Source organism: Ensifer sp. YR511, assembly GCF_900103045.1.
Lineage (GTDB): Bacteria > Pseudomonadota > Alphaproteobacteria > Rhizobiales > Rhizobiaceae > Ensifer > Ensifer adhaerens.
In genome coordinates this window covers 1-112,555 of sequence record NZ_FNGR01000002.1, presented here as the reverse complement: position 1 = coordinate 112,555, position 112,555 = coordinate 1, and the positions used below count along the sequence as shown (strand labels likewise).

At 62.2% G+C, this 112,555-nt stretch carries 104 protein-coding genes, 6 tRNA genes and 1 riboswitch (1 of these 111 cut by a window edge); of the genes, 68 read left to right on the top strand and 42 right to left on the bottom strand.

What is annotated here, in order from left to right:
- On the bottom strand, nt 1-390 hold the 5' portion of the coding sequence (gene speB, locus BLU15_RS05035; RefSeq protein WP_090294542.1) for an agmatinase. 573 nt of this gene lie to the left of the window's left edge; only the first 390 of its 963 coding nucleotides appear in the window; its start codon is at nt 388-390; its stop codon lies beyond the left edge, outside the window.
- Between the two features lie 127 nt (nt 391-517).
- Nucleotides 518-1,309, bottom strand: coding sequence for a phenylalanine 4-monooxygenase (locus tag BLU15_RS05030; RefSeq protein ID WP_090294540.1), 792 nt, complete (start codon nt 1,307-1,309; stop codon nt 518-520).
- Nucleotides 1,310-1,422: 113 nt separating this feature from the next.
- Here BLU15_RS05030 and BLU15_RS05025 point away from each other — a divergent pair, with 113 nt between their 5' ends.
- Nucleotides 1,423-1,896, top strand: a complete 474-nt coding sequence (locus tag BLU15_RS05025; protein WP_060522181.1) for an Lrp/AsnC family transcriptional regulator — start codon at nt 1,423-1,425, stop codon at nt 1,894-1,896.
- Here BLU15_RS05025 and BLU15_RS05020 read toward each other — a convergent pair.
- The 4 genes from BLU15_RS05020 to BLU15_RS05005 form a co-directional block, all read right to left on the bottom strand.
- Nucleotides 1,893-2,270 carry an antibiotic biosynthesis monooxygenase family protein gene (locus tag BLU15_RS05020; protein WP_244546709.1) on the bottom strand — a complete coding sequence of 126 codons (378 nt, stop codon included), beginning with the start codon at nt 2,268-2,270 and terminating at the stop codon, nt 1,893-1,895. The genes BLU15_RS05025 and BLU15_RS05020 overlap by 4 nt on opposite strands.
- Before the next feature lie 102 nt (nt 2,271-2,372).
- A complete protein-coding gene (rpsI, locus tag BLU15_RS05015) occupies nt 2,373-2,840 on the bottom strand; it encodes a 30S ribosomal protein S9 (RefSeq protein WP_034803667.1) in 468 nt (155 codons plus the stop codon).
- 2 nt (nt 2,841-2,842) lie between these two features.
- Entirely contained in the window at nt 2,843-3,307 is a 465-nt protein-coding gene (gene rplM / locus BLU15_RS05010) for a 50S ribosomal protein L13 (protein WP_057252379.1), read from the bottom strand.
- A gap of 225 nt (nt 3,308-3,532) precedes the next feature.
- A complete protein-coding gene (locus tag BLU15_RS05005) occupies nt 3,533-3,964 on the bottom strand; it encodes a PaaI family thioesterase (RefSeq protein ID WP_034803663.1) in 432 nt (143 codons plus the stop codon).
- A gap of 167 nt (nt 3,965-4,131) precedes the next feature.
- On the opposite strand from BLU15_RS05005, the gene BLU15_RS05000 reads away from it, so the two are divergent.
- Entirely contained in the window at nt 4,132-4,953 is an 822-nt protein-coding gene (locus BLU15_RS05000) for an enoyl-CoA hydratase (protein WP_090294797.1), read from the top strand.
- A 3-nt stretch (nt 4,954-4,956) separates the two neighbouring features.
- On the opposite strand, the gene BLU15_RS04995 is transcribed toward BLU15_RS05000, so the two are convergent.
- Entirely contained in the window at nt 4,957-5,793 is an 837-nt protein-coding gene (locus tag BLU15_RS04995) for a DMT family transporter (RefSeq protein WP_034804240.1), read from the bottom strand.
- 186 nt (nt 5,794-5,979) lie between these two features.
- Between BLU15_RS04995 and BLU15_RS04990 the strand changes: the two genes are divergently transcribed.
- The 3 genes from BLU15_RS04990 (at nt 5,980) to BLU15_RS04980 (ending at nt 8,291) form a co-directional block, all read left to right on the top strand.
- A complete protein-coding gene (locus BLU15_RS04990; RefSeq protein ID WP_090294539.1) occupies nt 5,980-6,408 on the top strand; it encodes a CoA-binding protein in 429 nt (142 codons plus the stop codon).
- A 204-nt stretch (nt 6,409-6,612) separates the two neighbouring features.
- The gene (locus tag BLU15_RS04985; RefSeq protein WP_060580876.1) at nt 6,613-7,896 is read left to right on the top strand and encodes an O-acetylhomoserine aminocarboxypropyltransferase; all 1,284 of its coding nucleotides are present in this window, start codon (nt 6,613-6,615) and stop codon (nt 7,894-7,896) included.
- Nucleotides 7,897-7,946: 50 nt separating this feature from the next.
- A complete protein-coding gene (locus tag BLU15_RS04980) occupies nt 7,947-8,291 on the top strand; it encodes a cupin domain-containing protein (protein WP_090294538.1) in 345 nt (114 codons plus the stop codon).
- A gap of 35 nt (nt 8,292-8,326) precedes the next feature.
- On the opposite strand, the gene BLU15_RS04975 is transcribed toward BLU15_RS04980, so the two are convergent.
- Complete coding sequence (locus tag BLU15_RS04975; RefSeq protein ID WP_090294536.1) at nt 8,327-9,565, bottom strand: cytochrome P450; 1,239 nt, start codon at nt 9,563-9,565, stop codon at nt 8,327-8,329.
- Between the two features lie 205 nt (nt 9,566-9,770).
- On the opposite strand from BLU15_RS04975, the gene BLU15_RS04970 reads away from it, so the two are divergent.
- The 9 genes from BLU15_RS04970 (at nt 9,771) to BLU15_RS04930 (ending at nt 22,381) form a co-directional block, all read left to right on the top strand.
- On the top strand, nt 9,771-10,418 hold the full coding sequence (locus BLU15_RS04970) for a VOC family protein (RefSeq protein WP_090294535.1): 648 nt from the start codon (nt 9,771-9,773) through the stop codon (nt 10,416-10,418).
- Between the two features lie 159 nt (nt 10,419-10,577).
- Nucleotides 10,578-11,435, top strand: a complete 858-nt coding sequence (locus BLU15_RS04965; RefSeq protein ID WP_090294533.1) for an endonuclease/exonuclease/phosphatase family protein — start codon at nt 10,578-10,580, stop codon at nt 11,433-11,435.
- A 19-nt stretch (nt 11,436-11,454) separates the two neighbouring features.
- A complete protein-coding gene (locus tag BLU15_RS04960; protein WP_090294531.1) occupies nt 11,455-13,014 on the top strand; it encodes a phospholipase D family protein in 1,560 nt (519 codons plus the stop codon).
- A gap of 287 nt (nt 13,015-13,301) precedes the next feature.
- The gene (locus tag BLU15_RS04955) at nt 13,302-13,934 is read left to right on the top strand and encodes an ATP-dependent Clp protease proteolytic subunit (protein WP_034803630.1); all 633 of its coding nucleotides are present in this window, start codon (nt 13,302-13,304) and stop codon (nt 13,932-13,934) included.
- Between the two features lie 284 nt (nt 13,935-14,218).
- Nucleotides 14,219-15,496 carry an ATP-dependent Clp protease ATP-binding subunit ClpX gene (clpX, locus tag BLU15_RS04950; RefSeq protein WP_034803621.1) on the top strand — a complete coding sequence of 426 codons (1,278 nt, stop codon included), beginning with the start codon at nt 14,219-14,221 and terminating at the stop codon, nt 15,494-15,496.
- Between the two features lie 384 nt (nt 15,497-15,880).
- Nucleotides 15,881-18,301, top strand: a complete 2,421-nt coding sequence (lon, locus tag BLU15_RS04945; RefSeq protein WP_060522188.1) for an endopeptidase La — start codon at nt 15,881-15,883, stop codon at nt 18,299-18,301.
- A gap of 220 nt (nt 18,302-18,521) precedes the next feature.
- Nucleotides 18,522-18,797 (top strand): DNA-binding protein HupB, encoded by a 276-nt coding sequence (hupB, locus tag BLU15_RS04940; protein ID WP_034803616.1) that lies wholly within the window; start codon nt 18,522-18,524, stop codon nt 18,795-18,797.
- Between the two features lie 124 nt (nt 18,798-18,921).
- Nucleotides 18,922-19,104: riboswitch (FMN riboswitch) on the top strand.
- Between the two features lie 87 nt (nt 19,105-19,191).
- Nucleotides 19,192-20,106 (top strand): DMT family transporter, encoded by a 915-nt coding sequence (locus BLU15_RS04935; RefSeq protein ID WP_060606660.1) that lies wholly within the window; start codon nt 19,192-19,194, stop codon nt 20,104-20,106.
- A 67-nt stretch (nt 20,107-20,173) separates the two neighbouring features.
- Entirely contained in the window at nt 20,174-22,381 is a 2,208-nt protein-coding gene (locus BLU15_RS04930; RefSeq protein WP_176960268.1) for an esterase-like activity of phytase family protein, read from the top strand.
- A gap of 95 nt (nt 22,382-22,476) precedes the next feature.
- Here the strand turns inward: BLU15_RS04930 and BLU15_RS04925 are convergent, their stop codons facing one another.
- Together BLU15_RS04925 and BLU15_RS04920 are read right to left on the bottom strand one after the other, a co-directional pair.
- Nucleotides 22,477-22,953, bottom strand: coding sequence for a MarR family winged helix-turn-helix transcriptional regulator (locus tag BLU15_RS04925; protein ID WP_034803611.1), 477 nt, complete (start codon nt 22,951-22,953; stop codon nt 22,477-22,479).
- 228 nt (nt 22,954-23,181) lie between these two features.
- Nucleotides 23,182-25,020 carry a HAMP domain-containing methyl-accepting chemotaxis protein gene (locus tag BLU15_RS04920; RefSeq protein ID WP_090294529.1) on the bottom strand — a complete coding sequence of 613 codons (1,839 nt, stop codon included), beginning with the start codon at nt 25,018-25,020 and terminating at the stop codon, nt 23,182-23,184.
- Nucleotides 25,021-25,399: 379 nt separating this feature from the next.
- On the opposite strand from BLU15_RS04920, the gene BLU15_RS04915 reads away from it, so the two are divergent.
- From BLU15_RS04915 to BLU15_RS04905, 3 genes are all read left to right on the top strand, one after another.
- Entirely contained in the window at nt 25,400-26,680 is a 1,281-nt protein-coding gene (locus BLU15_RS04915; protein ID WP_090294527.1) for a metallophosphoesterase family protein, read from the top strand.
- Complete coding sequence (locus BLU15_RS04910; RefSeq protein WP_090294526.1) at nt 26,680-30,135, top strand: ATP-binding protein; 3,456 nt, start codon at nt 26,680-26,682, stop codon at nt 30,133-30,135. Before BLU15_RS04915 ends, BLU15_RS04910 begins: the two co-directional genes overlap by 1 nt.
- A gap of 87 nt (nt 30,136-30,222) precedes the next feature.
- A complete protein-coding gene (locus BLU15_RS04905; RefSeq protein WP_034803594.1) occupies nt 30,223-30,621 on the top strand; it encodes a (R)-mandelonitrile lyase in 399 nt (132 codons plus the stop codon).
- Between the two features lie 211 nt (nt 30,622-30,832).
- Here BLU15_RS04905 and BLU15_RS04900 read toward each other — a convergent pair.
- A tRNA-Val gene (locus BLU15_RS04900) sits at nt 30,833-30,908 on the bottom strand.
- 458 nt (nt 30,909-31,366) lie between these two features.
- Between BLU15_RS04900 and BLU15_RS04895 the strand changes: the two genes are divergently transcribed.
- The 24 genes from BLU15_RS04895 (at nt 31,367) to BLU15_RS04780 (ending at nt 54,682) form a co-directional block, all read left to right on the top strand.
- A tRNA-Asp gene (locus BLU15_RS04895) sits at nt 31,367-31,443 on the top strand.
- Nucleotides 31,444-31,519: 76 nt separating this feature from the next.
- Nucleotides 31,520-31,596, top strand: a tRNA-Asp gene (locus BLU15_RS04890).
- Between the two features lie 299 nt (nt 31,597-31,895).
- Nucleotides 31,896-32,261, top strand: coding sequence for an NADH-quinone oxidoreductase subunit A (locus BLU15_RS04885; protein WP_034803593.1), 366 nt, complete (start codon nt 31,896-31,898; stop codon nt 32,259-32,261).
- Nucleotides 32,252-32,830: a NuoB/complex I 20 kDa subunit family protein gene (locus BLU15_RS04880; RefSeq protein WP_034803591.1), complete on the top strand. Its 579-nt coding sequence runs from the start codon at nt 32,252-32,254 to the stop codon at nt 32,828-32,830. The genes BLU15_RS04885 and BLU15_RS04880 overlap by 10 nt, the downstream gene beginning before the upstream one ends.
- Before the next feature lie 18 nt (nt 32,831-32,848).
- Nucleotides 32,849-33,454 carry an NADH-quinone oxidoreductase subunit C gene (locus BLU15_RS04875; RefSeq protein WP_034803588.1) on the top strand — a complete coding sequence of 202 codons (606 nt, stop codon included), beginning with the start codon at nt 32,849-32,851 and terminating at the stop codon, nt 33,452-33,454.
- Between the two features lie 57 nt (nt 33,455-33,511).
- Nucleotides 33,512-34,702: an NADH-quinone oxidoreductase subunit D gene (locus BLU15_RS04870; RefSeq protein WP_060522193.1), complete on the top strand. Its 1,191-nt coding sequence runs from the start codon at nt 33,512-33,514 to the stop codon at nt 34,700-34,702.
- A complete protein-coding gene (locus tag BLU15_RS04865) occupies nt 34,702-34,959 on the top strand; it encodes a hypothetical protein (RefSeq protein WP_034803583.1) in 258 nt (85 codons plus the stop codon). The genes BLU15_RS04870 and BLU15_RS04865 overlap by 1 nt, the downstream gene beginning before the upstream one ends.
- A gap of 16 nt (nt 34,960-34,975) precedes the next feature.
- On the top strand, nt 34,976-36,106 hold the full coding sequence (locus BLU15_RS04860) for an NADH-quinone oxidoreductase subunit E (protein WP_090294524.1): 1,131 nt from the start codon (nt 34,976-34,978) through the stop codon (nt 36,104-36,106).
- An 11-nt stretch (nt 36,107-36,117) separates the two neighbouring features.
- On the top strand, nt 36,118-37,422 hold the full coding sequence (nuoF, locus tag BLU15_RS04855; RefSeq protein WP_057252325.1) for an NADH-quinone oxidoreductase subunit NuoF: 1,305 nt from the start codon (nt 36,118-36,120) through the stop codon (nt 37,420-37,422).
- Nucleotides 37,423-37,429: 7 nt separating this feature from the next.
- Nucleotides 37,430-38,080, top strand: a complete 651-nt coding sequence (locus BLU15_RS04850) for an NADH:ubiquinone oxidoreductase (RefSeq protein WP_034803576.1) — start codon at nt 37,430-37,432, stop codon at nt 38,078-38,080.
- Nucleotides 38,081-38,189: 109 nt separating this feature from the next.
- Nucleotides 38,190-40,271 carry an NADH-quinone oxidoreductase subunit NuoG gene (gene nuoG / locus BLU15_RS04845; RefSeq protein WP_090294523.1) on the top strand — a complete coding sequence of 694 codons (2,082 nt, stop codon included), beginning with the start codon at nt 38,190-38,192 and terminating at the stop codon, nt 40,269-40,271.
- Nucleotides 40,272-40,291: 20 nt separating this feature from the next.
- The gene (nuoH, locus tag BLU15_RS04840) at nt 40,292-41,335 is read left to right on the top strand and encodes an NADH-quinone oxidoreductase subunit NuoH (protein ID WP_034803570.1); all 1,044 of its coding nucleotides are present in this window, start codon (nt 40,292-40,294) and stop codon (nt 41,333-41,335) included.
- A gap of 64 nt (nt 41,336-41,399) precedes the next feature.
- Nucleotides 41,400-41,891: an NADH-quinone oxidoreductase subunit NuoI gene (gene nuoI, locus BLU15_RS04835; protein ID WP_025426590.1), complete on the top strand. Its 492-nt coding sequence runs from the start codon at nt 41,400-41,402 to the stop codon at nt 41,889-41,891.
- 138 nt (nt 41,892-42,029) lie between these two features.
- On the top strand, nt 42,030-42,644 hold the full coding sequence (locus BLU15_RS04830; protein ID WP_034804235.1) for an NADH-quinone oxidoreductase subunit J: 615 nt from the start codon (nt 42,030-42,032) through the stop codon (nt 42,642-42,644).
- A gap of 28 nt (nt 42,645-42,672) precedes the next feature.
- Nucleotides 42,673-42,981, top strand: coding sequence for an NADH-quinone oxidoreductase subunit NuoK (gene nuoK, locus BLU15_RS04825; protein WP_034803568.1), 309 nt, complete (start codon nt 42,673-42,675; stop codon nt 42,979-42,981).
- Nucleotides 42,982-42,988: 7 nt separating this feature from the next.
- Nucleotides 42,989-44,983 (top strand): NADH-quinone oxidoreductase subunit L, encoded by a 1,995-nt coding sequence (gene nuoL, locus BLU15_RS04820; protein ID WP_034803566.1) that lies wholly within the window; start codon nt 42,989-42,991, stop codon nt 44,981-44,983.
- Nucleotides 44,983-46,494: an NADH-quinone oxidoreductase subunit M gene (locus BLU15_RS04815; protein ID WP_034803564.1), complete on the top strand. Its 1,512-nt coding sequence runs from the start codon at nt 44,983-44,985 to the stop codon at nt 46,492-46,494. Before nuoL ends, BLU15_RS04815 begins: the two co-directional genes overlap by 1 nt.
- Before the next feature lie 19 nt (nt 46,495-46,513).
- Nucleotides 46,514-47,956 (top strand): NADH-quinone oxidoreductase subunit NuoN, encoded by a 1,443-nt coding sequence (gene nuoN / locus BLU15_RS04810; RefSeq protein ID WP_034803562.1) that lies wholly within the window; start codon nt 46,514-46,516, stop codon nt 47,954-47,956.
- Nucleotides 47,956-48,720 carry a biotin--[acetyl-CoA-carboxylase] ligase gene (locus tag BLU15_RS04805; RefSeq protein ID WP_176960272.1) on the top strand — a complete coding sequence of 255 codons (765 nt, stop codon included), beginning with the start codon at nt 47,956-47,958 and terminating at the stop codon, nt 48,718-48,720. The genes nuoN and BLU15_RS04805 overlap by 1 nt, the downstream gene beginning before the upstream one ends.
- 25 nt (nt 48,721-48,745) lie before the next feature.
- The gene (locus BLU15_RS04800; protein ID WP_060580866.1) at nt 48,746-50,413 is read left to right on the top strand and encodes a ribonuclease J; all 1,668 of its coding nucleotides are present in this window, start codon (nt 48,746-48,748) and stop codon (nt 50,411-50,413) included.
- A gap of 57 nt (nt 50,414-50,470) precedes the next feature.
- The gene (mce, locus tag BLU15_RS04795; RefSeq protein ID WP_090294521.1) at nt 50,471-50,875 is read left to right on the top strand and encodes a methylmalonyl-CoA epimerase; all 405 of its coding nucleotides are present in this window, start codon (nt 50,471-50,473) and stop codon (nt 50,873-50,875) included.
- A gap of 130 nt (nt 50,876-51,005) precedes the next feature.
- Nucleotides 51,006-51,275, top strand: coding sequence for a DUF1467 family protein (locus BLU15_RS04790; protein ID WP_034803557.1), 270 nt, complete (start codon nt 51,006-51,008; stop codon nt 51,273-51,275).
- Between the two features lie 748 nt (nt 51,276-52,023).
- Nucleotides 52,024-53,352, top strand: a complete 1,329-nt coding sequence (gene proS / locus BLU15_RS04785; protein WP_034803555.1) for a proline--tRNA ligase — start codon at nt 52,024-52,026, stop codon at nt 53,350-53,352.
- A 19-nt stretch (nt 53,353-53,371) separates the two neighbouring features.
- Complete coding sequence (locus BLU15_RS04780) at nt 53,372-54,682, top strand: lipoprotein-releasing ABC transporter permease subunit (protein WP_090294519.1); 1,311 nt, start codon at nt 53,372-53,374, stop codon at nt 54,680-54,682.
- A gap of 167 nt (nt 54,683-54,849) precedes the next feature.
- Here BLU15_RS04780 and BLU15_RS04775 read toward each other — a convergent pair whose 3' ends face one another.
- Together BLU15_RS04775 and BLU15_RS04770 are read right to left on the bottom strand one after the other, a co-directional pair.
- A complete protein-coding gene (locus tag BLU15_RS04775) occupies nt 54,850-55,317 on the bottom strand; it encodes a DUF5680 domain-containing protein (RefSeq protein ID WP_090294517.1) in 468 nt (155 codons plus the stop codon).
- An 83-nt stretch (nt 55,318-55,400) separates the two neighbouring features.
- Nucleotides 55,401-55,970, bottom strand: a complete 570-nt coding sequence (locus BLU15_RS04770) for a hypothetical protein (RefSeq protein ID WP_060522202.1) — start codon at nt 55,968-55,970, stop codon at nt 55,401-55,403.
- 417 nt (nt 55,971-56,387) lie between these two features.
- Between BLU15_RS04770 and dnaE the strand changes: the two genes are divergently transcribed.
- Nucleotides 56,388-59,885, top strand: coding sequence for a DNA polymerase III subunit alpha (dnaE, locus tag BLU15_RS04765; protein WP_090294516.1), 3,498 nt, complete (start codon nt 56,388-56,390; stop codon nt 59,883-59,885).
- Between the two features lie 109 nt (nt 59,886-59,994).
- Here dnaE and BLU15_RS04760 read toward each other — a convergent pair whose 3' ends face one another.
- From BLU15_RS04760 to BLU15_RS04745, 4 genes are all read right to left on the bottom strand, one after another.
- On the bottom strand, nt 59,995-61,224 hold the full coding sequence (locus BLU15_RS04760; protein WP_090294514.1) for a L,D-transpeptidase family protein: 1,230 nt from the start codon (nt 61,222-61,224) through the stop codon (nt 59,995-59,997).
- 139 nt (nt 61,225-61,363) lie between these two features.
- Complete coding sequence (locus tag BLU15_RS04755; RefSeq protein ID WP_090294513.1) at nt 61,364-62,656, bottom strand: DNA polymerase IV; 1,293 nt, start codon at nt 62,654-62,656, stop codon at nt 61,364-61,366.
- A 167-nt stretch (nt 62,657-62,823) separates the two neighbouring features.
- Nucleotides 62,824-63,465: a hypothetical protein gene (locus BLU15_RS04750; RefSeq protein WP_090294512.1), complete on the bottom strand. Its 642-nt coding sequence runs from the start codon at nt 63,463-63,465 to the stop codon at nt 62,824-62,826.
- A 2-nt stretch (nt 63,466-63,467) separates the two neighbouring features.
- Nucleotides 63,468-63,737 carry a DUF3572 domain-containing protein gene (locus tag BLU15_RS04745; RefSeq protein WP_060522206.1) on the bottom strand — a complete coding sequence of 90 codons (270 nt, stop codon included), beginning with the start codon at nt 63,735-63,737 and terminating at the stop codon, nt 63,468-63,470.
- Nucleotides 63,738-63,893: 156 nt separating this feature from the next.
- On the opposite strand from BLU15_RS04745, the gene BLU15_RS04740 reads away from it, so the two are divergent.
- Entirely contained in the window at nt 63,894-64,265 is a 372-nt protein-coding gene (locus BLU15_RS04740; protein ID WP_003537642.1) for a response regulator, read from the top strand.
- Nucleotides 64,266-64,282: 17 nt separating this feature from the next.
- Nucleotides 64,283-65,650 carry a PleD family two-component system response regulator gene (locus BLU15_RS04735; protein WP_090294510.1) on the top strand — a complete coding sequence of 456 codons (1,368 nt, stop codon included), beginning with the start codon at nt 64,283-64,285 and terminating at the stop codon, nt 65,648-65,650.
- A gap of 579 nt (nt 65,651-66,229) precedes the next feature.
- On the opposite strand, the gene rpmG is transcribed toward BLU15_RS04735, so the two are convergent.
- From rpmG to BLU15_RS04685, 10 genes are all read right to left on the bottom strand, one after another.
- Complete coding sequence (gene rpmG, locus BLU15_RS04730) at nt 66,230-66,397, bottom strand: 50S ribosomal protein L33 (protein ID WP_034795357.1); 168 nt, start codon at nt 66,395-66,397, stop codon at nt 66,230-66,232.
- A 93-nt stretch (nt 66,398-66,490) separates the two neighbouring features.
- Nucleotides 66,491-67,675: an MFS transporter gene (locus tag BLU15_RS04725; RefSeq protein ID WP_034795359.1), complete on the bottom strand. Its 1,185-nt coding sequence runs from the start codon at nt 67,673-67,675 to the stop codon at nt 66,491-66,493.
- Between the two features lie 13 nt (nt 67,676-67,688).
- Nucleotides 67,689-68,393 (bottom strand): NUDIX hydrolase, encoded by a 705-nt coding sequence (locus BLU15_RS04720; protein ID WP_060583546.1) that lies wholly within the window; start codon nt 68,391-68,393, stop codon nt 67,689-67,691.
- A complete protein-coding gene (locus tag BLU15_RS04715) occupies nt 68,390-68,845 on the bottom strand; it encodes a DUF983 domain-containing protein (protein ID WP_034795645.1) in 456 nt (151 codons plus the stop codon). The genes BLU15_RS04720 and BLU15_RS04715 overlap by 4 nt, the downstream gene beginning before the upstream one ends.
- Nucleotides 68,846-68,871: 26 nt before the next feature.
- Complete coding sequence (gene rnr / locus BLU15_RS04710) at nt 68,872-71,244, bottom strand: ribonuclease R (protein WP_090294509.1); 2,373 nt, start codon at nt 71,242-71,244, stop codon at nt 68,872-68,874.
- 2 nt (nt 71,245-71,246) lie between these two features.
- Nucleotides 71,247-73,913 carry a type I DNA topoisomerase gene (gene topA, locus BLU15_RS04705; protein ID WP_060522211.1) on the bottom strand — a complete coding sequence of 889 codons (2,667 nt, stop codon included), beginning with the start codon at nt 73,911-73,913 and terminating at the stop codon, nt 71,247-71,249.
- Between the two features lie 229 nt (nt 73,914-74,142).
- Nucleotides 74,143-75,291, bottom strand: a complete 1,149-nt coding sequence (gene dprA / locus BLU15_RS04700) for a DNA-processing protein DprA (RefSeq protein ID WP_090294507.1) — start codon at nt 75,289-75,291, stop codon at nt 74,143-74,145.
- Complete coding sequence (gene plsY / locus BLU15_RS04695; RefSeq protein WP_077961540.1) at nt 75,291-75,902, bottom strand: glycerol-3-phosphate 1-O-acyltransferase PlsY; 612 nt, start codon at nt 75,900-75,902, stop codon at nt 75,291-75,293. The genes dprA and plsY overlap by 1 nt, the downstream gene beginning before the upstream one ends.
- Before the next feature lie 30 nt (nt 75,903-75,932).
- The gene (locus BLU15_RS04690; protein ID WP_090294505.1) at nt 75,933-77,225 is read right to left on the bottom strand and encodes a dihydroorotase; all 1,293 of its coding nucleotides are present in this window, start codon (nt 77,223-77,225) and stop codon (nt 75,933-75,935) included.
- The gene (locus BLU15_RS04685) at nt 77,222-78,163 is read right to left on the bottom strand and encodes an aspartate carbamoyltransferase catalytic subunit (protein WP_090294503.1); all 942 of its coding nucleotides are present in this window, start codon (nt 78,161-78,163) and stop codon (nt 77,222-77,224) included. The genes BLU15_RS04690 and BLU15_RS04685 overlap by 4 nt, the downstream gene beginning before the upstream one ends.
- 157 nt (nt 78,164-78,320) lie before the next feature.
- Between BLU15_RS04685 and BLU15_RS04680 the strand changes: the two genes are divergently transcribed.
- Nucleotides 78,321-79,973, top strand: coding sequence for an acyl-CoA dehydrogenase family protein (locus BLU15_RS04680; protein WP_060583555.1), 1,653 nt, complete (start codon nt 78,321-78,323; stop codon nt 79,971-79,973).
- 48 nt (nt 79,974-80,021) lie between these two features.
- Here BLU15_RS04680 and BLU15_RS04675 read toward each other — a convergent pair whose 3' ends face one another.
- Nucleotides 80,022-80,957 carry an AEC family transporter gene (locus BLU15_RS04675; RefSeq protein ID WP_060583557.1) on the bottom strand — a complete coding sequence of 312 codons (936 nt, stop codon included), beginning with the start codon at nt 80,955-80,957 and terminating at the stop codon, nt 80,022-80,024.
- Nucleotides 80,958-81,198: 241 nt separating this feature from the next.
- Between BLU15_RS04675 and BLU15_RS39445 the strand changes: the two genes are divergently transcribed.
- Nucleotides 81,199-81,339 (top strand): hypothetical protein, encoded by a 141-nt coding sequence (locus tag BLU15_RS39445; RefSeq protein ID WP_089045732.1) that lies wholly within the window; start codon nt 81,199-81,201, stop codon nt 81,337-81,339.
- Entirely contained in the window at nt 81,336-81,677 is a 342-nt protein-coding gene (locus BLU15_RS04665) for a DUF6105 family protein (protein ID WP_060522216.1), read from the top strand. Before BLU15_RS39445 ends, BLU15_RS04665 begins: the two co-directional genes overlap by 4 nt.
- Here the strand turns inward: BLU15_RS04665 and ruvX are convergent.
- The gene (ruvX, locus tag BLU15_RS04660; RefSeq protein ID WP_090294502.1) at nt 81,623-82,108 is read right to left on the bottom strand and encodes a Holliday junction resolvase RuvX; all 486 of its coding nucleotides are present in this window, start codon (nt 82,106-82,108) and stop codon (nt 81,623-81,625) included. The genes BLU15_RS04665 and ruvX overlap by 55 nt on opposite strands.
- 81 nt (nt 82,109-82,189) lie before the next feature.
- On the opposite strand from ruvX, the gene BLU15_RS04655 reads away from it, so the two are divergent.
- The 5 genes from BLU15_RS04655 (at nt 82,190) to BLU15_RS04635 (ending at nt 86,970) form a co-directional block, all read left to right on the top strand.
- On the top strand, nt 82,190-82,894 hold the full coding sequence (locus BLU15_RS04655; RefSeq protein WP_090294500.1) for a metal-dependent hydrolase: 705 nt from the start codon (nt 82,190-82,192) through the stop codon (nt 82,892-82,894).
- 109 nt (nt 82,895-83,003) lie between these two features.
- The gene (gene gatC, locus BLU15_RS04650; protein ID WP_034795408.1) at nt 83,004-83,291 is read left to right on the top strand and encodes an Asp-tRNA(Asn)/Glu-tRNA(Gln) amidotransferase subunit GatC; all 288 of its coding nucleotides are present in this window, start codon (nt 83,004-83,006) and stop codon (nt 83,289-83,291) included.
- Between the two features lie 50 nt (nt 83,292-83,341).
- Nucleotides 83,342-84,823 carry an Asp-tRNA(Asn)/Glu-tRNA(Gln) amidotransferase subunit GatA gene (gene gatA, locus BLU15_RS04645; protein WP_034795412.1) on the top strand — a complete coding sequence of 494 codons (1,482 nt, stop codon included), beginning with the start codon at nt 83,342-83,344 and terminating at the stop codon, nt 84,821-84,823.
- Between the two features lie 71 nt (nt 84,824-84,894).
- On the top strand, nt 84,895-85,386 hold the full coding sequence (locus BLU15_RS04640; RefSeq protein ID WP_060522219.1) for a GNAT family N-acetyltransferase: 492 nt from the start codon (nt 84,895-84,897) through the stop codon (nt 85,384-85,386).
- A gap of 132 nt (nt 85,387-85,518) precedes the next feature.
- On the top strand, nt 85,519-86,970 hold the full coding sequence (locus BLU15_RS04635) for a GGDEF domain-containing protein (RefSeq protein ID WP_090294499.1): 1,452 nt from the start codon (nt 85,519-85,521) through the stop codon (nt 86,968-86,970).
- A 77-nt stretch (nt 86,971-87,047) separates the two neighbouring features.
- Here the strand turns inward: BLU15_RS04635 and BLU15_RS04630 are convergent, their stop codons facing one another.
- A complete protein-coding gene (locus BLU15_RS04630) occupies nt 87,048-87,302 on the bottom strand; it encodes a YjhX family toxin (RefSeq protein WP_034795416.1) in 255 nt (84 codons plus the stop codon).
- 207 nt (nt 87,303-87,509) lie between these two features.
- Entirely contained in the window at nt 87,510-87,788 is a 279-nt protein-coding gene (locus tag BLU15_RS04625; protein ID WP_090294497.1) for a DUF1294 domain-containing protein, read from the bottom strand.
- Between the two features lie 160 nt (nt 87,789-87,948).
- On the opposite strand from BLU15_RS04625, the gene gatB reads away from it, so the two are divergent.
- The 5 genes from gatB (at nt 87,949) to BLU15_RS04600 (ending at nt 91,624) form a co-directional block, all read left to right on the top strand.
- Nucleotides 87,949-89,451 (top strand): Asp-tRNA(Asn)/Glu-tRNA(Gln) amidotransferase subunit GatB, encoded by a 1,503-nt coding sequence (gene gatB, locus BLU15_RS04620; RefSeq protein WP_034795650.1) that lies wholly within the window; start codon nt 87,949-87,951, stop codon nt 89,449-89,451.
- A 2-nt stretch (nt 89,452-89,453) separates the two neighbouring features.
- On the top strand, nt 89,454-89,948 hold the full coding sequence (locus BLU15_RS04615; protein ID WP_090294496.1) for a GNAT family N-acetyltransferase: 495 nt from the start codon (nt 89,454-89,456) through the stop codon (nt 89,946-89,948).
- 102 nt (nt 89,949-90,050) lie between these two features.
- The gene (locus BLU15_RS04610; protein WP_244546708.1) at nt 90,051-90,542 is read left to right on the top strand and encodes a GNAT family N-acetyltransferase; all 492 of its coding nucleotides are present in this window, start codon (nt 90,051-90,053) and stop codon (nt 90,540-90,542) included.
- A 108-nt stretch (nt 90,543-90,650) separates the two neighbouring features.
- Entirely contained in the window at nt 90,651-91,046 is a 396-nt protein-coding gene (locus BLU15_RS04605; RefSeq protein ID WP_043614139.1) for an NADH:ubiquinone oxidoreductase subunit NDUFA12, read from the top strand.
- A 125-nt stretch (nt 91,047-91,171) separates the two neighbouring features.
- Nucleotides 91,172-91,624, top strand: a complete 453-nt coding sequence (locus BLU15_RS04600; RefSeq protein ID WP_034795441.1) for a DUF2155 domain-containing protein — start codon at nt 91,172-91,174, stop codon at nt 91,622-91,624.
- 37 nt (nt 91,625-91,661) lie between these two features.
- Here the strand turns inward: BLU15_RS04600 and aat are convergent, their stop codons facing one another.
- The 5 genes from aat to BLU15_RS04575 all read right to left on the bottom strand — a co-directional run bounded on the left by aat (nt 91,662) and on the right by BLU15_RS04575 (nt 95,468).
- On the bottom strand, nt 91,662-92,276 hold the full coding sequence (gene aat, locus BLU15_RS04595; RefSeq protein WP_034795444.1) for a leucyl/phenylalanyl-tRNA--protein transferase: 615 nt from the start codon (nt 92,274-92,276) through the stop codon (nt 91,662-91,664).
- A 10-nt stretch (nt 92,277-92,286) separates the two neighbouring features.
- Nucleotides 92,287-93,630 carry an acetyl-CoA carboxylase biotin carboxylase subunit gene (gene accC / locus BLU15_RS04590; protein ID WP_034795446.1) on the bottom strand — a complete coding sequence of 448 codons (1,344 nt, stop codon included), beginning with the start codon at nt 93,628-93,630 and terminating at the stop codon, nt 92,287-92,289.
- 12 nt (nt 93,631-93,642) lie between these two features.
- On the bottom strand, nt 93,643-94,122 hold the full coding sequence (accB, locus tag BLU15_RS04585) for an acetyl-CoA carboxylase biotin carboxyl carrier protein (protein WP_090294493.1): 480 nt from the start codon (nt 94,120-94,122) through the stop codon (nt 93,643-93,645).
- 25 nt (nt 94,123-94,147) lie between these two features.
- A complete protein-coding gene (gene aroQ, locus BLU15_RS04580; protein ID WP_034795448.1) occupies nt 94,148-94,594 on the bottom strand; it encodes a type II 3-dehydroquinate dehydratase in 447 nt (148 codons plus the stop codon).
- A 106-nt stretch (nt 94,595-94,700) separates the two neighbouring features.
- A complete protein-coding gene (locus BLU15_RS04575) occupies nt 94,701-95,468 on the bottom strand; it encodes a DsbA family protein (RefSeq protein ID WP_034795449.1) in 768 nt (255 codons plus the stop codon).
- Between the two features lie 233 nt (nt 95,469-95,701).
- Between BLU15_RS04575 and BLU15_RS04570 the strand changes: the two genes are divergently transcribed.
- Complete coding sequence (locus tag BLU15_RS04570; RefSeq protein ID WP_090294794.1) at nt 95,702-96,859, top strand: pyridoxal phosphate-dependent aminotransferase; 1,158 nt, start codon at nt 95,702-95,704, stop codon at nt 96,857-96,859.
- A gap of 117 nt (nt 96,860-96,976) precedes the next feature.
- On the opposite strand, the gene BLU15_RS04565 is transcribed toward BLU15_RS04570, so the two are convergent.
- A complete protein-coding gene (locus BLU15_RS04565) occupies nt 96,977-99,781 on the bottom strand; it encodes an Rne/Rng family ribonuclease (RefSeq protein WP_090294491.1) in 2,805 nt (934 codons plus the stop codon).
- 771 nt (nt 99,782-100,552) lie between these two features.
- On the opposite strand from BLU15_RS04565, the gene BLU15_RS04555 reads away from it, so the two are divergent.
- The 3 genes from BLU15_RS04555 to prfB all read left to right on the top strand — a co-directional run bounded on the left by BLU15_RS04555 (nt 100,553) and on the right by prfB (nt 105,794).
- Nucleotides 100,553-101,773 (top strand): N-acetylmuramoyl-L-alanine amidase, encoded by a 1,221-nt coding sequence (locus BLU15_RS04555; RefSeq protein WP_051659335.1) that lies wholly within the window; start codon nt 100,553-100,555, stop codon nt 101,771-101,773.
- 338 nt (nt 101,774-102,111) lie between these two features.
- Nucleotides 102,112-104,565, top strand: a complete 2,454-nt coding sequence (locus BLU15_RS04550; RefSeq protein ID WP_034795452.1) for a penicillin-binding protein 1A — start codon at nt 102,112-102,114, stop codon at nt 104,563-104,565.
- A gap of 97 nt (nt 104,566-104,662) precedes the next feature.
- A protein-coding gene (prfB, locus tag BLU15_RS04545) for a peptide chain release factor 2 (RefSeq protein ID WP_110818441.1) occupies nt 104,663-105,794 on the top strand; the annotation gives its coding sequence in 2 pieces (ribosomal slippage) (nt 104,663-104,731 and nt 104,733-105,794; 1,131 coding nt in all).
- Nucleotides 105,795-105,862: 68 nt separating this feature from the next.
- Here the strand turns inward: prfB and BLU15_RS04540 are convergent.
- Nucleotides 105,863-106,351, bottom strand: a complete 489-nt coding sequence (locus BLU15_RS04540; protein ID WP_060583568.1) for a hypothetical protein — start codon at nt 106,349-106,351, stop codon at nt 105,863-105,865.
- Between the two features lie 102 nt (nt 106,352-106,453).
- Nucleotides 106,454-107,227, bottom strand: a complete 774-nt coding sequence (locus BLU15_RS04535; protein WP_034795458.1) for an NAD kinase — start codon at nt 107,225-107,227, stop codon at nt 106,454-106,456.
- A 157-nt stretch (nt 107,228-107,384) separates the two neighbouring features.
- On the opposite strand from BLU15_RS04535, the gene BLU15_RS04530 reads away from it, so the two are divergent.
- Nucleotides 107,385-107,460 (top strand) — tRNA-Thr (locus BLU15_RS04530).
- 106 nt (nt 107,461-107,566) lie between these two features.
- Here the strand turns inward: BLU15_RS04530 and BLU15_RS04525 are convergent.
- Nucleotides 107,567-107,890, bottom strand: a complete 324-nt coding sequence (locus BLU15_RS04525) for a hypothetical protein (protein ID WP_210187432.1) — start codon at nt 107,888-107,890, stop codon at nt 107,567-107,569.
- A 27-nt stretch (nt 107,891-107,917) separates the two neighbouring features.
- On the opposite strand from BLU15_RS04525, the gene BLU15_RS04520 reads away from it, so the two are divergent.
- Nucleotides 107,918-108,391, top strand: coding sequence for a hypothetical protein (locus BLU15_RS04520; RefSeq protein WP_210187431.1), 474 nt, complete (start codon nt 107,918-107,920; stop codon nt 108,389-108,391).
- 197 nt (nt 108,392-108,588) lie between these two features.
- On the opposite strand, the gene BLU15_RS04515 is transcribed toward BLU15_RS04520, so the two are convergent.
- Complete coding sequence (locus tag BLU15_RS04515; RefSeq protein ID WP_034795460.1) at nt 108,589-109,530, bottom strand: LysR family transcriptional regulator; 942 nt, start codon at nt 109,528-109,530, stop codon at nt 108,589-108,591.
- Nucleotides 109,531-109,667: 137 nt separating this feature from the next.
- Here BLU15_RS04515 and BLU15_RS04510 point away from each other — a divergent pair, with 137 nt between their 5' ends.
- Both BLU15_RS04510 and BLU15_RS04505 read left to right on the top strand, forming a co-directional pair.
- Nucleotides 109,668-110,288: an FMN-dependent NADH-azoreductase gene (locus BLU15_RS04510; RefSeq protein ID WP_034795463.1), complete on the top strand. Its 621-nt coding sequence runs from the start codon at nt 109,668-109,670 to the stop codon at nt 110,286-110,288.
- 160 nt (nt 110,289-110,448) lie between these two features.
- The gene (locus BLU15_RS04505) at nt 110,449-110,709 is read left to right on the top strand and encodes a hypothetical protein (RefSeq protein ID WP_226020708.1); all 261 of its coding nucleotides are present in this window, start codon (nt 110,449-110,451) and stop codon (nt 110,707-110,709) included.
- Nucleotides 110,710-110,908: 199 nt separating this feature from the next.
- On the opposite strand, the gene BLU15_RS04500 is transcribed toward BLU15_RS04505, so the two are convergent.
- A complete protein-coding gene (locus BLU15_RS04500; protein ID WP_090294791.1) occupies nt 110,909-111,784 on the bottom strand; it encodes a TrmH family RNA methyltransferase in 876 nt (291 codons plus the stop codon).
- A gap of 217 nt (nt 111,785-112,001) precedes the next feature.
- Between BLU15_RS04500 and BLU15_RS04495 the strand changes: the two genes are divergently transcribed.
- The 3 genes from BLU15_RS04495 to BLU15_RS38875 all read left to right on the top strand — a co-directional run.
- A tRNA-Tyr gene (locus tag BLU15_RS04495) sits at nt 112,002-112,086 on the top strand.
- Between the two features lie 23 nt (nt 112,087-112,109).
- Nucleotides 112,110-112,183 (top strand) — tRNA-Gly (locus BLU15_RS04490).
- A 277-nt stretch (nt 112,184-112,460) separates the two neighbouring features.
- The coding region (locus BLU15_RS38875; RefSeq protein ID WP_018010120.1) for a GTP-binding protein at nt 112,461-112,555 on the top strand (95 nt) is incomplete at its 3' end.

The following is a 112,555-nucleotide window of genomic DNA, read 5'->3' as shown; positions in this document are numbered from 1 at the left end:
GAGCGTCTGCAGATAGGCGCCACTCCTGATGATCTTAGTCGCTTCGCGTTCGATCGTTGCCGGCGTCTTCGAATGATTGCCATAGTCGAGGAGGCAGTCGCCATAGTCGACCGTCGCCATCTCCGCGAAGAGATCGCGGTCGAACGGGTACTGCGGATCGTTGTCGAAGATTGCCGAGGCGCGGCGGATCGCCTCCGGCCCGAAGCGCGCGCCGGGGCGGTTCGAAGTGGCGGCGTCGAAGGGAATGCCCCAGACGACGGCATCGACACCCTTCAACTGCTTCGAATATTTGCGGCGCATGAAGGAGAGAATGCCGGCATGGGTCGGATCGGACGCCGCCGATGTGAGTGAGCGCGCCGTCAGCGCATGATCGATCGTCCTGTTCGCCATATCCCGCCTCTGCCTCGGAGCCGGAAAGCGCGCATCCTCTGCGCGCATCCCGCTCAAACCTGTGGTGGCGGAAGGTTGGACAATCGTTGCCGGCAAGGCAAGGCCCTGCCGGCCGTTTCTTGGGCGATTACGAGGCCTTGGCTTCGTAGGTCGGGGCGAAATCGCCAAGCGCCTTGGCTTCGGTGATGCGCGCGGCGATATCCTCTTCGATGATCGTTTCCAGCTGGGCGAAACTGTCGATCACGTAATAGATCGGCTGGACGATATCGATGCGATAGGGCGTGCGCAGCACGGTCATCAAGTCGAACGGGCGGAACTCGACGCCTGGGGTCCCCATCGCGTTGCGTGTCTCGTTGGGCGAAGACACGATGCCGGCGCCATAGCAGCGGCGGCCCTTCGACGTGTTGATCAGCCCGAACTCGACGGTGAACCAGAAGATCCGGAACATGTGCCAGGAATAGCCCTTGCCTAGCGAAACCGCCTTTTCGCCGAAGCGACGGACGAAGTTGGCGTAGCTCTGGTTGGTCAGTAGCGGGCAGTGACCGAAGACCTCGTGGAAGATGTCGGGTTCTTCGATGTAATCGATATGCTCGCGGCGGCGAATGAAGGTCGCCAGCGGAAACTTGCCTTGGGACAGCAGTTCGTAGAAGTGGGACGGCGGAATGAGGGCGGGAACACCTTCGACACCGAAGCCGGTGGTTTCGGCAAGGCGGCGGTTCACGTCCTTCAACTGCGGCACGTGGTCAGGGCCGAGATCGAGCGTCTTGGCTCCCTCGAGGTATTCGTCGCACGCCTTGTCGGCCAGAAGCTTCATCTGCCGCTGGTACAGCTCGCCCCAGATCGCATCTTCTTCCGGGGTATAGTGATAGGTGCCGTCCGGTTCCGGCAGTTTGGCCGTGTAGCTGCTTTCCTTCGTCATGACGTCTCCTCATTCGTCAGATGAACTCTCCTGTTGCAATTGTATCGCGGATGGAGCGAGTATTTGTTCCACAGTTGCCAGGTGGACGCCTGATCGCGGGAGGAAAATTCGAAATGCCTGCTGATGTGAAAGAAAGTCTTCAGCCCGTGCGAAAGCTGCTGCGGCTCATTCAGGCCGATAGCGGCCAGTCGCTCTCCGATCTCGCGGAGAAAGCCGGCATGTCGCAAAGCTCGGCCTGGCGGCGGCTGCAGGAACTGGAGACGGATGGCGTCATTCGCAAGCGCGTGGCGCTGCTCGATCCGGCAAAGCTCGACCTGAAACTCTGCATCATCGCCCATGTGACGCTCGAAGATCATCACGACGAGGCGATTGCCGCCTTTTCCGCCGTCGTGCGCGACCGGCCGGAGATCATGGAGTGCTACGCTCTATCTGGCACATTCGACTACATGCTGAAGATCCGCGCCAATGACGTCGAAAGCTACGATACCTTCATGACGCGCTATCTGATGCGCAATCCCCATGTGCGCACCGTGGTGTCGAGCTTCGTCCTGCGCGAACTCAAGTCGACGACGGAGTTGCCGATTTAGCCCGCTTGCCGGCGGCGACCGTGCGCAGCCGCAGAACTAGGGGCGTTCGAAACCGTATTGGCGCCGATCTTGCCCACACGAACCTGATAATCCTCGTACCAGCGCTCGCGGCCGAGGCGCTGGGCCGTCAGGTGGCGGACATTGTTTTTCCAGGCCGCGATGCTCTCCTCATCCGCCCAGTAGGAATTGGTTAGGCCGAAGCCGTCGGCGCCGCGCACGCTTTCGAGACCGAGAAAACCCGGCTGCTCGCGCGCAAGTCGCTCCATTTCGTCTCCCATGTTGTCGTAGCCGTGGTCGCCTGCCGTGCGCCGCGAGGCGAACGTGACGATGTAATAGGGCGGCTCTGGGGTCTTGGCGACGGGGGAGCTTGTCATGCTGTGCCTCGAGGGGTCGACGTTGCGGGAAACGGTGCGGCGGATGATAACAAAAAAAGGCGGAGCAAAGCCCCGCCTTTCCAAGTGTCGCAGTTGAAGCGATTAACGCTTCGAGAACTGGAACGAACGACGTGCCTTCGCACGGCCGTACTTCTTACGCTCGACCACGCGGCTGTCGCGGGTGAGGAAGCCACCGCGCTTCAGGACCGAGCGCAGGCCCGGTTCGAAGTAGGTGAGTGCCTTGGAGATGCCGTGACGAACGGCACCGGCCTGGCCGGAAAGACCACCGCCAGCAACGGTCGCGTCGATGTCGAACTGGCCGTCACGGGCAGCAGCGACGATCGGCTGCTGCAGGATCATCTGCAGAACCGGACGGGCGAAGTAAGCCGCGTAGGGCTTGCCGTTGATGGTGATCTTGCCGGTGCCCGGCTTGACCCATACGCGGGCGACAGCGTCCTTACGCTTGCCGGTCGCGTAGGAGCGACCCTGGGCGTCGACCTTCTTGACGTGAACCGGAGCAGCCGGTTCCGCGGTCGTGGCGATTTCCTTGAGAGCGGAAAGGTCAGCCATTATCAGGCGCTCCTTGTGTTCTTGCTGTTCAGCTTGGCGACGTCGAGGACGGCCGGCTGCTGTGCTTCATGCGGGTGGTTGGCGCCTGCGTATACGCGCAGGTTCTTCATCTGGCGACGGCCAAGCGGACCGCGCGGAACCATGCGCTCGACGGCCTTCTCGATGACGCGCTCCGGAAAGCGGCCTTCGATGATCTGGCGCGCGGTGCGCTCCTTGATGCCGCCGGGGTAGCCGGTGTGCCAGTAGTACTTCTTGTCGGTGTACTTCTTGCCCGTCAGAACTGCCTTCTCGGCGTTGATGACGATGACGTTGTCGCCGTCGTCAACATGCGGGGTGAAGGTAGCTTTGTGCTTGCCGCGCAGGCGGTTTGCGATGAGGGAAGCGAGGCGACCAACAACGAGGCCTTCGGCGTCGATGATGATCCACTTCTTCTCCACCTCTGCAGGCTTCTGAACGAAGGTTGCCATATCAAAAATCTTTCTTTGGACCCGAGCGGCGAACCGCTGGGCGTTTCTTGTTGCTTGGTTTTGTCCAGTTTCCCGGGCAAAAGAGAAAGCGGCCCTCAGAGGACCGCGATCTGCGGCAGCTTATACGCAAGTGCGAAACAAGCGTCAAGAACGCGAAATCTGCGACATGGAAATAAAGATAAGCAAAAACAATATGTTATATGTATGGTATTTTGATACCACAAATTATCGCGGCGGAATCGAATAGGTCGCTGTGGCATGTGCAACGAGGTCGTCGTCGCCAACCTTGACGATCGACGCGTCGAGAACGGCGAGCCGCTTGCCGAGTTTGAGGATGCGGCAGGTGCATTCGAGCGGTTCCGGCTCGGGCTTGCGCAGGAAGTTGATGTTGAGATTGGTGGTGACGGCAAGCGCAACCGGTCCGATATGGGCGATCAATGCGACATAGGCCGAGACGTCCGCGAGCGCGAAAAGCGTAGGGCCGGAAACCGTGCCGCCTGGCCGGATATGCCGTTCGTTCGGATCGAGCCGCATGGTGGCAAAGCCGGGTCCAACAGCCGTGACATGGAAGACCTTGCCGTCGGTATGGACCTGCGGGAAATCCGTGTCGAGAAATCGGTTGAGGTCGTCGACGGTCATGATCGGCTCGATGGTCATGCATTCTATCCTTCAACATGTCTGTCCGTCACCTGAAACCGGCTGGTGGCCGGACGCAAGGCGGAAAATGGTCGTAGGCGGAATGCGTCACCGGGGTGTGCCTGTCGGCTTGCACGGCACGCGTGGCCGGCGTACCACCAACCAAATTCAAGTTTCAGGAGAAGAAGATAGCCGACGTTGTGTCGTTCAAGAAGGAAGAGCCGAACGGCCTGCTGCTGCGTGAACAGTCTGGATCCGTCTTGCGGTTGACGCTCAACAACCCGCCGGCCAACGTGCTGTCGATCGCCATGATGGAGGCGCTGCACGCCGAGTTCGATGCGGTCGCCACCTCCAAGGACATCAGGGTCGTCGTGCTCGCCGCCACGGGCAAGCTGTTTTCCGCCGGTCACGATCTGAAAGAAATGACTGCGCACCGCGAAGACGACGACCGGGGCAGGGCCTTCTTCGAACGGACGATCCGCCTCTGCGGCGATCTCATGCTGAAAATCACCCGGCTGCCGCAGGCCGTCATCGCCGAGATCGATGGTTTGGCAACGGCAGCTGGCTGCCAGCTCGTCGCAAGCTGTGACCTCGCGATCTGCACCGACAGCTCCACCTTCTGCACGCCCGGTGTCAATATCGGCCTCTTCTGCTCGACGCCGATGGTCGCGCTCACGCGTGCGGCACATCGCAAGCAGGCGATGGAAATGCTGCTCACCGGCGAGACCATCGACGCTTCGACCGCCAAGGATTTCGGTCTCGTCAACCGCATCGTACCGCAGCAGTACCTGCGCCAGGTGGTCGACAAATACGCAGCAGTCATTGCCTCGAAGTCGCCACAGGCGCTGAAGATCGGCAAGGAGGCCTTCTATCGCCAGGCGGAGATGGACCTGCCAGAGGCCTACGATTATGCCGTCGGCGTCATGGTCGAGAACATGCTCGCGCGTGATGCCGAGGACGGTATCGGCGCATTCCTCGGCAAGCGCATGCCGGAATGGAAGGAAGACTGACGCTCAGGCAAGCTTCAGGAGCAGGGCGCCGAGCGCGATGACGCAGGCCGCTGCGATGCGCCAGACGCTGACCGGTTCCTTGAGGAACACGACCGAGATCACCACGGCAAAGAGGATCGAGGTCTCGCGGAGTGCCGCGACGGTTGCAACCGGCGCCTTGGTCATCGCCCAGAGCGCCAGGCCATAGGCGCCGATCGAGCCGGCGCCGCCGATGAGGCCCCGCCACCAGTTCTTGTAGACGTGGCGGGCGACCGGCTTGATGCCGCGCCGGGCAAAGGCCCAGGTGAAAAGCAGAACCGGCGGCAGCAGCGCCATCCACAGCGTGTAGGAGATCGCATTGCCCGAGACGCGCGCGCCGATGCCGTCGACAAAGGTGTAACTTGCGATGACGCAGGCATTGAGCAGCGCAAGCACGATCGCGTTCTTGCCGCCCTTGCGCGACTCGAAGGCGAGCGTCAGTACCCCGGCAGAGATCGTTAGGATACCGATCATCGTTCCGAAGGTGAGCTTTTCGCCGATCAACGCCCCACTGGTCATCGCGACGATCAACGGCGCCGCTCCGCGCATCAGCGGATAGACAAGGCCGATGTCGCCGGCGCGATAGGATGCGGCGACGAGCTGGAAATAGGCGAACTGGAACAGTGCCGAAACCAGGATGTATGGCCACGCTTCCGGTTTGGGCAACGGCATGAACGGCAGGAAGGGGATGGCGACGGCTGCGGCCCCGAGCGCGATCATCGCAGCGTCGAGCGACTTTTCCGTTCCCGCCTTGACCAACGCATTCCAGGTCGCGTGCAACAACGCCCCGAACAGGACGAGCGCAATGACATCAAGCGGCAAGATTGAAACCTCGGAAACGGTGTAGCGGGCGTTGAGACGCTTGTCGCGCCGCACGGGCGCAAAAGCAACCGGAAAGTCTTGCGGAAGCGGCAAACTTTGGCGGGGGACGAGCGGGCCGCACGGTTGACTTGGCCGGCCTCGCCATCATTATACGACCGTTTAACACGAACGGATCCGAAGCTGCAGATGAACCACGACGCTTACCCGGACTATTATCTCGCAGACATCCTGCGCGAGACCAAGACGATCGCCCTTGTCGGCGCTTCGCCCAATCCTGAGCGTCCGAGCCATCGGGTCATGGCGTTTCTGCTGCGCAAGGGCTATCGGGTGGTCCCGATCAATCCCGGGCATGTCGGCAAGAGCATCCAGGGCCAGGCCGTGGTCGGCCGGCTCGCCGATATCAAGGAGCCGATCGATATGGTCGACGTCTTCCGCGCTGCCGACGCCCTGCCGGCGCTCGTCGACGAGATTCTCGCGTTGGAGACGCTGCCGAAGGCGATCTGGGGCCAGCTCTCCGTGCGCCATGACGGCGCTGCGGCGAAAGCGGAAGCCGCCGGCATCAAGGTGGTCATGGACCGCTGTCCGGCGATCGAGTACCCACGCCTGATCGGCTGATCTCGGGCGGCACATCGCCGGCGGACCATACAACCGTCAGTTCTTGAAAAATCCTCTTTGACCGCATGCGAAGGCTCTGGAATAGTGCCGCGGCTTGCGCGTGCAACTGCGCAGGTTCGATAGCGGTTCACGCGTAGATTCAAGGTGATAGAGCGTCTCCGGCGCGCCGGTTGGCGGCCGCGCTCTGGTCACGGGAGGGACGAAATGACGAAAGACAATCCTGGTTTCAACACGCTCGCAATCCATGCGGGGGCGCAACCTGACCCAACCACGGGTGCACGGGCAACGCCGATCTACCAGACGACGAGCTTCGTCTTCAACGACACCGACCATGCGGCGGCACTCTTCGGTCTCCAGCAGTTCGGCAACATCTATACCCGCATCATGAACCCGACGCAGGCAGTGCTCGAAGAGCGTATTGCCGCGCTCGAAGGCGGCACGGCGGCGCTCGCCGTCGCCTCCGGCCACGCCGCACAGCTCCTCGTCTTCCACACGATCATGAGCCCGGGCGACAATTTCATTGCCGCCAACCGTCTTTATGGTGGCTCGGTCAACCAGTTCGGCCACGCCTTCAAGTCCTTCGACTGGCAGGTCCGCTGGGCCGACCCTGCCGATCCGGCTTCCTTTGAGGCGAAGATCGATCGGCGCACCAAGGCGATCTTCATCGAGAGCCTCGCCAATCCCGGCGGCACCTTCGTTGATATTGCCGCCATCGCCGAGGTTGCGCGCAAGCACGACTTGCCGCTGATCGTCGACAACACCATGGCCACACCTTACCTGTTGCGGCCGCTGGAGCATGGCGCCGATATCGTCGTGCATTCGCTGACGAAGTTCATCGGCGGCCACGGCAACTCCATGGGCGGCGTCATCGTCGATGGCGGTACCTTCGACTGGTCGAAGTCCGGCAAGTATCCGATGCTGTCCGAACCGCGTCCGGAGTATGCCGGCGTCGTGCTGCATCAGACCTTCGGTAACATCGCCTTCGCCATCGCCGCGCGCGTCCTCGGCCTGCGCGACTTCGGTCCGGCGATCTCGCCGTTCAATGCCTTCATGCTGGTGACCGGCTCTGAAACGCTGCCGCTGCGCATGCAGCGCCATTGCGACAACGCACTTGCGGTCGCCAAGTGGCTGAAGACGCACGACAAGATTTCCTGGGTCAACTATGCCGGGCTGGAGGACGACCCGAACCACGCCCTGCAGCAGCGCTATTCGCCGAAGGGCGCCGGTGCCGTCTTCACCTTCGGGCTCAAGGGTGGCTACGAGGCGGGCAAGCGTTTCGTCGAGGGGCTGGAAATGTTCTCGCACCTCGCCAATATCGGCGACACGCGCTCGCTCGTCATTCACCCAGCCTCGACCACGCACCGCCAGCTGACGCCCGAGCAGCAGGTGGCGGCCGGTGCCGGCCCTGACGTCGTGCGCCTGTCGGTCGGCATTGAGGATGTCTCGGACATCATCGCCGATCTCGAACAGTCGTTGGCAAAGCTTTGAAACACTAGCCGCGAAGGGCGCGTCAGCGCGCTCTTCGCAAAGGTGCCAAGATGACGAATATGCAGAAGTTTGACTTGTCCACCGTCGAGGCGGAAATCGGTACGCCGGCGGCCGACCGGCTCATCTCAGGCGCGCCGCAGTTCAAGACCTGGAACCTTGAGGAGGCCGAAGGCGGTCTCTATGCCGGGGTCTGGGAATCGACGCCCGGCAAGTGGCGGATCGTCTACGAGGAGTGGGAATACTTCCACATCCTCTCAGGCTATTCGATCGTCACGCAGGATGGCGGCGAAGCGGCGTATCTGCGCGCCGGCGACAGCATGATCCTGCGGCCCGGCTTTGAGGGCACCTGGGAGGTCGTGGAGACGACCCGCAAGGACTATGTCATCCGTCTGTGATCGCCGGGGCACCGGAGATCAGTCTTCGGTGCTCGTCACCAGACGAGGTCGAGGCGTTCCAGGCCGTGAAAATGGAACGCGTCCTTAACCTCGGGCTCGTTCTTCAGCCGCATGTTCGGCAGGCGCTGAAACAGGATAGGCAGCGCCAGATTGAGCTCCAGCCGGGCAAGCGGCGCGCCGATACAGAAATGCAGGCCCGCTCCGAAAGAGACATTGGCGCCTTCGTCGCGCGTCGGCCGGAACGCGTTCGGTCCGGTGAACTTCTTCGGGTCCACATTCGCCGCTCCGAGCAGCAGGCCGATCTTGTCGCCCTTTCGCAGAGTGACGCCTTCATCGAGTTCGATATCCGAGAGCGCATAACGCTGGAAAATATGCAGCGGTGCCGCAAAGCGCAGACACTCCTCCACCGTCAGCGCGGTTGCCGTCTCCGTAGCAAACAGGTCTTTCGCCGAAAGCCCGGATTGCAGGATTGTCTTCACCGCGTTGCCGATCTGGTGCACGGTCGCCTCGTGACCTGCATTGAGGAGGAGGGCGGTGGTCGAGACCAGCTCCGCCTCCGACAGCCGCTCGCCATCCTTTTCCGAGGTAATCATGTGCGTCAGCAGGTCGTCTGCGGGGGTGCGGCTCTTCTCGGCGATGATGCCGCGCAGATAGTAGGCAAAATCTGCGGAGGCTTGGTTAGCGTCGAGTTCGGTCTCGTAGCTCGGGTTGAAGACATACATCCGGACCATGCGATGCGACCAGTCGAGCAGATCGGGCGCCGCTTCGACGGGAATGCCGAGCATGCGGGCGATGATGGTCACGGGAAGCGTTTCGGCAAAGCTTTTCAGCAGTTCGACCTCGCCGTCATCGGCAAAGCCGTCGATGAGGGCATGCGACAGTTGCTCGATGTCCGGCCGCAGCTGTTCGATCTGCCGCGAGACGAAGGCCCGGTTGACGAGCGTGCGCAGCCGCGTGTGCGCCGGTGGTTCGAGTTCCAGCAGCGAATGCTCTTCGAGCGCGTCGAAATTCTTCAGATGCGGCTTCGGCAGCGGCAGGCCGAGTTCGTCGCGTGTCGCCACATGCAGTATCTGCCGGCCGAAGCGTCGGTCGCGCAAAAGCGCGTTCACCAGGTCGTAGCCGGCGAAATACCATTGCTGACGTTCCTCCCAGAAGAAGGCCGGGCACTGCGCATGGATCTCGGCATAGGCTGCGAGCGGATCACGGTAGAAGGCTGGATCGCGCGCGTTGATGGAAACGCGCCTCAGCGTGCGGTCGATGGAAATGGCAGGCATGGCAGCGGCTCTTCGCGGACTTCAATGGTCCCTATGTCTAAGGGAACCGCGGTTCGGCCGGCAAGGGCGGATATCGGCAGCCGCGGCCATCGGGGCGTTGACAGCACGTGCCATGGCGGCCAATCTCTGCTGGCTGCGTAGGGCGCATCGGCAGAGGGCTGAAAGGGCAACGCCCGCCTACGGAACACAGACCGTAGTTGCGCCCATGCCAAACCTTGAAAACCTGAAGAAGCAGGCGAAGCAATACCTCAGATGGCATCGCGACCAATACTATCCGGTCGCAGCCGAGATCAGGGCTGCCTTGCCGCGCTTCCGCGATCTTGACGACGAGACCATTCTCAAGTCGGAGTTCAAGCTCGCCGACGCGCAGGAACTGATCGCGCGTCAATCGGGGTTCGACAGTTGGCAGGCGCTCAAATCAGGAGCCCTGACAATGACCATGCAATCCAAACCCGCCACACCGCAGCCGGTGCTGCAATCGACAGCCGCGCAGTTGTTCGTTGCCGATATCAGCGCCGCGTGCGACTTCTTCACCGAGAAGCTCGGCTTTGCGGTCGATTTCGTCTACGGCGATCCGCCCTTCTACGGGCAGGTGATCCGGGACAATGCTCGGCTCGCTCTGCGTCTCGTCTGCGAACCCGTCTTCGTCGGCGACATCCGGGAGCGCGAGCACCTGCTTTCCGCCTCCATCGCCCTCGATACCGCCAATGACATCAAGCAATTGTTCCTGAGCTACCAGTCGGCCGGGGTCTTTTTTCACCAAACGTTGCGCACGGAACCCTGGGGCGCACGGACGTTTATCGTGCTCGATCCCGACGGAAATCTGATCCTGTTTGCAGGGCCGGCCGATTGAACGAAAGCGCGGGAAGGGGCGCCGGTAGCGCGCGTTTGTTGCCGGCGTCCGTATCTCCAGGCGTGCTATCCGCGGGGAACAAACTTCCGCTTTCCTCCCTTTTTCTGTGGCACCAGGCGACCTATTTGCGCATGATGCGGCCAGCAAGCAGGGAGCGGCATGGGAAAAAACCAGTCCAGTCTATCGGCGGGGATCGTCGCTGCGATCCGCAAGAGACGCCCCACCGTCGTTCATCGCGAAGCCGCGGTCAGCCGTGGCGATATCGTCATCGCCTCCTACAACATCCACAAATGCGTCGGCACCGACGGGCGCTTCGACCCCGGTCGTACCGCCAATGTCATCGGTGAGTTGGGCGCAGATATCGTCGCGCTTCAGGAGGCCGACCAGCGGTTCGGTGAGCGTGCCGGTCTGCTCGATCTCGAGCATTTGCGCCGCGAGGCACACCTTGTTTCGGTGCCGATTTCCGGCTTTTCGACCAAGGGGCATGGCTGGCACGGCAATGTCCTGCTGCTGCGTGAGGGCGCCGTTTCCGACGTGCGGCAGCTCAAGCTGCCCGGCGTGGAACCGCGCGGTGCGCTGGTCGTCGATCTCGATCTGAAAGTGGGGCCGCTGCGCATCATCGCCGCCCATCTAGGACTTCTGCGGCATTCGCGTGCCCAGCAGGCCGAGGCGATCCTCGAGGCAGCGTCCGACGCGAACGGGCGGCCGACGCTGCTCATCGGCGACCTTAATGAATGGCGGATGGGGCGGCGTTCATCGCTGTCCTTCCTCAGCCCGGTATTCGATCCGTCCCACGCGACGGTCGCCAGTTTTCCCTCACGCTTTCCCCTGTTGCCGCTCGACCGTGTGCTCGGAAACCCGCATAGCCTGGTGACGTCGGTCGCCGTGCACGATTCGCCGTTGGCGCGGATCGCCTCGGATCATCTGCCGGTAAAGGCCTCGATCGACCTGAAGGCGGCGCAGCCGGAACAAAGAGACGGCCGACGGCTCGAAGCCGGGCGTACGGGGGCGGCCTAAAGGCACGGGCGAGTTTTCGATGGGATCCTCTATCCTGTTCACCGTTGCCGCCATCCTCGGACTGGTTGTGGCGACGGTTCTCTATGTCTACGGCCGGTTCGGCCGCCGCCCGCACGGGCCGCCGTCAAGCGCACTCCCGCTGGCCGATGCCGGCACGGAGCTCGACCGATATGTGGCGCCGCTCGTTGCGGGGCAGGCGGGTGCCAATGGGGTGGCGCTTGTTTCCGATAATATCGAGGCCCTGGTGGTCAGAGCGCACGCAGCACGGCGCGCCGGACGCAGCCTCGACCTGCAGTACTACTACTGGAAGGGCGACCTGACCGGTCTTCTTCTCGCCCGCGAGATCCTGGCCGCCGCGGACCGTGGCGTGCGCGTCCGGCTGCTGCTCGACGACATCAATGCGGGCATCCATGACCGAATGTGCATCGCGCTCGACGCCCATCCCCATATCGACGTACGGCTCTTCAATCCGAGCCGGGCGCGCACCGACCGCTTTCGCCGCGGCTTCGAAATGGCGATCCGCGCCTTCAGCGCCACGCGCCGCATGCACAACAAGCTCTGGGTAGCCGACGGCCGCGTTGCGATAGCCGGCGGCCGCAACATCGGAGACGCCTATTTCGATGCCGCCGAGCTCTCCAATTTCCGTGACCTCGATGTCTGGATGGTCGGACCCGTGCTGGAGCAGGCGTCTGCCATGTTCGACCGCTACTGGAACAGCACATCCGTGCTCCCGATCGCGGCGCTGCGCACGCCGCGCAAGCAGTATCTGCCGGCACTGCGCGATTCCGTCGAAGGATTGGCGCGCACGCCGGCAGGCCGGTTCTATCTCGAGCGCGTCGACAAGGCGGTTGAAGAGGCGGAGATCTACCAAGGCACACGGCGGCTTCACTGGAGTTCCGAGATCCGTGTGGCATCCGATCCGCCGGAAAAGGCGCTGATGCAGCGGCGCCAGAACTGGCTGTTGCGCGAACTCTTTCCGCTGATCGAGGCAGCCACGCGGGACTTGCGGATAATCTCGCCCTATTTCATTCCCGGCGTTGCCGGCACGCGGGAACTCGCCGCCATTGTTTCGCGCGGCGCTCGCGTGGCGGTCCTGACCAATTCGCTTGCAGCGACCGACGTTGCCGCCGTTCACGGCGGTTATGTCAAATATCGCCGGAAGCTCATCCGGGCCGGCGTCGCGCTCTTCGAGTTGAAGGAGCAGGGCGATGTCGCCGAGGGACACCGCATGACATTGTTCGGACGCCGCAACGCGAGCCTGCACAGCAAGGCGTTCGTGGTCGATGGCCTGAACGGTTTTGTCGGCTCGATGAACTTCGATCCGCGCTCCGCTTCACTCAACACGGAAATGGGCGTCGTCTTTCAGGATGCGGCACTCGCCGGCGAACTGGCTTCCATGTTCGAGGAGGAAACTTCGCCGTCGATCAGCTACCGGGTCGACATCGAAGGATCGCGTCTTGTCTGGCGTGATCGCGCCAATGGCTCCGAGCGGCTGGTGCGCCACGAGCCGGACGCCAGCCTGGCAAGGCGCATGATCGCCGGGGTAATCCGTGTGCTGCCGATCGAGTCGCAGCTGTGAACAGCGCCCAGGTTCGCGGATTTCCCCTTCGTTTACCGATATCACCGAAGCCTGTGTGCAGAGTTTGCGTCCATGGCCTCAACCGAGGATATCGATGGAAAAATGTTCTATCGCCAACCATGTGTGGAGGACGGCCGAACTTCGAAGCAAAGCGGACCTTCGATTAAGCTTATCGAAGCTTCGCGACTTGAAGTGAAGGGTGTTGACACTCTATGTAGGAGCAGAAGGTAAATCCCGTGATTCCCGGTTCGCAAAGGTTTTGCGAACCCGATTGATGAAGGTTCGATATGAGAAATCCCGTTGATACCGCCCTGGCACTGGTGCCGATGGTTGTTGAACAGACCAACCGCGGTGAACGTTCCTACGATATCTTTTCGCGCCTTCTGAAGGAGCGCATCATCTTCGTGACCGGCCCGGTCGAAGACCAGATGGCAACGCTCGTCTGCGCCCAGCTTCTTTTCCTTGAAGCGGAAAACCCGAAGAAGGAAATCGCGCTCTACATCAATTCGCCGGGCGGCGTCGTCACGTCGGGCATGGCGATCTACGACACGATGCAGTTCATCAAGCCGGCCGTTTCGACGCTCTGCGTCGGTCAGGCCGCCTCGATGGGTTCGCTGCTCCTGGCCGCCGGCCACAAGGACATGCGTTTCGCGACGCCGAACGCGCGCATCATGGTTCACCAGCCCTCGGGCGGTTTCCAGGGCCAGGCCTCGGATATCGAGCGCCACGCCAAGGACATCCTGAAGATGAAGCGCCGCCTCAACGAGGTCTACGTCAAGCACTGCGGACGGACCTATGAAGAGGTTGAGCAGACGCTCGATCGCGATCATTTCATGAATGCGGACGAAGCTCTGAGCTGGGGCCTTGTCGACAAGGTTCTGACCTCGCGCGAAGAGATCGAGGGCGGCGAGCAGGCCTGATAACGCGCATTTGTGTCGGGATAGATGTAATTGTGACACAATTGTAATGGCTCAAGGGCTTTATCGACAGGGTAAAGCCGGTAATATGAACCATTAATGCTATGTTGGAATCTGTCAGCGTAGTGTTCGTTCGGAGTTGGGAGAGTCGTTGCGACTGCGTCGGGCGTTTACGCCTGGGGCGGTGAGTACTCCCGGAAGCCCTGTTTGAGGTTGAGGCTCAGGGCAAATTGAGTGGTCCGCGATACTTATCTTGAAAGTGTCCGGCGTGCTGGAAGGAAGTGGAAATGAGCAAGGTCAGCGGAAGCAACGGCGGTGACTCGAAGAATACACTTTATTGTTCGTTCTGCGGCAAGAGCCAGCACGAAGTCCGAAAACTGATTGCCGGACCGACCGTGTTCATCTGCGATGAATGCGTCGAACTGTGCATGGATATCATCCGCGAAGAGAACAAGACCTCGATGGTCAAGTCCCGCGACGGTGTTCCGACCCCTCAGGAAATCATCAAGGTTCTGGACGAATACGTCATCGGCCAGCAGCAGGCGAAGCGCATCCTGTCGGTCGCCGTTCACAACCATTACAAGCGCCTGGCGCACGCCGCCAAGGGAAGCGACGTCGAGCTTGCGAAGTCGAACATCATGCTGGTCGGCCCGACCGGCTGCGGCAAGACCTATCTCGCCCAGACGCTCGCCCGCATCATCGACGTGCCGTTCACCATGGCCGACGCAACGACGCTGACCGAAGCCGGTTATGTCGGTGAAGACGTCGAGAACATTATCCTGAAGCTGCTTCAGGCTGCCGACTACAACGTCGAGCGCGCCCAGCGCGGCATCGTCTACATCGACGAAGTCGACAAGATTTCGCGCAAGTCCGACAACCCGTCGATAACCCGCGACGTATCGGGCGAGGGCGTGCAGCAGGCGCTTCTGAAGATCATGGAAGGCACGGTTGCCTCGGTACCGCCGCAGGGCGGCCGCAAGCATCCGCAGCAGGAATTCCTGCAGGTGGATACGACCAACATCCTGTTCATCTGCGGCGGTGCCTTCGCCGGCCTCGACAAGATCATCTCCGCCCGTGGCGAGAAGACCTCGATCGGTTTCGGCGCAACGGTCCGCTCGCCGGAGGATCGCCGTGTAGGCGAAGTTCTGCGCGAACTGGAGCCGGAAGATCTCGTCAAGTTCGGCCTGATCCCGGAATTCATCGGTCGTCTGCCGGTTCTGGCGACGCTCGAAGATCTCGATGAAGATGCGCTGATCCAGATCCTGTCCGAACCGAAGAACGCTCTGATCAAGCAGTACCAGCGCCTGTTCGAGATGGAAGACGTCGAACTGACCTTCCACGAGGACGCGCTTCGCGAGATCGCGCGTCGGGCGATCGTGCGCAAGACCGGTGCCCGTGGCCTTCGCTCCATCATGGAGAAGATCCTGCTCGACACCATGTTCGAGCTGCCGACGCTCGAAGGCGTGCGCGAAGTGGTCATCTCGGACGAGGTGGTCAAGGGCGCTGCTCGGCCGCTCTACATCTACTCGGAACGGTCGGACGAAAAGACCAACGTTTCGGCCTGAGCGTCCTGAATTATCCTTTGAGAAGCCCGCCTCGTGCGGGCTTTTTCATGTCTGCTTCATGTGTTCACACTTAGCTGTTGAGACACCTGCGCCGGGGCGCAGATTTCACAATTCGATTGTTGCTAAAGTGCCGCAAACAACGCAATGATGTGACGATTCAATGAAGGACCTTAATGGTTGCGGTCCATGAGCTTGTAGTCCGTCGCAAGGTCCGCAACAGCATTGATGCGTAGTCAGAAGGACCCGGCCACTGTTTGTGGATGTCTGCGTCGAGCCTTGAAATGGACGCGGTCGCACTCCACTTTCATGTGGAAAATATGACAGCCGGGAGTGCCTTTAGGGCTCCCGGATACGGGCCCGAAATCGGGACGGAAAGGAAATGACATGACGAACAAAACGTCACCGGCGACTGAAAGCGCGACCTACCCGGTCCTGCCGCTCCGCGACATCGTAGTCTTCCCGCATATGATCGTGCCGCTTTTCGTCGGCCGCGAAAAATCGATCCGTGCGCTTGAGGAAGTCATGGGCACCGACAAGCAGATCATGCTTGCCACCCAGATCAACGCCACCGACGACGATCCGGAACCGTCCGCGATCTACGAAGTCGGCACAATCGCCAACGTTCTGCAACTGCTGAAGCTGCCCGACGGCACCGTCAAGGTACTGGTCGAGGGCCGCGCGCGCGCCAAAATCGACGGCTACACGCCGCGCGAGGAATTCTATGAGGCTGCGGCGCATAGCCTGAGCGAGCCGGAGGAAGATCCGGTCGAGATCGAGGCGCTCAGCCGCTCGGTCGTCTCCGAATTCGAAAGCTACGTAAAGCTCAACAAGAAAATCTCTCCCGAGGTCGTCGGCGTTGCCAGCCAGATCGAGGACTATTCGAAGCTGGCCGACACGGTTGCTTCGCACCTGTCGATCAAGATCGTCGAAAAGCAGGAAATGCTGGAGACCACCAGCGTGAAGATGCGCCTGGAAAAGGCGCTCGGCTTCATGGAAGGCGAGATCTCCGTCCTGCAGGTGGAAAAGCGCATCCGCTCGCGCGTCAAGCGCCAGATGGAGAAGACCCAGCGCGAGTACTACCTCAACGAACAGATGAAGGCGATCCAGAAGGAACTCGGCGACGGCGAAGACGGCCGCGACGAGATGGCCGAGCTCGAAGAGCGTATCGCCAAGACCAAGCTTTCCAAGGAAGCGCGCGAAAAGGCTGATGCAGAGCTGAAGAAGCTGCGCCAGATGAGCCCGATGTCGGCGGAAGCCACCGTCGTTCGCAACTACCTGGATTGGCTGCTCGGCCTGCCCTGGGGCAAGAAGTCGAAGATCAAGACCGACCTGAACCATGCCGAGGAAGTGCTCAACGTCGATCATTTCGGCCTCGACAAGGTCAAGGAGCGCATCGTCGAGTATCTCGCCGTGCAGGCGCGTTCGACCAAGATCAAGGGCCCCATCCTGTGCCTCGTCGGCCCTCCGGGCGTCGGCAAGACCTCGCTCGCCAAGTCGATCGCCAAGGCGACCGGCCGCGAATATGTGCGCATGGCGCTGGGCGGCGTTCGTGACGAAGCCGAGATCCGTGGCCACCGCCGCACCTATATCGGCTCGATGCCGGGCAAGGTCGTTCAGTCGATGAAGAAGGCGAAGCGGTCCAATCCGCTGTTCCTGCTCGACGAAATCGACAAGATGGGCCAGGACTTCCGCGGCGATCCGTCGTCGGCGCTGCTCGAGGTGCTGGATCCGGAACAGAACTCGACCTTCATGGACCACTACCTGGAGGTCGAATACGACCTGTCCAACGTGATGTTCATCACCACCGCCAACACGCTGAATATCCCGGCGCCGTTGATGGACCGCATGGAAGTGATCCGCATCGCCGGCTACACGGAAGAGGAAAAGCTGGAAATCGCCAAGCGGCATCTGCTGCCGAAGGCGATCCGCGACCACGCGCTGCAGCCGAAGGAATTCTCGGTCACAGACGGCGCGCTGATGGCGGTCATCCAGACCTACACCCGCGAAGCCGGTGTGCGTAACTTCGAACGCGAGTTGATGAAGCTCGCCCGCAAGGCCGTGACCGAGATCATCAAGGGCAAGGCCAAGAAGGTCGAAGTGAACGCTGCCAACATCAACGACTATCTGGGCGTTCCGCGCTTCCGCCACGGCGAAGCCGAACGTGACGATCAGATCGGTGTTGTCACCGGTCTCGCATGGACTGAGGTCGGCGGCGAGCTTCTGACGATCGAAGGCGTCATGATGCCCGGCAAGGGCCGCATGACCGTCACCGGCAACCTGCGCGACGTGATGAAGGAATCGATTTCCGCGGCGGCTTCTTATGTCCGCTCGCGCGCAATCGACTTCGGCATCGAACCGCCGCTGTTCGACAAGCGTGACATCCACGTGCACGTACCGGAAGGTGCGACGCCGAAGGATGGCCCTTCGGCCGGCGTCGCCATGGCAACCACGATCGTGTCGATCATGACCGGCATCCCGATCTCCAAGGATGTTGCAATGACAGGCGAGATCACGCTGCGCGGCCGCGTGCTGCCGATCGGCGGTCTGAAAGAGAAGCTCCTGGCAGCGCTGCGGGGCGGCATCAAGAAGGTGCTGATCCCGGAAGAGAACGCCAAGGATCTCGCCGAGATCCCGGACAACGTGAAGAACGCGCTCGAAATCATCCCGGTTTCGCGGGTGGGCGAAGTGCTCGAACACGCTCTGGTGCGCATGCCGGAACCGATCGATTGGGACCCGGCAAACGAGCCGGCAACCGTAGCACCGGTTGATTCGCAGGACGAAGCAGGCTCCTCCGTCGCCCACTGACGGGGGCTTGAAAATGGGTGCAGCCGGCTCGCGCGGCGCTCATTTTGCAGAAAAATTGGGAAGACCGGCCATTGGCCGGTCTTTTTTGTTGTAAAAGCGCCCTGCAAGCCTTGCATTCCAAGGGATTAGGCGCAATTGGGAAAGGCAAGACGCGGGCGAAGCGCAAGCCGCCGCGCCTTAAAACACAGTCGTTTCGAACCAATCTGAAAGGGGTGGAAACATGAACAAAAATGAGCTCGTGTCTGCCGTTGCTGAGAAGGCCGGACTTTCCAAGACCGACGCATCTTCTGCAGTTGATGCAGTTTTCGAGACCATCCAGGCTGAGCTGAAGAACGGCGGCGACATTCGCCTGGTCGGCTTCGGCAACTTCTCGGTTTCGCGCCGCGAAGCCTCGAAGGGCCGTAACCCGTCCACGGGTGCGGAAGTTGACATCCCGGCACGCAACGTGCCGAAGTTCACGGCCGGCAAGGGCCTGAAGGATGCCGTCAACGGCTGATGAGATTTGCTTGGCGGCCGGACACGAGGCCGGCAGTCCAGGTATTCGAGGGTTCGGCGCAAGCCGGACCCTTTCGCATTTTGGGGGCAGCCCTTGCGGGTGTCCGTCATTTGCTCTAGGGCTTGCCCATTCTCAGGGCGGGGTGAAAGTCCCCACCGGCGGTAAGGGCATGACAGCGCGGCGTCTTGGAGACGCGCGAAGGTGGCCCAAGCCCGCGAGCGCCTTTCCTCGATTTTTGGGGAGAGGGTCAGCAGATCCGGTGCAACTCCGGAGCCGACGGTCATAGTCCGGATGAAAGAGAATGGTCGCTGGCACGAAGGGCAGGGATGCCCGGCGTCGTGCCGTGCGCTCATGCGTCCTGATTTGTGTTTGGTCCGCTTTCAGGGTGCATGACATGAATCAGACTTCCCTCGGCTTTTCCTCCTCGCGCGCCATGGCCGGAGCCGGCTTCATGGTGTTGGCCGGGATCGCTTTCGCCGGCCTCAATGTCGTCACCCAATGGCTGACGATGAAGCTCGGTTTTCCAGCCACCGCCATGGCGTTCTGGCAATATGCCTTCGCCTTCCTCTTCTCACTGCCGTTTCTGCGACGCGTCGGGCTGTCGGCCATGCGCACCGACTATCCCTGGCGTCACGTCGCGCGCGTGGTGTTGGCCGCCTTCGGTGTGGGGGCCTGGGTCTCCGGTCTGGCGCACGTGCCGATCTGGCAGGCGATCGCGCTGGTCATGACCTCGCCGTTCTTCATCATCCTCGGCGCCCGCCTGTTTCTCGGCGAACGCGTCGGCGCGGCGCGTTGGGCCGCGACCGCGGTCGGTTTCGCCGGGGCGATGATCATTCTCGAACCGTGGTCGGACAGCTTCAGCTGGGCCGCCCTTTTGCCGATCCTATCGGCGCTGTTGTGGGGCGCTTCGTCGCTCATCACCAAGAGCCTCACAAGTATCGAGCGCCCCGAAACGATCACCGTATGGCTGCTTGTGCTTCTGACGCCGATCAACGGCGCCATCGCGCTTTCGGCCGGCTTCACCATGCCGGATGGGACAGCACTCGGCTTCCTGCTTCTCGCCGGGATACTGACCGTAGTCGCACAATATCTGCTGACGCTCGCCTATACTGTTGCCGACGCTGCCTACGTGCAGCCCTTCGACGATCTGAAGCTGCCGCTTAACGTCTTTGCGGGCTGGCTGGTCTTCGGTTACGCGCCGACAGGATATCTTTGGGTCGGCGCAGTGCTGATCCTTGGCGCCTCGCTGTTCATCATGCGCAACGAGATGCGGCGCGAGCGCGCCGCGCCTGCAACCGGAACGGTGTAAAACCCAAGCGTTGTCATTCGGCTGTCATCGGCATCGCGCAGAACCCCCATGTTTTCAGTGTTCGCACATGGGGGATTTCATGACCATCACTTCGCGCGTGACCGCGCTTGCGGCCGTTCTTCTTGCATCCGCAGCATTTCCTGCGGCGGCCGAGCCCGTCTTCAACCGCATTGCATCCTTTGCTGTTGCCGATAACCTGCCGGAAGGCGATGCGCGCAAGGCGCCGACATCTGCCGAAATCATCACGGCCAGCGAAGACGGCAACACGCTTGTCTATTCCGACAGCCCCGGCAAGCGCGTCGGCCTGATCGACATCACCGATGCCAAGGCGCCGAAGGCAGCCGGCACGGTCTCTTTTGACGGCGAGCCGACCTCGGTCACCATCGCCGGTGCAAAGGCACTCGTCGCGGTCAACACGCGCGAAAGCTACGTCAAGCCTTCGGGGCTTCTTGCGATCGTCGATCTGGCCTCGAAGAAAGTCGATGCGACCTGCGATCTCGGCGGCCAGCCGGATTCGATCGCCGTCAACAAGGACCGCACGCTGGCGGCCATCGCCATCGAGAACGAGCGCGATGAAGAGCTGAACGACGGCAAGATCCCGCAGATGCCGGCCGGCGACCTCGTCATCTTGTCTTTGAAGGATGGTGTTGCCGATTGCGGTTCGCTGAAGCGCGTGACGCTGACCGGTCTTGCCGAAATCGCCGGTGAAGACCCGGAGCCGGAATTCGTTTCCTTCAACGGCAAGGACGAGATCGCGCTGACGCTGCAGGAGAACAACCACATCGTCATCATCGACGGCAAGACAGGAACGGTGAAGACGCATTTCTCTGCCGGCACGGTCGACCTCAAGAACATCGACACCAAGCGCAACGGCGCGATTGCCTTCAAGGACGAGCAGCCGGGCCGCAAGCGCGAGCCCGACGCGGTGAAGTGGCTCGACGACAACCGCATCGTTGTTGCCAACGAAGGCGACTATGAAGGCGGTTCGCGCGGTTTCACGATCTTCGACACCACCGGCAAGGTGCTCTTCGAATCGGGCGCGAGCTTGGAGCATGCGATTGCCGCCATCGGCCACTATCCGGAGAAGCGCTCTTCGGCCAAGGGCGTTGAGCCCGAGGGCCTGGAAGCGGCGAAGTTCGGTGACGACAACCTGTTCTTCGTTCTGTCCGAGCGTGCCTCGATCGTCGGCGTCTACAAGGATACGGGCGCCGAGCCTGAGCTGCTGCAGCTCCTGCCGTCGGGCATCTCGCCGGAAGGCGCCGTCGCGATCCCCGCGCGCAATCTGTTTGCGACCGCAAACGAAGTCGATCTCGTCGAGGACGGCGGCGCGCGCTCGCACGTGATGATCTATGAGCGTGCCGAGGGCGAAGCGGTCTATCCGCAGATCCGCTCCGCCGAGAAGGATGGCCTGCCGATCGGCTTCGGCGCACTCTCCGGTCTCGCTGCCGTCGCCGACAAGCCCGGCTTCCTGCGCGCCGTCAACGATTCGGTCTACTCGTCGCAGCCCACGATCTTCACCATCGACGCCACCCAGAAGCCGGCGCTGATCACCGAAGCGCTCGCCATCACCCGCGATGGCGCACCGGCGCAGAAGCTCGACATCGAAGGCATCGCCAATGACGGGGAAGGGGGCTTCTGGCTTGCGTCGGAAGGCAACTCCGACAAGCTCTACAGCCACGCGATCTTCCACGTGAACAAGAAGGGCGAGATCAAGAAGGAAATCGCCCTGCCGGAAGCGCTGCGTGCCGGCGAAACCCGCTTTGGCTTCGAAGGCATCACCGTTGTAGGCGAAGGCGACGAGCAGACGCTGTGGATGGCGGTTCAGCGCGAATGGAAGGATGACGAGAAGGGCTTCGTCAAGCTCGTCTCCTACAACCTGAAGAGCGAAGAATGGGGCGCCGTGCGCTACCCACTCGAAAAGGCCGGTGACGGCTGGGTTGGTCTGTCGGAAATTTCCGTCCACGGCGACTATGCCTATGTCATCGAGCGCGACAACCTGATCGGTCAGGCTGCCAAGCTGAAGACGATCTATCGCGTTGCGCTCTCGGAACTGAAGCCAGCTGCCCTTGGCGGTGAACTGCCCGTCGTCAAGAAGGAAGAGGTTCGTGACCTCATTCCGGAACTGAAGGCGCTGAATGGCTACGTCGTCGACAAGGTCGAAGGCTTCACCGTCGATGCCGCCGGCAACGGCTATGTCGTCACCGACAATGACGGCGTCGACGACTCCTCTGGCGAAACCCTGTTCTTCTCCATTGGCGCCATCAACGCGATGTAAGCGTTACCGCCCGGAGAAAACGGGAGAGGCCGGGACATGACGTCCCGGCCTCTTTCTGTTTCGGCACTTGTGATTTGCGACGAGCGAGAACGCTCCTAGCGGGCGATCGCGATCTGCGCTGCCTCTTCGGCCTCATCCTTGCGCTTACGGATCTCGTCCGTCCGGTCGACCAGCTTGCCGACGATATCAAAGAGCGCGTCGAGTTCTTCGTCGTCGAGGGCCGAGAAGATCTCCTCGAGCAGCTGCTTGCGCGGATGCTCTGCGGCTTCCAGTACGACGCGGCCCGTTTCGGTGATCGAGACGATCTTGGCGCGCCGGTCTTCAGGATCGGGCTTGCGCATGACCAGGCGGTCACGCTCCAGGCCGTCGATCGCTTCGGTGACGGTGCGCGGCGCGAAGTTCAGCGCACAGGCGATGTCGGTCGAACGACAGGGGCCGAGCTTGCTGAGGAAGAAGAGGAACTTGCTGCGCGCCAGCGACACGCCTTCCTCGGTCATCGATTCGTTCACCAGCCGGTGAACCCGGTGGTAAAGCTCGAACAGTCTATCGGAAACTTCAAATGTCTTCTTCATGATCGTCGCTGGAATTTCATGAGGTGCCATGTGAAATGGCAGTAACATTAGTGATAGTTATAATTGCCGCATTTGTCGACACAAACCTCCGGCGTTTCACGGTAACTCCATCGCCGACAAAGAAACGGCCGCCATTTCTGGCGGCCGTTTCACTTGATGCGGCAAGAAATTCTCGCGACAGGCGACCGTTTGCGCGTCACACGACTTGCGCGTCGCCTCCGATCGCGATCAGGCGGCCCAGCGCGCGCCGTTGGTCGACTGGGCGTAGCCGTGACCGCCAGCCTCGGCGAGCGTGAAGCGCGCGATCAGTTCGCGCAGACGGCCGGCTTCCTGGGCAAGCGTCGCGCTTGCCGCATTGGCTTCCTCGACCATCGCCGCGTTCTGCTGGGTGACCTGGTCCATCTGGTTGACTGCCGTATTGACCTCGGAGAGCCCGGCGGACTGTTCCTGTGCCGAGACGGCGATCGCGTCCATATGCTGGTTGATCGTGACGATGAAGCCTTCGATCGTGCGCAGAGCCTCGCCGGTTTCGCGCACGAGACGGACGCCGCTTTCGACTTCAACGGCGGAGTTGCGGATCAGATCCTTGATCTCCTTGGCCGCGTTGGCCGAGCGCTGGGCAAGCTCGCGTACTTCCTGGGCGACGACGGCGAAACCCTTACCGGCATCACCGGCACGCGCTGCTTCGACGCCGGCGTTGAGCGCCAGCAGGTTGGTCTGGAAAGCGATCTCGTCGATGACGCCGATGATGTTGGAGATCTGGCTCGACGAATGCTCGATGCGGCCCATCGCATCGACTGCGCCCGACACGATCGCGCCAGACTTGCGGGCACTTTCGTTGGCCTGGCCGGCAACGCTGCGGGCCTCGTGGGTGCGCTTTGACGAATTGCCGACATTGACGGTGATCTGGTCGAGTGCTGCCGCCGTTTCTTCCAGCGACGCTGCCTGCTGCTCGGTCCGGCGCGACAGGTCGTCGGCGCTCTGGCTGACTTCACGGGCACCGCTGTCGATGTTGCCCGATGCTGACGAGACGGCGGCAAGCGTGTCGGCGAGCTGGGCGACAGCCTGGTTCAGGTCGTGACGCAGTTGCTCGAAATCGGGCGAGAAGGGTTCGTTGAGCTGGAAGGCGAGATCGCCCGAAGCAAGGCGGCGCAGGCCGCTCGCAAGACCGGCGGTGGCTTCCTGAAGGCGGCGCTGGGCTGCTGCTTCCGCTTCTTCCGTCACGCGCAGACGCTCGGCTTCCGCCTTGGCGCGCTGTGTCTGGGCGTCGGCTTCGAGATGCTGATTGGCGATCGCCGCCTGGCGGAAGACCTCGACTGCACGGGCCATCTCGCCGATTTCGTCCTTGCGGGCGCCATAGGGGATGCTGCTGTCGGTGTCACCTTCGGCAAGGCGTGCCATCGAGCGGGTGATGATCTGGATCGGGCGAGCGATGCCGCGCACGGCATAGAGGATGGCGCCGAGCACGATGACGGCGGCAAGGGCGATGACGCCGATCTCGATCATGCGGATCTGGTCATGCGTGGCCGAGCTTGCGGCAACGGCGGCATCCGCGCCGGCGAGGTTCAGCGCCCGCATTTCCTTGATCGCCTCGTCGACCTTGCCTTCGGTCTCGCGCATCTCGACCTTGAAGACGCTCTGCGCCTTCATGTTCTCGAGGTTGTTGGAGAGCTTGACCATGCCTTCGGCGACGGAGAGATAGGCCTGATAGGCAGTCCGGACATTGTCGAGCGCCGCCTTGTCGGCATCGGTGACCATCAGGCTCGAATATTCGTCGGCGAGCTTGTTGAAGCCTGCGACGGTCTCACCGATGACCTTTTCCGCTGCCTTCTTTTCAAACGGCGTCAGGGAAATCAGATGGCGGGCAAACGCCATGCGGGTATCGGAAAGCTGCGTTTCGAGCGCGCGTGAAAGCGAGACGCGCGGTAGCCAGGTGGTGGCGATCTCGTTGTTGCGCTCGTTCATCATCTTGATGCCGCCGAGAGATGAAACGGCAAGCGCCGAGACGATAACGGCGACCACGAGGAAAAGGGCAATAAGCGTGTGGGAAATCTTGAGCCGTGACATGGTACCCCCGGAAGGACGGCCGTCCGTAAAACTGTACTTGAATTAAGTCATTCCGGCTCTTGATCGTCATGACGGAGCGGATAGCCGAAGCAGGAATCATTCCGGTGCCTGGACGCGCTTGAAACGCAGCCGGGGCAAACCTATCGAACAAGATGTTACAAAATCCCTAATCGATTAAAGTGAGTATAATCTGATATTTGCAGGTAGCGCCGCGATGTCTTGAACAGACGATGTTAACAAGCGCCGCCAACCGCATTTGTATTAGCGCCGCCTTTACTTCAGCAGGCTGAAATATGCTTGCCGGTAGCCTGCGCATTTCGCAAGTGGATGACGTGTGACGGCTGATTGACGGGCGGTGGCGGGACGGCCATGGTCGGCCATGCCCTTCCGTTTCGTCCATACCGCAGACCTGCATCTCGATTCGCCTCTCCGCAGCCTCGCCCTTAGAAATGCCGACCTCGCAGAGATCGTGCGCGGGGCGTCGCGGCAGGCTATGGTCAAGATCGTCGATCTCTGCATCGCCGAAGAGGCCGATGCCCTGCTGATTGCCGGCGATCTATATGACGGCAGCCAGACGTCGATGAACACGGCCCTGTTTCTCGGGCGGGAACTGCGCCGGCTGGATGAACACGGCATCCGCGTCTTCATCATCCGCGGCAACCACGACGCCCAGTCGCAGGTCACCAATGAACTGACCCTGCCGCCATCCGCCCACGTCTTCAAGGGCAGGGCAAAGGCGGTGGTCGCCAAGACGCTGGCAAGCGGTCGCGACGTCTATGTGCACGGCGTAAGCTTCGCCAGCCCGCATGCGCCCGAAAGCCTGCTTCCGGCCTTCCAGCCGCCGGTGCCCGGCGCGGTGAACATCGGCATGCTGCACACGAGCCTCGCAGGTGCCGCGGGTCACGATCTCTATGCCCCCTGCAGCGTCGCCGATCTCGTTGCCCATGGCTTCGATTACTGGGCACTCGGCCACATCCACCAGCGGCAGGTCCACGCGGCGGAGCCCTTCATCGTCATGCCGGGTATGCCGCAGGGTCGCGACATCAATGAAGTCGGCGTGAAGAGCGTGTCGTTCGTCACGGTCGACGACGACGGCCATGTCAGTCTTGCCGAGCGGGCGATCGGCATCGCCAGCTTCGAACGCCTTCGTGTCGATCTGACGGGCATCACGGAATGGCGCGACATGCTCGATGCCGTCAGGCAGGCGCTTTCGCGCACCTGTGGTGAAGCGGCGGCAGAGAACGTCATCCTGCGTCTGACGCTCGCCGGCGCGACGCCCTTGGCCTGGCGCCTTCGCCGTGACGCGGACCTGTTGCGGGCGGAGATCGACAACATTGCCGCCGGCATCGCCGGCTGCTGGATCGAGAAGGTCGAACTCACCTGCGGCAACGCCCGGACCGAAAAACCGGGCGCCATGCTCGATCCCGTCGAAGAGCTGGCGGCGCTCGTCGAAGCGGACGTCTTGCCGGCGCACGGGTTTCGCCAGGACGTGCTGGCGGCCGTGGAAGACGTCCTGCAACAGCTTCCGCCCGAGCTTCGCCAATCGCTGGCGCCGGACGAAGAGGCGGTCGCGCGGCTGGCGTTTGAAGCCGGTGTGTCGGGAACCGCCGAGGTGCTCGCCCATCTTCATGGCGGTGGCGCCGGCGAGGGTGGCCACTGATGCGGATCAGCGCGCTCGATCTCGTCCGCTACGGCAAGTTTACCGATCGTCGCCTTGACTTCGGCGATGGCGTGCCCGGCACTCCCGACCTCCACATCGTCTACGGCCCGAACGAGGCTGGAAAATCGACTCTGTTTTCCGGTTTTCTCGACCTACTCTTCGGCATCGAGCATTCGAGCCCCTACGGCTTCCTGCACCCTTACCAGACGATGCGCGTGGGCGGCACGATCGAAGCGGCCGGCCGCAGCGATCGGGTCTTCCGCATCAAGAGAAAGACGAATTCACTGGTCGGCCTCGACGACCAGCCCTTGCCCGACAACACGTTTTCCGGAGCGCTCGGCGCGATCGATCGCGACACCTACCAGATGATGTTCTCGCTGGACGACGAGAGCATCGAGAAGGGCGGCGAGGCGATCCTGAAAAGCGAGGGCGAACTCGGGTCACTGCTGTTTTCGGCGAGCTCGGGCCTGCCGGACAGCACGGCGATCCTTGCAGCCCTGCGCGGGCAGGCCGACGGCTTCTACCGGCCACAGGCGCGCAAGCATCAGCTTGCGGAACTGAAAGGCGAGCTTGAGGCCCTGAGGGTCGAACGCAATGCGCTCGATATCAATGCACGCGAATATGCGGCGCTGCGCAAGACGCTGACGCAGGCGCGTGAACGCCACGACGAAGCGATCACGCGTCGAGCCGAGTTGCGGCTGGCGCGGGCCCGCCTGAAAGCCGAGGTCGAAGCGTTGCCCCATTTCGGCAGGCTTCGCGCCCTCCGTGCGGAACTGGCGGGCGCTCCGCCGCTGCCGGTACCGCCAGCGGAGTGGGCGAGTGAACTGCCGGCGCTTCGGCGCCAGGAGGCGGAGACCGAGATCAGGCTACGACAGATCGACAGCGAGATGCAGCATCGCCGCGATGCGCTCGAGGAAATGCCGCTCGACAAGGAAGGCCTCTGCCTGATCGAGCGCCTGACCGCGCTTCAGGAAACCGCGCTTGATGCGCGTTATGTCACCGCGGCGCGCGACATGCCGTCTCGATTGGAGGATCTGGCGCGGACCGGGGCAGAAATTCTTGGCTGCCTGTTGCGGCTCGGCGAACCGGCCGACCGCGATCCCGCGTCGCTTTTACTTGCGGCCGGGACCGGCGCGCAGCTTCAGGATTTGGCGCGCCGGCACTCGGCCCTCGTCGAGCGTGTCGCTTCGGCGCGCCTGGAGCTGCAGAGCGCCGTCGAAGCGGATCGGGACGCTGAAGGCGATTTGCTGCGGCTCGAAGAGCAGGGGGCAGCGGACGTCTCCGGGCTTGCCGAAAAGCTGTCGCTGTTGCGGCGCAGTGACTTCGTCCTGCGCAAGCAGGCGGCGCAACAGGCCATCGACCGGCTGGATGCGGAACTCGCCGACAAGCTCGTGCTGCTGAGGCCCTTTGCCGGAACAGCCGATGATCTTCTCGCGCTCGACGTTCCGTCGCCGGCAACGCTGGAGACCTGGCACAGGGCGGCTGCCAGCCAGGAGGAGCGGCATTTGCGAGTCGTCGACCGCATCGCTGCCGAGCAGGAGTTGCTGGCGGGGGACGAGGCGCGGCTGGCCGGGCTGTCCGCCGTTGGCGGCACGATGGACGATTTCTCGGCCTCAGCACTGCGTCAGCGCCGCAATGAAGCGTGGCGCCAGCACAAGGCGGAGCTTGCTCTGGAAACGGCCACTGCCTTCGAGCAGGTGATGAGCGAAGACGACGAGGTTTCCGCGCGACGCCTTGCGGACACGGCGCAGCTTGCCGACATGCGCGGCTTGTCGCTGTCGATCGCCGAGCGGCGTGCCCGCATCGCGACGCTGCGTCGGCAGGAGGAGCAATTTCTGGCCGACGCGACGACGCAAGCGCAGGTGTTGGCAACAGCCGTCTTGGCCTGCGGCTTACCTAGCGTGATGCGTCTGACGCAACTGGAGCCTTGGCTGACCACACGGCTTGCGGCGCTGGACCTGCGCGCGCATTTGCGCGCGGCGCGCCAGGATTTCGATCGCGCCCATTCCGAGGAGGCCGAAGCGATTGCCAGCTTGCGCGAGGAGCTTGCGGCTATAGATATCGGCGGACGCCTGCCGGAGCGGCTCGACAACCTTCTCCTTGCCGCCGAGCAGGCGGTGTCGCAGGCGCGTGCGCTGGAGGGCGCCCGCAACGCAGCCCGTGAGGCGGCAAAGCGGGCGCGAACGCTTCTGGAAAGCCGGCAGTCGGCGCTCGATCTGGCTGAAGACGCGATGGACGCGTGGCAAGAACAATGGTCGGAACTTCTTGCCAAAAGCTGGCTGGCCGCGCGGAGCGAACCGCTGACGCCAGAGCAGACCGGTCCGATGCTGGCGATCCTGCAGGAGCTCGATAAGCTGACGCAGCGCAAGGCCGACCTCGAATATCGCATCGCCGGCATGCGCAAGGACCAGGTTGAATTCGACCGCGCCATTGCCGAGCTTGCCTGCGGGACGGCCGCTGATGACACACTGACGACCTACATGACGTTGAAGACGCGCGCCGCCGAGGCGCAGCGGCTTTCGGATCGCCGCGCAACCTTCCTCGCCGAAATCGCCCGCCTGGAGGAAGAGCGGCGTGTCGCCTGTGCGAAGCGGGAGCTCCATGTGGCGCGCAGGCGGCAGGTGCTTGAATTCTTCGACTGCGAAACGCTCGATGAGGCCGCGCAGCTATTCGAGGCCGGCCGGGAACAGCAGCGCCTGCGTGAACGCATCGCCGAATCGGAGGCGGATCTTGCCTCCCGCCTTGATGTCGCCGAGAGCACGCAGGCGGAGGCTTTGCTCGCGGAACTCGATGACACGGCGGTGCGGCTGGAGCTGGCACGGCTGGATGCCGCACTCGAACAAAGCGACCGCGACGTCAGTGAACTGCATACGGAGATGCGGGAAAGAGAAAAGGCGCTCGCGGCTGTCGAAGGCGGCGACACGGTCGCAGAACTCGAACAGAAGCGGCGGACGTTGCTGCTCGACATCGAAAACAAGGCGCTTGCCTATCTGCGGCTTCGCGCCGGCGTCATCGCCGCCGAGACCGCGCTCCGGCTTTTCCGCGAGCGGCATCGCAGCGCAATGATGCGGCGCGCGTCGGAGACCTTCAGCCGGATCAGCGGCGGAGAATATTCCGGCCTGTCGGCGCAGTCCGACCGGGGACAGGAGTTCCTGATCGCCAATGCGTCGGCCGGCGGGTCGAAGCTTGCCAAGGATCTCTCCAAGGGCACGCGCTTTCAGCTCTATCTGGCGCTCAGAATCGCCGGCTATCACGAAATCGCAGCCGCGCGCGAATCGCTGCCCTTCATCGCCGACGACATCATGGAGACCTTCGACGACGGCCGCGCCGGCCGCGCCTTCGAGCAGATGGCAGAAATGGCCCGCGTCGGCCAGGTGATCTATCTGACGCACCACGAGCATCTTTGCGAGATCGCCCGTGAGGCCTGTCCGACTGTGACAATCCACAGGTTATGATAGGCTCGCGGGCGAGGTTGGGCCTGTCCGCCGTAGCGCACTTTCGCTGACGACGAGCGCCACACACGAAAATCGGAGGAACGAGATATGGACATCATACCCGGTGGATCGAGACCTTCGATGCGCGCCCCGGCGGAATACTTCACTGGCACGGTACGCCAGGACCCGGTGATCGAGGCCGCAGACCCGGCGCGCGTCCGCGCTGTCAGCGTCACCTTCGAACCCGGCGCTCGGACGGCCTGGCATACGCACCCGCTCGGCCAGACCCTGGTTGTCACCGCCGGCCGTGGTCTCGTGCAAAGCTGGGGTGGCCCTGTGCAAGAGATTCGTATGGGCGATGTCGTCTGGTTCCCGCCGGGCGAAAAGCACTGGCACGGTGCAGCACCCGATACGGCCATGGTGCATCTTGCGATTCAGGAAGCGCTCGACGGCAAGGCTGTGGATTGGCTGGAGCATGTCAGCGACGAGCAGTATCGCGGCGGGTAGCGCCGGTGGGCCTATCGATACGTTGGGATTTGGCGGGTTTGCTGCTCCGGCGAGGCTGACGGTGCGGGTATCGCGATCGAGGCCGTCGAATCCCTGATTCCCGACTGTTGACGGCTGAGCTCTAAAGCCAAAGCAATTCGAAGCGGCAGGCCTATCGCAAACGCGAACAGCAATTTGAGCAGATTTGGTGATTATTTTCTGTGGGAGAAAATGGTGGGCGATGAGAGACTCGAACTCCCGACATCCTCGGTGTAAACGAGGCGCTCTACCAACTGAGCTAATCGCCCTTCCGCGTTTGGACCGGATCAGTCCGCCGCGTCGGTGGCCGTGATCTAGGCGTAACCGAAAAAAACCGCAAGAGCATTTGTATCGTTTTTATGATTTTTTTTGTTGGCGCTTGCGCGACACCCTGAAACTGCGGGCTTCGTGCTTGTGGACAAAATGCGCGGACGGCGCCTCGGTAACGGCGAACGGGGGAGGGAGGGGAGGCAATCCGGAATCAGCCTCCGTGTACGCGCATCGACGAGTGCGTGTTGGGATAGGTGACGGCGGGCCGGTGGCGGCAGGCGCTATTGGTCCATTCCGATTTCGATCCTTTTATCGCCCTGTGGATCAATTTTCACTCCGTCACGGATTTGTCTTCAAACACGCTTGACACCCCAATCCGAACCGCTTAGTTAGCCGCTCATCGAACGGCGCTGCTGCTCGATGCGGGGCGGAAACGCCTCAACCAAGTCAAGATGATGCGGGTGTAGCTCAGTCGGTTAGAGTGCCGGCCTGTCACGCCGGAGGTCGCGGGTTCGAGCCCCGTCACTCGCGCCATTTTTTCTCTGGCTTTTCCTTGTCGTTCTCAACGAGGGCCGATGGTGATACTAATGATCGTTCGCGGTCATCATGCGCGGGTGTAGCTCAGTCGGTTAGAGTGCCGGCCTGTCACGCCGGAGGTCGCGGGTTCGAGCCCCGTCACTCGCGCCATTTCTTCTCTCCGTCCTTCCTGTGAATTGCGCCGGCCCTAGGGCCGGATTGTGCGCTGCGGCAATCTGTCTCGTCTCGCTTTGTTTTACCGTAAAGTTCGCGTCGGCCTGCGAATCCGCGCTTTGTCGGTATCACCCGTCCGATCCTGTGTTGCGAAGCGGTTTAAATGGCCCCTCAAGGCTTGCGCGACGGCGCGGGCTGCGCTAACCACTCCGGCGTTGCAACATATTTTTCGGCCTGCGAGATTTGTTGTTCTGGCGCTCTCCCATGCGCCCTCCCGCAGGCAGGGACGGATAACAATGACTGAACTTCTCGGTTCCTACGTTCCGATCGCGATTTTCATTGGAATCGCATTGGTGATCGGTGTGGCGCTTCTGATTGCTCCCTTCGCCGTCGCCTTCAAGGCTCCTGATTCGGAAAAGCTGTCGGCCTACGAGTGCGGCTTCAATGCGTTCGATGACGCCCGCATGAAGTTCGACATCCGCTTCTATCTCGTGTCGATCCTCTTCATCATCTTCGACCTCGAAGTTGCCTTCCTCTTTCCTTGGGCGGTTTCGTTCCATGAATTGGGCTGGTTCGGCTTCTGGTCAATGATGGTCTTCCTCGGAGTGCTGACGATCGGCTTTATCTATGAATGGAAGAAGGGAGCGCTGGAATGGAACTGACCTCCGGCACCACGCTCGTTGCGCCCAAGCCGAAAGGGATCATCGATCCCTCCACCGGCAAGCCGATTGGCAGCAATGATGCATTCTTCGGCGAGATCAACAATGAGCTCGCCGACAAGGGTTTTCTGGTCACCTCGACCGACGAGCTCATCAATTGGGCCCGTACCGGTTCGCTGATGTGGATGACCTTCGGTCTCGCCTGCTGCGCGGTCGAAATGATGCAGATGTCCATGCCGCGCTACGACGCCGAACGCTTCGGTTTTGCGCCGCGCGCCTCGCCGCGCCAGTCCGACGTCATGATCGTCGCTGGCACGCTGACCAACAAGATGGCGCCTGCGCTCCGCAAGGTCTATGACCAGATGCCGGAGCCGCGTTACGTCATCTCGATGGGTTCGTGCGCCAATGGCGGCGGCTACTACCACTATTCCTATTCGGTTGTTCGCGGTTGCGACCGCGTCGTTCCCGTCGACATCTACGTGCCAGGCTGTCCTCCCACGGCAGAAGCGCTGCTTTATGGCGTGCTCCTGCTGCAGAAGAAGATCCGCCGGACCGGCACGATCGAGCGCTAAGGGCAGGGGGTCTTTGATATGAGTGAAGCCCTGAATGAGCTTGCGTCCTACCTGCGCGAAACGCGCGGTGCGCTGATCTCCGACGCATCGCTGGCCTATGGCGAGCTGACGCTGACGACGACGTCGGCGAACCTGATCGCGCTGCTTACGTTCCTTCGTGACGATGTGCAGTGCGCCTTCGTCAATTTCGTCGATGTCTGCGGCGTCGACTGGCCGCAGCGGCCGGACCGTTTCGACGTTGTCTATCATCTCTTGTCGCCGCGCCAGAACCTGCGCGTGCGCGTCAAGGTCGCAACCGGCGAGAACGAGCCGGTTCCGTCGGCAACGCCGGTCTATCCCGGTGCCGACTGGTTCGAGCGCGAAGCCTACGATATGTACGGCATCCTGTTTACCGGCCATCCTGACCTGCGTCGCATCCTGACGGACTACGGTTTCGAAGGACATCCGCTGCGCAAGGACTTCCCGGTCACCGGTTTTGTCGAGGTGCGTTACGATGACGAAGCAAAGCGCGTCGTCTACGAACCCGTCGAACTGAAGCAGGAATTCCGCAACTTCGACTTCCTCTCTCCCTGGGAAGGCACGGACTACGTGCTGCCCGGCGACGAGAAGGCGAAAGCACGGTGAGACTAAGTGGTCCGCGGTAGCCGGTGAACGGCTGCCGTCCGACCTGGAGCAATCGGTATGACCGAACATAACGTCCGCAACTTCAACATCAACTTTGGTCCGCAGCATCCGGCGGCGCACGGCGTTCTTCGTCTGGTGCTCGAGCTTGATGGCGAAATCGTCGAGCGCGTCGATCCGCATATCGGCCTGCTGCATCGCGGTACCGAAAAGCTGATCGAGACCAAGACCTACCTGCAGGCCGTGCCCTATTTCGACCGCCTCGACTATGTGGCGCCGATGAACCAGGAGCATGCCTACGCGCTGGCGATCGAGAAGCTGACGGCGACCGAAGTTCCGATCCGCGGCCAGCTCATCCGCGTCCTCTATTCGGAAATCGGCCGCATCCTCTCGCATCTTCTGAACGTCACGACGCAGGCCATGGACGTCGGCGCGCTGACGCCGCCGCTCTGGGGCTTTGAAGAGCGCGAAAAGCTGATGGTGTTCTACGAGCGTGCCTGCGGCGCGCGCATGCACTCGGCCTACTTCCGTCCGGGCGGCGTCCACCAGGACCTCCCGCACGAACTCGTCGAAGACATCGGCAAGTGGATCGATCCGTTCCTGAAGACCGTCGACGACATCGACGAACTCTTGACCGGCAACCGCATCTTCAAGCAGCGCAACGTCGACATCGGCGTCGTCAAGCTCGACGATGCCTGGGCCTGGGGCTTCTCGGGCGTGATGGTGCGTGGCTCGGGCGCTGCCTGGGACCTGCGTCGTTCGCAGCCCTATGAGTGCTATTCGGATCTCGAGTTCGATATCCCGATCGGCAAGAACGGCGACTGCTTCGACCGTTATCTGATCCGTATGATCGAAATGCGCCAGTCGGCCCGCATCATGCGCCAGTGCGTCGATCGCCTGCTCGGCGATGCCAAGGTCGGCCCGGTTTCGTCGCTCGACGGCAAGATCGTTCCGCCGAAGCGCGGCGAGATGAAGCGTTCGATGGAAGCGCTCATCCACCACTTCAAGCTCTATACCGAAGGCTACCACGTGCCGGCCGGCGAAGTTTACGCCGCCGTCGAAGCGCCGAAGGGCGAATTCGGCGTCTATCTCGTCTCCGACGGCACCAACAAGCCCTATCGCTGCAAGATCCGTGCCCCAGGTTATGCGCATCTGCAGGCGATGGATTTCCTCTGTCGGGGACACCAGCTTGCCGACGTTTCGGCCGTGCTGGGCTCCCTCGATATCGTGTTCGGTGAGGTGGACCGCTGATGCGTCTCGCGCCCCTGGCCACGCTCGCTCTTCTCGCGCTTGCATCGACCGTTTCTGCACAGGAGCAGGTCGAAAGCGGCGCGACGTCGGGCGGCATGCGCGGGGGCTCGATGGCCGATCTCGTTGCCAAGGGCTACGAGATCAAGGCCGCGGTCGCCAATGGCACGCGCTACATCGTATTTTTGCAGAAAGACCAGTCAGCCTATGCCTGTGAGTTCGTCTCGGTGACGAAATCGCGGTGCGGTTCGATTAACTGATAAGGTGTCCACTAGAATGTCCGTTCGTCGACTAGCCGAAGACACCGTCCAGCCAGCGAGCTTTGCCTTCAGCAAGGAGAACGCCGCCTGGGCGAAGGAAACGATCAATAAGTACCCCAAGGGTCGTGAGCAGTCTGCCGTCATCCCGTTGTTGATGCGCGCTCAGGACCAGGACGGCTGGGTCACGAAGGCCGCCATCGAGTCGATCGCGGACATGCTCGGCATGCCGTACATCCGCGCGCTCGAAGTTGCGACCTTCTACACCCAGTTCCAGTTGAAGCCGGTCGGCACGCGCGCCCACATTCAGGTTTGCGGTACGACGCCCTGCATGCTGCGTGGCGCCGAAGACCTGATCAAGGTTTGCAAGAGCAAGATTGCCCATGATCCCTTCACCCTGAACGAGAGTGGCACGCTTTCCTGGGAAGAAGTCGAATGTCAGGGCGCCTGCGTCAACGCGCCGATGGTCATGATCTTCAAGGACACCTTCGAAGACCTGACGCCCGAGCAGCTCGAGCAGATCATCGACCGTTTCGAAGCAGGCAAGGGTGCTGAAGTCACCCCCGGTCCGCAGATCGATCGCATCTATTCGGCTCCGGAAGGCGGCCCGACGACCCTCATGCTTGGGGATGCTGCTCCGGCCAAGGCTGCGGCCAGCGCCGCCAAGAAGGTGAGCGATGCTCCGGCCGTCTCCGTGCCGCCGTCGAATGCCGGCCGCGCCAAGACCGCGTCGGCCGTGACCGACGCATCGCTGAAGACCCCGGCGACGGCAAAGGCGGAAGCCGCTGCCAACGCCAAGGTCGAAGGCGACACTGTCGACAAGTCGAAGCCGGCCAAGGCTGCTGCCGTTTCCGTCAAGCCGTCGCTGGAGGACAAGAACCGTCCGGCCGGCATCGAGAAGCCGGCAGCGACCGACGACCTCAAGCTGATCTCGGGCGTCGGTCCGAAGATCGAGGGTACGCTCAACGAACTGGGCATCTACACCTACGCGCAAGTTGCTTCGTGGAAGAAGGCGGAGCGCGAGTGGGTCGACGGATACCTGAATTTCAAGGGCCGCATCGAACGCGACGACTGGGTCAAGCAGGCCAAGGCGCTCGCCAAGGGCGGCGAAGCCGAATACATCAAGGTCTTCGGCAAGAAGCCGCGGTAAAGAGGTGAATTATGCTCAGAGATGAAGACCGCATCTTTACCAATATCTACGGCCTCAAGGACAAGTCCCTGAAGGGCGCCATGGCGCGCGGCCACTGGGACGGCACCAAGCAGCTGCTCGAAAAGGGCCGTGACTGGATCGTCAACGAAGTGAAGGCTTCCGGCCTTCGCGGTCGTGGCGGCGCCGGCTTCCCGACGGGCCTCAAGTGGTCCTTCATGCCGAAGGAAAGCGACGGCCGTCCGCATTACCTCGTCGTCAATGCCGACGAGTCCGAGCCCGGCACCTGCAAGGACCGTGACATCATGCGTCACGATCCGCATACGCTGATCGAAGGCTGCGTCATCGCCAGCTTCGCCATGGGTGCCCATGTCGCCTACATCTACGTCCGCGGCGAATTCGTCCGCGAGCGCGAGGCGCTGCAGGCGGCGATCGACGAGTGCTACGCCTATGGCCTGCTCGGCAAGAACAACAAGCTCGGCTACGACATCGACATCTACGTGCACCATGGTGCCGGCGCCTACATCTGTGGCGAAGAGACGGCGCTGCTCGAAAGCCTTGAAGGCAAGAAGGGCCAGCCGCGCCTGAAGCCACCGTTCCCGGCCAACATGGGCCTCTACGGCTGCCCGACGACCGTCAACAACGTCGAGTCGATCGCGGTAACCCCGACGATCCTGCGCCGCGGCGCCGGCTGGTACACGAGTTTCGGTCGCCCGAACAACCACGGCACCAAGCTCTATTCGGTATCCGGTCACGTCAACCGCCCGTGCACGGTCGAAGACGCGATGTCGATCCCGTTCCATGAGCTGATCGAAAAGCACTGTGGCGGCATTCGCGGCGGCTGGGACAACCTGCTCGCCGTCATTCCCGGCGGTTCGTCCGTTCCTTGCGTGCCCGGCGCGCAGATGAAGGACGCGATCATGGATTTCGACGGTCTGCGCGAGGTCGGTTCCAGTCTTGGAACCGCCGCCGTCATCGTGATGGACAGGTCGACCGACATCATCAAGGCGATCTGGCGTCTCTCGGCCTTCTACAAGCACGAGAGCTGCGGTCAGTGCACGCCGTGCCGCGAAGGCACCGGCTGGATGATGCGCGTCATGGAACGCATGGTTCAGGGCCGCGCCCAGAAGCGCGAAATCGACATGCTGTTCGACGTCACCAAGCAGGTGGAAGGCCACACGATCTGCGCGCTCGGCGACGCAGCTGCCTGGCCGATCCAGGGTCTGATCAAGCATTTCCGTCCGGAAATGGAAAAGCGCATCGACGAATATACGCGCAATGCGTCGTCGCATGGCGCGGTTCTGGAAGCGGCGGAGTAACCCGACGATGGCCGGCGCACGCGAAGAGGGACAGATGAAGGGACAGGCCGAAGCAGGCATTCCGTTCGCACGTCCGCTTGGCGGCGATCCGGCCGACCCGTTCGGCATGGGCGAATGGATGAAGGGCCTTTCACAGGTGCCGCTGCATCCGCTGATGGTTCACCCGGCAGCCGCAGTTGCAGCAGCGACCGCGATCGGCTTCGGTCTCACGACCCAGATTGCAGGCGCCATGATCGGCGCGATGCAAGGGGCCGTCGAGGCGGCGCAGAAGCGGGCAGAGCCCGCATCGTCTGACACGACGACTGCCGTTGTCGCAAAGACGGTGCAGGCCGACGCAAAGCCGGAACCGGTCGCCAAGCCGTCCGCACCTGCCAAGCGCGCAGCCGCAAAGCCGGTGGTCGAGAAGGTTGCCGCTCAAAAGGTGGTCAAGGTTCGCGCGACGCGCGCCAAGGCGAAAGCCACCGACGACCTCAAGCGGATCTCCGGCATCGGCCCGAAGCTCGAGCAGGTGCTGAACGCGAAGGGCATCAGCGGCTTTGCCGACATCGCCGGTTGGAGCGAGGCGGATGTCGCCCGCTTCGACGACGAACTCGGTTTCGGCGGGCGGATCAAGCGGGACGATTGGGTTGGACAGGCCAAGGCGCTGAAAGGCGCTTGAGACAACAGGGCGGGGACCGGGGACGGCCATCGCCCGCAAGCAGCAAGGCTGTGTTGGAATTGTGCGTCGCCGATGGGCCGACGGACGGAAGACAGGATTGAGTACGAAGATGGCAAAGCTGAAAGTCGACGGAAAAGAGATCGAGGTACCGGATCATTTCACGCTGCTTCAGGCGTGCGAAGAGGCCGGGGCTGAAGTTCCGCGCTTCTGTTTCCACGAGCGGCTTTCGGTCGCCGGCAACTGCCGCATGTGTCTGATCGAGGTGAAGGGAGGGCCGCCCAAGCCCGCCGCTTCCTGCGCCATGGGCGTGCGCGACCTCCGTCCGGGCCCGAACGGCGAAGCGCCGGAAGTCTTCACGACCACGCCGATGGTCAAGAAGGCGCGCGAAGGCGTGATGGAATTCCTGCTGATCAACCATCCGCTCGACTGCCCGATCTGTGACCAGGGCGGCGAATGCGACCTGCAGGACCAGGCCATGGCCTTCGGTATCGACAGCTCGCGCTACCAGGAAAACAAGCGCGCCGTCGAAGACAAGTATATCGGCCCGCTCGTCAAGACCGTGATGAACCGCTGCATTCACTGCACGCGCTGCGTTCGCTTCACGACCGAAGTTGCCGGCATTGCCGAACTTGGCCTGATCGGCCGCGGCGAAGACGCCGAGATCACCACCTATCTCGAGCAGGCGATGACCTCCGAGCTGCAGGGCAACGTTGTTGACCTCTGCCCGGTCGGTGCGCTGACCTCGAAGCCGTTTGCCTTCACCGCCCGTCCGTGGGAGCTGAACAAGACCGAATCCATCGACGTGATGGACGCGCTCGGTTCGGCGATCCGCGTCGATACCCGTGGCCGCGAAGTCATGCGCATCATGCCGCGCGTCAACGAGGACATCAACGAAGAGTGGATCTCCGACAAGAGCCGCTTCATCTGGGACGGCCTGAAGACGCAGCGCCTCGATCGTCCATACGTCAAGAAGGACGGCCGTCTGCAGCCGGCAACGTGGGGCGAAGCATTCCAGGCGGTCAAGGCTGCCGTCGCCCAGACTTCCGGCGACAAGATCGGCGCCATTGCCGGCGACCTCGCTTCGGTCGAAGAAATGTACGCGCTGAAGCAGCTGATCGCAGCGCTCGGCTCCGAGAGTGTCGACTGCCGCCAGGATGGCGCCGCACTCGACCCGTCGCTCGGTCGCGCCAGCTACCTCTTCAACCCCACGATCGCTGGCATCGAAAGCGCTGACGCGCTGCTGATCATCGGCTCCAATCCGCGCTTTGAGGCTTCGGTTCTCAACGCTCGCATCCGCAAGCGCTACCGCATGGGCAACTTCCCGATCGCCGTGATCGGCGAGCCGGGCGAACTGCGTTACGAATACGAGTATCTCGGCGCCGGCACCGAAACGCTCGCCGAGCTCGTCTCGGGCAAGGGCAAGTTTGCAGCGACCTTGAAGAAGGCGCAGCGCCCGATGATCCTCATCGGCCAGGGTGCTGTTGCAGGGGAGGGCGGCGCTGCCGTTCTTTCTGCCGCCGCCAAGCTCGCAGGCGCCGTCGGTGCGGTTACCGCCGAGTGGAACGGTTTTGCCGTTCTTCACACGGCCGCTTCCCGCGTCGGTGGTCTCGACCTCGGCTTCGTTCCGGGCGCGAACGGCAAGACGGCGGCCGATATGGTCACCGCCTCCGACGTTCTCTTCCTGCTCGGCGCTGACGAGATCGACCTTGCGGAACGCAAGTCCGGCTTCACGGTTTATATCGGCTCGCACGGCGACAACGGCGCACATGCCGCCGACGTCATCCTGCCGGGCGCGACCTACACCGAAAAGTCCGGCACCTGGGTCAACACCGAAGGCCGCGTTCAGGTCGGCAACCGCGCCGGCTTCGCACCGGGCGACGCACGCGAGGACTGGGCGATCATCCGCGCGCTCTCCGACGTGCTCGGCAAGAAGCTGCCCTTTGATTCGCTTGGCGAATTGCGCTCGAAGCTCTATGCGGCCCACCCGCATTTCGCCGATATCGACGCGATCGCGAACGGCAACGGCGACGAAATTGCCGCACTTGGTCAAAAAGCCGGTGAGATGGGCAAATCCGTGTTTGCGTCTCCGGTCAAAGACTTCTATTTGACGAACCCGATAGCGCGCGCATCCGCCGTCATGGCCGAATGCTCGGCTTTGGCACGCAACAATTTCAAAGCTGCGGCGGAATGAGCGCGAGGGAATAGAGTATCATGGACGCTTTCGTTTCGACCTATGTCTGGCCCGCGATCATCATGGTCGCCCAGTCGCTGCTGCTCCTGGTCGCGCTGCTGCTTTTCATCGCCTACATCCTGCTCGCAGACCGTAAGATCTGGGCTGCAGTTCAGCTCCGCCGTGGTCCGAATGTGGTGGGCCCCTGGGGACTTTTCCAGTCCTTCGCCGACCTTTTGAAGTTCGTCTTCAAGGAGCCGGTTATCCCGGCCGGCGCCAACAAGGCGATCTTTCTGCTAGCCCCGCTCGTCTCCGTGACGCTGGCGCTCGCCGCTTGGGCCGTGATCCCGCTCAACGCCGGCTGGGTGATCGCGAACATCAACGTCGGCATCCTCTTCGTGTTCGCCATATCTTCTCTCGAAGTTTATGGCATCATCATGGGCGGCTGGGCGTCGAACTCCAAATATCCCTTCCTCGGCGCGCTTCGCTCCGCAGCTCAGATGGTCTCCTACGAAGTCTCGATCGGCTTCGTTATCGTCACCGTCCTGCTCTGCGTCGGCTCGCTGAACCTGACGGACATCGTCAACGCGCAGTCGAGCGGCATCGGCACCAACCTCGGCCTGCCGGCGTCGTTCCTCGACTGGCATTGGCTGGCGCTGTTCCCGATGTTCATCGTGTTCTTCATTTCGGCGCTGGCCGAAACGAACCGCCCGCCTTTCGACCTTCCCGAAGCGGAATCCGAACTCGTCGCCGGCTTCATGGTCGAGTACGGCTCCACGCCTTACATGATGTTCATGCTCGGCGAATATGCCGCCATCTGCCTGATGTGCGCGCTGACGACGATCCTGTTCCTCGGTGGCTGGCTGCCTCCGGTGGACGTCTGGTTCCTCAACTGGGTACCCGGCATCATCTGGTTCGTGCTGAAGGCATCCTTCGTGTTCTTCATGTTCGCGATGGTGAAGGCCTTCGTGCCGCGTTACCGCTACGACCAGCTGATGCGTCTTGGCTGGAAGGTTTTCCTGCCGATCTCTCTCGCAATGGTCGTGATCACTGCGTTCGTTCTCAAGCTGACGGGAGCCGCATGACGATGGCTCACGTTTGGCAGCATACCGCCGGTCGCTCCCAGGCCGGCAACTCTGGAGGTAAATGATGGCCGGTCTTTCGCAAGCCGTCAGCTCGCTGTTCCTGAAGGAATTCGTCGGCGCGTTCTTTCTGTCGATGCGCTATTTCTTCAAGCCGAAGGCGACGTTGAACTACCCCTTCGAAAAGGGACCGGTCAGCCCGCGCTTCCGCGGCGAGCATGCGCTGCGCCGTTATCCGAACGGTGAAGAGCGTTGCATCGCCTGCAAGCTGTGCGAGGCGATCTGTCCTGCACAGGCCATCACCATCGAAGCCGGCCCGCGCCGCAACGACGGCACACGCCGTACGGTTCGCTACGACATAGACATGGTGAAGTGCATCTATTGCGGTTTCTGCCAGGAAGCCTGTCCGGTCGATGCCATCGTCGAGGGCCCGAACTTCGAGTTCGCCACCGAGACGCGCGAAGAGCTTTACTACGACAAGGACAAGCTCCTCGCCAACGGCGACCGTTGGGAACGGGAAATCGCACGCAACATCGCAATGGACTCGCCCTATCGCTGAGGCCAGAGCGTAGCGCCGCCCCGGGGAGGGCGGTGCATGTGACATAGGTTTGGGCAACGGCCGGACGCGTGTCCGGCTTTGCCTGTGGAGTGGGGCCAGAAGCGCCTCACGCCGTGCAAGACGAAGAAGGCACCGATCATGGGTCTGCAGGTTCTTTTTTTCTATCTCTTTGCCTTCATCGCGGTGGCGTCGGCATTCATGGTCATTGCGGCCAGGAACCCGGTTTATTCGGTTCTGTTCCTGATCCTGACCTTTTTTAACGCGGCAGGTCTGTTCCTGCTGACTGGCGCCGAATTCCTCGCGATGATCCTGCTGGTCGTTTATGTCGGCGCGGTCGCGGTGCTGTTCCTGTTCGTGGTCATGATGCTCGACATCGACTTCGCGGAACTGCGGGCCGGCGTGCTTGAATATGCGCCGGTGGGCGCGCTGATCGGTCTGATCCTTGCAGCCGAGCTCATCATCGTGGTTGGCGGTGCGACGTTCTCGCCTGAGATCGCCAAGTCGATTTCGATGCCGATCCCGGCGGTCGCCGACCGCACGAACACGGCAGCGCTCGGCGACGTGCTCTACACGCACTACGTCTACTTCTTCCAGATCGCCGGCCTGGTCCTGCTCGTCGCCATGATCGGCGCGATCGTGCTGACCCTGCGCCACCGCGAAAACATCAAGCGCCAGAACATCCCGCAGCAGGTTGCCCGCACGCCCGAGACCGCCGTCGAAGTGGTCACGGTCAAGCCCGGCCAGGGCATTTAAGTCGGACGCGAGATCGAGGAACAAAAAAATGGAAATCGGAATTTCCCACTATCTCACCGTCAGCGCCATCCTGTTCACGCTGGGCGTCTTCGGCATCTTCCTGAACCGGAAGAACGTCATCGTCATCCTGATGTCGGTCGAACTCATTCTTCTTGCGGTCAATATCAACATGGTCGCCTTCTCGGCGTTCCTGAATGACATCACTGGCCAGGTCTTTGCCCTGTTCATCCTGACCGTCGCGGCTGCGGAAGCGGCCATCGGACTTGCAATTCTCGTCGTCTTCTACCGCAACCGCGGCTCGATCGCTGTTGAAGACGTCAACATGATGAAGGGCTGATTGGGCTATGGATACCATCATCAAGGCTATCGTCTTCCTGCCTTTGATCGGCTTTCTGATCGCCGGCCTCTTCGGTAGTTCGATCGGCGCCAAGGCATCGGAATATGTCACCAGCGGTCTGATGATCATTGCCGCTGCGCTCTCCTGGTACGTCTTCTTCGACGTCGCCATGGGCCACCAGGAAATGATCAAGGTGTCGGTGCTGCGCTGGATCCAGTCCGGCACCTTCGATGTCGAATGGGCGTTCCGCGTCGATACGCTGACCTCGGTCATGTTCGTGGTCGTCAACACGGTGTCGACCCTCGTGCATGTCTATTCGATCGGCTACATGCACCACGATCCGCATCGTCCGCGCTTCTTTGCCTATCTGTCGCTCTTCACCTTCGCGATGTTGATGCTCATCACGTCGGACAACCTGGTGCAGATGTTCTTCGGCTGGGAAGGCGTGGGTCTTGCGTCCTACCTGCTCATCGGCTTCTGGTACAAGAAGCCGTCGGCCAACGCTGCTGCGATGAAGGCCTTCATCGTCAACCGCGTCGGTGACTTCGGGTTCGCGCTCGGTATCTTCCTGGTCTTCGTGCTGTTCGGCTCGGTCAACCTGGAAACGATCTTCGCTGCCGCCAAGACCTATCTGCCGGCCGAAGGTGCGGGAGCAGGGGAGGCCGTCGTCACCCTGTTCGGCATGCACCTCGACAAGGCTGACGCCATCACCGCCGCATCCCTGCTGCTCTTCATGGGCGCGATGGGCAAGTCGGCGCAGTTCCTGCTGCACACCTGGCTTCCGGACGCCATGGAAGGCCCGACCCCGGTTTCGGCTCTTATCCATGCCGCAACCATGGTTACCGCCGGCGTCTTCCTCGTCGCCCGCATGTCGCCGGTGTTCGAGCTGTCGCCGGATGCGCTGACCGTCGTCACCATCATCGGCGCGATCACCGCCTTCTTCGCGGCGACCGTCGGCCTCGTCCAGAACGACATCAAGCGCGTCATCGCCTATTCGACCTGCTCGCAGCTCGGCTACATGTTCGTGGCCCTCGGCGTCGGTGCCTATGGCGCGGCGATCTTCCACCTGTTCACGCACGCCTTCTTCAAGGCTCTGCTGTTCTTGGGTGCCGGTTCGGTCATCCACGCCGTCGATGGCGAGCAGGACATGCGTTACATGGGCGGTCTCCGGAAGCACATTCCGGTTACCTACTGGATGATGTTCATCGGCACGATCGCACTGACCGGCGTCGGCATCCCTGGCACGATCATCGGTACCGCAGGCTTCTTCTCGAAGGACGCGATCATCGAGTCCGCCTATGCCGCCCACAGCTCGGTTTCCGGTTTCGCCTATGCGCTGCTCGTTGTCGCGGCACTCTTCACCAGCTTCTATTCGTGGCGCCTGACCTTCATGACCTTCCATGGCAAGCCGCGCGCTTCCTCGGATGTCATGCATCACGTGCATGAATCGCCGCAGGTCATGCTGGTGCCGCTCTATATCCTTGGCGTCGGTGCGCTGGTCGCCGGCTTCATCTTCCACGATCACTTCTTCGGCGAAGGCTATGCCGAATTCTGGAAGGGTGCGCTGTTCACCTCGGCGGAAAACGAAATCCTGCATGAGTACCACCACGTGCCGAAGTGGGTTAAGTGGAGCCCGTTTGTCGCCATGGCGCTTGGCCTCTTCACAGCCTGGTACATGTATATCCGCCGGCCGGAACTGCCGAAGTATCTGGCAGAGCAGCACCGTGGCCTCTACCAGTTCCTGCTCAATAAGTGGTACTTCGACGAGCTCTATGACTTCCTGTTCGTACGCTCGGCCAAGTGGCTCGGCACCTTCCTGTGGAAGGAAGGCGACGGTCGCGTGATCGACGGCTACGGCCCGAACGGCATTGCCGCACGTGTGCTCAACGTCACTGACCGCGTTGTCCGCCTGCAGACTGGTTACCTCTATCACTACGCGTTTGCGATGCTGATCGGCATTGCCGCGCTTGTTACTTGGATGATGTTCAGGAGTTCCTTCTGATGACCGATTGGCCCGTACTTTCCGCGGTCACCTTCATGCCGCTCGTCGGCGTCCTGCTTCTCTTGCTCACAAGGGAAGACAGCGCCTACGGCCGCCGGAATATCCTGAACGTTTCGCTGCTGACGACGATCTTCACCTTCGCCGTGTCGGTCTACATCTGGTACCAGTTCGATTCCTCGAACCCGGGCTTCCAGATGATCGAGAAGCACGAGTGGCTCGGCACCGGCATTTCCTACCATCTCGGTGTCGATGGTATCTCGATGCTGTTCGTGGTGCTCTCGGCCTTCCTCATGCCGTTCTGCGTACTGGCGAGCTGGCTGTCGATCGAGAAGCGGCTGAAGGCCTACATGATCGCGTTCCTGGTCCTGGAAACGTTCATGATCGGCGTCTTCGTGTCGCTCGATATCGTGCTCTTCTACGTGTTCTTCGAAGCCGGTCTCATCCCGATGTTCCTCATCATCGGTGTCTGGGGCGGCAAGGACCGCGTTTACGCCAGCTACAAGTTCTTCCTCTATACGCTGCTCGGCTCAGTGCTGATGCTGCTCGCGATCATGGCGATGTACTGGCAGGCCGGTACGACCGACATCACGCAGCTACTGGCCTATAACTTCCCGCGCCAGATGCAGACTTGGCTGTGGCTCGCCTTCTTCGCCTCCTTTGCGGTGAAGATGCCGATGTGGCCGGTCCACACCTGGCTTCCCGACGCACACGTTCAGGCGCCGACGGCGGGCTCGGTCATTCTGGCCGGCGTCTTGCTAAAGCTCGGCGGTTACGGCTTCCTGCGCTTCTCGCTGCCGATGTTCCCGCTGGCCTCAGATTACTTCGCGCCGTTCGTCTTCACGCTTTCGGTCGTCGCCATCATCTACACCTCGCTGGTGGCGCTGATGCAGACCGATATCAAGAAGCTGATCGCCTATTCGTCCGTTGCGCACATGGGCTACGTGACGATGGGTATCTTTGCCGCCAACGTTCAGGGCGTGCAGGGTGCGATCTTCCAGATGCTGTCGCACGGCATTGTCTCCGGCGCGCTCTTCCTTTGCGTCGGCGTTGTCTACGACCGCCTGCACACCCGCGAAATCGCCGCCTATGGCGGCCTCGTAAACAACATGCCGAAGTACGCCGTCGCCTTCATGGTGTTCACCATGGCGAACGTCGGCCTGCCGGGCACGTCCAGCTTCGTCGGCGAAGTCCTGACCCTCGTCGGTGCCTTCCGTGCCAACACCTGGGTTGCGCTCTTTGCGACCTCGGGCGTGATCCTCTCGGCAGCGTACGCCCTCTGGCTTTATCGCCGGGTCGTCTTCGGTGCCCTGGAGAAGGAAAGCCTGAAGTCGTTGCTCGATCTTTCCGGTCGCGAAAAGGCCATCCTTTATCCGCTGGTGATCCTGACGATCTTCTTCGGCGTCTACCCGGCACCGATCTTCGATGCGACCGCGGCCTCCGTGGATCTGCTCGTCAACAACTACTCCGCAGCCCTGCAGGCAGCGCAAAACGTTGCGCTTTCGGTGCAATGACCACAGGACGTGATTGGACATGACTGCTGAAACCCTCCTTGCAAGCCTGCAACTCTCGATCCCCGAGCTGATCCTCGCGGTCGGCGCGATGGCGTTGCTGATGATTGGCGTGTTTTCCGGCGAGAAGTCGGCGTCGACGGTCACCGGTCTTGCGGTTGCCCTCCTGATCATCGCTGGCCTCTGGCTCGTGCTTAAGACCGGTGAAGGCGAAGCCTATGGCGGCGCCTTCCTGTCGGACCCCTTCGCCAAGTTCATGAAGGTTCTGGCCCTGATCGGCTCCATCACCGCCCTGGTGATGACGGTCGGCCATGCGCGCTCCGCCCAGATTGACCGTTTCGAGTTCCCGGTGCTTCTGGTGCTGGCAACGCTCGGCATGCTCTTGATGATCTCGGCCAACGACCTGATCTCGCTCTACCTGTCGCTGGAACTGCAGTCGCTGGCCCTTTATGTCGTCGCTGCCATCAACCGAGACAGCATCCGCTCGACGGAAGCCGGCCTGAAGTACTTCGTCCTCGGTGCGCTTTCTTCGGGCATGCTGCTTTACGGCATGTCGCTGATCTACGGCTTCACCGGCCACACCGGCTTTACCCAGATCGCGGCTGCGCTGACGGCTGAAGGCCGCTCGCTCGGCCTGATCTTCGGGCTGGTTTTCGTACTCGCCGGCCTAGCCTTCAAGATCTCGGCCGTGCCGTTCCACATGTGGACGCCTGACGTTTATGAAGGCGCGCCGACGCCGGTCACCGCCTTCTTCGCGGCGGCACCGAAGGTCGCCGCCATGGCGATCCTCGTTCGCATCGTCATCAACGCCTTCGAGCCTGTCGTTGCAGACTGGCAGCAGATCATCGTCTTCATCTCGATCGCATCGATGCTGCTCGGTGCCTTCGCGGCGATCGGCCAGAAGAACATCAAGCGCCTGATGGCCTATTCCTCGATCGGCCACATGGGCTACGCGCTGGTCGGCCTTGCTGCCGGCTCCATGGCTGGTGTTCGCGGCGTGCTGCTCTACATGCTCATCTACATGGTCATGACGCTTGGCACCTTCGCCTGCATCCTGGCGATGCGCCGCAAGGAAGGCGAAAACGTCGAGAACGTCGACGATCTCGCCGGTCTCTCGCAGACCAACCCCTTCATGGCGACGGTGCTGACCGTCCTGATGTTCTCGCTCGCCGGCATCCCGCCGATGGCAGGCTTCTTCGGGAAGTACTTCGTCTTCATGGCGGCCATTGAAGCCCAGCTCTATGCGCTCGCCATCATCGGCGTTCTCGCATCCGTCGTCGGCGCCTACTACTACCTGCGCGTCATCAAGGTGATGTGGTTCGACGATGCCAAGGGCGAGTTCGCCCGCACCGCCGGCGAACTGCGGCTGGTGTTCGGTCTCTCGGGCCTGTTCGTTCTCGGATACGTGCTCATCGGCGGCCCGCTCGGAAACGCCGCTGAAGTCGCGGCGCGGACCTTCTTTTGATCGCCTTTGAAAGTGGCGGCTGGATCTCGCTCGACGATTTCCGGCACGTCGCTCTCGATGCGGTCGGGTCGACCAACAGTGAATGCCTGGCGCGTGCGCGCCAGGGTGACCCGGGCAATCTCTGGGTCACGGCCATCAGGCAGACCGGCGGGCGCGGACGTCGCGGCCGGGCATGGTTCTCCGAACCGGGCAATCTCTACGCTTCGCTTCTCCTCATCGAGCCGGCACCGGTCGAGTACCTGCACTCTTTGCCGCTCGCTGTCGCCGTCGCCGTTCACAGGGCGATCCGCCAGGTGATGCCGCCGGGTTCGGCGCCGGTGGAGATCAAGTGGCCGAACGACATCCTGATCGACGGCAAGAAGACCTGCGGTATCCTGCTTGAAGGCGAAAGCCTCCCGGACGGGCGCCGGGCGCTGGTCATCGGTTGCGGCATCAACATCGCGGTCCAGCCGGATGAAGGGCTCTATCCCGTGACGTCGCTGGCCAACGAAGGTGCGTCGGTTTCGCCCGACGAACTGTTTGCTCGCCTGTTCCTGACGATGGCGGAGACCCTGCAGGTTTGGGATCGGGGCGCCGGTATCGCTACGACGATCGAACAATGGCGGGCGGCAGCCCGCGGCATCGGTGAAACGATAACCGTGAACCTGCCGGACCGGTCGCTTTCAGGGCGCTTTGCCGGTATTGATGAGGCCGGACGGCTGGTGCTCGACACCGGCAACGGCATGACGCAGGCGATTGCCGCCGGCGACGTATTTTTCGGATAAATTTGGAACAGGGGCGCAACACGACATGGCGCAAGAAGAAGAATTGGTGTTCTTGCCGCTCGGCGGCGTCGGCGAAATCGGCATGAATCTTGGCCTGTACGGCTACGGACGGCCGGGCAGCCGCCAGTGGATCATGGTCGATTGCGGTGTGACTTTCCCGGGGCCAGAGCTCCCGGGGGTCGACCTCGTGCTCCCCGATATCGGCTTTCTCGCCGAAGAGCGCCGCAATCTCAAGGCGATCATCATCACCCATGCGCACGAGGACCACTATGGCGGTCTGAACGACCTGTGGCCCGGTCTCAATGTGCCGGTCTATGCCTCGCCGTTCACGGCAGGCATGCTCGAAGCCAAGCGGGACTTCGAGAAGAGCCGGGGCGAGATCCCCATCACGATCTTTAAGCAGGGCGACCGTATCAATGTCGGCCCCTTCGAGATTGAGGCCGTCGGCGTCAACCACTCGATCCCCGAGCCAATGTCGCTGATCATTCGCACGCCGGTCGGCACCGTGGTTCATACCGGCGACTGGAAGATCGACCTTCACCCGTCGCTCGGACCGTTGACCGACGAGACACGCTTCCGCCAGATCGGCGATGAAGGTGTGCTTGCGCTCGTCTGCGATTCCACCAATGCGATGCGCGACGGCGTTTCGCCGTCGGAGCAGGAGGTTTCCGAAAGCCTGACGAAGATCATCGCCAACGCTGAGGGTCGGGTGGCGATCACGACGTTCTCCTCGAATGTCGGGCGCATCCGCTCGATCGCCGAAGCGGCGGAAGAGGCCGGCAGGGATGTGCTTCTGCTCGGCAGTTCGATGAAGCGGGTCGTCGCCGTCGCTACGGATCTTGGGCTGATGGAAGGCATCAAACCTTTCCTCGCCGAAGACGAGTTCGGCTACGTGCCGCGCGACAAGGTCGTGGTCATCCTGACTGGCAGCCAGGGCGAGCCGCGGGCAGCCCTTGCCAAGATCGCCCGTGACGAGATGCGAAATGTCGCCTTCTCGGCTGGCGACACGGTCGTGTTTTCCTCACGCACGATCCCGGGCAACGAAAAGGCGATCAACGACATCAAGAACGGCCTGGTGGAACAGGGCATCCACATCATCACCGACAGCGAGGCGCTGGTGCACGTATCCGGCCACCCGCGTCGCACCGAGCTGCAGCAGATGTACCAGTGGCTACGGCCGCAGATCCTCGTACCTGTTCATGGCGAGGCGGCGCATCTGACGGCGCATGGCGAACTGGGCCGGCAGTCCGGCATCGCCAGCGTTCCGCGTCTCAGGAACGGCGAAATGCTGCGTCTTGCGCCAGGTCCCGCCGAAGTGATCGACGAAGCGCCCCATGGCCGCATCTACAAGGACGGCAGCCTCATCGGCGATTTCGAGGAGATGGGCATCGGCGAACGCCGCAAGCTCTCCTTCGCCGGCCATGTCGCCGTCAACGTCGTTCTCGACAGCCGCTACGATTTCCTGGGCGACCCGGATATCGTCGCGATCGGCTTGCCGGAGTTCGACGACGAGGGCGAGGACATGGAGGACACGCTCTATGACGCCATTCTTGGCGCCGTCGAGAGCATTCCGCGGGCAAAGCGCAAGGATCTGGCAATGCTGCAGGAGGCGGTCCGCCGCGCCGTGCGCAGCACCGCCAACCAGATCTGGGGCAAGAAGCCGATCGTCACGGTGTTTGTCACCAAAGTCTGATTGGCCGGTCGCCCGTGACCATGTAAGCGGAACCGGACGTCAAAGCGGGAGATCGCAATGCTTGGAAGAGTGAACCACATCGCCATCGCAGTGCCGGATCTTCACTCCGCCGCCGAAAGCTATCGCTCGACGCTCGCCGCCTCCGTCACCGAGCCACAGGCTTTGCCCGAACACGGCGTCACCGTCGTGTTCGTCACGCTTGCAAACACCAAGGTCGAGCTGCTGGAGCCGCTCGGCGAGGGCTCACCGATTGCCGCTTTCCTGGCGAAGAACCCTTCGGGCGGGATGCATCACATCTGCTACGAGGTAGAGAACATCCTGTCGGCGCGCGACGCGTTGCGCGCCGCCGGAGCGCGAGTGTTGGGCGATGGCGAGCCGAAGATCGGCGCCCATGGCAAGCCGGTGCTCTTCCTGCATCCCAAGGATTTTCAGGGTACGCTGATCGAACTCGAAGAGGTGTGACAGTAGATCGCGCGATGCCGGTTTGTGCGATCGGGCGGTCAGCGCTATAAGGCGGACGGAATGTCGCGGAAGTCGCGGCGAAACGCGGGTTGCTCGCTGTCTTGCCGATCGCCTTCACCGGGAGCTTGAAATGCCGCTTTTTTCGACCTTTGCCATCTACTTCATCATCTGGTGGATCACGCTCTTTGCCGTGCTGCCCCTCGGCGTGCGCACTCAGGCTGAAGAAAACAGCGTCGTTCCGGGGAGTGTCGAGAGCGCCCCGGCGAAGTTCAACGCCAAGCGTGTCGTGCTTTTGACGACGGTGATTGCGGCCGTCATTCAACTTGCCTGGTATATCCTGTCCGTCAGGCTCGGCTACGGCATAGATTCCATTCCGCGTTTCTACCCAAAATTTGATTGATAAGTTCATCGCGGCCGCCGCGTGAGCCGGTCGCTCTCAATGCGACATGTTCTGTGCAATTTGATGGGCACATCTGTGCCTTGACGGAGCCTGCGCGCATGCCCGTGGGCAGAACCCGGGCAATTGCAGGATTGACCGCCGTGAAATTGACATAGTTCAATTTTGTAAGGTGCTTCGCGCGTCTGTCTCTTGCTGAAAAGCAAAAAAAAACAAGGCTAAAAGCCTTGTTTTTCAAGTTTCGCGTGATCTTTAATCCGTTTCCGGCGGCAGCGACGAAGCGCGCCTAAGATCTTATCCTCCCAAGACTTGACCGCGAAAGTCGGCAAGAATTTAGTCTTCATGCCTGTTTTGTGAGCCGAAACTAGCCCAAACATTGGGCTCTGTCATCCTGTTTTTTTGCATTTTTGCTACAGTCGGGTAAAATATTCCCGTTGACAATTACTGTCGTAATCTTGTTATTAGCGTGCTCTTTTGACGCAGGAACGGCGTCGAGTTCCCCCTGAAAATCCGTGGATGCTTTCTCTGCCCGTGACAACGGAGAGCAGGGTTTTCTTCCGCCGGCGAAGCAGCTATGAACGCAAGGCTCCTAAAGGTTCCTGCCGGCTTTGCCGGTGATGGAAAATGGAGAGCCCGACCCGAGAAGCAGCGGTCGCCTTTACCAATCAAAAGGTGAAGCCGGCATCTCGCTCAACGTCATTTCGCCCGAATCCGCCGATAGTGCGACGTTCATCAAGTTCTGGAACCCGTCATGCGCCTGTCCCGCTTTTTTATGCCCATCCTGAAGGAAAATCCCAAGGAAGCGGAAATCGTTTCCCACCGCCTCATGCTGCGCACGGGCATGGTCCGGCAGCAGTCTTCGGGCATCTATACCTGGCTGCCACTGGGCAAGCGGGTTCTCGACAAGGTCAACGCGGTCATCCGCGAGGAGCAGAACCGCTCCGGCGCGATCGAGCTTCTGATGCCGACCCTCCAGTCTGCCGAGCTGTGGCAGGAAAGCGGTCGCTACGACGCCTACGGCAAGGAAATGCTGCGTATCAAGGACCGGCAGGACCGGCCGATGCTCTACGGTCCGACGAACGAGGAAATGATCACGGACGTCTTCCGTTCCTACGTGAAGTCCTACCGCGACCTGCCGCTCAATCTCTACCACATCCAGCTGAAGTTCCGTGACGAGATCCGTCCGCGCTTCGGCACCATGCGCTCGCGCGAATTCCTGATGAAGGACGCCTATTCCTTCGATCTCGATCGGGAAGGGGCCGAACACGCCTATAACCGGATGTTTGCCGCTTACTTGCGCACCTTCGCGCGCATGGGCCTTCGCGCCATTCCGATGCGCGCCGATACCGGCCCGATCGGCGGCAATCTCAGCCACGAATTCATCATTCTTGCCGATACTGGCGAGTCCGAAGTCTTCTGCCATAAGGATTTCCTCGGCTTCGATATTCCGGGCGAAGACACGAATTTCGATGACGTTGCCGGCCTGAAGACGATCTTCGACAAGTGGACCTCGCGTTATGCGGCGACGTCGGAAATGCACGACGAGGCAGCCTTCAACGCGGTTGCCGAGGGCGACCGACTGTCGGCCCGCGGCATCGAAGTCGGCCACATCTTCTATTTCGGCACCAAGTACTCCGAAGCCATGGGCGCCAAGGTTCTCGGCCCCGACGGCAAGGAGCATGCAGTGCACATGGGCTCCTATGGCATCGGCCCGACCCGTCTGGTGCCGGCGATCATCGAAGCCTCGCATGACGACAACGGCATCATCTGGCCGAAGTCGATCGCGCCGTTCGATGGCGTCATCATCAACATGAAAGCGGGCGATGCCGCTTGCGACGGCGCCTGCGAGACGCTCTATTCTGAACTCGGCAAGGCTGGATTCGAGGCGCTGCTCGACGACAGGGACGACCGCGCTGGTGCGAAGTTCGCGACGGCTGATCTGATCGGCGTTCCGGTCCAGATCATCGTCGGACCGCGTTCGATCGCCAATGGCGAAGTCGAGGTCAAGGACCGCAAGACCGGCGAGCGCGAGACGATGACCGTCGAAGCGGCGATCAACAAGCTGATCGCAACGAAGTGACGAGGCGAGGGAAGGCAGGATGACCGCCGTGACTGAAGATCGGGTGCAGGCCGCAGAGCGGCCTGAAAAGTCCTCCAGCCGACCCTTTTCCGCCTTCGAGCGTATGGTGGCGTGGCGCTACCTGCGCTCCAGACGCAAGGAAGCCTTCATCTCTGTCATCGCCGGCTTCTCCTTCATCGGCATCATGCTCGGCGTGGCGACGCTGATCATCGTCATGGCGGTGATGAACGGCTTTCGCACCGAGCTCATCTCCCGCATTCTCGGCATCAACGGCCACATGATCGTCCAGCCGATCGACGGTCCGCTTAACAACTATCCGGAACTGGCGACTAAATTCTCGGGCGTCAAAGGCGTCACCATGGCGATCCCGATGGTCGAAGGCCAGGTTCTGGCGCAAGGGGTCGGTGACAGTTCGACCGGCGCGCTGGTGCGCGGCATCCGCGCCGACGACTTGAGCAAGATGAAGTCGGTTTCCGGCCACATCCAGTCCGGTGATCTCGTCGGCTTTGCCTCCGGCTCTGGCGTGGCGATCGGCTCGCGCATGGCCGAACAGCTTGGCATAACGGTCGGCGGTACCATCACGCTGACCTCGCCCAACGGCGACGTGACGCCGCTCGGCATGAACCCGCGTGTGAAAGCCTATACCGTCTCGGCAATCTACGAGATCGGGATGTCGGAGTATGACGCGACGATCATCTTCATGCCGCTTGAAGAGGCGCAGCTGTTCTTTAACGCCGAGGGACTGGTCCAGTCGATCGAGATCTTCGTCGAGCATCCTGATGTCGTTGAGGAGTTGCGCCAGCCGATCGAGGATGCGGCCGGACGGCAAATCTTCATCACCGACTGGCGCGACCGCAACAAGACCTTCTTCTCGACGCTCGAGGTCCAGAGCAACGTGATGTTCATGATCCTGTCGCTAATCGTGCTGGTCGCGGCACTCAACATCATCTCCGGCCTGATCATGTTGGTGAAGGACAAGGGCAGCGACATCGCGATCCTGCGGACCATGGGCGCGACCTCGGGCTCGGTGATGCGCATCTTCTTCATGACGGGGGCTGCAATCGGCGTCGCCGGAACGGTCGCGGGCGTGGCGCTCGGCGTCGTCGTCTGCCTCAACATCGAATCCATCCGGCAGTTCTTTTCCTGGATCTCGGGAACGACGATATTCAGCCCTGAGCTTTATTTCCTCAACCAGCTCCCGGCCGATATGAACGCCGACGAGACCGCACTCGTCGTCGTCATGGCGCTGACCCTTTCCTTCCTCGCCACGATCTTTCCGGCCTGGCGTGCCTCGCGCCTCGATCCGGTGCAAGCCTTGCGTTACGATTGACCCACGCTGTGACTTGCAACGTCGTTTCTTGAATGAATGCGTGCGTCTGGCACAGCGATTACCACCTTCGCCGGCCATCCGCGGCGTTTGGCGTCCAAAGCGCGCCGCGATCCTTTAGATTCGCGAACCGCTGCGCTCTCCTGCGTCACTTGCTGCGGGCCTTGCCCTCAACGCCTGATCAGACCGCCGCGATAGTCGAGCTCGTACGCTTCCTCGCCGTCGACGAAGATGACCTCATGCCCGGAAAAATGTGCGGTGTCGCCGCGGCTGTTGTCGATGTAGTAGCCATGGGCGTGCCGGAACTCCGTGCCGCCGAGGAAATGCCGCTTGTCGCGGTACATCGCCTGAAGCGCCGCCCTGATGACGACGCCTGCCTTTTCACCGTTTATGAGGTCAGGACGGATGATCCGCCCGAAGTAGTTCATCGCCCAGTGCGGCTCGTCATTCTGCCACACGGTCTCCTGGCCTGCGAAATCGGTCCCGCCGAAATAGCTGTCGAGGTAGCTCCAGCTATCCCGCTCGTAGCCGATGTCGTGAGAACCCGGGCGTGACGACGGTCGCTGCCCGCCGCCGCCGACATAGGTTTTTGATTTGGCTTCAACGATGAATTCTCTGAGTGCTTCGAGCGCGGCCATGATTGTTCCTCATACGTTCGCGCCGGAGGATGTCGCGATCCGCTGAAGTTGTAAAGAACAAATAGAGAACAATCGCCCGGTTATTACAGGCCGCACGCCTTCTGCCCGCGATCGTCGCTCCAGTCCTTGAGAAGGATGAGCTCGCCTTTCGCGGTGATTGGCTTGTCGTTCGATTTGCCCTTGCCCGTCAGCACGTTGAGGTCGCATTGCGCGGTGTTGTCCGGATCGAGCGTATCGTAGGACGAGTAGGTGTAGCCCGCCACGACGAAGTCGAAGTTGCGATAGGCGACCGTCAGCTTCTGTTCCCAGCGGTCGCGCCCGATGGCATCGTTCTGACTGGTGATGAGCAACGAGCCGCTCGGCAGCGCCTCGATCGACGGCGCTTGGCCGACGAGTTCGAACTGACCCCAGACCTTGTTCGGAATGGCCGACTTTAATGCCAGCGCGCCGTTGTCGCCGGTGAGGTAGAGATAGATGCCGTTGTCCTCGTCGCTGCCTTCGGCGGGTCGTACGATGAGCGCGAGATCCGGGCTCCCGTCCTTGTTCCAGTCGCCGGTCGCCGCCGAGACGATGCGGGCGGGGTCTATCGTCTCTGCTGCGGAGACGGTGGTCGGAAGCAGGATCAGCAAGGGGAGAATCAGGCGTGCAAGCATGTCGGAGCGCTCCGCGTGGTCGTTCCTCTTGATATGCGGGCGCCGCGCTTTCCTCAAGCGGCTCGTCGTCAGTTAACCTGCATTCGGGCGCGATGTTAACCATCGTGAACAGAATGCCTGTGCACTGCTTGACGCGTGAACAAAAATGGAACAAAGTAAAAACATAACGGAAAAGGAGCCATGTTATGACTGATTTTGTTCGTGACCTCGCCGCCTTCGCGTCGATGAGCCTGTTCATCGCAAGCATCTCTTTCATTGCGCTCGGCCTCTGAAGGCGGGCGTCAACATCTTCTCTCAAGCACCTCCGCAAAGCGTCTCATCCCCGTTGAATAAGGGGGACGACATGTCAGGGGAATCTGGACATGACGGGCGATAAACGGGATATCCTTCCGACTGGACAGGAATCAGGGTGCGACAATGGCAGACGACAGCAAGGCAGCATCGAGTGAGGCGCTCGGCACGGATCCGCAGTTCGTGCATCTGCGCGTCCACTCTGCCTTCTCCTTGCTCGAAGGCGCTCTGCCGCTGAAGAAGGTCATCGGCAAGGCGGTCGCCGATAACCAGCCGGCGATCGGGATCGCCGACACCAACAATCTCTTCGCAGCCCTCGAATTCTCGCAGAAGGCAGCCGGTGACGGGCTGCAGCCGATCACCGGCTGCCAGCTGTCGATCGACATGGAGGACGAGACCGAGGGGGATCGGCGCGGCCATGGGCATCAGCTCGCCAAGCTGCCATCGATCGTGCTCATCGCCGCCACCGATGACGGCTATACGCGCCTCGTCGATCTCGTCAGCCGTGCCTATCTGAGCGGCGAGGGCAGCCAGGCGACGCGCATTACGCGCTCCTGGCTTGCCGAATGCGGCACCGAGGGCTTGATTGCGCTGACCGGCGCGTCCGGTGGCCCGGTGGATATCGCCATGAAGGCGGGCTCCACGGCGCTCGCCGAAGCGCGTCTCGAAGCCTTGCATGATCTCTTTGGCGATCGGCTCTATATCGAGCTGCAGCGCCACGGTGGCCACGACCGGCGGCACGAGAGCCGGATGATCGAGCTTGCCTACAAGTTCGACATTCCGCTTGTCGCCACCAACGAAGCCTTCTTCCCGTCGCCCTCCGACTATGAGGCGCATGACGCCCTGATGGCGGTAGCGCACAACGCCATGGTGTCGGACGACAGCCGGTTCCGCCTGACACCGGACCACTATCTGAAGAGCCGCAAAGAAATGGCGGCGCTGTTTGTCGATCTGCCCGAGGCACTGGAAAACACGCTCGAGATCGCCCGGCGCTGCTCCTTCATGCTGAAGACCCGTGGGCCGATCCTGCCGCGCTTTACCGGCGCGACGGCGGATCCGGAGGAGGCCGAGCGCGCCGAGTCGGACGAACTGCGTCGCCAGGCGGAGGAGGGCCTCGAAGACCGTCTCGCGAGACTCGGTATGGCGCCCGGCTACACCCAAGAGGAATACCGCGAGCGCCTGGCCTTCGAATTGAGCGTCATCGAGCGCATGAAGTTTCCCGGCTACTTCCTGATCGTTGCCGACTTCATCAAATGGGCCAAGCAGCACGACATCCCCGTCGGGCCGGGCCGCGGCTCGGGCGCCGGCTCGCTTGTCGCCTATGCGCTGACGATCACCGACGTCGATCCGATGCGCTTCTCGCTGCTGTTCGAACGCTTCCTCAATCCCGAGCGCGTCTCGATGCCCGACTTCGACATCGACTTCTGCCAGGACCGGCGCGAAGAGGTGATCCGCTACGTGCAGCGCAAGTACGGTCGCGAACAGGTGGCGCAGATCATCACCTTCGGTTCGCTGCAGGCCCGTGCCGCCTTGCGCGACGTCGGTCGCGTGCTCGAAATGCCCTATGGTCAGGTCGACAAGATCTGCAAGCTGGTGCCCAACAACCCCGCCAACCCGACGCCGCTTTCCAAGGCGATCGAGGAGGAGCCGCGCCTGCAGGAAGAGGCCGAGAAGGAGCCGGTGGTCGCCCGCCTTCTCGATATCGCCCAGAAGATCGAAGGCCTTTACCGCCACGCCTCGACCCACGCCGCCGGTATCGTGATCGGCGACCGGCCGTTGTCGCAGCTGGTGCCGATGTATCGCGATCCGCGCTCCGACATGCCGGTCACCCAGTTCAACATGAAGTGGGTCGAGCAGGCCGGTCTCGTCAAGTTCGACTTCCTCGGCCTGAAGACGCTGACGGTGTTGAAGGTCGCGGTCGATTTCGTCAAGCAGCGCGGCATCGAGGTCGATCTCGCGAGCATCCCACTCGATGATCTGAAGACCTACGAGATGCTGTCGCGCGGCGAAACGGTCGGCGTGTTCCAGGTGGAAAGTGCCGGTATGCGCAAGGCGCTGATCGGCATGCGGCCCGACTGCATCGAGGACATCATCGCACTCGTGGCGCTCTATCGCCCAGGCCCGATGGAGAACATCCCGGTCTATAACGCCCGTAAGCATGGCGAGGAAGAGGTCGAGTCGATCCATCCGAAGATCGACCACCTGCTCAAGGAAACGCAGGGCGTTATCGTTTACCAGGAGCAGGTGATGCAGATCGCCCAGGTGCTCTCTGGCTACTCGCTCGGCGAGGCCGATCTTCTGCGCCGCGCCATGGGTAAGAAGATCAAGGAGGAGATGGACAAGCAGCGCGCCCGTTTCGTCGACGGCGCCGTCAAGAACGAGGTGTCGAAGCCGCAGGCCGACCTCATTTTCGACCTGCTCGCCAAGTTCGCCAACTACGGCTTCAACAAGTCGCACGCGGCGGCCTATGCGATCGTGTCCTATCAGACCGCCTACATGAAGGCGCACTATCCGGTGGAGTTCCTGGCGGCGTCGATGACGCTCGACATGTCCAACACCGAAAAGGTCAACGACTTCCGCCAGGATGCCAAGCGTCTGGGCATCGAGGTGATCGCCCCGTCGGTACAGACCTCGTTCCGGCACTTCCAGACGGGCGAAAGCCGCATCTATTACTCGCTTGCAGCGATCAAGGGCGTGGGCGAGTCAGCGGTCGAGCACATCGTCGAGGTTCGAGGCGACAAGGCCTTCGCAAGCCTCGAAGACTTCTGCCTCCGGATCGACCCCAAGCTGCTCAACCGTCGCGTTTTTGAAAGCCTGATTGCCGCCGGCGCCTTCGATTGCTTCGGCTACGACCGGGCGGAGCTGGTCGGCGGGCTCGATCGTATTCTCGGGTTTGCCCAGCGGGCTCAGGAAAACAAGACGAGCGGGCAGAGCGACATGTTCGGCGCAGGGGCGGCCACCGGGCCGGAGCGCATTGCGCTTCCGACCTACACGCCGTGGCTTGCCTCGGAAAAGCTGCACCGCGAGTTCCAGGTTCTGGGCTTCTATCTGTCTGCCCATCCGCTCGACACCTACAATGCGCTGCTCGCCAAGATGCGCGTGCAGACCTTCGGCGATTTCGCCGGCGCTGTGAAGAAGGGGGCGACGGCCGGAAGGCTCGCCGGAACCGTAACCTCGAAGCAGGAGCGCAAGACGCGCACCGGCAACAAGATGGGAATCATCGCCTTCTCGGATTCCTCCGGCCAGTTCGAGGCGGTACTGTTCTCCGAGATGCTGCACCAGTATCGAGACCTGCTAGAGCCCGGCAAGTCGCTGGTCATGACCGTGGCGGCGGAAGAGCGGCCGGAAGGCATCGGCCTGCGCATCCAGACGCTGCGGTCGCTCGAAGAAGAATCGCTGCAACTGCAGAAGGCGCTGCGCGTCTATGTGCGCGATTCCGGGCCGCTGAAGTCGATCGCCTCGCACCTCAACATGAAGGGCGACGGGCTCGTCTCCTTCGTCGTCATTAAGGACAATGGCCAGCGCGAGATCGAGGTTGAACTGAACGAGAAGTTCCGGATTTCGCCGGAGATCGCTGCAGCATTGCGCTCGGCGCCGGGCGTCATCGACGTCGAACTGGTGTAATCCGAGGCGGGGCTCCACTGAATTGCAGTGGAGCGGCGATTGAGCCGGCTTGGAACCTATCGACCCGCGGCGGGACGCTCGCCGGGTGCTTGTCTGCCGGTCTCGCAGATCAGTCGCCGGGACGTGTCCGAGTAATGGTGATGAAGTCGGTGCCCTGACCGGTCTCCAACCCGCTTTCCACATCGGCAATCGAGAGCGATGAGCCCTCGGCGAGCAACGTTTCCACGCGCTTGCGCACATCGTCGGAGATCGTCACGCGCGCCAGCGTGCGCTGGATGCCGTTATAGGCGAAGGGCTCGGCCTCCGTGGAGATGCCGAGCCGCTTCTTCGTCGAGGCGGGCAGGTGATTCTCGAGCGAGACGCCGAACCATTTGCCTTCGGCACCTTCTTCTTCATTGTGCCGGAACTGGAGGAAATGCGTTCCGAGCGCCTCTTCCGGCTTGTCGATCGTAAGCCCGGCTTCAAAGAGCGGCTTGAACCCTTGTCGCACGAGGATCTTGCCGTTTTGCGGCGGCGTACGTCCGGCCTTGCGAAGGAGCCTGTCGGTCAGGTCCGGTGTCAGCTTGCCGTCGCTGTCAATGCCTTCGCTTGCCTGGAAGGCACGCAGGGCCGCAATCGTCGCCGGCCCTGCATGGCCGTCGATCGCGCCCGGCGCGTAGCCGAGGAAATCCAGGGACGTCTGAACCTCGCGCATGGTGTCGCGGGTATCGCTTCGGGTGATCAGGATACGGATCGGCTCCTCGGTGGATCGCGCCGAATTGGCGCCGCCGGGCGGCTCCCGCATCGCCACTTCCACCGGCGCATCGCCGGCCTGGCTGATCGCCGGTCTGAGCGGCACGTCGGAAAGCGGCAGCTGGAGATCGATCGGGGCCGGGCGGAAGAGTAGGGCGCTCTTGACCTCCAAGGGCGTTATCTGCCGGTCGGAGATCAGCACGTGCACGCCGCGCTCGGTCAACTTGTAGAGCGAGGCAGCAAATTCACTCGGCAACCGCACGCAGCCATGGGACGCCGGATAGTCCGGCACATGGTTGGAGCCATGCAGAGCAATGCCCGACCAGGTGAGCCGCTGCATGAACGGCATCGGAGCGTTCGAATAGATGTTCGACTTGTGATGACGCCGCTTTTCCAGGATAGAAAAGATGCCCGATGGCGTCGTGTGGCCCGCCTTGCCGGTCGAGACCGGTGATGTCGCAATGACAGCGTCGCCGTCATAGACGACGAGCGATTGCTGATCTTTCGAGACGATGATCTGCAGCGGCCCGCGACTGCCTGCAAAGCCGGTAGCCGGCGACAAAAGCAGTGCGACGACGCTGGCGGTGAGAGCGAAACGCGATACCATACACTCAACCCAACACGTGACTTGGCGAACAAGCCTAGCCTTCAATCTTTAAGGAATTCATCCTGCTGTGTGGGCTGTCGGTCAAGGTTGCGTGATCGCTTTGCGAAGCGTGCCTGCTCGGGCAAGCACGCTTGCGGTCTCACGGATCGCGTTTTCTGGTGCCGAAAGTGTAGCCGGTTTCGACGCTCGCCTTGCCGAATTTGTCGCGCAGCTTGTTGATCGCGTCCTCGGCCGCAGCGCGCCTGGTGGCCGCGGGATCGACGAGATCGGGCGGATCGGCGAGATCCGGGGCGGAGAGATCGCTGACGCCGATGCCGATCAGCCGATACTTCGTTCCGTCCGCCTCTTTTTCGAGAAGTTGCAGGCCGATGCGGAAAATGCGGTCGGCAAGGCGGGTAGGGCTATCCAGGCGCCGGTTGCGGGTGCGGATCTTGAAGTCGGCGGTTTTGAGCTTGAGAACGACCGTCTGGCCGGCGAGTTCCGACTTTCGCAGCCGGTGGGCCACTTGCTCGCTGAGGCGCCGCAGATGCGTGACCAGGTCGTCATAGCGCGCGATATCGTCGTTGAACGTCGTCTCTGCGGAAACGCTCTTGGCTTCGCCGTCGATTTCGACCGCTCTTTCGTCGAGCCCGCGCGATAGGCGAAAGAGCCGCTGCCCCATGGTGCCATAGCGCCGCATCAGGTCGCCTTCCTCCATGGTCTGCAGTTGCCCGATCGTGCGCACGCCGTCACGCTCCAGCGTGGCGGCAAAGGCCTTGCCGACGCCCCAGATCAGGGTCACCGGCTTCTCGCGCAGGAACTCCAGCGCCTCGGCTTGGCCGATGACGGAAAAGCCGCGCGGTTTTTGCAGGTCGGACGCCACCTTGGCGAGAAACTTGCAGTAGGAGAGGCCGACCGAGACGGTGATGCCGATTTCCTGCTCGATCCGGCGGGCGAGCCGCGCGAGCGTGCGTGCCGGCGGATCGTGATGCAGCCGCTCCGTGCCGCTGAGTTCGAGGAAGGCTTCGTCGATCGACAGCGGCTGCACCAGCGGGGTCAGTTCCTGCATCAGCGTGCGCACCTCGCGGCCGACGCGGGCGTATTTCTCCATATTGGGCTTGATGACGATGGCCTGGGGGCAGGCTTCCAGCGCCTTGAACATCGGCATGGCCGAGCGCACGCCGTGAATGCGGGCGACGTAGCAGGCGGTGGAGACCACGCCGCGCTTGCCGCCGCCGATGATCACCGGCTTGTCCGCAAGCTCCGGGTTGTCGCGCTTCTCGATCGAGGCATAGAAGGCGTCGCAGTCGATGTGCGCCAGCGTCAGGTCATAGAGCTCCGCATGCCGCAGAATGCGCGGGCTGCCGCAGGCGAGGCAGCGCCGCACCGACGCCGCCTGTTCCTTGAGGCAGTCGCGGCAGAAGCCTGGAGAGTGAGCAGCGCTGTCGAGCATATCGGGAACAAATATTGAACATTGCGACCTTAAGCACTACTCTAGCGAGTCTCAAGGAGGCGCGATTGGAAATCACAATGCAATTGTCGCCGTTGAAAAGGATCACCGGGCGCGTCTTGCGCAGCGCCGGCGCGGCTGAATTTGCGCCGACGGGCAGCCGATCCGGGCTAGCCGCGGAAGTGCGCGCGAATGGCTGCGGCTGCCTCCGGCCAGTCTGCGACGGCGCGGATGTCGGCGTCGAGCTTCGGCGCGAGCGCCTTGAACTCCGAGTCGGCCATGAGGTTTATCGGCAGGCAGGTCGGCGCGTGATCCTTCACCGATCGCAGGTTGCGAAGCATGTCGTCGATGAAGACGAGGGGGACGTTACGGCTGCCGTGAAGTTTTTGGACGATCGGCCCCTTCGGCTCTTCGGACGCAAGCAGCGGATAGGGCAGGCCGAGCCGGTCAAGAAGAGCGCGACGAACCGCAGCGTGCTGCGGCGGCATCGCAGTCAGAAAGACGATATCGGCTTCCTCCGACAATGCGGCCAGGGTCTCGACGACCTTGGCGGCGGGCGTTTGCCAACGATCCTGCGAGCCGTAGAAGGTGTCGAGCAGGATCTTGACCTCTGGCTCCGTCACCGGCTGCTCGTCCGCGTGGGTGATGATGTTGCCGGTCAGGCGAAACGATCGGGGCAGGAGGACATGGCCGCAGCTCCCAAGGAACGCTTTGAACGGATTGATGAATTCAAGCACGACATCGTCGATGTCGCTGACGATCAGCGGACGGTTTCCAAGCGTGATGCTGTGAACTGTCGGCGCGTTTGCCACCCTCAATCCTCGAAGCCTGCGTGGCCGGAAAGTACCGTATGGGCGCGCACGACGTCTTCAGGCGCCGTACCGGTCGCGGTGCAGAATGCCATCAGGGTCGGCTCATGGTCCATCAGAAAGGCGACGAGCCCGCCCATGAAGCCGGGTTCGGCAATCGCGTTGCGCAACGCCGTCGGGTCCGTGCCGGTCAGCGCCAGAAAGCGGGACAGAAGCTCAGGCTCGCCGGCAAGCCAGGAGAGAATGTCGATGGCGATTTCGTCGGCGCTCTTCAATGGTTTGTCCCCGTATGGTTTTTACGTGCGGAGTTACCTATTTTTCAACCAAATAGGCCTATCTCTGACGTTGAGGAAATGGGTCGAGTCGTCGGCTCCGCACGTTAATTGTCCTGAGGAGACTTGCAAGGTGACGATGGACAGCAAGGGATCGACATGCCCAAACAGGTGATGATTGTTGAGGACAACGAGCTGAACATGAAGCTCTTCCGCGACCTGATTGAGGCCTCCGGCTATGCGACGATCCAGACTCGCAACGGCATGGAGGCGCTCGAGCTCGCGCGCAAGCATCGGCCCGATCTCATTCTCATGGACATTCAGCTGCCGGAGGTTTCCGGTCTGGAAGTGACGAAGTGGTTGAAGGAAGACGATGAGCTGCACGTCATCCCGGTCATCGCCGTGACCGCCTTTGCGATGAAGGGCGACGAGGAGCGGATCCGCCAAGGCGGGTGCGAAGCCTATGTCTCCAAGCCGATCTCCGTACCGAAGTTCATTGAGACGATCAAAACCTACCTGGGCGATGCCTGAGCGGCGGGAAAATTGATATGACTGCGCGTATTCTTGTTGTCGATGACGTTCCGGCCAATGTGAAGCTGCTCGAAGCCCGGTTGCTTGCCGAGTACTTCGACGTGCTGACGGCCAGTGACGGTTATGCCGCCCTGGCGCTCTGCGAAAAGACGCCCATCGACCTGGTGCTGCTCGATATCATGATGCCCGGTCTCGATGGTTTCGAAGTCTGCGAGCGGCTGAAGGCGAACCCGAAGACGGCACATATCCCGGTTGTCATGGTCACCGCGCTCGACCAGCCTTCGGACCGCGTGCGTGGCCTGAAGGCCGGCGCCGACGATTTCCTGACGAAGCCCGTCAACGATCTGCAGCTGATGTCGCGGGTGAAGAGCTTGGTGCGGCTGAAGAACGTCAGCGATGAGCTGCGCCTGCGGGCCCAGACGGCGCAGACGATCGGGCTTGAAGATGTTGGCCGGGCGGACCGGCCTGACGAGCCCGGCAACGTCCTGCTCGTCGATGGCCGCGGCTCGTCGCAGGAGCGGCTGCCGCGCGCCCTCAAGCCGATTGCCGAGGTCTCGGTCATCTCCGATCCGCAGGCGGCATTGTTCGAGGCGGCGGAGAACAATTTCGACCTCGTCATCGTCAATGCGAATTTCGACGACTACGATCCGTTGCGGCTCTGCTCGCAGTTGCGCTCGCTGGAGCGCACCCGTTTCATCCCTATCCTGCTGATCGCCGAGCAGGGCAGCGACGAGTTGGTCGTCCGCGCGCTCGATCTGGGCGTGACGGACTATCTGATGCGGCCGGTCGATCCCAATGAACTGATTGCCCGGTCGATGACCCAGATCCGGCGCAAGCACTGCAATGACAGGCTGCGGTCGAGCGTGCAGCAAACCATCGAGCTTGCCGTCACCGACGGCCTCACCGGGCTGCATAACCGGCGCTATTTCGACACGCACCTGAAACTGCTGATGGATCGGGCTGCTGCGCGCGGTCGGCCGCTGTCCATCTGCATGACCGATATCGACCGCTTCAAGCAGGTTAACGACACCTACGGCCATGACGTTGGCGACGAAGTCTTGCGGGAATTCGCCAATCGCATCCGCACGACGGTGCGGGGTGCCGACCTTGCCTGCCGGTTCGGCGGTGAAGAGTTCATCGTGGTGATGCCGGATACGTCAGCCGAAATGGCGGCCGGTGTCGCCGAGCGTCTGCGCACGATCATCGAAAGCCTGCCATTTGCGATCCCGCAGGCGGACGGCCCCCTGAAGGTCACCGCGTCCATGGGGATTGCCACGCTCAGGCCCGGCAGCGACACGGCCGAAGCGCTGCTGAAGCGCGCCGATACGGCGCTCTATCAGGCCAAGCACGAAGGCCGAAATCGGGTGGTGGCAGCCGCCGCCTGAGCCGCGCCTCCTGCGTTTCTGGCCTCAAAGCACCCCAGGGAATTTCTTTGCCCGCCTCTTGCGGCCTGCATTCAAAGTTGTATTCTCGCGTCACCTGTTGCTACCGGGGAGTTTGGGTGGCAGCAGAGATCATGCAGTGTGCCTGTCCAGGTCTGATACAGAATTAACCATGCGCCGAGCGGCACCGCTCCGCGCATTAAGAATTCGTTGATTTTTTTTTATTTTCAGGTGATGCTCATGAAAGAGGGGGCATCCAGCCTTCTGCGATATTCGTTACCCCATGATGCTCAGGTCCGCCGCATCTCCTGGGTCGTGGGGTCGGTCGGTTGGCTTTTGGCGTCCGCGGAATCCTCGTGCCGCAGTCAGAGGCCAGCCGACCCCCTTTCCGACACGCCGTCCCGCCTTCGGGGCGGCGTTTTGATTCTGGGGGAAGAGCAGGGGCGGGCGAGCCGTTTCCTCCCCCTGGCGTGGAACCCGTTTCACTCAGCGCCTATGCGAGATGCTCAAGGCATTGGCCTAAAAACGAAAGGGCGCCTGACCTTGCGGTCGGCGCCCTTCAATTCCCGAAAACCGGCGATCTTACTTGATCTTGGTTTCCTTGAATTCGACGTGCTTCTTGACGACCGGGTCGTACTTGGTCTTCGTCATCTTTTCCGTCATCGTACGGCTGTTCTTGGTCGTGACGTAGAAGAAACCCGTGTCGGCTGTCGAAAGCAGCTTGATCTTGATGGTGGTGGCTTTTGCCATGGTCGTCCTGCCTTTGTAACAATGAAAGCCGTGGACAACCGGTTGCGGGCCACGGGCAAGGTTGGCGCGAAACTACAAATCGCGGCCGAAAAGTCAAGACCGTTTTGGTTTCAAAACGATCCTGACCACCGAAAGCGCGACATAGAGACCGAAAAAGCCGGCGATCGCCCAGGCAAAACCGTTGTTGCCGGTGGCGTCCATTGCCGCGCCGATCGCCTGCGGTCCAGCGACGGTACCGACGGCGTAGGAAAACACGAAGGCCGCGTTGGCGGCGGCGAGATCCGCGCCCTGAAGCCGTGAGCCCAGGTGGCTGAGGCCGACCGTGTAGAGGCCGGAGACACAGCCGCCCCAGAACAACAGCACGATTGCCATCAGGAACCAGCTCTCGACCAACAGCGGCAGGAACAGCGCGCCGATAAGACCGATCAGCGTCATCGCAGAGAGCAGTGTGCGCCGGTCTTTGACCCTGTCGGAGAGCATGCCGACCGGGATCTGGAAGATGAAATTGCCGACCCCCATGACCGTTAGCAGAAGCGCTGCCTGCGATTCGCTGAAACCGGACCGCGTCCCGAAGATGAGGAACAGCGAGAGACCGCCTGATTCGACCGCGCCGAAGATGAAGACGGCAGCCGTTGCCGTGGGCACGAGGAAGACGTAGCGCAGGAAATGCCGCTCGGGCTTCTCGTCGATGACGGGGCTTTCGTCGCGCGCGAGGAAAATCGGCACGGATGCCAGGAGGATGACGCCGGCGCCGACGAGGAAGGGCAGGAGGCCTTCGCTGCCGAGGATCGAAAACAGCAGCGGGCCGGTCAGGAACCCAAGCGACAGGAATGTGCCGTAGATCCCCAGCACGAAACCGCGCTTGCTCGGCGGGGCCGTCGCGTTGATCCAGAACTCGGAAAGAATGAAGAGGACGGTGATCGCTCCGTGGAAGACGATTCGGAGCGGGAACCAGAGCCAGAAATTGGTGATGTAATAGAAGCCGAGCGCGCTGGTGGCCGCGATTAGCACGGCCCAGAGCATCGTTGGCGCTACGCCATGCCGGTGGGCGAACTTCGTCGTGAAGGGGGCAGCCACCATCGATGCCAGGCCCGCCATGGCGGAATTCAAGCCGATGAGGGTCGAGGAAATTCCGCGCTTCTCCATGATGATGGAAAGCAGCGGCAGGCCGAGGCCGATGGCGATGCCGACCGCGCTGATGGCAGCAACGGCCGCGATCAGCGACCGCCAGTGAATTTCCTCAACCGGTGCAGCCGTACCGGGCGATGGCTGTGACATCTGACGCGGATCCTTAGAGCAATGTGCGCACGAAGCGCCCATGGCGCGAGGTATAGAGTGGAACCGGTCGTTCGCAGGGCAGCGAAGGATCGGCGTCCAGTCCGTTCCTGAGGTCCGCGAGGATGACCGCGGTGATGTCAGGTATCCGTAGCGACGGAGTAACGTTCACATCGATCCACTGCAAATCCTGAAGCTCCCGACTGTCCAGGAACCGCGTAGGATCGATTTCGGCCTCGTCGGCGAACACGGCGAAGAAGCGCGTATCGAACCGCCTCGTGTTGCCTGGAGGGGTGATGGCCCGAGCCATATAGCGCAACTTTGCAAGATCGGGAAGAAAGGGAACGGGAGCTTCGGCCGAAGGAAGCGGCGCGCCTATGGCGATGCCGGCTTCCTCGTAAAGTTCACGCAGGGCGGCAAGCGCGAGCGCGCGCGCCCGGGCATCCGACAGTCCGCGCGCGCCGGCCACCTTCAGCGTTCGCAGGACGGAGGGATGGAGATCGGAGCCGAAGCCAATTCGATGATCGCCGGTATCGCGGCGTCCGCCGGGGAACACATAGAGATCCGGCATGAAGGCGTGCGCACTGTGGCGCCGCCCCATAAGCACACGCACGCGGCCGCCAACGCGATCGAGCAGCATGATCGAAGCGGCATCCCGGGGCCGCATGGTCGCGGGACGCGGAGGCTTGGGTTCGTTGCCCGTCTCCCGCGCCGGCCTCATGCCCGTTCGTCTCTCGGGGGCAACACGTCCTCAGGCGCATCTTCGTGTCCGCCGAAGCCATGCATCTTCAGCGCCCATTGCAGGCCGATGACGGCGCCTTTTACAGGCTGCAGCAGCGCCAGCGAACTGATGACGGTGATCGGTGCCCAGATGGCGAGATGCTGCCAGCTGTTGAGCGGAAGGATGAGGTCGGTCGCCATGTAGCCGGCAAGCACGAGGTGGCCGACGATCGTGACGACGATATAGGGCGGGAAGTCGTCGGCGCGGTGGTGGTCCATGCGCTCGCCGCAGGCCGCGCACGTCTCAACCGACTTGAGGTAGCTGCGAAACAGCTTGCCGCTGCCGCACGCTGGACAGCGGCCGAGAAAGCCGCGCTTCATCGAAAGACCAACGGAGCGCTCGTCGCTTTTGGACCCGCCCAGATGAAGTGTTTCGCCTGACGCCGCTTTCATGTGCATTCCTCTGTCCTATCGGGACCCTATCGCCGGCCGCGCGGCGGCCGTGTTCCCGGCTTCTTCCGGGCGCCGGTGCGATCCCTGCGACCGGACTTGTGGAAGGAGCGCGTTGCCGTCGGCATCTTGCGTCCTTCGCTGATCATCTCGAAGCGGAGCGCACCGGCAAGCGGCACGGCCTCGACGAGCTTGACGCGTACCGGATCGCCCAGGCGATAGCCGAGCCCGGTCTTCTCGCCGGAAAGCGCCTGATGCGCCTCATCGTAGATGAAGTAGTCGCGTCCAAGTGTTGATATCGGAACGAAGCCGTCGGCGCCATAGGCCGGCAGGGTGACAAAGAGTCCCGCCTTGGTGACACCGGAAACGCGGCCGTCGAATTCCTCCCCGACGCGACCGTTGAGATGATGCGCGATCAGTCGGTCGACCGTGTCGCGCTCGGCGGCCATGGCACGGCGCTCGAAAGTCGAGATCTCGGCGGCGATGTCGTCGAGTACGGCCTCTTCCTGCGGTGTCAGCCCGCCTTCGCCAAGGCCGAGCGAGGCAACCAGCGCCCGGTGCACGATCAGGTCGGCATAGCGCCGGATCGGAGACGTGAAATGCGCGTACTTCAAAAGGTTGAGGCCGAAGTGCCCGATGTTCTCGGGGCTGTAGATCGCCTGGCTCTGCGAGCGCAGCACCATCTCGTTGACCATGGTCTCGAAGGGCTTGCCTTCGGCCTTGGCGAGGATGCCGTTGAAGTGGTTCGAGCGCATGTTCCCGCCCTTGACGAGCGAGATGTCGAGCGTCGACAGGAATTCACGCAGGCTTTCCTGCTTGGCAAGCGAGGGCTGGTCGTGGATGCGGTAGATCAGCACCTGGCGCTTCTGCTCCAGCGTCTCGGCGGCGGCAACGTTCGCCTGGATCATCATTTCCTCGATCAGCTTGTGCGCGTCGAGGCGTTCGGGAACGAAGACACGGTCGACCGTACCGTCGGGTTTCAGGATGATCTTGCGCTCGGGCATGTTGAGCTCGAGCGGCTGGCGCCGGTCGCGGCCGCGCGTGAGGATGCGATAGCCTTCCCAGAGTGGCTTCAGGATCGTCTCGAGGATCGGCCCGGTCTTGTCGTCCGGATTGCCGTCGATCGCTGCCTGCGCCTGCTGGTAGGAGAGCTTTGCCGCACTCTTCATCATGATGCGATGGAAGGTATGGCCGGCCTTCCGGCCTTCCTTGGAGAAGCGCATGCGCACGGCAAGCGCCGGGCGATCGACGCCTTCCTTGAGCGAGCAGAGGTCGTTGGAGATGCGCTCGGGCAGCATTGGCACGACCCGATCGGGAAAGTAGACCGAGTTGCCGCGCTTCAGCGCTTCAAGGTCCAGAGCGGACTTCGGACGCACGTAGTAGGAGACGTCGGCAATCGCCACCGTGACGATGACGCCGCCGGGATTGTCCTCGGACGGATCCGGCTCCGCATAAACGGCGTCGTCATGGTCCTTGGCGTCGGCCGGATCGATGGTGATCAGCGGCAGCGTGCGCCAGTCCTCGCGGTGCGCCATGGTGGCGGGGCCTGCGGCGTTCGCCTCCTCGATCACCCGTTCCGGGAAAACGTGGGGAATGCCGTGGGCATGGATGGCGATCATCGAGATCGCCTTCTCAGAGGCGACCGAACCTATGACGGTCTGCACCTGCGCGCGCGGCAGACCGTAACGGCCGAGACGTGACAGCTGCACCTCGACCAGATCGCCGTCCTCAGCGTTGCCCGTGAACTCCGGATCAACAAGTATTTCCTCGCCGCGCTTTTCGATCGGCATCAGGCGGCCACCGCCGCCGGGCGTCGAGCGGAAGACGCCGAGCACGGCATCCTTGCGCTTGTCCAGCACCTTGATGATGCGCGCCGTATAGGCCGGGCCGCCCCGTTCCTTGGCCGGGAAGATCTTGGCGAGAACGCGGTCGCCGAGACCGCCCACCGGAGCCTTGCCCTTACCCTTGGCGACGGCGGATTGCTTGATCAGCACCGCCGGTGCGACGCCGTCGTCGTCGAGCCATTCGGCCGGGCGGCCGATCAGCTCGCCATCGACATCGCGGATGGTGATGTCGAGCACGGTCACCGGGGGCAGGGCGCCCGGACGCACCAGCGACTTGCGCTTCTTTTCGACCAGACCGTCGACTTCCAGCGACTTCAGCAGGGCCTTGAGTTCGACACGGGTTTCGCCCTTCAGGCCGAAAGCCTTGGCGACTTCGCGCTTGGAGGCGCGGTCCGGGTTTTCAGCGATGAAGCGCATCAGCACGTCACGCGGCGGGACCGCGCCGTGGATGATCGGTTCGCTTGGCTGGGCCGATCCGGCCTTTGCCGCGCGAGCAGGCTTCTTGCCCTGGCTTCTCTTGCCGGACTGTTCGGTCGGGTCGCGCGGTATTCTGGTCAAGATCAGTCCTTCTTGGCCTTGGCGGCCGTCTTTGTTTTGCTCTTGGCGGGCGCCTTGGCCTTAGCCTTGGTCGCCTTGGCGCCGTCCTCGGACTTCGCCGCTGCCTTGGTCGTCTTGGCCTTGGTCGCCTTCCCCTTGGCCGTTCCGCCCTTGGCAGCACGCTCCGAGATCAGCACAAGTGCCTCCTCGACCGTCACCGACTGCGGATCCTTGCCCTTCGGCAGGGTGGCGTTGACCTTGCCCCAGTTGACATAGGGGCCGTAACGGCCGTCACGAACGGTGATCGGGCCACCGTCGGGATGATCACCGAGTTCCTTGAGCGACGCGGCAGCGGTGCGGCCCCGGCCGGCCCCGGCCTTCGACTGCTTGTCGGCGAGAACCGAGACGGCGCGATTGAGGCCGATCGAGAAGACGTCCTCGATCGATTCGAGGTTGGCATAAGTGCCGTCGTGCAGCACGAACGGTCCGTAGCGGCCAAGCCCGGTTGAGATCATCTTGCCGGATTCCGGATGGGCACCGATATCGCGCGGCAGCGACAGCAGCGCGACCGCCTTCTCATGGTCGATCGTCGACGGCGTCCAGCCCTTCGGCAGGCTCGAGCGCTTGGCTTCCTTGCCGTCGCCACGCTGGACATAGGGGCCGAAGCGGCCGCTCCTGAGCGTGATTTCCTCGCCGGTATGCGGATCCTTGCCGAGCGCCTGCGGTTCGTTCGAGACCGCCGCCTCCTCGCCGTTGCTGTCGGAGGAAAGCTGGCGGGTGAAGTTGCACTCCGGATAGTTCGAGCAGCCGACGAAGGCGCCGTACTTGCCGAGCTTCAGCGACAGCTTGCCGGTGCCGCAGACCTGGCAGATGCGCGGATCGCCGCCGTCCTCGCGCTTGGGGAAGACCAGCGGCGCCAGTTCCTCGTTCAGCGCGTCGAGCACGTTCGTTACGCGCAGTTCCTTGGTTTCCTCGATCTGGGCGAAGAAATCCTTCCAGAAGTCGCGAAGCACGTCTTTCCAGTTGACCTCGCCGGCGGAGACCTGGTCGAGCTTTTCTTCGAGCGACGCGGTGAAGTCGTAGCCGACATAGCGTGTGAAGAAGCTTTCCAGGAACGCCGTCACCAGCCGTCCTTTGGCCTGGGGGATGAGCTTGCGCTTGTCGTTGGTGATGTAGTCGCGATCGAGCAGGGTCGTGACGGTGGCGGCATAAGTGGAGGGACGGCCGATGCCGAGCTCTTCCATCTTCTTGATCAGGCTTGCTTCGGAATAGCGCGGCGGCGGCTCAGTGAAATGCTGCGAGGCGTTGATCTTCTGCTTGGCGAGGTTTTCGCGCGCATTGATCTCCGGCAGGCGGCCATCCTCGTCGCCGTCGTCAGTCTGTTCGCCGTCTTCCTTGGCATCCGTATAGGCAGCGATGAAGCCGTCGAAGCGGATGACCGAGCCGGTGGCGCGCAGACCTGCCTTCTGGCCGCCATTGTCCGCAGTGATTTCCGCGGTCGTACGCTCGATCTCGGCCGATGCCATCTGGCTGGCGATGCCGCGCTTCCAGACGAGGTCGTAGAGCCTGAGCATGTCGCCATCGAGGAAACGGCGAACCTGGTCCGGCGTCCGGTTGAAATCGGTCGGGCGGATGGCCTCGTGCGCTTCCTGGGCATTCTTCGCCTTGGTCGAATAGAAGCGCGGCTTTTCCGGTAGATAGCGGTCGCCGAACTGGCTGGCGATCGCAAGGCGCGAGGCTTCGATCGCTTCCGGCGCCATCTGCACGCCGTCGGTACGCATATAGGTGATCAAACCGACCGTCTCGCCGCCGATGTCGACGCCTTCATAGAGCTTCTGCGCGACCTGCATGGTGCGCGAAGCGGAGAAGCCGAGCTTGGAGGAGGCGGCCTGCTGCAGTGTCGAGGTGGTGAAAGGCGGCGACGGGTTGCGCTTGACCGGCTTTGCTTCGATGCTATCGACCACATAGGCGGCGCCATCGAGCAGGGTCTTGAGACGATTTGCTTCTTCGCCGTTGCCGACAGCCTTCGGCGCAAGACGCTTGCCATCGGCCGAAACGAGACGCGCCTCGAACTCGTCCCCGCGCGGCGTCTTCAAGAGCGCCGAGATGTTCCAGTACTCCTCGGAGATGAAGCGCTCGATCTCGTTTTCACGATCGCAGACGAGGCGCAGCGTCACCGACTGCACGCGGCCAGCCGAGCGGGCGCCCGGCAGCTTGCGCCAGAGCACCGGCGAGAGGTTGAAACCGACGAGATAGTCGAGTGCGCGGCGCGCCAGGTAAGCGTCGACCAGCGAGGTGTCGATGTCGCGCGGATGAGCGATTGCTTCGAGAACGGCCTTTTTGGTGATGGCGTTGAAGGCCACGCGCTTGACCGGCTTGTCGCCGAGCACCTTCTTCTTCTTCAGAAGGTCAAGCACATGCCAGGAAATCGCTTCACCTTCGCGATCCGGGTCGGTTGCGAGAATGAGGCCGTCGGCGGATTTGACCGCGTCGGCGATGTCCTTCATGCGTTTCGCCGAGGCACTGTCGACTTCCCAGGACATCTCGAAGTCTTCGTCGGGACGGACCGAACCGTCCTTCGCCGGCAGGTCGCGCACGTGACCAAACGAAGCCAGTACCTTGTAGCCGGGGCCCAGGTACTTGTTGATCGTCTTTGCCTTGGAAGGCGATTCCACCACTACAACATTCATCGTCATTTTCTGAGACAACCGGTCCTGGTTCGGCGTCAGCGCCGTTTGCGCCGTACTTCGCCTGATATCGACGCCCCGAAATGGACAGGGATTCGAACGGGGTCAAGGGGGTTCGCCCAAAATAACGAAGAGAGGCCAGTGGGCGAACCATGCGGAAACACGCTGAATCTGCGATCTGAAACGCGTGATTGGTCCCGCTGGCGTGCCCGCCTGTGGCTGTGGCTTGTTATCATTCGGGCGTCGCGAGCGACACGAGGCCGCCAGCATGGCGATCAAGCCGACCGGCCAGATCAAGTTCCAGCAGAAGCAGATAGACCTGAGCCGGCGAAAGCCCGGTGTGGCGGACGATATCGTCGATCTCGACCGGCGTCGGGCCGAGCGCGGTGCTGACCGCGGCGCGGTCGCCGTCGCTCGCGCTCGCCGGAACACCAGCCCGCGCCTGACCATCCGGTTCCCGCACGCCCGGCAGCGGCAGCTCCAGCTGGCTGAGTGGCGCCAGCGCCTCGATCACGTCATCCGGGCCGGTCGTGACGATCGCGCCCTGTTTCAGGAGATCGTTGGTGCCATGGCAGCGCGGATCGAGCGGCGAGCCGGGAACCGTAAAAACGAGCCGGCCGAAATCGGCGGCGTAGCGCGCGGTGATGAGCGAGCCGGAGCGGTGCGCGGCCTCGACGATCGCAACGCCGAGGCTGATGCCGGCGATCAGCCGGTTGCGGCGCGGAAAGTCGCGCGCCCGTGGCTCCCAGCCGAAAGGCATTTCGCTGATCGCGAGGCCCCGACCGGCCGTGATTTCTTCGAGCAGGCCCACGTTCTCGGGCGGATAGGGGCGGTCGAGACCGCCGGCAAGGGCAGCGATCGTGCCGGTATCAAGGCTGGCGCGGTGGGCAGCCGTGTCGATACCACGTGCGAGGCCCGAGGTGACGACATAACCGGCGCGGCCGGCGTCGAGCGCAATCATCGCCGCAAACTTTGCGCCGCTGACCGACGCGTTGCGCGAGCCGACAATGCCGAGCGACGGGCGGCCAGCCGCGCTGAGATCGCCTTTCATCGCGAGCAGAGGGGGAGCACCGTCGATCTGCCGCAGCGCCGAGGGATAAGCCGCTTCGCCGATGCCGACGAAAACGGCGCCGTGGCGTCGTGCGGCCTCCAGTTCCCGTTCGGCTTCGGCGACGGACGCCACGCGATAGCTTTGCTTCGTGCCGCCGCGCCTCGACAGCTCAGGCAGTGCATCCAGCGCGTTTTCAGCGGTGCCGAAATGGTTGATCAGGTCGCGGAAGGCGATGGGGCCGACATTGTCGCTGCGAATGAGCCGGAGCCAGGATATCTTCTGTCGTTCGGTCAGCGCCACTCCGTTTCGTCCTGCGCTGGCCTCAGACATTATCCCTTGTCTCCGATCTTGCTTTCCGTGCCGGCGAGCAGCCGCCGAATGTTGGCGCGGTGCTTCACCCAAGTGATGACCGTCATGGCGGTAAAGAGGAGGGCGACCTTCTCGTTGCCTGCCGCGTAAAGTAGAACCGGAATGATAGCCGTTGCAACCAGGGCGGACAATGAGGAGTAGCGGCTGATTTTCGCCATGCCGAGCCAGATGACCGCGAAGGCAAGCACCATGAGGGGAGCAAGGCCGAGCAGGACGCCGATATAGGTGGCGACACCCTTGCCGCCCTTGAAGCCAAGCCAGACCGGGTAGAGATGGCCAATGAAGGCGGCAAAGCCCGCGGCGATTCCCGCCTCGACGCCCCAGTAGGATGCGATGAACGCTGCGGCGGAGCCTTTCAGGGCATCGAGCAACAGCGTTGCGGCAGCAAGCTTCTTGTTGCCGGTTCGCAGCACATTGGTCGCGCCGATATTGCCGGAGCCGATCTTGCGCACGTCGCCGAGCCCGGCCATGCGCGTCAGGATCAGTCCGAACGGGATCGAGCCAAGGAGATAGCCTAAGGCAAGGCTTAAGAGCGTAAAGGGCAGCCCAAGCTGCCAGGACAATAGATCCACCGGTTCCCCTCCCGCGCGACCGCTTTCGGCTTAGGCCGAATGCACCAGCTTGCCGGCAACATAGGTTTGCACGACCCGCCCGGTAAAGCGCGCATTTTCAAACGGCGTATTCTTGGAGCGAGAAACGATCGCCTCTTCGTAAAGCACCCAAGGCTCGTCGAGATCGAGGACGGTGATATCGGCCTTGGCGCCGGGTTTCAGCGTACCGGCGTCGAGACCGAAGATCGCCGCCGGCCGCGTCGACATCGCATCGATCAGGCGCATCAGCGGAACCTGGCCGCTGTGATGCAGGCGAAGCGCGGCCGCGGCCAGCGTTTCCAGGCCGATCGCCCCATCGGCAGCATCGGCAAAGGGCAGCCGCTTGGTGTCGACGTCCTGCGGGTCGTGCGAGGAGACGATGATATCGATCGTGCCGTCGGCCAGTGCCTCGGCCATCCCGACGCGGTCGTCCTCGCTGCGCAGCGGCGGCGAAAGCTTGAAGAATGTCCGGTATTCGCCGATGTCGTTCTCATTGAGCGCGAGATTGTTGATCGACACGCCGCAGGTGACGTTGGCGCCACGCTCGCGTGCGGTACGGATCGCGGCGGCCGATTCGGGAACCGAGATCTGGGCGGCGTGATAGGCGGCACGCGTCAGTCCGGCGATGCGCAGGTCGCGCTCGAGCGGAATGATCTCCGCTTCGCGCGGGATCCCGGAAAGGCCGAGCCAGCTTGCAAGCAGGCCCTCGTGCATGACGCCGTTGGCACCGAGATACTTGTCGCGCGTCTCAAGGGAGATGACGGCGCCGAATTCGCGCGCATAGGTCATGGCGCGGCGCAGGACCAGCGTGTCGTGAATCGAGCGACGACCATTGGTGAAGCAGACAGCACCCGCTTCGCGAAGCAGACCGAACTCGGTCATCTCTTCGCCGGCAAGACCCTTGGTCAGCGCTGCGGCCGGGTGTACGTTGACCAGCGCCTTGTCGCGCGCCGTCTTCTTCACATACTCGACGAGCGCGATGTCGTCGATGACAGGGTCGGTCTCCGGCATGGCGATGAAGGTGGTGACGCCGCCGGCAGCGGCGGCCCGCGATGCGGACTCGAAGGTCTCGCGGTGTTCGCTTCCCGGTTCGCCGACAAAGACGCGGGCATCGACGAGGCCCGGAACGGCGGTGAGGCCGGCGCAGTCCTTGACGAAGGCGCCATCCGGCGCGCCCTGGTTCTGGGCATCGGCACCGGCAGCAAGGATAAGGCCGTCGTCGCCGACGATAACAGTGCCGACTTCATCGAGATTGCGCGAGGGATCGACGATGCGAAGGTTCTTCAGAACGAGTGGTCTGGTCATGTGCGCGGCCCCTGGTTCTGCGAGAGAAGCAGCGTTTCCATAACCGCCATGCGCACGGCAACGCCCATCTCGACCTGCTGTTCGATCACGCTCTGCGGCCCGTCGGCGATTTCCGAGGCGATCTCGACGCCGCGGTTCATCGGCCCGGGATGCATGACAAGCGCATCCGCCTTGGCTGCCTTCAGCTTTTCCGCATCGAGCCCGTAGTAGTGGAAGTATTCGCGTACAGACGGCACGAAGGACCCGGCCATGCGCTCGCGCTGCAGGCGCAGCATCATGACGACATCGGCATCCTTCAGGCCCTCGGCCATCGAGTGGTAGACTTCGACGCCCATTTCGGCGATCCCGGAGGGAAGCAGCGTCGCCGGTGCGACGACCCGAACCCGTGCGCCCATCTGGTTCAGGAGCAGGACGTTGGAGCGCGCAACGCGCGAGTGAAGCACGTCGCCGCAGATCGCCACGATGATGCGCGAGAGCTTGCCCTTGGCGCGGCGGATCGTCAGCGCGTCGAGCAGCGCCTGCGTTGGGTGCTCGTGCTGGCCGTCGCCCGCATTGACGACGGAGCAGGAGACCTTTTGTGCGAGAAGGGCTGCGGCACCGGCCGAGGAGTGACGCACGACCAGCACGTCCGGGTGCATGGCGTTCAGCGTCATCGCCGTGTCGATCAACGTCTCGCCTTTCTTCACCGAGGAATTGCCGACCGACATGTTCATCACGTCGGCGCCAAGGCGTTTGCCGGCAAGCTCGAAGGAAGATTGCGTGCGGGTCGAGGCCTCGAAGAAGAGGTTGATCTGCGTCAGACCCCGAAGCGTGGACGTCTTCTTTTCTCTTTGACGGGAGATTTGGACGGCTTCATCGGCGCGATCGAGCAGATAGGTGATATCCTGCTCCGTGAGCCCCTTGATGCCGAGCAGGTGGCGATGCGGGAAAGTGATCATGGGCCGCCCTTGCGCTCTGGAAATGTGGTCGCTCTATAAGACCTGGTCCCCGGCACGGCAAGGCTTGCGCGGTTCAGTCCGCAGAAAACTTGCAACGGCGATCCTATCTTTTCTTCGCCCCGTTCCGTGGTCGAGAAACTTGCGCTAGAACCGGCCCATGAATCAGATGAACCGGACTGAACAGAAACTCGCCGAGCTCAACCAGCCCAAGCCCTGGTCCGGTGTCAACGCCTATCGCTCCGATCCGCTGGTGGTCGACATCACATCGGGCATGAGCAAGACGCTGCGCGATGAGTTCGACGTGCTCGGCCGCTACGTCACCTCGCCGGAGGCCCAGGAACTGGCGCGCATGGCGAACGAAGGTCCGCCGAAGCTGAAGACCCACGGGCCGCGCGGCGAGCGTCTCGATGTCGTCGAGTTCCACCCGGCCTGGCATGCGCTGATGCGCCGCTCGATGTCCTCGGGCCTGCACGCGTCCGCGTGGGAAAATCTGCCGGACGAGCGCAACCAGTCGCACAAGACGCGGGCGATCCGCTTCTATCTGACGGCGCAGCTCGAATGCGGTCATCTCTGCCCGCTGACGATGACCAGTGCATCGCTTGCAGCGATCACTGCGTCGCCGGCGGTGCAGAAGGAGTGGGCGCCGAAGATCCTGTCGCGAAAGTACGATTCCACCAACCGTCCGTGGATGCAGAAGTCGGCCGTCACCGTCGGCATGGGCATGACCGAGAAGCAGGGCGGCACCGACGTGCGCGCCAACACCTCGACGGCCGAACGGGTGGGCGAGGGCATCTATCGGCTGAATGGTCATAAGTGGTTCATGTCGGCCCCGATGAGCGACGCTTTCGTCATGCTGGCGCAGACCCGCGAAGGGCTTGCCTGCTTCCTGGTGCCGAGGCTCCTGGAAGACGGCAGCGCCAACGGCTTGCGGTTCCAGCGGCTGAAGGACAAGCTCGGCAACCGCTCCAATGCGTCTTCCGAGGTCGAGTTCTCAGACACGTTCGGCTTCATCCTCGGCGCGCCGGATGCCGGCCTCCGCACGATCCTCGACATGGTGACGCTGACGCGGCTCGACTGCGCGCTCGCTTCCGCCGGCATGATGCGCGCTTCGCTTGCCGAAGCCGTACATCATACGCGCGGCCGCAAGGTTTTCGGCAAGCCGCTCGTCAGCCAGCCGATGATGACGCGCGTGCTCGCCGACATGGCGCTCGACGTTGCCGCGGCAAGCGCACTTTCGTTCCGCCTGGCCGAAGCCTTCGACAAGGCGCGCAGCAGCGTGGAAGACGCGGCTTACGCGCGGATCATGACGCCGGTTGCGAAATACTGGGCCTGCAAGATCGCGCCGGCTCTGATCTATGAGGCGATGGAGTGCCTCGGCGGCAACGGCTATGTGGAAGAGCGTGCACTGGCGCGCCACTACCGCGAAGCGCCTGTGAATGCCATCTGGGAAGGCTCCGGCAACGTCATGGCGCTGGATGTGCTGCGGGTTCTCGCCAAGGGCAAGGATCTGTTCGAGCAGCTCTTCGTCGTGCTGGCCCGCGATCTCGGCCCGTCCGGTCGCAAGACGATCGACGTGCTGCGCGCGGCCATGTCGCTGTGCGAGCGTGATGAGGGTGCGGCCCGCATGCTGGTCGAGCAACTGGCGCTCGCCGCCGCTGCCGCCGAGCTCTACCGTCTCGGTGCCGGTCGCATTGCCGATGCCTTCCTCGAATCGCGCCTGGCTGCCGGGTGGCGCTCGACCTACGGCATGCTCGATTCGCGCTTCGATTCCGCCTACATCCTGGACCTTCTCTATCCCCCTGCGGCCTGAGTCGCAGGACGTCCGGCGTAAGCCGTCAGGCCGCTGCGGCATAGGCCGTCAGCCCCCTGCGGCGTAAGCCGTCAGCCAGAGCACGAGCGGTATCGTGAAGAACGAAACGACCGTCTGGACGGTCGCGACCGCCGCATAGAGTTCGGCGTCGCCATCCATCTGCTTGGCCAGTAGATAGCCGTTCATCGCGGTCGGCACGGCCGCGCCGAGCGCGATGACCAGCAGAGCATCGCCGCGAATGCCGAGCAGGTAGCTCGCGCTCACCATGAAGACCGGCATCACGATCAGCTTGAGGAAGACCGCGAGCAACGCCGTCCTGCTGGGCTTCAGCGCATCGGATGCCCGCAGGCCCGCACCGACCATCACCAGGCCGAGGCTGAGCGAGGCGCTTGCCAGCATATCGATCGTGGCCATCACTGGGCCGTAGATCTTCAATCCGATCATGTTGACGAGAATACCGAGCACCGAGGCGACGATCAGCGGATTGGAGACGATCTTGGCGAAGAAGCGGCGGAAGTCGCGATTGCCACCGCCGAACCAGACGAGAACACCGATATTGTAGAGATTGATCGGGATGATCACGAGCGTCATCACCAGGGCGGTCAGTGTCAGGCCGATCGGGCCATAGAGTTTCTGCGCGATCGCCAGCGCCATGAACCCATTCCAGCGTGTCGCCGTCTGGAAGACCGAGGTGAAGGATGCACCTGATACCTGGCGGTTCCGCAGCATCGGCCACAACAGCAGCACGAAGACCGACATCAAACTGACGCTTCCGATCGTAGCTATAGCTGTCGCATCGGCCTTCAATCCGGCAAAATCGGCCTGGGCGAGCGTCGAAAACAACAGCGACGGGAAAAGGATGAAGTAGCCGAACTGCTCGAGCCCGAGCCAAAGACCCTGATCGATCAAGGTCGAACGCTTGAGCCAGGCGCCAAGCAGGACCAGCAGGAAGACGGGAAGAATGCTTTCAAAGACGACGGTCATGGGGGAGGGCCTGCGTGCGGGACGTCTATCGCTACCTCAAATCATCGCCGACCGGAATGCGCTGGTGGCACGAGGCGGCGATCAAACGGGAGTGTCCCGCCTTCAAGGATCCGCGACCGGACTGCCCTGTGAAAATTAACCTTAACAAATGGTTTACGTTGCGCGGGTCGCCGCAAGGGCGGAGATTGATCCGGAATTTTAATGGATTCCGGAATGGAGCGGTTCGGTGAGAACTGGTCTTATGATCATCATGATGATGTTTTTTGCCGGACTGGCGCTAGATATCGCAGTTCCGGCTATGGTTCTTGTGGCCGTCGTGCTGGCTGACCGCGCGATTTACCCGGTTGTCTTTCGGCAGATCTCGGAAAGGGGAGCCGCATGAAGTGGTTTCTGATCCTTTGGGGCGGGCCGATCCTGCTGCTGGGCTCCTGGTACGGCCTGTCGTACTACGACATGAGCTTCGGCTTCTTTATGCTGACGCGCCAAACCCATGATCTGGTGTTCCAGATCTACGGAAACGTCCTCGGCATCCCGCCGGAAACCATTCCGCCGCTCGTAGCCCGCGCGATCGTCGTCGACAGCCTGATCGTTTTCGCCATCATCGGCTTTCGCAAGCGCCGCCAGATCGCCGCCTGGTATCGTCGCCGCTTCGGTGCCGCGGCCCCTCAGTCCGAGAGGCCGTCTCTTGCCAGCGACGCCAGCCTGTCGAGCGCGCCCTGAAGAATGAACGAGGCCGCGGCCGAATCGATGCGTTCGGCCCGCTTGCGTCGTGACACGTCCATCTCGATCAGCACCCGCTCGGCCGCTACGGTCGAAAGCCGTTCATCCCAGAAGACGAAGGGCAGGGGCGTTTTCTGTTCCATGTTGCGCACGAAGGCGCGGGTCGCCTGACAGCGCGGCCCCTCGCTGCCGTCCATATTGACGGGCAGGCCGATGACGAAGGCCGCGATCTTTTCTTTCGTCGCTGCCGACAGCAGCGCCTCCGCGTCCACGCCGAACTTGACCCGACGGATCACCTCGCGCGGGGTCGCAAAGCGGCGACCGAGATCGGAGACCGAGAGACCGATCGTTTTCGTGCCGAGGTCGAGGCCTGCAATGGCCTGGTTCGGCTGTAGCTGGGCTGCGAGTTCTTCGATAGTGAGAATTGCCATGGGATTGTCGATTCGATCTTTGCGCGGAGAGTTGTCTGATCCATATGCTGTTGCGACAGACAAATCATCAGGGAGATCGTCATGAAGATCAAATGGCTCGGCCATGCCGCCTTTCACATCGAAACGGCAAAGTCCAAAATCCTGATCGACCCCTTCTTTACCGGCAATCCGGCGTTCCGCGACGAGGAGCGCCGGGACGCGACCGCCGGGCTCACCCACATTCTCCTGACCCATGGTCACGGCGACCATGTCGGCGATACCATTGCGATCGCCAAGGAGACGGGCGCGACGGTCGTTGCCAATGCCGACCTTGCCGCCTGGCTCGGCCGGCATGGCGTCAAGGCGCTGGAAATGGGGAACACCGGCGGCACGATCAATCTCGGTAGTTTCTCGACGACCTTCGTCAACGCGCTGCATTCGTCGGCGCAGCTGACCGAGGACGGCGTCTCGCACTCGCTCGGCAATGCCAACGGCCTGGTGCTGCATTTCGAGGACGAGCCGACGCTCTATCACATGGGTGATACGGACATCTTCTCCGACATGACGCTGATCAACGAGCTGCATCAGCCGGAGATCGGCATCGTGCCGATCGGCGATCGTTTCACCATGGGCGGGGCGGTTGCGGCCCTGGCCTGCCAGCGCTTCTTCAAGTTCTCGACAGCCATCCCCTGCCATTACGGCTCGTTCCCGATCATCGACCAGACCCCGGAAACCTTCGTTGCCGGCATGGAAAGCGCGTCGACCAAGGTGGCGACGCCGCACGTCGGCGGCGTCGTCGAGATCTGATGTTGCGCCGGGCCTTTTGACGAGAGGCCCGGTCCTCCGGCAATTCCCCCGTTGCGTGGCTCGCCCTGCGCCATTATAGCGGGGGAAGTTCCAGTTACCGGAGACGATCATGTCCGTAGACCTTGCCACCGTGAAGCGCGTCGCGCGCCTTGCCCGTATCGCCGTCAGCGAAGAAGAAGCCGAACGGATGATGGGTGAGCTCAATGGCATCCTCGGTTTCGTCGAGCAGCTCTCCGAAGTGAATGTCGATGGCGTCGAGCCGATGACCTCGGTCACGCCGATGGATATGAAGAAGCGGACGGACACGGTATCGGACGGCAACAAGGCCGACGACATCGTTGCCAATGCGCCGAATTCCGATCGCAATTTCTTCCTCGTTCCGAAGGTGGTCGAGTAATCTCCCGCCAGCCGCCCCGACGTTTCTGATTGCGAAAGCCAGATTTTACCATGACCGACCTTACCAGCCTGACGATTGCCGAAGCCCGCAGCAAGCTCGCCGCGAAGGACATCACCGCCGTCGAACTGACCGACGCCTATCTCGGCGCGATCGATGCCGCCAATGAGGCGATCAACGCCTACATCGCCGTCACGCCCGAAAAGGCACGAGAGATGGCCAAGGTTTCGGATGCGCGTATCGCCGCCGGCAAGGCCGGTGCGCTCGAAGGCATCCCGCTCGGCATCAAGGACCTCTTCGCCACCGAAGGCGTGCACACCCAGGCCTGCAGCCACATCCTCGACGGTTTCGCGCCGCGCTACGAATCGACCGTGACCCAGAACCTCTGGAACGACGGCGCCGTCATGCTCGGCAAGCTGAACATGGACGAGTTCGCCATGGGCTCGTCGAACGAGACCTCCTACTACGGCGCGGTCAAGAACCCGTGGCGCGCCAAGGGCTCCAATCTGGATCTCGTGCCGGGTGGCTCCTCCGGTGGTTCCGCCGCAGCCGTTGCCGCGCATCTCTGCGCCGGCGCGACCGCCACCGATACCGGCGGCTCCATCCGCCAGCCGGCAGCCTTCACCGGCACCGTCGGCATCAAGCCGACCTATGGTCGCTGCTCGCGCTGGGGCACCGTCGCTTTCGCCTCGTCGCTCGACCAGGCAGGCCCGATCGCCCGTGACGTGCGCGATGCCGCGATCCTCCTGAAGTCGATGGCAAGCGTCGACACCAAGGACACGACCTCGGTCGATCTGCCGGTGCCGGATTACGAAGCCGCGATCGGCAAGTCGATCAAGGGCATGAAGATCGGCATTCCGCGTGAATACCGCGTCGATGGCATGCCGGAAGAGATCGAAGCGCTCTGGCAGCAGGGAATTGCCTGGCTGAAGGAAGCCGGTGCCGAGATCGTCGACATCACCCTGCCGCACACGAAATACGCGCTGCCGGCCTACTACATCGTCGCTCCGGCCGAGGCCTCCTCGAACCTTGCCCGCTATGACGGCGTTCGCTACGGCCTGCGCGTCGACGGCAAGGACATCGTCGACATGTACGAAAAGACGCGCGCCGCCGGCTTCGGTCACGAAGTCAAGCGCCGCATCATGATCGGCACCTACGTGCTTTCGGCCGGCTACTACGATGCCTACTATCTGCAGGCGCAGAAGGTGCGCACGCTGATCAAGCGCGACTTCGAACTGGCGTTCCATGCCGGCGTTGACGCCATCCTGACGCCGGCGACGCCGTCGTCTGCCTTCGGCATCGCCGACGAGGACCTGGCATCCGATCCGGTCAAGATGTACCTCAACGACATCTTCACGGTAACGGTGAACATGGCCGGCCTTCCCGGTATCGCCGTTCCCGGCGGTCTCGACCACAAGGGCCTGCCGCTTGGCCTGCAGCTGATCGGCAAGCCGTTCGAGGAAGAAACGCTGTTCAAGACCGCGCATGTGATCGAACAGGCGGCCGGCCGCTTCACACCCACCAAGTGGTGGTAAACTCTTGAGGGGCGGTACCGACGAGGTACCGCCCTTTCTTCTTCGGTTGCATCGCGGAAGGAGACCGCGTCATGCCCGTCATCCGCCATGCCCGCGCCGGCGACGTCGACCGGCTGGCCGAAATCGGCCTTAGATCCTGGCAGTCGGCAATTGCGGGCCTCGCCGATGGCGAAAAGATGCGGCGCGTGGCCGAGGCCGCATTTCTCCGTTTTCTGTTCGATCACTGGCTTTCCGTTTTGCTCGTCGAAGGCGAGGGCGCCATCTGCGGTTGGGTGGCGTGCGAGAACTTCGACAATGCGATCTCCGATCTGTGGATCGAGCCGCAGCTCCAGGGCAGGGGCTTCGGCGGGCTGCTGCTTGCTGAGATCGAGCGTCGTATTGCTGCGGACGGATTCGACGCGGCCACCACCAAGACGCACGCGCGCAACGACCGCGCCGTGCGCTTCTTCCGCAATCACGGCTATGGCGTGAGTTGGCTGTCGACCGCCTATGCGCCGCAACTCGACAGCGACGTTGCCTTCATCGGTCTGAGCAAATCTCTGGAGCAAAGCCCGGATCATTGACACCCCGCCACCTCATGCATGGCAGCCACGCGCAAAGCCGGCTGGCCTATTCACACCGCATTCATTAGGCCCATGAAATATTATGGGGTATGACGTGGTGGTGGGGCACCGCAAGGGGGGCGCTTGTTGCAGATGCTGGATAAAACGGTTCCGCGACCGTTGGTTCTGAGACCTTTCCACCATTCGTTTTGGCTTGCCGGCCTGTGCGTGATCGTCTTCACCGCCTGCGTGCTCGGCATCTTGAGTCGCCCGGTCGGCATGCTGGCTTCGATCTGGCCGGCAAATGCGATCCTGCTCGGTCTGCTGATCAGAAAACCGTCGCTCGCCAGCCCGGCTGGATGGCTGACGGCGGCATTGGCCTACGTTCTTGCGGACCTGGTGACCGGCGCGGATCTCTATGAAGCTGCGGCGCTGAATGCGGCCAACATGGTCGGCGTCGTCATCGGCTTCCTGCTCTATCGCCGCTTTTCGCCGGAGCATCGGCACCTGCGCCGGGCGCGCTCGGTCCTTTACATGTTCGCTGCCTCCTCCCTGGCGGCGATGGGCGCCTCGCTCGTCGGAGCGGTCGCGGTTCACCTGTCCTTCGGCAAACCCGTCGCGGACGCATTCGTCGCCTGGCTCACCACCGAGCTGGTCAATTATGTGGTTCTGCTCCCGGTTTTCCTGGCAGCGCCGCTTCCTGAAGACGGTTTGCGATCCCGTGCCACGAGAATGACGGTTTCAACGGCCTCTGCTTCTGCAACCGTCTGGCCGTTCGTCTCCCTGGTCTTGTCCTGCGCTGCGGCGCTCGTCATCGGCGGCCCAGGCGCTTTCGCTTTCCCGGTGCCGGCACTCTTGTGGTGCGCGCTCAGCTATGGCTTGTTCCCGGTGACGATCCTGACGGCGATCGTCTGTGTGTTGACGCAGATTGCCGTTGCCTCCGGCGCCCTGCATCTCGGCGTCAGCGGCGTGGCCGAGGAGACGCTCACCTCCACCCGGCTGGGGACGACCCTTCTTGCGCTCTGCCCGCTGGCGGTCGCCAGCGTCGATGCCGCACGACGGGCGCTGATCGGGCGCCTGTCCCATGCGGTCGATTATGATTTTCTGACCCAGTGCCTGGCGCGCGCGACCTTCATGGCGCGCGCGGCCGCGCTGATCGCAGCGCCGGTCGCCCGAAAAGGCGGGACGGTGGTGATGATGCTCGACATCGACCGCTTCAAGGCGATCAATGACACCTATGGTCACGCCGTGGGCGATCAGGTGCTGGTCTCGGTCGCAGGCGCCGTTCGCGGGACGCTGCGTTTTGAGGATCTCGTCGGTCGGCTTGGCGGAGAAGAGTTTGCCGTTGTGCTGGTTCGGCAATCCCCGACTGATGCGCTCAAGGTCGCCGAGCGACTGCTCGAGGCCGTGCGCGCGCTCCATATCGACCTGGAGCAGGGCGGAAGGATCGACGTCACCATCAGCATCGGCGCTGCCGAAGTCATGACCCGCGACACCGGTCTCGACGGCTTGCTGCTTGCGGCCGACCGCGCGCTCTACCAGGCGAAGGCTGCGGGCCGCGACCGCGTGCAATGCGCTGCCCCGTCGAGCGCTCACGCAACGTAAGTCGCTTTCCGTAAAGTAAAGTACGCATCTGACGATACCGGGCATGCTGGCATGCCCGGTATCGTTCGTATTCGCCGCTAGCGGTTGTTAAGTTCGGAGCGCACGAGCTGCAGCCCGCGTTCCGTGATGCGGTAGGGTTTTCCGCCGGACGATGAGATCGCCTTCTTCCGCTTCAATTTGCGGAAAAGTTCGAGGTCGAAGCCGGGATAGACCCAGCCGTCACGGGTGAAGCACCGGATTTCGGTGATCGCCTTGTCGTCGCGGGTGATTTCGATGCGGCCGCCCTGGGCCAAATGATGAAGAATGCGCTGTTCTGCGCGCGAGATGTCCATTGTCCGAATGTTCCGGAATCGCGTTCGTTTGAACGCAGGAAAACGTTCCGCAAATTACTGAAGATGCGGGGTGACGTTTCCGGCCCGTGCGCGCAATCAAAGCGGATTACGCGGACGGGCTTTACCGGGACTCAGGCGAAGAACGGAACATAAAAACTCCAATAGAACGGTGCCTTCCTAAAAGGCCGTCGTTCGCGCGTCAAGGTGTCATTGCAACGCCAGGGTGCCAATGGCCGCCAGCGCCACTTGCAAGACGATGATCAACGCGAGGCGCGTGCGAAAGGGTTCCTTACGCGTCTTGTGTCGGAAGATATGGCGCGCCGTCATCGCTCCCGGGCTGCCGCCGAAAAAGGCGAGAGTGAGCAGGGTCCGCTCGCTGATCCGCCGTCGGCCGGAGCGCGCCGCTCGCTTGTCGTACCAGAACAGCCCGAAGGCCGCCAAGTTGACGAGAATTGCGAACGAGAGCAGGGCAGGGCCGATGGACATGAGCGAAGTCTTGCCGATAGGCGCTAAACGGTGGTTAAGAGAGGCTCGCCGTCCGCATGAGATTGCATATGGCGCTTCTGATCCAGCCGAACAACTTGCACCGGCGGACCAATTGTTCTACCGAGAAACCAAGAATTCAGGCTTCAAAGAAGAGCATGATATGAGCATTGTCGACGTCCGCACCCCCGATCCGAAACGCTTCATCCCCGGCGCCACTGGCGACTGGGAAGTCATCATCGGCATGGAAGTCCATGCCCAGGTGCTTTCCAATTCGAAGCTGTTCTCGGGCGCATCGACGGAGTTCGGCAATGCGCCGAATGCGAACGTCTCGCTGGTCGATGCCGCTATGCCCGGCATGCTGCCCGTGATCAACGAGGAATGCGTGAAGCAGGCGGTGCGCACCGGTCTCGGCCTCAAGGCCGCGATCAACAATCGCTCGATCTTCGACCGCAAGAACTATTTCTATCCGGACCTGCCGCAGGGCTATCAGATCTCGCAGTTCAAGGATCCGATCGTCGGCGAGGGCAAGATCATCATTTCGGTCGGCCCGGATCGTCAGGGCCAGTTCGAGGATGTCGAGATCGGCATCGAGCGCCTGCATCTGGAACAGGATGCCGGCAAGTCGATGCACGACCAGCATCCGTCGATGTCCTATGTCGACCTCAACCGCTCGGGCGTGGCGCTGATGGAGATCGTCTCCAAGCCGGACATGCGCTCGTCGGATGAGGCCAAGGCCTACATGACGAAGCTGCGCTCGATCGTGCGCTATCTCGGCACGTGCGACGGCAACATGGACGAAGGCTCGATGCGCGCCGACGTCAACGTTTCCGTGCGTCGTCCGGGCGAGGGTTTCGGCACGCGCTGCGAAATCAAGAACGTCAACTCGATCCGCTTCATCGGCCAGGCGATCGAATACGAAGCACGCCGCCAGATCGGCATTCTTGAGGACGGTGGCAGCATCGACCAGGAGACCCGCCTGTTCGACCCGAACAAGGGCGAGACCCGCTCGATGCGCTCCAAGGAAGACGCGCACGACTACCGCTACTTCCCGGATCCGGACCTGCTGCCGCTGGAGTTCGACGATGCTTTCGTCGAGGCGCTGAAGGCCGACCTGCCGGAACTGCCCGACGACAAGAAGGAGCGCTTCGTGCGCGACCTCGGCCTCTCGGTCTATGACGCCTCGGTGCTCGTCTCCGAAAAGTCGATCGCCGATTATTTCGAGGCGGTTGCCGAAGGGCGCGACGGCAAGATTGCCGCCAACTGGGTCATCAACGACCTGCTCGGTGCCTTGAACAAAGCCGGCAAAGCCATTGAAGAGACTCCGGTTTCCCCGGCACAGCTCGGCGGCATCATCGATCTCATCAAGGCCGAGACCATCTCCGGCAAGATCGCCAAGGACCTCTTCGAGATCGTCTGGAACGAGGGCGGCGACCCGGCCGAGATCGTTGAAGCGCGCGGCATGAAGCAGGTGACCGACACCGGCGCCATCGAGAAGGCCGTCGACGAGATCATCGCCGCCAACCCGGATCAGGTCGCCAAGGTGCAGGCCAAGCCTTCGCTCGCCGGCTGGTTCGTCGGCCAAGTGATGAAGGCGACCGGCGGCAAGGCCAACCCGCAGGCCGTACAGGCGCTCGTCAAGGCCAAGCTCGGCATCGAGGAATAACGATGTTCTTCGTGCGCACGGCAAGCGAGCGCGACCTGGAGAAGGTTCGCGCTCTGCTGATCGAAACGTGGCACGCGACCTATGACACTTTCTACGGTGTCGAGAAGGTCAACGAACTCACGGAGCGCTGGCATTCGCTGCCGGCGCTCAAAGCCCGACTCGCGCGCAAGAACGCCGAGTTTCTTGTTGCCGACGATGGAGGGCAGCTGGGCGGCATGGGCTATGCGGCGATGTCCGACACGCAAGCCAAGACGGTGGTGCTGCACCAGCTCTATGTCCTTCCGAAGTTCCAGCGCCAGGGCGTCGGCCGCGATATCTTCGCCGAACTCGAAACCTGCTTCCCGGACGCCGAGCGCATGCGCGTCGAGGTCGAGCCGCAGAACCTGCACGCGCTCACCTTCTATCGCGCGCACGGCTTTGCCGAAGTGGGCGAGACCCCGGTTGACGACCCGTCCGGTCTGCCGGCCATCGCTCTGGAAAAGCCGCTTCTCGGCTAGGCGATCCGTCCGATTGCCTGAAGTTTCGCATGCCTGTGGATAAGCTTGAGAGGCGCGGCTCTGTCATCGCGCCGTTACCTCCGGGTGTTTGATCCGCGGGCGATGAACGATGTGAGCGGGGAAACCATGGACGCGACCGAACTCTTGATCCGCAAGGCCGAGCGTAAGGACCTCGAAGCAATCGTCGCGCTCTTCGCCAATGATCCGCTCGGCGGCCACGGCGACACGACCGACCCCGAGGCCTTCTCGGACTACGCCGCTGCCTTCGACCGGATTGAAGCCTCGACGCTGCAGACACTCTTTGTTGCGGTTCTTGGAGGGCAGGTCGTCGGCACTTTTCAAACCGCGCTGCACACGTCTCTGTCGGGGCGTGGAAGCTCCAGCCTGATCGTCGAAGCGGTCCAGACGCGTGCGGACATGCGCGGCCGTGGGATCGGTGAGCGCATGATGCGCCATGCGATCGGCGAGGCGCGGGAGAAGCGCGCAAAGAAGGTAAGGCTCACGTCCAACGCCGTGCGCACCGATGCGCATCGGTTCTACGAGCGTCTCGGCTTTGCGCGCAGCCACTTCGGCTTTCAGCTGCCGTTGAAATGACCGCCTCCGCCTCGGAATCACTGGACAAGCCCTGAGCGGCGGGGCATAAGCGGGAACATTGTTTTGGTATCTGGCCGCCTTCCCAACGGCCGGTCAAGGACGGCATCCATGAAGCTCCTGCTGCAGATTTTCACCTGGTGGAACGAACAGACGATCGGAACGCGCTTTCACACCTGGCGCCACGGTCAACGGGTCGGTCAAGACGAACTCGGTAATGTCTACTACCAGGGCGGCAAGGACTCCGAAGGCCGCACCCGCCGCTGGGTGATCTACAACGGCTACGCCGAAGCCTCCGCCATTCCGGCCGGCTGGCACGGCTGGATGCATCACCGGACCGACGTTTCTCCGGCTGATGAAAAGTACACGCCGCGCGAATGGCAGAAGGCGCACCGCGCCAATCCGACCGGAACGGCCAACGCCTACCGCCCGCAGGGCTCGATTGCCGCCACCGGCAAGCGTCCCCGCGTGACCGGCGACTACGACGCCTGGACGCCCGGCTCCTGAATAATCTGTTCTCAGTGACGACGACGGACCGCGGAATGGGTTCCTCGATCATGGCGCGGCCACAATTGATGGTTAGCGCCTGAAATCCATCGATGACGAACAGGATACGCGGGAGACAGGCGACTATGGCAGGTTCTGATCTGCGCAAGGCAATCGGCCAAGGAACACGGCGTTTGGGCTTGTCCCTGCTTGCCGCCTTGCCGCTGGTCGCATCTGCGGAAGCGGTTGACGCAGCCCGCCTTTCCAACGCCGTCGCCGTGTTCTCCGGTATCGACAAGATCACCGGCCGCATCACCACTTTCGACGTCTACATCGGCGAGACCGTGCAGTTCGGCGCCCTTCAGGTCACGCCGCGCGTCTGCTACAGCCGTGACGACACGGAAGCGCAGAAGATCACGACCTTCGTCGAGGTCGAGGAAATCACACTCGACCGCAAGATCCGCCGCATCTTCACCGGCTGGATGTTTGCCGATAGCCCCGGTCTGAACGCCGTCGAGCATCCGGTCTATGACGTCTGGCTGCAGTCCTGCAAGGCGACCTCGGACCTGCCGCCGCCGGACACCGCGCAGAAGCGCTGAGCGGCGGCGTATTCCCATTCTTTGAGATTTGGCTTGGTTAGAAGGCGAGGTCGGGCGACGACATCGCGTTCGCCAGAAGCACTTCGTATTCCGCCTTTGGCACGTCGATGGCACCGAACGACTTCAGGTGCTCGGTGGTGAACTGTGTATCGAGCAGTTCGAAGCCACGCGCCTTCAGTCGCTCGACCAGATGGACGAGGCAGATCTTCGAGGCGTCGGTGCGTCTGGAAAACATGCTTTCGCCGAAGAAGGCCGAGCCGAGCGAAACGCCGTAAAGTCCGCCAACCAGTTGGTCGCCTTCCCACGCCTCGACGCTGTGGGCATAGCCCATCGTATGCAGCGTCGCGTAGAGCGTGCGGATCTTGTTGTTGATCCAGGTGGTTGGCCGGTCGGGAGCAGGGGCAGCGCAGCCGTCCATGACCGCTTCGAACGCGGTGTTGAAGCGGATGTCGAAGGGCTTTCGGCGGATGGTTTTGGCGAGGCTGCGAGAGGTGTGGAAGCCTGCGAGCGGGATCACCCCGCGAATTTCCGGCTCGACCCAGAAGATTTCCGGGTCGTCAGCCGAATCGGCCATCGGGAAGAGGCCGATCGAATAGGCGCGCAGCAGCATGTCCGGCGTAATATCGGGCTGCTTGCTGCGCGTCCCCTTCAATGTCAGGTCCTTACTCGGACGTGGCGGCCAGATGCTTCTCCAGCCAGTGGATATCGTAGTCGCCGTTGGCAATGTCCTGATTATTGATCAGGTCCTGGAACAGCGGAAGCGTCGTCTTGATGCCGTCGATGACAAATTCGTCAAGCACGCGGCGCAGACGCATCATGCATTCGACGCGGGTACGGCCGTGCACGATCAGCTTGCCGATCAGGCTGTCGTAGTAAGGCGGGATCCGGTAGCCCTGATAGGCACCCGAGTCGACGCGCACGCCAAGACCGCCCGGCGCATGGAAATGCGTGATCGTGCCCGGGGATGGGACGAAGGTGCGCGGGTCTTCGGCATTGATGCGGCACTCGATCGCGTGTCCGGAGAACACGATGTCTTCCTGCCGGACCGAGAGGCCACCGCCGGAGGCGACGCGGATCTGCTCGTGCACCAGGTCGATGCCGGTGATCGCCTCGGTGATCGGATGCTCGACCTGAAGACGGGTGTTCATTTCGATGAAATAGAACTCGCCGTTTTCGTAGAGGAATTCGATCGTGCCGGCGCCGCGATACTTCAGCTTCTTCATGGCGTCGGCGCAGACCTGGCCGATCTTCATGCGCTGGTCGACGTTGAGCGCCGGGGAGTTTGCCTCTTCCCAGACCTTCTGGTGACGACGCTGCAGCGAGCAATCGCGTTCACCGAGATGCACCGCATTGCCGGCGCCGTCGCCGACGATCTGGATTTCGATGTGGCGCGGCTTGGAGAGGTACTTCTCCATGTAGACGGCGTCGTTGCCGAAAGCGGCAAGCGCTTCGGTGCGGGCCGTCGCAACGGCTTCCTCGAGGTCAGCCTCGCTGCGGGCGACCTTCATGCCGCGGCCGCCGCCGCCGGCGGTTGCCTTGATCAGGACCGGGAAACCGATCTTGCGGGCGACTTCGAGGGCGTTTTCCGGCTTCACTTCGCCGTCGGAGCCCGGAACGACCGGGATGCCAAGTTCCTGCGCCGTTTGCTTGGCGGTGATCTTGTCACCCATGATGCGGATGTGTTCCGCCGTCGGGCCGATGAAGGTGATGTCGTGCGCTTCAAGGATTTCGGCGAACTTGGCGTTTTCCGACAGGAAGCCGTAGCCTGGATGCACAGCGTCGGCACCGGTGATTTCGCAGGCGGCGACGATCTGGTGAATGTTCAGATAGCTATCGCGCGAGGGCGGCGGGCCGATGCAAACGCTCTCGTCGGCGAGGCGCACATGCATGGCGTCGGCGTCGGCCGTGGAATGAACGGCGACCGTGGCGATGCCGAGTTCCTTGCAGGCACGAAGCACGCGAAGGGCGATTTCGCCGCGATTGGCAATGAGAATTTTCGAGATCATCGCCGCGCCGCCTTATTCGATTACGATCAGCGGTTCGCCATATTCGACGGGGGCTGCGTCCTGGACGAAGATTTCGGTGACCTTGCCCGAGCGCGGAGCCGGGATCTGGTTCATTGTCTTCATCGCTTCGATGATGAGGATCGTCTGGCCTTCCTTGACCGTGGCGCCGACCTCAACGAAGGGGCGGGCTCCCGGTGCGGGAGACAGATAGGCAGTGCCGACCATCGGCGCGGTCACGGCATTCTTCGATGCACGGGCGCTCTCGGCGACAGGAGCAGCAACGGCGTTTGCAGGAGCGGCCGCTGCGGCGGGCATCTGGTAAGCCGGCATCTGCGGCATGGCCATCGGCATGGCAACCGGCGTGCCGTTGCGCGAAACGCGAATGCGCAGGTCGTCCTGCTCGACTTCGATCTCGGTCAGATCGGTGTCCTTGAGAATGTTGGCGAGATCGCGGATCAGCGCCTGGTCGATACCTGGTTTCTTGTCAGCCATGGAATATGAGCCTCTTGTGTTCTTTTTATTTCGACGGATTTGTCAGGTTCTTTAGCGCATGCAGCGCAAGAATGTAACTCTGGGCGCCGAAGCCGCAGATGACGCCCTTGACGGCGGGTGCGATCATCGACTTGTGGCGGAACTCCTCACGCGCATGGATGTTCGAGAGGTGCAGTTCGACGACCGGAATGCCGATGGCGCGGATGGCATCGTGAAGCGCGATCGACGTGTGGCCATAGGCGGCCGGGTTGATTGCCACGCCCGCGGCGACGTTGCCGGCCTCGTGCAGCCAATCGACCAGCATTCCCTCATGGTTCGACTGGCGGAAATCGACGTCGAATCCGAGCGCCTTGCCTTCTGCCTTGCACATGGCCTCGATGTCGGCCAGCGTCTGGCCGCCATAAATACCCGGCTCGCGCTTGCCCAGCGCATTCAGGTTGGGGCCGTTCAGCACGAAAATGGTCGATGGCATAAGGGATTCCGGTCCGGTCATGGAGGGTTACCTATAGACTGATGGTCCCGCGAGGAAAAGCCCTTTGGGCCCCCGCGGGATTTGTCCACAGTCATGGGAAGGTTTGTCAGCAGGCGGTCTTGCCGCATTCGCGCATATTGGCGACCTTGCCCTCGATCTCCTCGGCGCCGACGGCCCCGAAGACCGCTTCGTTGCCGATGACGTAGGAGGGCGTTCCGGTGATGCCGAGGTCGTTGGCAAGGCTGTAGGCCTCGCGCACGGCCGCATCATGCGGCTCCTTTTCCATTTTCGCGCGGAGGTCCTTTTCGGAGACGCCGAGCTTGGCGGCAACCGCAAGCGCTGTCTCCTCCGTGGCGCGGTCTTCCCCGCCGAGCAGCGCCCGGTGGAAGTCGCCGTATTTTTCCGGAGCGACCAGGCGGAAGGCGGCGCTCACCTTGTGGGCGGCCAGCGAATCCGGTCCGAGGATCGGCAGTTCCTTCAGCACGAAGCGCACGTTCTTGTCCTTGGCGAGGATGTCGTCCATGTCGGAAAGCGCGCGTTTGCAGTAGCCGCAGTTGTAGTCGTAGAACTCGACAACGGTGACGTCGCCTTTGGGATTGCCGAGCACCATGTCGTAGTCGGAATTGAAGATCGCCTTGTTGTTCTCGGTGATCGCGCTTTCCGCCGCTTCCTGCTGCTTGGCGCGCTGTTTCGTCGTCAGCGCCTCCTGGACCTCGAGCATGATCTCCGGATTGGCGATCAGGTATTCCTTGATGAAGGCGCCGATCTCTTCCTTCTGCTTCGCGTCGAGCGCGAATGCGTTCTGGGGCAGGCTGACCCCGGCCACGAGCGCTGCGAGCGTCCCGGCGGCAATCATCTTGGTGCTGAAGTTCATTTCTACCTCGTTGTCCTTGCGTATCCCGTGTGTCGTCCATCGCGTGTCGCCGGGTCAACCGGCTGTTCTGAATGACAACAGGATTCCTCGTATCCGCAATATGCCGGCAGCATAGGGTGGGTGTCGCGGAAACGAAACGGCAAAATCGGCGGAAATACGGCACTCGCGGACTTGTGAAGGTCATTTTCATCGGGCAAAGGGCTGGAGAACAGCCGCATATCGAGGATTTTCCGTTGGTAGATTTGTCAAAACGCAGTGCCGTCGAACCTTTCCATGCGATGGACGTACTGGCGGAGGCGACCCGTCGCCGGGATGCCGGCCACCCGGTGATCTCGATGGCCGTCGGGCAGCCCGCCCACCCGGCGCCGAAGGCAGCTCTTGAAGCGGCGCGCAAAGCGCTTGAACATGGCCGGCTCGGCTACACCGACGCGCTCGGCACCTTGTCGCTGCGCACAGCAATCGCCCGGCACTATGAAAAGCGCCACGGCATCGCGCTCGATCCGCAGCGGGTCGCGGTCACCACCGGCTCATCCGCAGGCTTCAATCTCGCATTCCTGGCCCTCTTCGATCCTGGCGATTGCGTCGCGATCGCGAGGCCCGGCTATCCGGCCTATCGCAACATCCTCGCAGCGCTTGGCCTGACGGTCGTCGAGGTCGAGGCCAATGCCGAGACCGGCTTCACTCTGACGCCTGAAAGTCTTTCGCGTGCGGCTGCGAGAATAGGCCGTCCATTGAAGGGCGTGCTTTTGGCGAGCCCAGCCAACCCGACCGGAACAGTGACGGGCAGGGCGGGCCTCAAGGCGCTGGCTGACTATTGCCGGGCCGAATCGATCGCCTTCATCTCCGACGAGATCTATCACGGACTGACCTTTGCCGGCGAAGAGGCAAGCGCGCTGGAGGTGACCGACGAGGTAATCGTCATCAACTCCTTCTCGAAATACTATTGCATGACCGGCTGGCGGATCGGCTGGATGGTGCTGCCGGCTGACAAGGTGCGGGGCTTCGAGCGCATCGCCCAGAGCCTCTACATCTCGCCGCCCGAGCTCTCGCAGATCGCGGCAGAAGCAGCGCTCAACGCGCATGAGGAGCTCGACCGTTACAAGGCCGCCTATGCCGCCAACCGGGACATGCTCATGAAGCGGTTGCCGGAGATCGGCTTCTCGATCGCCTCGCCGATGGACGGTGCCTTCTACGCCTATGCGGATGTCACCCGCTTTACCAATGACAGCATGGCCTTTGCCAAGCGGATGCTCGCCGAGATCAACGTCGCGGCAACCCCGGGATTCGACTTCGATCCGCTGGAAGGGCACCGCACGATGCGCTTCTCCTATGCCGGCGCCGAGGCCGACATGGTCGAGGCCATGGACAGGATCGCGCGGTGGCTGGCGTGACGCTCTGAGCAGGCAGGCAGGCAGGGCAGGTCCCTTCTGCCATCCGCCCAAAGGAAAAGGCCCGGATCGCTCCGGGCCTTTCGTGTTTTCAGAGTTTGGCGCTGGCCGGGCGGCTTCTTAGAAGAAGCCGCGGCGCTGCCACCAGCCGCCCTTCTTGGGCTTGCCCGGCTCTTCCTCTTCGGGCTTCGTCGCGCTCGACGTCACCACCGGTTCGGAAGCGATTTTCGAGAGGTCGCGGTTCGCACGCACAGGCTTGGCTTCGGCAAGGTCGGCCGCAGCCTCTTCCACCGCTTCGACGGCCGGGTCGGCAACCGCAGGCTGGTCTTCGATCACTGCCTGAGCAACTTCGTCGACGCTTACTGCCGGTTCTTCAGCCTTGACGGCCTTCTTGCGGGTGCGCTTCGGCTTGGCAGGCTTTACGTCCGCCACCTCGGCTTCTTCGGCAACCACAGCTGTTTCCTCAACAGCGACAGCCACTTCGACCTCGGCCGCAGCGGCCGGTGCCTCTACGGTTTCGGCTTCTTCTGCGCTATCGTCGCCGGCTTCCGCATCGGCACCGGCTTCAAGCTGGCCTTCGCCTTCACCTTCGCCTTCCGGACGGTTGCGGCGGCCGCCACGCTTGCCGCGGCGGCGGCGCTTGCGCTTCTGATCGCCATCGGCGGTCGCGGCGTCTGCATCGGCACCCTCGTCATCGCCTTCGTCCTCATCGGAACCGTCGTCGGCATCGCCTGCAGATTCGGAGACCTGGAGAGCGCTGCCTTCGGCCTGCTGGCCGCCCTTGCCGCGCCGGCGGCGACGGCGCTTGCGCTTGCGTCCGTTCTGATCTTCGGACTGGGCAGCAGCCTTCGGCTGTTCCTGCCGCTGTTCGCCGGCAATTTCTTCTGCTTCTTCCTCGTCGAGATCCTCTTCGATCACGACGTCGTCTTCTTCCTCTTCCGGCTCGAAGTGCAGCAGCTGTTCGATCTTGACCGGATTTTCGACCGGCTCGCCACGATCGATCGCGAAGTGCTGTGCGCCGACATGGGCATCAGCCTCGATGATGATCGAAACGCCGAAGCGGGCTTCGTAGTCCATGATCGTGCCGCGCTTCTGATTGAGCAGGTAGAGCGCGATATCCGGGATGGTGCGCACGGTGATGTCGTGCGTCGTGTTCTTCAGTAGGTGTTCCTCGATGCCGCGCAAGACGTGCAGTGCAACCGAAGACTGCGAGCGGACGTGACCCGTGCCGTTGCAGTGCGGGCAGGTCTGCATCGTCGATTCGAGCACCGAGGCGCGAATGCGCTGGCGCGACATTTCGAGCAGGCCGAAATGCGAGATACGGCCGACCTGGATCCGGGCGCGATCGTTCTTCAGGCAATCCTTCAGACGCTTCTCGACCGAGCGGTTGTTCCGCTTTTCTTCCATGTCGATGAAGTCGATGACGACGAGGCCGGCAAGGTCGCGCAGGCGGAGCTGGCGTGCCACTTCTTCCGCCGCTTCCAGGTTCGTCTGGAGAGCGGTGTCTTCGATCGAGTGCTCGCGCGTCGAACGGCCGGAGTTGACGTCGATCGAAACCAGGGCTTCGGTCTGGTTGATGATGATGTAGCCACCGGACTTCAGCGTTACCTGCGGCTGCAGCATGCGGTCGAGCTGCGCTTCGATGCCGGAGCGCGAGAAGATCGGATGCACGTCACGGTAAGGCTGAACCACCTTGGCGTGGCTGGGCATCAGCATCTTCATGAAGCCCTTGGCTTCCTTGTAGCCTTCCTCACCGGAAACGATGATCTCGCTGATGTCCTTGTTGTAGAGGTCGCGGATCGAGCGCTTGATCAGGCTGCCTTCTTCATAGACGAGGCAGGGGGCCGTGGAATTCAGCGTCAGCGTGCGGACGTTTTCCCACAGGCGCATCAGATATTCGAAGTCGCGTTTGATCTCGACCTTGGTGCGGTTGGCACCGGCGGTGCGCAGGATCACGCCCATGCCCTGCGGCACTTCGAGGCCGCGGGCGATTTCCTTCAGGCGCTTGCGGTCCTGCAGATTGGTGATCTTGCGGGAGATGCCGCCGCCACGTGCGGTGTTCGGCATCAGCACCGAGTAGCGACCGGCGAGCGACAGGTAGGTCGTCAGTGCCGCGCCCTTGTTGCCGCGCTCTTCCTTGGCGACCTGAACCAGCAGGATCTGGCGGCGCTTGATGACTTCCTGGATGCGGTACTGCTTGCGCGGCTTGCGAACCTGGCGATCCGGAACTTCTTCCATGGCGTCTTCGGCGCCGACGGATTCGATGATTTCCTTTTCGCCGTCGTGACTGTCGTCGTCATCATCGTCGTCGTCATGGCGACGGCGGCTGTCGACATCTTCGGAAATGGCGTCGGTATCGACCATGGCAGCCATTTCGCCGCCATTGCTCTCGTCGCCATCGGTCGATGCAGCAGCCGCTTCTTCAGCGGCCTTGGCTTTGGTCTTGCGGGTGCGCTTCGGCTTCGCCTTCGGCTTTTCGGCCGGCGCTTCCTCTTCGACGACCGGTGCGGCGTCAGCGACGGCTGCGACCGGCTCGGCTTCAGTTTCCGCGACGACTTCGAGGTCTACGGGAACGGAAAGTTCGCTTGCCGGGGCAGGGGCGGTCTCGACATGCTCGATGTCGTCGTCACGCCGCGCTTCTTCGGCTTCGGCCTTCAAGAGCGCCTGACGATCGGCGAGCGGGATCTGGTAGTAGTCGGGATGGATTTCGGCGAAAGCCAGGAACCCGTGGCGGTTGCCGCCGTAGTCGACGAAGGCGGCCTGGAGCGAGGGCTCCACCCGGGTGACCTTCGCCAGATAGATATTGCCGCGGATCTGCTTCTTATGTTCCGACTCGAAGTCGAACTCTTCTATGCGGTTCCCGCGAACGACAACGACGCGCGTCTCTTCTGAATGAGACGCATCGATAAGCATTTTCTCTGCCATCTAAGCTGTGCTCCTCGGCGCGCCAGCGGAACGGGAGACAGACCTGCTTCCTTAGGAAGACTGCCAAACACGTCGGAAGGTGCGCCGGATATGAAAGTTCCTGTTTGGCGCAGGCGATGGTGCAGCAGCCAGACGACAGCCGGAACATGTGTGTCCCGGGGCCGCGCTACTTCTGACCGATACTGCTGAGTCAACATCAATGACCAAACAAGAATGCCAATGTCCAAGGTCTCATGAAGACCCGATGAATGCGCCCGCTTGCGGGCGTCGGTGAAAAATCACCATCAAGAACTCCGGCCACCGCCGGAAATTTGCGATCCAGTGTACGGGGAGGAAATGCAGCGACGGCGGATGAACACTTGCGACCGCGGAATTGCGATAAGTTAACCGGTCAATCCGGTTCGACCGCACCCTGGCGCCAAGCTTTGGAGAAGCTCCGGCTGCCCGGTCGACTGTTCTATCCCGTCAACACTTTCTCCTTGTGACGCTTTTATGTTTTCTATGTCACATTGGCAAGGGAAAAGCCCGTGCCGCCACAATAATGATCGATTCGCTTGTCCACGTGGAGTAGGTCGATAAACGGTAAATCGATTGTCCCGGCGGGCCGGGGAAGATGATCATTGTCAAGCATTGGTTAACCATAAGGGTTCATTGATCAACCTGTGCGTCCAGCAGCCGTGCGTCGGCTGCTGTTTGGTTTTCTGAGAAAGTGGTGGAGAGCCCGAGGTGAGGCCTTTGGCGGTTTGTATGCGTGGTTCGCTGTTGTCGTTGATGTCGCGCACGGGCAGGCTTCTGCTCGGAGCATCGCTGCTTGCCGGCGGTCTTCTTTTGAACGTGCCGGCGGCTGTTGCCGCCGAGCCGGGGCCTTTGCTCGCCTTTGCTGCGCGGATCGCCGGCGACGATGCACGCACGCGCGTCGTCGTCGAGTTCGATCGCAAACCGGAATTCTCCCTGCACTACGTAGCCGATCCTGTTCGCGTCGTGGTCGACCTGCCGGAAACGGCCTTCGGCCTCAAGGCGGACAGCCTTGAACCGCGCGGCCTCTTCGATGCGATCCGCTACGGCGGCATGGGGGCGGGCAACTCCCGCATCGTTCTTTCGGCGAAAGGCCCCGTGGCGGTAACCCATGCGGAAGTCGTCGCGGAAGAGGGGGGCAAGGGCTACCGGCTCGTGCTCGATGCCGAGCGCGTCGACCAGGCGCGCTTCGATGCGCTTCTCGGTGAACAGCAGTGGACCGGATCGGTCGCCGCCGCCAAGACCGACAGGCCGGTTGCCGTCGCTCCCACGAGGGAAGGCGGGCCGTTCATCATCGCGATCGATGCGGGCCATGGAGGCATCGATACCGGTGCGCTCGCCGGCGAAACGAAGACGGAGGAGAAGCATGTAACGCTCGCCTTCGCGAAAGATCTCGTCGAGGCCCTGAACAAGGGCGCCGGGATCGAGGCTTTCCTCACCCGCGACAAGGACGTCTTCCTCTCGCTTCCCCAGCGCGTACAGATCGCCCGCAACAAGGGCGCCCATCTCTTCATTTCGCTTCATGCGGACGCGCTGCGCCAGAAGGACATCCGCGGCGCGACGGTCTATACCATCTCCGACAAGGCCTCCGACCATCTGGCCGCAAGTCTTGCCGCCCGCGAAAATTTGTCCGACGAAATCGCCGGCGTGCCGCTTCAGAGCGAGCCGGCGGAAGTGGCCGACATCCTGATCGATCTGACGCGCCGCGAGACGCAGGCCTTCTCGGTCAACATGGCGCGCGCCGTCGTTACGTCCTTCGAGGGCCAGATCAATCTCATCAACAATCCGCACCGCTTTGCCGGCTTCCGCGTGCTGCAGGCGCCGGACGTGCCCTCGATCCTGCTTGAACTGGGCTTCCTGTCGAACAAGGAGGACGAAAAACTGCTGCTGGATCCGGAGTGGCGCAAGAAGGTTTCAGAGCGTCTTGCGGTCGCTGTTCAGCGATACCGCGAGCAGGCCATCGCCAGCGGCGGCTGACGCTTGAAGGCAGGCCCGGGAACGAAGTGATTTGTGTCGCCCCGGTAACAGCGCTATGCTTTTCAACGGGATGCGCACGGGATTATCGCATAACAGCCCTATTTTACGCACAATCCGGGACCTAACCGGAATTGCGCCCGGATTTGTTGAGAAACGAGTTGAAGCCCGGAGTTCCCCGCCATATGAGGAGCCGGGCTAGGTGGGGCGTTGCGACGCCAGACGATTTCTCGTGAAAGAGTTTGGTCGGCCCGCTGTATAGAAGCCGGCAGGACAGAGCATGGACTGTCAGTCGGGCGGTTCGGCAATTGGACGATAATTAAGGTACCGGTATCTGACTGATGATCAGGCTGATTGGATATTTCTTCGGGATTGGCGCGTTTCTGCTGCTGGGTGTGGCCGGGGCCGTGGCGCTCTATCTTGGTGTCGTCACCAAGGACCTGCCGGATTACGAGGTTCTGGCGAAGTATTCGCCGCCGGTGACCACGCGCTTCCACGCCGGCAACGGCGCGCTGATGGCGGAGTATGCCCGTGAGCGGCGTCTCTATCTGCCGATCCAGGCCATCCCGGATCGCGTCAAGGCGGCCTTCATCTCGGCTGAAGACAAGAATTTCTATCAGCACCCGGGCGTTGACATCACCGGTCTTGCGCGCGCCATCGCGGTGAACCTGCAGAACTTCGGCTCCGGCCGTCGTCCGGTCGGCGCCTCGACGATCACGCAGCAGGTGGCCAAGAACTTCCTGCTCTCGTCAGACCAGACGATCGACCGCAAGGTCAAGGAAGCAATCCTCTCCTTCCGCATCGAGCAGGCCTACACCAAGGACCGCATTCTCGAACTCTATCTCAACGAGATCTTCTTCGGCCTGAATTCCTACGGCATAGCCGGTGCGGCGCTGACCTATTTCGATAAGTCTGTGACTGAGCTTACCATTGCCGAGACCGCCTATCTCGCAGCCCTTCCGAAGGGCCCGGCCAACTATCATCCGTTCCGCAAGACCGAAGCGGCGCTTGAGCGCCGCAACTGGGTAATCGACCGCATGGTCGAGAACGGCTACGTCACCAAGGCCGATGGCGAAGAAGCCAAGAAGCAGCCGCTCGGCGTCAACCCGCGTCGCGGCGGGGCGCATCTCTTCGCCTCCGACTTCTTCGCCGAGGAAGTCCGCCGACAGATCATCCAGAAATACGGCGACAACGCTCTCTATGAAGGCGGCCTGTCGGTCCGCACCTCGCTCGATCCGCGGCTGCAGATCGCCGCGCGCAAGGCGCTGCAGGCGGGTCTGCTCAGCTACGACGAGCGTCGCGGCTTCCACGGCCCGGTCAAGTCGATCGAAATCGGTGGCGATTGGGGCGAGCCGCTGGGCGCTGTCGTTGCCTTCAACGACGTGCCGGAGTGGAAGCTTGCCGTTGTTCTCTCCGTCGATGGACAGGGCGCCGAGATCGGCATTCAGCCGGAGAAGGAAGCCTCGGGCAAGATTGTCGCCGAGCGTGTCACCGGGCATATCTCCGCCAAGAACATGCAGTGGGCCTACCGTTCCGCCAGCGGCGACCGCAAGTCGGCGAAATCGCCTGAAGGCGTCTTCGGCGCCGGCGACGTCATCTATGTCGAGCCACTGCCGGAGAAGGGCGAATACCGCCTGCGCCAGCCGCCGAAGGTGCAGGGTGGCCTCGTCGCCATGGACCCGCAGACCGGCCGCGTTCTGGCGATGGTCGGCGGCTTCTCCTATGGCCAGTCGGAATTCAACCGCGCGACGCAGGCGATGCGCCAGCCGGGTTCGTCGTTCAAGCCCTTCGTCTACGCGGCCGCCCTCGACAACGGTTATACGCCTGCATCGGTCATTCTCGACGCGCCGATCGAGATCGTCGCTGGTGGCCAGGTCTGGCGCCCGGAAAACTACGGCGGCGGCTCGGCCGGTCCGTCGACGCTGCGTCTCGGCATCGAGAAGTCGCGTAACCTGATGACCGTTCGCCTCGCCAACGACATGGGCATGAACCTCGTTGCCGAATATGCCGAGCGCTTCGGCATCTACGACAAGATGCCGCCGCTGCTCGCGATGTCGCTAGGCTCGGGCGAAACCACCGTCCTGCGCATGGTTTCGGCCTATTCCGTGCTCGCCAACGGCGGCAAGCAGATCAAGCCGTCGCTGATCGACCGCATTCAGGACCGCTACGGCAAGACGATCTTCCGTCACGAGGACCGCACCTGCGACAACTGCAACGCCGGCGATTGGCAGAGCCAGGAAGAACCGGTTCTCACCGACAACCGCGAGCAGGTTCTCGATCCGATGACCTCCTACCAGATCACGTCGATGATGGAGGGCGTGGTGCTGCGCGGCACGGCTGCCGGCAAGATCAAGCTCGATCGTCCGGTTGCCGGCAAGACCGGTACCACCAATGACGAAAAGGACGCCTGGTTCGTCGGCTACACGCCGGACATGGTTGCAGGCCTCTATCTCGGCTTCGACAACCCGGCCCCGCTTGGCCGCGGCGCGACCGGCGGCAGCCTCGCCGTGCCGATCTTCAACGACTTCATGACAGAAGCGGTGAAGGGCACGCGCCCGAGCAAGTTCGTCGTGCCCGAGGGCATGAGCATGGTCGCCGTCAACCGCAAGACCGGCATGGCCGCCCAAGAGGGCGAGCCGGACACGATCATCGAGGCCTTCAAGCCCGGCACCGGCCCGGCCGACACCTTCTCGGTCATCGGCGGTCTTGACCAGTACGTGCCGCCAGAAGAGATCCTCAAGAACTCGCCGCAGGCGAACCAGGCAGTGACCTCCGGTTCCAACGGCCTGTTCTAATCCTTATCCCCTTCACGCGATGCCCGCCGCCTTTACATCAGCGGTGGGCATCGCTATTTGACGCTCACTTTCCTATCGGTTCACAAGAAGCAGGATCATGCGCAGCGAAATCGAGAACATTGTCGACGAAATCAAGCAGGCCATAAGCCTGCTGAGGAGGCATCTTTGACTGGGATCAGGCGGTAAGACGACTGGACTGGTTGAACAACAAAGCGGAAGATCCGGCGCTTTGGAACGACGCTTCGGAAGCGCAGAAGCTGATGCGCGAGCGCCAGCAACTCGATGACGGCATCAATGGCCTGCGCCGTTTCGAGCAGCAGCTCAATGACAACATCGAACTCATCGAACTCGGCGAGGAAGAGGGCGACGCCGCCATCATCGCCGACGCCGAACAGGCGTTGCGGGATCTCAGAAACGAAGCGGCGAAGAAGCAGGTCGAAGCCATGCTCTCGGGCGAGGCAGACCAGAACGATACCTATCTCGAAGTGCATTCGGGTGCCGGCGGTACCGAAAGCCAGGACTGGGCCAACATGCTTTTGCGCATGTACACCCGCTGGTCCGAGCGCCAGGGGTACAAGGTCGAGCTTCTGGAAATCCAGGACGGCGAAGAGGCCGGCATCAAGTCTGCGACGCTGCTCGTCAAGGGCCACAATGCCTATGGCTGGCTGAAGACCGAATCGGGCGTGCACCGCCTGGTTCGCATCTCGCCCTACGACAGCAACGCGCGCCGCCACACCTCGTTCTCCTCGATCTGGGTCTACCCCGTCGTCGATGATTCGATCCAGATCGACATCAACGAGAGCGATTGCCGTATCGACACCTACCGCTCGTCGGGCGCCGGCGGTCAGCACGTCAACACGACCGACTCGGCCGTGCGCATCACGCACATCCCGTCGGGCATCGTCGTGCAGTGCCAGCAGGAACGTTCGCAGCACAAGAACCGGGCGAAGGCCTGGGACATGTTGCGTGCGCGCCTCTACGAGGCCGAACTGAAGAAGCGGGAAGAGGCCGCCAACGCCGAAGCCGCGTCGAAGACCGACATCGGCTGGGGCCACCAGATCCGCTCCTACGTTCTGCAGCCCTATCAGCTGGTCAAGGACATGCGCACCGGCGTCGAAAGCACGGCACCGGGCGACGTTCTCGACGGTGAACTCAACGAGTTCATGGAGGCCGCCCTTGCGCACCGCGTCAGCGGCGGCGCGGATGCCGTCGTTGATGATCTGAACTAAGGCAGACAGCGGTCTGCACCAGTTCAATTGAAGAGGGCCGGGTGTTCGCATCCGGCCCTCTCTTTTGCTCAGTTGGAGGCACGCTCGATCTTGATGTCGCCGAGATCGTCGATGAGCACGGTCCAGCTCTCAGGCTCTCTCACTGACGGGTCCGTCTTCAGATAGACGGTCGCAAACATGCCGGGCTGCGCGGTGACACCGGTCGAGGTCTCCGGGCGGATGTCGGTGACGTAGGCCTTGAGCGCGGAGAACTCTTCGAGTTCCGCCGACGAAATCACCACAGGGCCGGCCGGGGTCGCTGCTACCTGCTGCAGATGGATCTGGGCGGTTCCATCCGCCTGGCGAAGCGCGATCAGCTTGTAGTAACCGCGCCGGGCGTCGCCCGGCTTCTCGGCGGCCGCGTTCGGATCGAGGGATGAAAGCGGCTCTCCGCTCTCCTCCCAGTAGCCGGTGCTGGTCACGAAGGTCGCCTCAGGCGGAACGATGTTGGCATCCTGAGCCTTGGCGCCGGCACTGCTGAGAAACAGGAACAGCGCGAGGAGGGCGGATCTGTGCATTGGGTCGTCGTCCTTAAGGCGGCGGCTCGGTTGCCGTTTGCTGCGGGCCGGCGGAAACCTGGCCGGCATGATGATACCATAGGTCGCGCGGAGAACGTGCGCTCAGTTCGAAAACTGCTCGGCCAGGATGCGGTCCGACCAGGAATGATCGGGATCCGAGAGTATGCGCGCCGTCATGTTTTCCGATTCGGCGATCTTCACCTTGACCACGGACTTCACTTCCTGATGGTCGGCCACCGCGTTTACCGGCCGCTTGTCGGCCTCAAGGATTTCGATCTCGACTGTGACATGGTTCGGCAGAAGCGCGCCACGCCAGCGGCGCGGGCGGAAGGCACTGACCGGGGTCATTGCCAAAAGCGGGGCCTCGAGCGGCAGGATCGGTCCGTGGGCGGAGAGATTGTAGGCGGTGGAGCCGGCAGGGGTGGCGACCAGCAGGCCGTCGCAGGTCAACTCCTCCAGCCTTGTCTTGCCATCGATCAGGACGCGGAGCTTCGCCGCCTGGTAGGACTGGCGGAAAAGGTAGACCTCGTTGATCGCAAGTGCCGTGAAGCTCTCGCCATAGACGTCGGTCGTCTGCATCTCCAGCGGATGAAACGCGTTCTCGACTGCCTGGCAGATTCGGTCCGTTAGGTTCTCCGTGCTGTAGCGGTTCATCAGGAACCCGACCGAGCCACGGTTCATGCCGTAGACCAGCTTGCCGCTGTTCATGGTCTGATGCAGCGTCTGCAGCATGAAGCCGTCGCCGCCAAGCGCGACGATCACATCGGCCTTCGACGGATCATGGTCGCCATAGATCGCCTTGAGATCAGCCGCAGCCTTTTGTGCCTCTTCCGCGGACGAGGCGAGAAAGGCTAGGGAAGTGAACGTTCGGGCCATGAAACTCTAGTCCGCTCGATATGTTATGCGCCGCCAGCGGCAATCTCTCTCTATCGTTTCTGGCATGGCCCGGAACCGAACGCATCTGAAAAATTGGGAGAATTCGCAATTTTGCTTTACACCACATGAGATTATGGTAACTCCCACCAAAGCAAGTGCCCTTATAGCTCAGTTGGTAGAGCGGCTGATTTGTAATCAGTAGGTCGGGAGTTCGAGTCTCTCTGGGGGCACCACTTCATTTCTTCCCCATTGTTTTTTCCGAATTTTTGGCGGCTATTCGAGCCGGAATTTCAGGTTCGGCGTGTTGCCGCGGGTACACCGTCGGCGCAAAGCGAGCAGTTAGTCACGCATCGCAAAGATGGCCATGAACACTGGTGTGCCGATCAGAACGCCGGCAATCGAAAATAGCGGCCCATAGATCAGCGCGCTCAGCGGTATGCCGGCGATGCATACCGCAATGCCATCCTTCAGGCAGTTGTACGGCCCGCCCTCGAATATGCCGTAGACGGGCAGGAACACCCCGCGACGATAAGGCTGACAAGGAACGCCAGGACGGCGGAGATGATCAGTCTTCCAAGAGTTCTCATCCTCCTGAAATAGGGAATCAGTGGTTTCGGCCACCGCCGATTGTTTCTCCAGCGCCGATGAACGGAGGACGAGCATTCGTCAGCTGGCTCTCTTGGAAAGGTCTTGGTCATCGAACACGTTCTTTCGGCTGCCGCCAAAAGCAGCCTTACCAACCCCGCGGCACTGGCGCCGGTCAGATGGGCGGTCGTTCTGCTTTGTGGGTTTGTCGTCTGGAGCCCTGCCAACGCGCAGGAGGGATCCGATTGGGCGGAGATGAGTTCGGGCGCGACCCAAGTTTCCGGTTTGGGGGCGGTCCGCTATTCCGTGGGATACAGCAACATCGGTTATGACCACTTTCGTTCGGAGATCGTGGTTGAGTGGCGTGACGGCGGCAAGCGGACGCAGACGATCTACGAAGGCATCTATGACAATCCCCCTGCGAAGGTCTGGGGTGCTAACGACCATCTCTGCGTTTCGATGGAGGCTTGCGCGCGATCGACGGACGCCTGCACAGTGGAGGTCATTGCCTATCGATATGACGTCGGCGCCAAGTCTTTTGCCGAGCTTGCGGACGGCGGCGAGTTTTGCCGCCGATGAGATGCGGAGCCTTGGTCGGAGTAAGCGGTCAACGCTCGATCGATCACCGGCTCCCGCATCGCTTGGTCCGGCGCTCTCCGTGCGTCTCGAGATCGTGACGCCGGTGCAGTCCGGGCAATGGTTCACGATCCGCGATCCCGGCGGCAACGTGCTGATGATCTGCCGCTGCTGATCGGAAAAGCCGCAGCGCGGCGGCATCAGATGTCGAAGGACGGTCCCATGCGCACCGGAACCTCGCGGCATTTCTGCAGGGCGTTGAGCAGGTTCTCGGCGAGATAGTCGATCAGCGCCCGGGTCGCCGGCAACATGCCCTGGCGGGACGGGAAGACGAGGTGCACGACGACGTCGTTCGACGTCCATTCCGGCAGCACCGGCGCAAGGACGCCGGCGCGGAAAGCGCGCTCGCAGATATGGTCAGGCAAGAGGGCGACCCCCATCCCTTCGATCGCGGCGCGTTCGAGAATCAGGAAATCGCTGCAGCCGACGATCGGACGATGGGTGATTTCCGTCGTGTTGCCATCGATCGAAACCAGCCGCCATACATCGGTCGGGTGCTGTTCGTTCATCGACAGCGTCGCCTGCTGGCTGAGGTTCTCGATCGTGATCTCGCCGGCGCGGGCGAGGAAGGTGGGGCTGGCTGCAAGCCGCTCGCGAACCTCGCCGAACTTGCGGATGATGAGTTGGTTGTCCGTATCGAGCTGCCCGCGGGCGCGCAGCGCCACGTCGACCCGCTCTTCTATCAGATCGATGCGACGGTTGGTGGCGGTGATCAGCAGCCGGACGCCGGGGTAGCGGCGGTGAAACGCCGGCAGGATGTCGGCAAGCATAGGGGTGAAACCGAGCGGGCAGGCGAGCCGCACCGTGCCCGAGGGCTCCGCGCGCACGGCGGCGATCTCGGCTTCGGCGGCAGCCACCCCGTCGAGAAGGCTCTGGCAATGCTCATAGAAGACCCGGCCGATATCGGTGACACGCAGCTTGCGGGTCGAGCGCTCCAGCAACCGCACACCGAGCTGCTCCTCGAGGCGGGCCACATGTTTGCTGAGCTTGGATTTGGGTATATTGAGGTCCCGTGCCGCAGCACTGAAGCCGTTGTTTCGCACGACGGCGGCAAAAAGCCCGAGGTCGTTCAGATCCTGCATTGTCCTGTCTCCGAGGTGCGGATGATGGGTATGATTGTTTCCGTCTGGAAACAGTATGTCAAATATCCGCTGGCTTATCGGGCCATTGTTTTCCCCTCATATGTGGATCACCGCAACGTAAACACAAAGGTGTTCCCATGAACGTTCTTCATATCGACTCCGGTATCCTTGGCGACCACTCGGTTTCCCGCCGTCTGACGGCTGCCCTTGCCGCGCAGGTCAAGGCTGACCGCCCGGATGCGCAGGTGACCTATCGCGACCTCGCTGCCAGCTCGCTGCCCCATCTGACCGGCGCCCAGATCATGGCCCCGGCCGACCTCGAAGGCGTCGACGCGGGTCTCGCTGCCGACGTCAAGCTTGGCCGCGACATGCTGGAAGAATTCCTCGCCGCCGACACCGTCATCATCGGCGCTCCGATGTACAACTTCGGCATTCCGAGCCAGCTGAAGGCCTGGATCGATCGCATCGCCGTCTCCGGCAAGACTTTCCGCTACACCGAGAATGGTCCGGAAGGCCTCGCCAAGGGCAAGAAGATCATCGTCGCCTCGACCCGCGGCGGCCACTACTCCGCCGGCCCGGCAGCCGTCATGGATCACCAGGAATCTTACCTGAAGACGGTCTTCGGTTTCCTTGGCATCACCGATGTCGAATTCGTGCGCGCCGAAGGCCTGAACCTCAGCGCCGACAGCAAGCAGTTTGCGATCGCCGAGGCCGAAAAGACCATCTCCGAAGGCAGCGTGCTTCGCCTGGCGAGCTAAGACCAAATTCAGCGGATCACCGAGGTGATCCGGTGGGAGGGGCGTATGCCCCACGTGCGGACGGTGCCGGTTGCGCAAGCAGCCGGCATTGTCCGTTTTCGAACATCGATATCTGCTTTATAATGCCTTCATGATGGACGGGCGGACGATCCTTTGGGGCATGACCGCTGCGGTGGCCTTTTTGCTCGCCGCCGAAGCGCCCCTTGCTGCGCCGCCGGATCATGGCTGCACCTGCCGCAATCGAGACGGTTCCAAATACGAACTTGGGCAGGTCGCTTGTCTGCGTGTCGACGGCAACGCCTACCTCGCGCGCTGCGAGATGAACCTCAACGTCACGACCTGGAAGAAACTGCGTGAAGGCTGCCCTACGGCCGGCATGAGCACACCGGGTAGCCTTGCGGGGCAATCGATCCGTTTCTGACGCGGAAGAGCGGCTTGCCGTCCTCATTCCGATCTTTTTCGAAACTGCACGGCGCAGCGCTCCGCGATCCCACCGGAGCGGAAATTTTCACAGGCGCTGTTTCGCGTTACCGCCTCGGCTTTGGCGCCGTTGTCTGTGAGCTGCGGAGGATGCGGCCGCCGTGTTTTTGCGGTGAGGCCGCCCGGAACACCTGGTGATGTCAGCGCTTCAGATGCTGGCGCGCCGCATACATCGCGATCGCCGCTGCGTTCGATACGTTCAGCGACTTTATTGCGCCGGGCATGTCGAGCCGGGCAAGATCGTTGACGATCGAGCGGGTCTTCTGCCTAAGCCCCTTGCCCTCTGAGCCGAGAACGAGGGCGATCTTTTCGCCGCTGAATGTCCCTTCCAGCGGCTGCGGCCCTTCCGAATCAAGTCCGATCGTCTGGAAGCCCAGCCGATGCAGTTCCTCGATGGCATCGCCAAGGTTGGTGATCTGGATATAGGGGATCATCTCAAGCGCGCCGGAGGCCGATTTGGCGAGCACGCCCGATTCGGTCGGGCTGTGGCGCATGGTGGTGATCAGCGCGCCGGCATCGAAGGCGACGGCCGAGCGCATGATGGCGCCGACATTGTGCGGATCGGTCACCTGGTCGAGCACGAGAATCAGCGGGCAGTCGCGCAGAGCCTCGAGCCGGCGATGCGGCAGCGGGCGGGTCTCGAGCATCACGCCCTGGTGGATCGCGTCGGGACCGAGAATCTTGTCGAGATCCTGCGGCGTCACCGTTTCGACCGGGAAGGGCAGCGCCGAAAGCTCGCCGAGTTCCAGGCGGGCGGCCGCGTTCGGCGTAACGCTGAGGCGGATGACCGCGCGCGCCGGATTGTCCAGCGCCGCGCGAACCGTGTGCAGGCCATAGAGCAGAACCTGCTCGGGCGAGAGCGGCTGCGGCTTCCAGTCGGCCGGCGCCTTGCGGCGCTTGTCCTCTCTTGGCGTGGGGATTTCGCCACGTTCCCGCTTGGCGTCGCGATGCGCGCGCCGAAGGTTGGCGTAATGGGTGTCCTTGGCGCTCTTGTCGCCGGTGCGATCTTTGCTCATTGGCGTCTTATAGAGAGGTTGCGCGTGGGGCGAAACGGTTTTCAGCGCCGGGTCCATTTTTACGGCTGTGGAGAAAATCGGAAATTTTCCACTGACCCGTGTTGACAGGACGAAACGGGGCAGTCATATACCCGGCCACAGATCGAGAGCGGCACGGCCAAGTCGCTGGTTGTCTCACGATCTCAAATGCTTGGTCGAAAGATCCCGACAGAATAATGGAGGGATGCCCGAGTGGTTAAAGGGGACGGACTGTAAATCCGTTGGCTCAGCCTACGTTGGTTCAAATCCAACTCCCTCCACCATTCTGCTTCTGGATCGAAGGCCCGCGGGTATAGCTCAATGGTAGAGCAGCAGCCTTCCAAGCTGAATACGCGGGTTCGATTCCCGCTACCCGCTCCAATAGCGGCTTCCTCCTTCTTTTCGAATTAATGTAGCAAGTCAACGTTCATCGCTAAGCGTTTGAATGTTTTGCTGCGGCTACGATTCGTAGCTCGATAGCACCGAATCTTGTAGCGGCGTCGCGCGCTTCTTATATATCGGCAGGAAAAGGCCAGCGGCGGCCGGTCCGGGCGCGCGCAATTAAGTCTTGCGCAAATCCCCTGAAACCCTTAAACGGCTCCACAAACCGGCCCTGCCGGCTGATCATTATTCATACTTGACCACAGGAAACGTACCCATGGCAAAGAGCAAATTTGAGCGCAACAAGCCGCACGTTAACATTGGCACGATTGGCCACGTTGACCATGGCAAGACGTCGCTGACCGCAGCGAT

Bases quoted from the DNA above. Each gene is read 5' to 3' on its own strand.
- BLU15_RS04630 (WP_034795416.1), bottom strand. From the start codon at position 87,302: ATGGACATCTCGCGCGCAGAACAGCGCATTCTTCATCATTTGGCCCAG.
- BLU15_RS04915 (WP_090294527.1), top strand. From the start codon at position 25,400: ATGCCCTTCCGTTTCGTCCATACCGCAGACCTGCATCTCGATTCGCCT.
- BLU15_RS04540 (WP_060583568.1), bottom strand. From the start codon at position 106,351: ATGCACAGATCCGCCCTCCTCGCGCTGTTCCTGTTTCTCAGCAGTGCC.
- BLU15_RS04970 (WP_090294535.1), top strand. From the start codon at position 9,771: ATGCCAAACCTTGAAAACCTGAAGAAGCAGGCGAAGCAATACCTCAGA.
- hupB (WP_034803616.1), top strand. From the start codon at position 18,522: ATGAACAAAAATGAGCTCGTGTCTGCCGTTGCTGAGAAGGCCGGACTT.
- BLU15_RS04870 (WP_060522193.1), top strand. From the start codon at position 33,512: ATGACCGAACATAACGTCCGCAACTTCAACATCAACTTTGGTCCGCAG.
- BLU15_RS04565 (WP_090294491.1), bottom strand. From the start codon at position 99,781: ATGGCAGAGAAAATGCTTATCGATGCGTCTCATTCAGAAGAGACGCGC.
- BLU15_RS04755 (WP_090294513.1), bottom strand. From the start codon at position 62,656: ATGCTCGACAGCGCTGCTCACTCTCCAGGCTTCTGCCGCGACTGCCTC.
- BLU15_RS04680 (WP_060583555.1), top strand. From the start codon at position 78,321: ATGAATCAGATGAACCGGACTGAACAGAAACTCGCCGAGCTCAACCAG.
- BLU15_RS04920 (WP_090294529.1), bottom strand. From the start codon at position 25,020: ATGTCACGGCTCAAGATTTCCCACACGCTTATTGCCCTTTTCCTCGTG.
- BLU15_RS04640 (WP_060522219.1), top strand. From the start codon at position 84,895: ATGCCCGTCATCCGCCATGCCCGCGCCGGCGACGTCGACCGGCTGGCC.
- BLU15_RS04510 (WP_034795463.1), top strand. From the start codon at position 109,668: ATGAACGTTCTTCATATCGACTCCGGTATCCTTGGCGACCACTCGGTT.
- BLU15_RS04975 (WP_090294536.1), bottom strand. From the start codon at position 9,565: ATGCCTGCCATTTCCATCGACCGCACGCTGAGGCGCGTTTCCATCAAC.
- BLU15_RS04830 (WP_034804235.1), top strand. From the start codon at position 42,030: ATGGGTCTGCAGGTTCTTTTTTTCTATCTCTTTGCCTTCATCGCGGTG.
- BLU15_RS04615 (WP_090294496.1), top strand. From the start codon at position 89,454: ATGTTCTTCGTGCGCACGGCAAGCGAGCGCGACCTGGAGAAGGTTCGC.
- BLU15_RS39445 (WP_089045732.1), top strand. From the start codon at position 81,199: ATGATCATCATGATGATGTTTTTTGCCGGACTGGCGCTAGATATCGCA.
- BLU15_RS04675 (WP_060583557.1), bottom strand. From the start codon at position 80,957: ATGACCGTCGTCTTTGAAAGCATTCTTCCCGTCTTCCTGCTGGTCCTG.
- BLU15_RS04690 (WP_090294505.1), bottom strand. From the start codon at position 77,225: ATGACCAGACCACTCGTTCTGAAGAACCTTCGCATCGTCGATCCCTCG.
- BLU15_RS05020 (WP_244546709.1), bottom strand. From the start codon at position 2,270: ATGACAAGCTCCCCCGTCGCCAAGACCCCAGAGCCGCCCTATTACATC.
- BLU15_RS04610 (WP_244546708.1), top strand. From the start codon at position 90,051: ATGAACGATGTGAGCGGGGAAACCATGGACGCGACCGAACTCTTGATC.
- BLU15_RS05025 (WP_060522181.1), top strand. From the start codon at position 1,423: ATGCCTGCTGATGTGAAAGAAAGTCTTCAGCCCGTGCGAAAGCTGCTG.
- BLU15_RS04600 (WP_034795441.1), top strand. From the start codon at position 91,172: ATGGCAGGTTCTGATCTGCGCAAGGCAATCGGCCAAGGAACACGGCGT.
- topA (WP_060522211.1), bottom strand. From the start codon at position 73,913: ATGAATGTTGTAGTGGTGGAATCGCCTTCCAAGGCAAAGACGATCAAC.
- BLU15_RS04665 (WP_060522216.1), top strand. From the start codon at position 81,336: ATGAAGTGGTTTCTGATCCTTTGGGGCGGGCCGATCCTGCTGCTGGGC.
- BLU15_RS04960 (WP_090294531.1), top strand. From the start codon at position 11,455: ATGGGATCCTCTATCCTGTTCACCGTTGCCGCCATCCTCGGACTGGTT.
- BLU15_RS04635 (WP_090294499.1), top strand. From the start codon at position 85,519: ATGCTGGATAAAACGGTTCCGCGACCGTTGGTTCTGAGACCTTTCCAC.
- BLU15_RS04515 (WP_034795460.1), bottom strand. From the start codon at position 109,530: ATGCAGGATCTGAACGACCTCGGGCTTTTTGCCGCCGTCGTGCGAAAC.
- BLU15_RS04800 (WP_060580866.1), top strand. From the start codon at position 48,746: ATGGCGCAAGAAGAAGAATTGGTGTTCTTGCCGCTCGGCGGCGTCGGC.
- BLU15_RS04790 (WP_034803557.1), top strand. From the start codon at position 51,006: ATGCCGCTTTTTTCGACCTTTGCCATCTACTTCATCATCTGGTGGATC.
- accC (WP_034795446.1), bottom strand. From the start codon at position 93,630: ATGATCTCGAAAATTCTCATTGCCAATCGCGGCGAAATCGCCCTTCGC.
- BLU15_RS04575 (WP_034795449.1), bottom strand. From the start codon at position 95,468: ATGAACTTCAGCACCAAGATGATTGCCGCCGGGACGCTCGCAGCGCTC.
- BLU15_RS04910 (WP_090294526.1), top strand. From the start codon at position 26,680: ATGCGGATCAGCGCGCTCGATCTCGTCCGCTACGGCAAGTTTACCGAT.
- BLU15_RS04655 (WP_090294500.1), top strand. From the start codon at position 82,190: ATGAAGATCAAATGGCTCGGCCATGCCGCCTTTCACATCGAAACGGCA.
- BLU15_RS04685 (WP_090294503.1), bottom strand. From the start codon at position 78,163: ATGATCACTTTCCCGCATCGCCACCTGCTCGGCATCAAGGGGCTCACG.
- lon (WP_060522188.1), top strand. From the start codon at position 15,881: ATGACGAACAAAACGTCACCGGCGACTGAAAGCGCGACCTACCCGGTC.
- BLU15_RS04955 (WP_034803630.1), top strand. From the start codon at position 13,302: ATGAGAAATCCCGTTGATACCGCCCTGGCACTGGTGCCGATGGTTGTT.
- BLU15_RS04550 (WP_034795452.1), top strand. From the start codon at position 102,112: ATGATCAGGCTGATTGGATATTTCTTCGGGATTGGCGCGTTTCTGCTG.
- BLU15_RS04525 (WP_210187432.1), bottom strand. From the start codon at position 107,890: ATGCTCGTCCTCCGTTCATCGGCGCTGGAGAAACAATCGGCGGTGGCC.
- BLU15_RS04815 (WP_034803564.1), top strand. From the start codon at position 44,983: ATGACCGATTGGCCCGTACTTTCCGCGGTCACCTTCATGCCGCTCGTC.
- BLU15_RS04715 (WP_034795645.1), bottom strand. From the start codon at position 68,845: ATGAAAGCGGCGTCAGGCGAAACACTTCATCTGGGCGGGTCCAAAAGC.
- nuoK (WP_034803568.1), top strand. From the start codon at position 42,673: ATGGAAATCGGAATTTCCCACTATCTCACCGTCAGCGCCATCCTGTTC.
- BLU15_RS04500 (WP_090294791.1), bottom strand. From the start codon at position 111,784: ATGAGCAAAGATCGCACCGGCGACAAGAGCGCCAAGGACACCCATTAC.
- BLU15_RS04775 (WP_090294517.1), bottom strand. From the start codon at position 55,317: ATGGCCGCGCTCGAAGCACTCAGAGAATTCATCGTTGAAGCCAAATCA.
- rpsI (WP_034803667.1), bottom strand. From the start codon at position 2,840: ATGGCTGACCTTTCCGCTCTCAAGGAAATCGCCACGACCGCGGAACCG.
- BLU15_RS05030 (WP_090294540.1), bottom strand. From the start codon at position 1,309: ATGACGAAGGAAAGCAGCTACACGGCCAAACTGCCGGAACCGGACGGC.
- nuoH (WP_034803570.1), top strand. From the start codon at position 40,292: ATGGACGCTTTCGTTTCGACCTATGTCTGGCCCGCGATCATCATGGTC.
- BLU15_RS04875 (WP_034803588.1), top strand. From the start codon at position 32,849: ATGAGTGAAGCCCTGAATGAGCTTGCGTCCTACCTGCGCGAAACGCGC.
- dprA (WP_090294507.1), bottom strand. From the start codon at position 75,291: ATGTCTGAGGCCAGCGCAGGACGAAACGGAGTGGCGCTGACCGAACGA.
- BLU15_RS04625 (WP_090294497.1), bottom strand. From the start codon at position 87,788: ATGTCCATCGGCCCTGCCCTGCTCTCGTTCGCAATTCTCGTCAACTTG.
- BLU15_RS04770 (WP_060522202.1), bottom strand. From the start codon at position 55,970: ATGCTTGCACGCCTGATTCTCCCCTTGCTGATCCTGCTTCCGACCACC.
- dnaE (WP_090294516.1), top strand. From the start codon at position 56,388: ATGGCAGACGACAGCAAGGCAGCATCGAGTGAGGCGCTCGGCACGGAT.
- BLU15_RS04780 (WP_090294519.1), top strand. From the start codon at position 53,372: ATGACCGCCGTGACTGAAGATCGGGTGCAGGCCGCAGAGCGGCCTGAA.
- proS (WP_034803555.1), top strand. From the start codon at position 52,024: ATGCGCCTGTCCCGCTTTTTTATGCCCATCCTGAAGGAAAATCCCAAG.
- BLU15_RS05005 (WP_034803663.1), bottom strand. From the start codon at position 3,964: ATGACCATCGAGCCGATCATGACCGTCGACGACCTCAACCGATTTCTC.
- BLU15_RS04905 (WP_034803594.1), top strand. From the start codon at position 30,223: ATGGACATCATACCCGGTGGATCGAGACCTTCGATGCGCGCCCCGGCG.
- BLU15_RS04880 (WP_034803591.1), top strand. From the start codon at position 32,252: ATGGAACTGACCTCCGGCACCACGCTCGTTGCGCCCAAGCCGAAAGGG.
- ruvX (WP_090294502.1), bottom strand. From the start codon at position 82,108: ATGGCAATTCTCACTATCGAAGAACTCGCAGCCCAGCTACAGCCGAAC.
- aroQ (WP_034795448.1), bottom strand. From the start codon at position 94,594: ATGCCATCGACCATTTTCGTGCTGAACGGCCCCAACCTGAATGCGCTG.
- BLU15_RS04925 (WP_034803611.1), bottom strand. From the start codon at position 22,953: ATGAAGAAGACATTTGAAGTTTCCGATAGACTGTTCGAGCTTTACCAC.
- BLU15_RS04720 (WP_060583546.1), bottom strand. From the start codon at position 68,393: ATGAGGCCGGCGCGGGAGACGGGCAACGAACCCAAGCCTCCGCGTCCC.
- BLU15_RS04505 (WP_226020708.1), top strand. From the start codon at position 110,449: ATGACCGCTGCGGTGGCCTTTTTGCTCGCCGCCGAAGCGCCCCTTGCT.
- rpmG (WP_034795357.1), bottom strand. From the start codon at position 66,397: ATGGCAAAAGCCACCACCATCAAGATCAAGCTGCTTTCGACAGCCGAC.
- BLU15_RS04555 (WP_051659335.1), top strand. From the start codon at position 100,553: ATGTCGCGCACGGGCAGGCTTCTGCTCGGAGCATCGCTGCTTGCCGGC.
- gatC (WP_034795408.1), top strand. From the start codon at position 83,004: ATGTCCGTAGACCTTGCCACCGTGAAGCGCGTCGCGCGCCTTGCCCGT.
- BLU15_RS04850 (WP_034803576.1), top strand. From the start codon at position 37,430: ATGGCCGGCGCACGCGAAGAGGGACAGATGAAGGGACAGGCCGAAGCA.
- BLU15_RS04740 (WP_003537642.1), top strand. From the start codon at position 63,894: ATGCCCAAACAGGTGATGATTGTTGAGGACAACGAGCTGAACATGAAG.
- BLU15_RS04930 (WP_176960268.1), top strand. From the start codon at position 20,174: ATGGGGGATTTCATGACCATCACTTCGCGCGTGACCGCGCTTGCGGCC.
- nuoI (WP_025426590.1), top strand. From the start codon at position 41,400: ATGGCCGGTCTTTCGCAAGCCGTCAGCTCGCTGTTCCTGAAGGAATTC.
- BLU15_RS04885 (WP_034803593.1), top strand. From the start codon at position 31,896: ATGACTGAACTTCTCGGTTCCTACGTTCCGATCGCGATTTTCATTGGA.
- BLU15_RS04980 (WP_090294538.1), top strand. From the start codon at position 7,947: ATGACGAATATGCAGAAGTTTGACTTGTCCACCGTCGAGGCGGAAATC.
- BLU15_RS04965 (WP_090294533.1), top strand. From the start codon at position 10,578: ATGGGAAAAAACCAGTCCAGTCTATCGGCGGGGATCGTCGCTGCGATC.
- nuoL (WP_034803566.1), top strand. From the start codon at position 42,989: ATGGATACCATCATCAAGGCTATCGTCTTCCTGCCTTTGATCGGCTTT.
- BLU15_RS04760 (WP_090294514.1), bottom strand. From the start codon at position 61,224: ATGGTATCGCGTTTCGCTCTCACCGCCAGCGTCGTCGCACTGCTTTTG.
- accB (WP_090294493.1), bottom strand. From the start codon at position 94,122: ATGGCTGACAAGAAACCAGGTATCGACCAGGCGCTGATCCGCGATCTC.
- nuoF (WP_057252325.1), top strand. From the start codon at position 36,118: ATGCTCAGAGATGAAGACCGCATCTTTACCAATATCTACGGCCTCAAG.
- BLU15_RS04535 (WP_034795458.1), bottom strand. From the start codon at position 107,227: ATGGCCCGAACGTTCACTTCCCTAGCCTTTCTCGCCTCGTCCGCGGAA.
- mce (WP_090294521.1), top strand. From the start codon at position 50,471: ATGCTTGGAAGAGTGAACCACATCGCCATCGCAGTGCCGGATCTTCAC.
- BLU15_RS04935 (WP_060606660.1), top strand. From the start codon at position 19,192: ATGAATCAGACTTCCCTCGGCTTTTCCTCCTCGCGCGCCATGGCCGGA.
- BLU15_RS04985 (WP_060580876.1), top strand. From the start codon at position 6,613: ATGACGAAAGACAATCCTGGTTTCAACACGCTCGCAATCCATGCGGGG.
- rplM (WP_057252379.1), bottom strand. From the start codon at position 3,307: ATGGCAACCTTCGTTCAGAAGCCTGCAGAGGTGGAGAAGAAGTGGATC.
- nuoG (WP_090294523.1), top strand. From the start codon at position 38,190: ATGGCAAAGCTGAAAGTCGACGGAAAAGAGATCGAGGTACCGGATCAT.
- BLU15_RS04605 (WP_043614139.1), top strand. From the start codon at position 90,651: ATGAAGCTCCTGCTGCAGATTTTCACCTGGTGGAACGAACAGACGATC.
- clpX (WP_034803621.1), top strand. From the start codon at position 14,219: ATGAGCAAGGTCAGCGGAAGCAACGGCGGTGACTCGAAGAATACACTT.
- BLU15_RS04735 (WP_090294510.1), top strand. From the start codon at position 64,283: ATGACTGCGCGTATTCTTGTTGTCGATGACGTTCCGGCCAATGTGAAG.
- BLU15_RS04725 (WP_034795359.1), bottom strand. From the start codon at position 67,675: ATGTCACAGCCATCGCCCGGTACGGCTGCACCGGTTGAGGAAATTCAC.
- BLU15_RS04865 (WP_034803583.1), top strand. From the start codon at position 34,702: ATGCGTCTCGCGCCCCTGGCCACGCTCGCTCTTCTCGCGCTTGCATCG.
- gatB (WP_034795650.1), top strand. From the start codon at position 87,949: ATGAGCATTGTCGACGTCCGCACCCCCGATCCGAAACGCTTCATCCCC.
- BLU15_RS04860 (WP_090294524.1), top strand. From the start codon at position 34,976: ATGTCCGTTCGTCGACTAGCCGAAGACACCGTCCAGCCAGCGAGCTTT.
- BLU15_RS04990 (WP_090294539.1), top strand. From the start codon at position 5,980: ATGAACCACGACGCTTACCCGGACTATTATCTCGCAGACATCCTGCGC.
- nuoN (WP_034803562.1), top strand. From the start codon at position 46,514: ATGACTGCTGAAACCCTCCTTGCAAGCCTGCAACTCTCGATCCCCGAG.
- gatA (WP_034795412.1), top strand. From the start codon at position 83,342: ATGACCGACCTTACCAGCCTGACGATTGCCGAAGCCCGCAGCAAGCTC.